This window comes from Halorubrum trueperi, from assembly GCF_042662525.1.
Lineage (GTDB): Archaea > Halobacteriota > Halobacteria > Halobacteriales > Haloferacaceae > Halorubrum > Halorubrum trueperi.
Window position 1 is genome coordinate 52770 of the sequence record NZ_JBHSXI010000002.1, and the last position, 115343, is coordinate 168112.

111 protein-coding genes and 4 pseudogenes (1 of these 115 only partly in view) are annotated in these 115343 nt (G+C 57.4%); 76 read left to right on the top strand and 39 right to left on the bottom strand.

Going from position 1 to position 115343, the window contains the following annotated elements:
- Positions 1-1554, top strand: a 1554-nt coding sequence (locus ACFQEY_RS04495; RefSeq protein WP_379765153.1) for a heavy metal translocating P-type ATPase, incomplete at its 5' end; no start/stop codon positions are given.
- Between the two features lie 16 nt (positions 1555-1570).
- Here the strand turns inward: ACFQEY_RS04495 and ACFQEY_RS04500 are convergent.
- Together ACFQEY_RS04500 and artA are read right to left on the bottom strand one after the other, a co-directional pair.
- Positions 1571-2044, bottom strand: a pseudogene (locus ACFQEY_RS04500) (S49 family peptidase).
- Positions 2045-2649: 605 nt separating this feature from the next.
- Positions 2650-2973: an archaeosortase A gene (gene artA / locus ACFQEY_RS04505; protein WP_241659218.1), complete on the bottom strand. Its 324-nt coding sequence runs from the start codon at positions 2971-2973 to the stop codon at positions 2650-2652.
- 495 nt (positions 2974-3468) lie between these two features.
- Between artA and ACFQEY_RS04510 the strand changes: the two genes are divergently transcribed.
- Genes ACFQEY_RS04510 through ACFQEY_RS04520 form a run of 3 tightly spaced genes read left to right on the top strand, consistent with a single transcriptional unit; the run spans position 3469 to position 7660 of the window.
- A complete protein-coding gene (locus ACFQEY_RS04510; RefSeq protein WP_058365394.1) occupies positions 3469-3798 on the top strand; it encodes a hypothetical protein in 330 nt (109 codons plus the stop codon).
- Positions 3795-5876 (top strand): cation:proton antiporter, encoded by a 2082-nt coding sequence (locus ACFQEY_RS04515; RefSeq protein WP_144800181.1) that lies wholly within the window; start codon positions 3795-3797, stop codon positions 5874-5876. Before ACFQEY_RS04510 ends, ACFQEY_RS04515 begins: the two co-directional genes overlap by 4 nt.
- Entirely contained in the window at positions 5873-7660 is a 1788-nt protein-coding gene (locus ACFQEY_RS04520) for a Na(+)/H(+) antiporter subunit D (RefSeq protein ID WP_058365967.1), read from the top strand. Before ACFQEY_RS04515 ends, ACFQEY_RS04520 begins: the two co-directional genes overlap by 4 nt.
- A 556-nt stretch (positions 7661-8216) precedes the next feature.
- Here ACFQEY_RS04520 and ACFQEY_RS04525 read toward each other — a convergent pair.
- The 6 genes and pseudogenes from ACFQEY_RS04525 to ACFQEY_RS04545 all read right to left on the bottom strand — a co-directional run.
- Positions 8217-8477, bottom strand: a pseudogene (locus ACFQEY_RS04525) (HVO_A0114 family putative DNA-binding protein); the annotation flags it as partial.
- A gap of 287 nt (positions 8478-8764) precedes the next feature.
- Positions 8765-8977 carry a DUF7333 family protein gene (locus ACFQEY_RS18755; protein ID WP_449271523.1) on the bottom strand — a complete coding sequence of 71 codons (213 nt, stop codon included), beginning with the start codon at positions 8975-8977 and terminating at the stop codon, positions 8765-8767.
- A 778-nt stretch (positions 8978-9755) separates the two neighbouring features.
- Positions 9756-10178: a cupredoxin domain-containing protein gene (locus ACFQEY_RS04530; RefSeq protein WP_058365969.1), complete on the bottom strand. Its 423-nt coding sequence runs from the start codon at positions 10176-10178 to the stop codon at positions 9756-9758.
- A gap of 24 nt (positions 10179-10202) precedes the next feature.
- Complete coding sequence (locus ACFQEY_RS04535; protein ID WP_058365970.1) at positions 10203-11459, bottom strand: ZIP family metal transporter; 1257 nt, start codon at positions 11457-11459, stop codon at positions 10203-10205.
- A 1-nt stretch (position 11460) separates the two neighbouring features.
- Positions 11461-12720: a multicopper oxidase domain-containing protein gene (locus ACFQEY_RS04540; protein WP_058365976.1), complete on the bottom strand. Its 1260-nt coding sequence runs from the start codon at positions 12718-12720 to the stop codon at positions 11461-11463.
- 128 nt (positions 12721-12848) lie between these two features.
- Positions 12849-13526: a metal-dependent transcriptional regulator gene (locus ACFQEY_RS04545; RefSeq protein ID WP_080508389.1), complete on the bottom strand. Its 678-nt coding sequence runs from the start codon at positions 13524-13526 to the stop codon at positions 12849-12851.
- A gap of 237 nt (positions 13527-13763) precedes the next feature.
- On the opposite strand from ACFQEY_RS04545, the gene ACFQEY_RS04550 reads away from it, so the two are divergent.
- The 20 genes from ACFQEY_RS04550 (at position 13764) to ACFQEY_RS04645 (ending at position 34841) form a co-directional block, all read left to right on the top strand.
- Entirely contained in the window at positions 13764-13931 is a 168-nt protein-coding gene (locus tag ACFQEY_RS04550) for a hypothetical protein (protein ID WP_058365971.1), read from the top strand.
- A 401-nt stretch (positions 13932-14332) separates the two neighbouring features.
- Complete coding sequence (locus ACFQEY_RS04555; RefSeq protein WP_058365972.1) at positions 14333-14581, top strand: hypothetical protein; 249 nt, start codon at positions 14333-14335, stop codon at positions 14579-14581.
- 6 nt (positions 14582-14587) lie between these two features.
- Complete coding sequence (locus ACFQEY_RS04560; protein ID WP_058365973.1) at positions 14588-15010, top strand: hypothetical protein; 423 nt, start codon at positions 14588-14590, stop codon at positions 15008-15010.
- 28 nt (positions 15011-15038) lie between these two features.
- Positions 15039-16775 (top strand): DUF8186 domain-containing protein, encoded by a 1737-nt coding sequence (locus tag ACFQEY_RS04565; RefSeq protein ID WP_058365974.1) that lies wholly within the window; start codon positions 15039-15041, stop codon positions 16773-16775.
- A gap of 3 nt (positions 16776-16778) precedes the next feature.
- The gene (locus ACFQEY_RS04570; RefSeq protein WP_144800180.1) at positions 16779-17618 is read left to right on the top strand and encodes a hypothetical protein; all 840 of its coding nucleotides are present in this window, start codon (positions 16779-16781) and stop codon (positions 17616-17618) included.
- A gap of 2 nt (positions 17619-17620) precedes the next feature.
- Positions 17621-18736: a TrbL/VirB6 family protein gene (locus ACFQEY_RS04575; RefSeq protein WP_058365372.1), complete on the top strand. Its 1116-nt coding sequence runs from the start codon at positions 17621-17623 to the stop codon at positions 18734-18736.
- Positions 18737-18738: 2 nt separating this feature from the next.
- Entirely contained in the window at positions 18739-19860 is a 1122-nt protein-coding gene (locus tag ACFQEY_RS04580) for a hypothetical protein (protein WP_144800179.1), read from the top strand.
- A complete protein-coding gene (locus ACFQEY_RS04585; RefSeq protein WP_379765166.1) occupies positions 19844-22060 on the top strand; it encodes a VirB4 family type IV secretion system protein in 2217 nt (738 codons plus the stop codon). The genes ACFQEY_RS04580 and ACFQEY_RS04585 overlap by 17 nt, the downstream gene beginning before the upstream one ends.
- Positions 22053-25868, top strand: a complete 3816-nt coding sequence (locus ACFQEY_RS04590) for an ATP-binding protein (RefSeq protein WP_379765169.1) — start codon at positions 22053-22055, stop codon at positions 25866-25868. The genes ACFQEY_RS04585 and ACFQEY_RS04590 overlap by 8 nt, the downstream gene beginning before the upstream one ends.
- On the top strand, positions 25865-26749 hold the full coding sequence (locus ACFQEY_RS04595; protein WP_379765172.1) for a bifunctional DNA primase/polymerase: 885 nt from the start codon (positions 25865-25867) through the stop codon (positions 26747-26749). Before ACFQEY_RS04590 ends, ACFQEY_RS04595 begins: the two co-directional genes overlap by 4 nt.
- Positions 26746-28257 carry a primase-associated protein gene (locus tag ACFQEY_RS04600; RefSeq protein WP_379765175.1) on the top strand — a complete coding sequence of 504 codons (1512 nt, stop codon included), beginning with the start codon at positions 26746-26748 and terminating at the stop codon, positions 28255-28257. Before ACFQEY_RS04595 ends, ACFQEY_RS04600 begins: the two co-directional genes overlap by 4 nt.
- A gap of 546 nt (positions 28258-28803) precedes the next feature.
- Positions 28804-29247, top strand: coding sequence for a hypothetical protein (locus ACFQEY_RS04605; RefSeq protein WP_379765178.1), 444 nt, complete (start codon positions 28804-28806; stop codon positions 29245-29247).
- Positions 29248-29383: 136 nt separating this feature from the next.
- Positions 29384-29917 (top strand): DUF7342 family protein, encoded by a 534-nt coding sequence (locus ACFQEY_RS04610; protein WP_379765181.1) that lies wholly within the window; start codon positions 29384-29386, stop codon positions 29915-29917.
- An 8-nt stretch (positions 29918-29925) separates the two neighbouring features.
- Positions 29926-30360 carry a toxin-antitoxin system TumE family protein gene (locus tag ACFQEY_RS04615; RefSeq protein ID WP_379765184.1) on the top strand — a complete coding sequence of 145 codons (435 nt, stop codon included), beginning with the start codon at positions 29926-29928 and terminating at the stop codon, positions 30358-30360.
- Positions 30361-30438: 78 nt separating this feature from the next.
- A complete protein-coding gene (locus ACFQEY_RS04620) occupies positions 30439-30729 on the top strand; it encodes a hypothetical protein (protein ID WP_379765187.1) in 291 nt (96 codons plus the stop codon).
- Positions 30729-31064, top strand: a complete 336-nt coding sequence (locus ACFQEY_RS04625) for a DUF7558 family protein (protein WP_379765190.1) — start codon at positions 30729-30731, stop codon at positions 31062-31064. The genes ACFQEY_RS04620 and ACFQEY_RS04625 overlap by 1 nt, the downstream gene beginning before the upstream one ends.
- A 48-nt stretch (positions 31065-31112) precedes the next feature.
- A complete protein-coding gene (locus ACFQEY_RS04630; protein WP_379765193.1) occupies positions 31113-31694 on the top strand; it encodes a DUF7437 domain-containing protein in 582 nt (193 codons plus the stop codon).
- 191 nt (positions 31695-31885) lie between these two features.
- A complete protein-coding gene (locus tag ACFQEY_RS04635) occupies positions 31886-33880 on the top strand; it encodes a hypothetical protein (RefSeq protein WP_379765195.1) in 1995 nt (664 codons plus the stop codon).
- Between the two features lie 68 nt (positions 33881-33948).
- Positions 33949-34323 (top strand): hypothetical protein, encoded by a 375-nt coding sequence (locus ACFQEY_RS04640; RefSeq protein WP_379765198.1) that lies wholly within the window; start codon positions 33949-33951, stop codon positions 34321-34323.
- A complete protein-coding gene (locus ACFQEY_RS04645; protein ID WP_379765201.1) occupies positions 34320-34841 on the top strand; it encodes a hypothetical protein in 522 nt (173 codons plus the stop codon). The genes ACFQEY_RS04640 and ACFQEY_RS04645 overlap by 4 nt, the downstream gene beginning before the upstream one ends.
- A 27-nt stretch (positions 34842-34868) precedes the next feature.
- Here the strand turns inward: ACFQEY_RS04645 and ACFQEY_RS04650 are convergent, their stop codons facing one another.
- Positions 34869-35789, bottom strand: a complete 921-nt coding sequence (locus ACFQEY_RS04650) for a hypothetical protein (protein ID WP_379765204.1) — start codon at positions 35787-35789, stop codon at positions 34869-34871.
- A gap of 783 nt (positions 35790-36572) precedes the next feature.
- On the opposite strand from ACFQEY_RS04650, the gene ACFQEY_RS04655 reads away from it, so the two are divergent.
- Positions 36573-37472 (top strand): DNA-binding protein, encoded by a 900-nt coding sequence (locus ACFQEY_RS04655; protein WP_379765207.1) that lies wholly within the window; start codon positions 36573-36575, stop codon positions 37470-37472.
- A 394-nt stretch (positions 37473-37866) separates the two neighbouring features.
- Here ACFQEY_RS04655 and ACFQEY_RS04660 read toward each other — a convergent pair whose 3' ends face one another.
- Positions 37867-38538, bottom strand: coding sequence for a hypothetical protein (locus ACFQEY_RS04660; RefSeq protein ID WP_224338430.1), 672 nt, complete (start codon positions 38536-38538; stop codon positions 37867-37869).
- Between the two features lie 127 nt (positions 38539-38665).
- Here ACFQEY_RS04660 and ACFQEY_RS04665 point away from each other — a divergent pair, with 127 nt between their 5' ends.
- Entirely contained in the window at positions 38666-39160 is a 495-nt protein-coding gene (locus ACFQEY_RS04665; RefSeq protein ID WP_379765211.1) for a hypothetical protein, read from the top strand.
- 260 nt (positions 39161-39420) lie between these two features.
- On the opposite strand, the gene ACFQEY_RS04670 is transcribed toward ACFQEY_RS04665, so the two are convergent.
- Complete coding sequence (locus ACFQEY_RS04670; RefSeq protein ID WP_379765214.1) at positions 39421-40332, bottom strand: HFX_2341 family transcriptional regulator domain-containing protein; 912 nt, start codon at positions 40330-40332, stop codon at positions 39421-39423.
- A gap of 258 nt (positions 40333-40590) precedes the next feature.
- Between ACFQEY_RS04670 and ACFQEY_RS04675 the strand changes: the two genes are divergently transcribed.
- The 7 genes from ACFQEY_RS04675 to ACFQEY_RS04705 all read left to right on the top strand — a co-directional run bounded on the left by ACFQEY_RS04675 (position 40591) and on the right by ACFQEY_RS04705 (position 47798).
- Positions 40591-41397 carry a hypothetical protein gene (locus tag ACFQEY_RS04675; RefSeq protein WP_224338435.1) on the top strand — a complete coding sequence of 269 codons (807 nt, stop codon included), beginning with the start codon at positions 40591-40593 and terminating at the stop codon, positions 41395-41397.
- The gene (locus ACFQEY_RS04680; protein WP_379765217.1) at positions 41390-42550 is read left to right on the top strand and encodes a DsbA family protein; all 1161 of its coding nucleotides are present in this window, start codon (positions 41390-41392) and stop codon (positions 42548-42550) included. The genes ACFQEY_RS04675 and ACFQEY_RS04680 overlap by 8 nt, the downstream gene beginning before the upstream one ends.
- Positions 42551-42628: 78 nt before the next feature.
- Positions 42629-43519, top strand: a complete 891-nt coding sequence (locus ACFQEY_RS04685; protein ID WP_379765220.1) for a hypothetical protein — start codon at positions 42629-42631, stop codon at positions 43517-43519.
- Between the two features lie 51 nt (positions 43520-43570).
- The gene (locus ACFQEY_RS04690) at positions 43571-44443 is read left to right on the top strand and encodes a hypothetical protein (RefSeq protein ID WP_379765223.1); all 873 of its coding nucleotides are present in this window, start codon (positions 43571-43573) and stop codon (positions 44441-44443) included.
- A 118-nt stretch (positions 44444-44561) separates the two neighbouring features.
- Positions 44562-45851, top strand: a complete 1290-nt coding sequence (locus tag ACFQEY_RS04695; protein WP_379765226.1) for a hypothetical protein — start codon at positions 44562-44564, stop codon at positions 45849-45851.
- Positions 45852-46045: 194 nt separating this feature from the next.
- Positions 46046-46972 carry a transcription initiation factor IIB gene (locus tag ACFQEY_RS04700; RefSeq protein WP_379765229.1) on the top strand — a complete coding sequence of 309 codons (927 nt, stop codon included), beginning with the start codon at positions 46046-46048 and terminating at the stop codon, positions 46970-46972.
- Between the two features lie 217 nt (positions 46973-47189).
- On the top strand, positions 47190-47798 hold the full coding sequence (locus ACFQEY_RS04705) for a trimeric intracellular cation channel family protein (RefSeq protein WP_379765397.1): 609 nt from the start codon (positions 47190-47192) through the stop codon (positions 47796-47798).
- A 107-nt stretch (positions 47799-47905) separates the two neighbouring features.
- On the opposite strand, the gene ACFQEY_RS04710 is transcribed toward ACFQEY_RS04705, so the two are convergent.
- Entirely contained in the window at positions 47906-48259 is a 354-nt protein-coding gene (locus tag ACFQEY_RS04710; protein WP_222609130.1) for a winged helix-turn-helix transcriptional regulator, read from the bottom strand.
- A gap of 62 nt (positions 48260-48321) precedes the next feature.
- Between ACFQEY_RS04710 and ACFQEY_RS04715 the strand changes: the two genes are divergently transcribed.
- The 7 genes from ACFQEY_RS04715 to ACFQEY_RS04745 all read left to right on the top strand — a co-directional run bounded on the left by ACFQEY_RS04715 (position 48322) and on the right by ACFQEY_RS04745 (position 52840).
- Positions 48322-49023, top strand: a complete 702-nt coding sequence (locus tag ACFQEY_RS04715; RefSeq protein WP_222609129.1) for an SDR family NAD(P)-dependent oxidoreductase — start codon at positions 48322-48324, stop codon at positions 49021-49023.
- On the top strand, positions 49023-49442 hold the full coding sequence (locus ACFQEY_RS04720; RefSeq protein WP_379765234.1) for a DoxX family protein: 420 nt from the start codon (positions 49023-49025) through the stop codon (positions 49440-49442). The genes ACFQEY_RS04715 and ACFQEY_RS04720 overlap by 1 nt, the downstream gene beginning before the upstream one ends.
- A 10-nt stretch (positions 49443-49452) precedes the next feature.
- The gene (locus ACFQEY_RS04725; RefSeq protein ID WP_225935448.1) at positions 49453-50313 is read left to right on the top strand and encodes a VOC family protein; all 861 of its coding nucleotides are present in this window, start codon (positions 49453-49455) and stop codon (positions 50311-50313) included.
- A 115-nt stretch (positions 50314-50428) separates the two neighbouring features.
- Positions 50429-51310, top strand: a complete 882-nt coding sequence (locus tag ACFQEY_RS04730) for a biosurfactant protein 1 (RefSeq protein WP_379765237.1) — start codon at positions 50429-50431, stop codon at positions 51308-51310.
- Positions 51311-51449: 139 nt separating this feature from the next.
- Positions 51450-51638 carry a hypothetical protein gene (locus tag ACFQEY_RS04735; protein ID WP_379765400.1) on the top strand — a complete coding sequence of 63 codons (189 nt, stop codon included), beginning with the start codon at positions 51450-51452 and terminating at the stop codon, positions 51636-51638.
- A 91-nt stretch (positions 51639-51729) separates the two neighbouring features.
- Positions 51730-52110, top strand: coding sequence for a hypothetical protein (locus ACFQEY_RS04740; protein WP_379765240.1), 381 nt, complete (start codon positions 51730-51732; stop codon positions 52108-52110).
- A 67-nt stretch (positions 52111-52177) separates the two neighbouring features.
- A complete protein-coding gene (locus tag ACFQEY_RS04745; protein ID WP_379765243.1) occupies positions 52178-52840 on the top strand; it encodes a DUF6735 family protein in 663 nt (220 codons plus the stop codon).
- A gap of 115 nt (positions 52841-52955) precedes the next feature.
- Here ACFQEY_RS04745 and ACFQEY_RS04750 read toward each other — a convergent pair whose 3' ends face one another.
- Positions 52956-53954: a hypothetical protein gene (locus ACFQEY_RS04750; RefSeq protein WP_379765246.1), complete on the bottom strand. Its 999-nt coding sequence runs from the start codon at positions 53952-53954 to the stop codon at positions 52956-52958.
- Positions 53955-54211: 257 nt separating this feature from the next.
- On the opposite strand from ACFQEY_RS04750, the gene ACFQEY_RS04755 reads away from it, so the two are divergent.
- From ACFQEY_RS04755 to ACFQEY_RS04780, 6 genes are all read left to right on the top strand, one after another.
- On the top strand, positions 54212-54628 hold the full coding sequence (locus ACFQEY_RS04755; protein WP_379765249.1) for a hypothetical protein: 417 nt from the start codon (positions 54212-54214) through the stop codon (positions 54626-54628).
- 104 nt (positions 54629-54732) lie between these two features.
- Positions 54733-55224 (top strand): hypothetical protein, encoded by a 492-nt coding sequence (locus ACFQEY_RS04760; RefSeq protein WP_379765252.1) that lies wholly within the window; start codon positions 54733-54735, stop codon positions 55222-55224.
- Positions 55225-55227: 3 nt separating this feature from the next.
- Positions 55228-55593, top strand: a complete 366-nt coding sequence (locus ACFQEY_RS04765) for a DUF7568 family protein (protein WP_379765255.1) — start codon at positions 55228-55230, stop codon at positions 55591-55593.
- Positions 55594-55669: 76 nt separating this feature from the next.
- Positions 55670-56065, top strand: a complete 396-nt coding sequence (locus ACFQEY_RS04770; RefSeq protein ID WP_379765257.1) for a DUF7567 family protein — start codon at positions 55670-55672, stop codon at positions 56063-56065.
- A 62-nt stretch (positions 56066-56127) separates the two neighbouring features.
- Complete coding sequence (locus ACFQEY_RS04775) at positions 56128-56763, top strand: hypothetical protein (protein ID WP_379765260.1); 636 nt, start codon at positions 56128-56130, stop codon at positions 56761-56763.
- 160 nt (positions 56764-56923) lie between these two features.
- On the top strand, positions 56924-57325 hold the full coding sequence (locus ACFQEY_RS04780) for a DUF6166 domain-containing protein (protein ID WP_379765262.1): 402 nt from the start codon (positions 56924-56926) through the stop codon (positions 57323-57325).
- A 34-nt stretch (positions 57326-57359) separates the two neighbouring features.
- Here ACFQEY_RS04780 and ACFQEY_RS04785 read toward each other — a convergent pair whose 3' ends face one another.
- The 4 genes from ACFQEY_RS04785 to ACFQEY_RS04800 all read right to left on the bottom strand — a co-directional run bounded on the left by ACFQEY_RS04785 (position 57360) and on the right by ACFQEY_RS04800 (position 63207).
- Positions 57360-60194: a DEAD/DEAH box helicase gene (locus ACFQEY_RS04785; RefSeq protein WP_379765265.1), complete on the bottom strand. Its 2835-nt coding sequence runs from the start codon at positions 60192-60194 to the stop codon at positions 57360-57362.
- Between the two features lie 92 nt (positions 60195-60286).
- On the bottom strand, positions 60287-61177 hold the full coding sequence (locus ACFQEY_RS04790) for a hypothetical protein (RefSeq protein WP_379765268.1): 891 nt from the start codon (positions 61175-61177) through the stop codon (positions 60287-60289).
- Positions 61177-62043, bottom strand: a complete 867-nt coding sequence (locus ACFQEY_RS04795) for a hypothetical protein (RefSeq protein ID WP_379765271.1) — start codon at positions 62041-62043, stop codon at positions 61177-61179. The genes ACFQEY_RS04790 and ACFQEY_RS04795 overlap by 1 nt, the downstream gene beginning before the upstream one ends.
- Before the next feature lie 33 nt (positions 62044-62076).
- Complete coding sequence (locus tag ACFQEY_RS04800; RefSeq protein WP_379765274.1) at positions 62077-63207, bottom strand: hypothetical protein; 1131 nt, start codon at positions 63205-63207, stop codon at positions 62077-62079.
- 169 nt (positions 63208-63376) lie between these two features.
- Between ACFQEY_RS04800 and ACFQEY_RS04805 the strand changes: the two genes are divergently transcribed.
- A complete protein-coding gene (locus tag ACFQEY_RS04805) occupies positions 63377-63598 on the top strand; it encodes a DUF8129 domain-containing protein (protein ID WP_379765277.1) in 222 nt (73 codons plus the stop codon).
- A gap of 54 nt (positions 63599-63652) precedes the next feature.
- Entirely contained in the window at positions 63653-64003 is a 351-nt protein-coding gene (locus ACFQEY_RS04810; RefSeq protein WP_379765280.1) for a hypothetical protein, read from the top strand.
- 51 nt (positions 64004-64054) lie between these two features.
- Here the strand turns inward: ACFQEY_RS04810 and ACFQEY_RS04815 are convergent, their stop codons facing one another.
- Complete coding sequence (locus ACFQEY_RS04815) at positions 64055-64273, bottom strand: DUF8156 family protein (RefSeq protein WP_379765283.1); 219 nt, start codon at positions 64271-64273, stop codon at positions 64055-64057.
- A gap of 2 nt (positions 64274-64275) precedes the next feature.
- Positions 64276-65244 carry a hypothetical protein gene (locus ACFQEY_RS04820; RefSeq protein WP_012289555.1) on the bottom strand — a complete coding sequence of 323 codons (969 nt, stop codon included), beginning with the start codon at positions 65242-65244 and terminating at the stop codon, positions 64276-64278.
- A gap of 211 nt (positions 65245-65455) precedes the next feature.
- Here ACFQEY_RS04820 and ACFQEY_RS04825 point away from each other — a divergent pair, with 211 nt between their 5' ends.
- A complete protein-coding gene (locus ACFQEY_RS04825) occupies positions 65456-67480 on the top strand; it encodes a GmrSD restriction endonuclease domain-containing protein (protein WP_379765286.1) in 2025 nt (674 codons plus the stop codon).
- 238 nt (positions 67481-67718) lie between these two features.
- Positions 67719-68408 (top strand): SOS response-associated peptidase, encoded by a 690-nt coding sequence (locus ACFQEY_RS04830; RefSeq protein ID WP_379765289.1) that lies wholly within the window; start codon positions 67719-67721, stop codon positions 68406-68408.
- A 107-nt stretch (positions 68409-68515) separates the two neighbouring features.
- Here ACFQEY_RS04830 and ACFQEY_RS04835 read toward each other — a convergent pair whose 3' ends face one another.
- Positions 68516-70018, bottom strand: a complete 1503-nt coding sequence (locus tag ACFQEY_RS04835; RefSeq protein ID WP_379765291.1) for a hypothetical protein — start codon at positions 70016-70018, stop codon at positions 68516-68518.
- A gap of 243 nt (positions 70019-70261) precedes the next feature.
- Positions 70262-71290, bottom strand: coding sequence for a Cdc6/Cdc18 family protein (locus ACFQEY_RS04840; protein ID WP_379765294.1), 1029 nt, complete (start codon positions 71288-71290; stop codon positions 70262-70264).
- A 233-nt stretch (positions 71291-71523) separates the two neighbouring features.
- On the opposite strand from ACFQEY_RS04840, the gene ACFQEY_RS04845 reads away from it, so the two are divergent.
- From ACFQEY_RS04845 to ACFQEY_RS04875, 7 genes and pseudogenes are all read left to right on the top strand, one after another.
- A complete protein-coding gene (locus ACFQEY_RS04845; RefSeq protein ID WP_210113746.1) occupies positions 71524-71961 on the top strand; it encodes a TRAM domain-containing protein in 438 nt (145 codons plus the stop codon).
- Positions 71962-72053: 92 nt separating this feature from the next.
- Positions 72054-72884, top strand: coding sequence for a type IV toxin-antitoxin system AbiEi family antitoxin domain-containing protein (locus tag ACFQEY_RS04850; RefSeq protein ID WP_210113745.1), 831 nt, complete (start codon positions 72054-72056; stop codon positions 72882-72884).
- 5 nt (positions 72885-72889) lie between these two features.
- Positions 72890-73693, top strand: coding sequence for a nucleotidyl transferase AbiEii/AbiGii toxin family protein (locus tag ACFQEY_RS04855; RefSeq protein ID WP_210113744.1), 804 nt, complete (start codon positions 72890-72892; stop codon positions 73691-73693).
- A gap of 261 nt (positions 73694-73954) precedes the next feature.
- On the top strand, positions 73955-74893 hold the full coding sequence (locus ACFQEY_RS04860) for a ParA family protein (RefSeq protein WP_115864494.1): 939 nt from the start codon (positions 73955-73957) through the stop codon (positions 74891-74893).
- Positions 74886-75305 (top strand): DUF7970 domain-containing protein, encoded by a 420-nt coding sequence (locus ACFQEY_RS04865; RefSeq protein WP_010890437.1) that lies wholly within the window; start codon positions 74886-74888, stop codon positions 75303-75305. Before ACFQEY_RS04860 ends, ACFQEY_RS04865 begins: the two co-directional genes overlap by 8 nt.
- Before the next feature lie 392 nt (positions 75306-75697).
- Positions 75698-76069, top strand: coding sequence for a MarR family transcriptional regulator (locus ACFQEY_RS04870; RefSeq protein ID WP_094530790.1), 372 nt, complete (start codon positions 75698-75700; stop codon positions 76067-76069).
- A pseudogene (locus ACFQEY_RS04875) lies at positions 76066-76410 on the top strand (type II toxin-antitoxin system PemK/MazF family toxin); the annotation flags it as partial. The gene ACFQEY_RS04870 and the pseudogene ACFQEY_RS04875, both read left to right, overlap by 4 nt.
- Positions 76411-76455: 45 nt before the next feature.
- Here the strand turns inward: ACFQEY_RS04875 and ACFQEY_RS04880 are convergent.
- Positions 76456-76887 carry an SRPBCC family protein gene (locus ACFQEY_RS04880; RefSeq protein WP_094530794.1) on the bottom strand — a complete coding sequence of 144 codons (432 nt, stop codon included), beginning with the start codon at positions 76885-76887 and terminating at the stop codon, positions 76456-76458.
- Between the two features lie 154 nt (positions 76888-77041).
- Here ACFQEY_RS04880 and ACFQEY_RS04885 point away from each other — a divergent pair, with 154 nt between their 5' ends.
- Entirely contained in the window at positions 77042-78124 is a 1083-nt protein-coding gene (locus ACFQEY_RS04885) for a DUF2249 domain-containing protein (protein WP_095638134.1), read from the top strand.
- Positions 78125-78217: 93 nt separating this feature from the next.
- Here the strand turns inward: ACFQEY_RS04885 and ACFQEY_RS04890 are convergent, their stop codons facing one another.
- From ACFQEY_RS04890 to ACFQEY_RS04905, 4 genes are all read right to left on the bottom strand, one after another.
- A complete protein-coding gene (locus ACFQEY_RS04890) occupies positions 78218-78841 on the bottom strand; it encodes a hypothetical protein (RefSeq protein ID WP_095638133.1) in 624 nt (207 codons plus the stop codon).
- 84 nt (positions 78842-78925) lie between these two features.
- A complete protein-coding gene (locus tag ACFQEY_RS04895; RefSeq protein WP_379765302.1) occupies positions 78926-80173 on the bottom strand; it encodes a hypothetical protein in 1248 nt (415 codons plus the stop codon).
- On the bottom strand, positions 80154-81512 hold the full coding sequence (locus ACFQEY_RS04900; RefSeq protein WP_144928141.1) for a heme-copper oxidase family protein: 1359 nt from the start codon (positions 81510-81512) through the stop codon (positions 80154-80156). The genes ACFQEY_RS04895 and ACFQEY_RS04900 overlap by 20 nt, the downstream gene beginning before the upstream one ends.
- Before the next feature lie 245 nt (positions 81513-81757).
- A complete protein-coding gene (locus tag ACFQEY_RS04905; protein WP_095638130.1) occupies positions 81758-83116 on the bottom strand; it encodes a heme o synthase in 1359 nt (452 codons plus the stop codon).
- Between the two features lie 88 nt (positions 83117-83204).
- Here ACFQEY_RS04905 and ACFQEY_RS04910 point away from each other — a divergent pair, with 88 nt between their 5' ends.
- From ACFQEY_RS04910 to ACFQEY_RS04940, 7 genes are all read left to right on the top strand, one after another.
- On the top strand, positions 83205-83687 hold the full coding sequence (locus tag ACFQEY_RS04910; protein ID WP_095638129.1) for a metal-dependent transcriptional regulator: 483 nt from the start codon (positions 83205-83207) through the stop codon (positions 83685-83687).
- Between the two features lie 71 nt (positions 83688-83758).
- Complete coding sequence (locus ACFQEY_RS04915; RefSeq protein ID WP_095638128.1) at positions 83759-83992, top strand: DUF2249 domain-containing protein; 234 nt, start codon at positions 83759-83761, stop codon at positions 83990-83992.
- A gap of 125 nt (positions 83993-84117) precedes the next feature.
- Positions 84118-84597: a redoxin domain-containing protein gene (locus ACFQEY_RS04920; protein WP_095638127.1), complete on the top strand. Its 480-nt coding sequence runs from the start codon at positions 84118-84120 to the stop codon at positions 84595-84597.
- 655 nt (positions 84598-85252) lie between these two features.
- Positions 85253-86323 carry a copper-containing nitrite reductase gene (gene nirK / locus ACFQEY_RS04925; RefSeq protein ID WP_186313446.1) on the top strand — a complete coding sequence of 357 codons (1071 nt, stop codon included), beginning with the start codon at positions 85253-85255 and terminating at the stop codon, positions 86321-86323.
- A 210-nt stretch (positions 86324-86533) separates the two neighbouring features.
- Positions 86534-88372 (top strand): multicopper oxidase family protein, encoded by a 1839-nt coding sequence (locus tag ACFQEY_RS04930; RefSeq protein WP_379765308.1) that lies wholly within the window; start codon positions 86534-86536, stop codon positions 88370-88372.
- Positions 88373-88557: 185 nt separating this feature from the next.
- The gene (locus ACFQEY_RS04935) at positions 88558-88938 is read left to right on the top strand and encodes a cupin domain-containing protein (RefSeq protein WP_095638125.1); all 381 of its coding nucleotides are present in this window, start codon (positions 88558-88560) and stop codon (positions 88936-88938) included.
- Positions 88935-89240 carry a cupin domain-containing protein gene (locus ACFQEY_RS04940; protein ID WP_095638124.1) on the top strand — a complete coding sequence of 102 codons (306 nt, stop codon included), beginning with the start codon at positions 88935-88937 and terminating at the stop codon, positions 89238-89240. Before ACFQEY_RS04935 ends, ACFQEY_RS04940 begins: the two co-directional genes overlap by 4 nt.
- 305 nt (positions 89241-89545) lie before the next feature.
- Here ACFQEY_RS04940 and ACFQEY_RS04945 read toward each other — a convergent pair whose 3' ends face one another.
- Positions 89546-89698, bottom strand: a complete 153-nt coding sequence (locus ACFQEY_RS04945; RefSeq protein ID WP_186313447.1) for a DUF7837 family putative zinc-binding protein — start codon at positions 89696-89698, stop codon at positions 89546-89548.
- A 604-nt stretch (positions 89699-90302) separates the two neighbouring features.
- Between ACFQEY_RS04945 and ACFQEY_RS04950 the strand changes: the two genes are divergently transcribed.
- Both ACFQEY_RS04950 and ACFQEY_RS04955 read left to right on the top strand, forming a co-directional pair.
- Entirely contained in the window at positions 90303-90443 is a 141-nt protein-coding gene (locus tag ACFQEY_RS04950) for a DUF2080 family transposase-associated protein (RefSeq protein ID WP_144049586.1), read from the top strand.
- A 9-nt stretch (positions 90444-90452) separates the two neighbouring features.
- Positions 90453-91682, top strand: coding sequence for an RNA-guided endonuclease InsQ/TnpB family protein (locus ACFQEY_RS04955; protein WP_095638123.1), 1230 nt, complete (start codon positions 90453-90455; stop codon positions 91680-91682).
- A gap of 70 nt (positions 91683-91752) precedes the next feature.
- On the opposite strand, the gene ACFQEY_RS04960 is transcribed toward ACFQEY_RS04955, so the two are convergent.
- Positions 91753-92970, bottom strand: a complete 1218-nt coding sequence (locus ACFQEY_RS04960) for a hypothetical protein (protein WP_144049585.1) — start codon at positions 92968-92970, stop codon at positions 91753-91755.
- 545 nt (positions 92971-93515) lie between these two features.
- On the opposite strand from ACFQEY_RS04960, the gene ACFQEY_RS04965 reads away from it, so the two are divergent.
- Together ACFQEY_RS04965 and ACFQEY_RS04970 are read left to right on the top strand one after the other, a co-directional pair.
- Positions 93516-94187, top strand: a complete 672-nt coding sequence (locus ACFQEY_RS04965) for a helix-turn-helix domain-containing protein (protein WP_095638120.1) — start codon at positions 93516-93518, stop codon at positions 94185-94187.
- Positions 94188-94327: 140 nt separating this feature from the next.
- On the top strand, positions 94328-94669 hold the full coding sequence (locus ACFQEY_RS04970) for a CGCGG family putative rSAM-modified RiPP protein (protein WP_095638119.1): 342 nt from the start codon (positions 94328-94330) through the stop codon (positions 94667-94669).
- A gap of 45 nt (positions 94670-94714) precedes the next feature.
- Here ACFQEY_RS04970 and ACFQEY_RS04975 read toward each other — a convergent pair whose 3' ends face one another.
- Positions 94715-95080 carry a group I truncated hemoglobin gene (locus ACFQEY_RS04975; RefSeq protein WP_186313448.1) on the bottom strand — a complete coding sequence of 122 codons (366 nt, stop codon included), beginning with the start codon at positions 95078-95080 and terminating at the stop codon, positions 94715-94717.
- A 165-nt stretch (positions 95081-95245) separates the two neighbouring features.
- Between ACFQEY_RS04975 and ACFQEY_RS04980 the strand changes: the two genes are divergently transcribed.
- The gene (locus tag ACFQEY_RS04980; protein ID WP_095638118.1) at positions 95246-96430 is read left to right on the top strand and encodes a tellurite resistance/C4-dicarboxylate transporter family protein; all 1185 of its coding nucleotides are present in this window, start codon (positions 95246-95248) and stop codon (positions 96428-96430) included.
- Here ACFQEY_RS04980 and ACFQEY_RS04985 read toward each other — a convergent pair.
- The 3 genes from ACFQEY_RS04985 to ACFQEY_RS04995 form a co-directional block, all read right to left on the bottom strand.
- Positions 96387-96731: a plastocyanin/azurin family copper-binding protein gene (locus tag ACFQEY_RS04985; RefSeq protein WP_233139251.1), complete on the bottom strand. Its 345-nt coding sequence runs from the start codon at positions 96729-96731 to the stop codon at positions 96387-96389. The two genes, ACFQEY_RS04980 and ACFQEY_RS04985, sit on opposite strands and share 44 nt — an antisense overlap.
- A 106-nt stretch (positions 96732-96837) precedes the next feature.
- Positions 96838-97119, bottom strand: a complete 282-nt coding sequence (locus ACFQEY_RS04990; RefSeq protein ID WP_095638116.1) for a helix-turn-helix transcriptional regulator — start codon at positions 97117-97119, stop codon at positions 96838-96840.
- 155 nt (positions 97120-97274) lie between these two features.
- Entirely contained in the window at positions 97275-97508 is a 234-nt protein-coding gene (locus ACFQEY_RS04995) for a hypothetical protein (RefSeq protein WP_095638115.1), read from the bottom strand.
- 209 nt (positions 97509-97717) lie between these two features.
- Between ACFQEY_RS04995 and ACFQEY_RS05000 the strand changes: the two genes are divergently transcribed.
- Positions 97718-98440 (top strand): glucose 1-dehydrogenase, encoded by a 723-nt coding sequence (locus ACFQEY_RS05000; protein WP_241686139.1) that lies wholly within the window; start codon positions 97718-97720, stop codon positions 98438-98440.
- A gap of 457 nt (positions 98441-98897) precedes the next feature.
- Positions 98898-100064 carry an MFS transporter gene (locus ACFQEY_RS05005; protein ID WP_095638114.1) on the top strand — a complete coding sequence of 389 codons (1167 nt, stop codon included), beginning with the start codon at positions 98898-98900 and terminating at the stop codon, positions 100062-100064.
- Between the two features lie 39 nt (positions 100065-100103).
- Here ACFQEY_RS05005 and ACFQEY_RS05010 read toward each other — a convergent pair.
- Positions 100104-100841 (bottom strand): annotated as a pseudogene (locus tag ACFQEY_RS05010) (uroporphyrinogen-III synthase).
- Positions 100842-100932: 91 nt separating this feature from the next.
- Between ACFQEY_RS05010 and ACFQEY_RS05015 the strand changes: the two are divergent.
- Positions 100933-101907, top strand: coding sequence for a deoxyhypusine synthase (locus ACFQEY_RS05015; RefSeq protein ID WP_095638113.1), 975 nt, complete (start codon positions 100933-100935; stop codon positions 101905-101907).
- 739 nt (positions 101908-102646) lie between these two features.
- Here ACFQEY_RS05015 and gdhB read toward each other — a convergent pair.
- The 3 genes from gdhB to ACFQEY_RS05030 all read right to left on the bottom strand — a co-directional run bounded on the left by gdhB (position 102647) and on the right by ACFQEY_RS05030 (position 107086).
- A complete protein-coding gene (gene gdhB, locus ACFQEY_RS05020) occupies positions 102647-103948 on the bottom strand; it encodes a glutamate dehydrogenase GdhB (protein ID WP_095638111.1) in 1302 nt (433 codons plus the stop codon).
- Between the two features lie 2 nt (positions 103949-103950).
- Positions 103951-104094, bottom strand: coding sequence for a rubrerythrin-like domain-containing protein (locus tag ACFQEY_RS05025; protein ID WP_137691468.1), 144 nt, complete (start codon positions 104092-104094; stop codon positions 103951-103953).
- Between the two features lie 109 nt (positions 104095-104203).
- On the bottom strand, positions 104204-107086 hold the full coding sequence (locus tag ACFQEY_RS05030; protein WP_144927961.1) for a bacterio-opsin activator domain-containing protein: 2883 nt from the start codon (positions 107084-107086) through the stop codon (positions 104204-104206).
- Between the two features lie 259 nt (positions 107087-107345).
- Here ACFQEY_RS05030 and ACFQEY_RS05035 point away from each other — a divergent pair, with 259 nt between their 5' ends.
- The gene (locus ACFQEY_RS05035) at positions 107346-108581 is read left to right on the top strand and encodes an MFS transporter (protein ID WP_095638109.1); all 1236 of its coding nucleotides are present in this window, start codon (positions 107346-107348) and stop codon (positions 108579-108581) included.
- 1029 nt (positions 108582-109610) lie between these two features.
- Complete coding sequence (locus ACFQEY_RS05040) at positions 109611-110618, top strand: IS110 family RNA-guided transposase (RefSeq protein ID WP_379765318.1); 1008 nt, start codon at positions 109611-109613, stop codon at positions 110616-110618.
- A 280-nt stretch (positions 110619-110898) separates the two neighbouring features.
- On the opposite strand, the gene ACFQEY_RS05045 is transcribed toward ACFQEY_RS05040, so the two are convergent.
- Both ACFQEY_RS05045 and ACFQEY_RS05050 read right to left on the bottom strand, forming a co-directional pair.
- The gene (locus tag ACFQEY_RS05045) at positions 110899-111216 is read right to left on the bottom strand and encodes a hypothetical protein (protein ID WP_144927964.1); all 318 of its coding nucleotides are present in this window, start codon (positions 111214-111216) and stop codon (positions 110899-110901) included.
- Positions 111217-111692: 476 nt separating this feature from the next.
- Entirely contained in the window at positions 111693-112685 is a 993-nt protein-coding gene (locus tag ACFQEY_RS05050) for a DUF8137 family protein (RefSeq protein ID WP_144927967.1), read from the bottom strand.
- A gap of 154 nt (positions 112686-112839) precedes the next feature.
- Here ACFQEY_RS05050 and ACFQEY_RS05055 point away from each other — a divergent pair, with 154 nt between their 5' ends.
- A complete protein-coding gene (locus ACFQEY_RS05055) occupies positions 112840-114516 on the top strand; it encodes a transposase (protein ID WP_095638106.1) in 1677 nt (558 codons plus the stop codon).
- 392 nt (positions 114517-114908) lie between these two features.
- On the opposite strand, the gene ACFQEY_RS05060 is transcribed toward ACFQEY_RS05055, so the two are convergent.
- Positions 114909-115343, bottom strand: part of the annotated coding region (locus ACFQEY_RS05060; protein ID WP_379765323.1) for a hypothetical protein (this coding region is incomplete at its 5' end). The annotated region continues 1077 nt past the right edge of the window; 435 of its 1512 annotated nt are in view.

A 115343-nucleotide genomic window follows, 5' to 3' on the forward strand; every position in this document is an offset into this window, starting at 1 on the left:
GATGTCGTCGTCGTGCGTCCGGGTGAAAAAATCCCGATGGACGGCGAGGTTCTTGACGGAGAGAGTGCTGTCAACCAGGCCCCCATCACAGGCGAGAGCGTGCCAGTGGACAAGACACCGGGTGACGAGGTGTACGCTGGCACAATCAACGAACAGGGCTATCTCGAAATCGAGGTCACCTCCGAAGCGGGCGATAACACACTCTCGCGCATCGTCCAGATGGTCGAAGACGCACAGTCCAACAAAACCGAACGCGAGCAGTTCGTCGAGCGGTTCTCATCATACTACACCCCCGTCGTCGTCGGCTTTGCGGTCCTGGTTGCAGTTGTCCCGCCGCTCCTATTCGGGGCATCGTGGCCGACGTTCATCGTCTACGGCCTCACGCTGCTTGTGCTTGCATGTCCCTGTGCGTTCGTTATTTCCACACCCGTCTCGGTGGTGTCGGGGATCACCAGCGCCGCGAAGAATGGTGTCCTCATCAAGGGCGGCAACCATCTCGAGGCGATGGGCGCGGTGGACGCCATTGCAATGGACAAGACCGGCACGATCACCAAAGGCGAACTCACCGTCACCGACGTCGTCCCGTTGAACGACAACAGTGAGGACGATGTTCTCCGCTGTGCCCGCGGGCTGGAATCACGGTCGGAACACCCCATCGGCGATGCAATCATCGAATTCGCCGAGGAGAGTGATATCGGAGCGCCGACAGTCGATGATTTCGATAGTATCACCGGGAAAGGCGTCGAAGCCTCTCTCGACGGCAAGAAACACTACGCAGGGAAACCGGGATTCTTCGAGGAACTCGGGTTCAATCTCGAACACGTCCACGCGACGACCGACGGCGGTGTCGTCACGACGAAGAGTCAGCAGATGTGTGAGCGCAACAACTGTCTCGACCTTCTTGAGGGGACGGTCCCCGAACTCCAATCACAAGGGAAGACTGTCGTCTTAGTCGGGACTGAGGACGAGATTGAGGGCGTGATCGCCGTGGCCGACGAGATTCGACCCGGAGCGAAGGCAGCGATCCAGCGGCTCCACGATCTCGGCGTTGAGCACATCGTTATGCTTACCGGTGACAACGAACGTACGGCCCGGGCGATTGCCGAGGAGGTCGGCGTCGACGAGTTCCGCGCAGAACTCCTGCCCGACGAGAAGGTCGAGGCGATCAAAGAGCTCGACGAACAGTACGACGGGGTCGCTATGATCGGCGACGGCGTTAACGACGCACCCGCGCTTGCGACGGCGACCGTGGGTATTGCGATGGGTGCCGCTGGAACGGATACTGCTCTCGAAACAGCAGACATCGCACTGATGAGCGACGACCTATCGAAGCTACCGTACCTCTACGAACTCTCGCACGACGCGAACAGCGTCATCCGGCAGAACATCTGGACGAGTCTGGGTGCGAAAGGACTCCTCGCACTCGGTGTGCCCTTCGGACTCGTCCCGATCTGGGCAGCTGTCCTTATCGGCGATGCTGGTATGACTCTTGGTGTCACCGGCAACGCGATGCGGCTCTCCAGAATCAAGCCAGATTCGTTACTGAACGAGTAATTAGCTTTATTGGTTATTAACATTCACCAGTTGGGGGGATGAAGCGCAGGTTTGGCGTCGTCGAGCGGTAAGCAACCGAATATTCGTCGAGCTCTGCCGCCTCTGCCGCGGCAGCTATAGCCGTCTCCCTATCTCCGATCCCGTCAGCCAAGCTGTTCTCGACGGCGGCAGCACCAGAGTAGACCTTCGCGTTGCTCAGATCAGTTCGAGACAGTGAGAGCCGAGAGCCACGCTCTGCGTACACGCTATCGATGAACGAGCGCTTGAGCGTCTCTACTTAGGCCCGGATGTCGTCACTAGTGAGGCCACCGACTTTATCAGGACCGATCGCCATAGGCAAGGGTACTCCGTCAGGTTGGGGGACTAGCGCGCGTACGCCGACGCTCCCGACGAGGCTTCCAGGTGTCACGTAGATCTCGTCGCTCGGCAGCACCGTGTAGTAACCTCCCGAGGCTGCGATGCTGCGGACGCTGGTAATGACTGGCTTCACGCGGGCAAGTCGCTTGACCGCCCGGTACTGTGATTCGCTTGCCGCGACGGCCCACCGCCGCTGTTGATGGGCAACACGACTGGATCAATCGAGCTGTTCTGCCGGACTGTACGTAGTTCGTGAGTCACATCGTCCGCGGAATTGCCGCTGATCGGCCCTTCAATCGTTACCACTGCGACGGTCCCACGATCGTCGTCCTCAAACAACGCCAATGAGGCTGTCGGACCGACCGCAGCACCGATCAGAAGAGCGGCAACAATAATAACTGTGTACGAGGTCAACAGCGTCTCGACTCGTTGATCAATCGGATTCGCCACGAGTTTAGATATCGAGTCACACAAGTAAAAAAACCGTGGCAACTCCAGAAATATGGGATTTGATAGATTCTATGTACGTTGCACTAGGAGACTGGCGCAGGGTTAAGGATCGATGGTGCCGATCACAGATCTCCGGCTAACGTCCAATATTAATCCCGTAGACGGTGGCAATACTGAAAATAGTCTTCACATCGTTGGCAAGCAGGAAACGATTACGGCTGTGGTCACCGATAAGGTCGTGGCAGCAATGCGATCATACATCCCGGATCGTGGGTGATTGGGAGGATCTCAGTCACTTTTCGTCGCCGCTTCTGGCTGTTCGACCGCGGGCTCACGCGGGAGATCGAGAGTGGCTTGGAGGTCATGATCCTCACCTGTGAGCAAGTAGAGTATATCCTCTAGGATGGTCAACGGTTCCGGGAGCTCGCGGACGACGAGGTAGGTGATCGCCATGAGCGCGACGACCGCCCCGAGTTGGCTGATGATGCGGTCGGAGATCAGAAACGACATCCGATGAGGGTCGGTTTCGCCGAACACAAACAGGATCGCCTCCGAGAACCAGTCCATCAACTGATTGCCGGTGACGATCGAAATGAAGGCGGTTCGAAACACGTTGATGCTTCTGATTACCGTGTTGGCCTTGGGGCTCGGTTCGGGCACGCGGGACATGCTCCGCGTGACCTTTGATATTTAAGCAGAAGATCGGTGTTCAGTCGTTCGATTGTAATGAATCACTCTTCAGTTACGGCCAATATGACGATTGGTGCGACTCGATTGGCGTCGTTTGTATGCCAACCAGTACGAGATCAGAAGCGTCACGACGAGGATCACGAGCTTCGCTTGCAGATGAGTGCATACTTCCGGAGGAGGCGGCCGGCTCGAAGGACTGCACCGCCGGGCAGATTGCCGACCGATTCGTGGTATCGTTCGAGCGAGTGGAGGAGGCGTAGGATCCTTGTCTCGGCTGCGACATCAGTGACGGCGCTTTCGTCGTTCTGTTCGTATCGACTGGGATACAAACCGTTTAGGGACGGTAGGAAAAGTATCCGAGTAGGGATACCCATGTACACAGAGACGGTGGATCCTAAACCCGTCGGAGGTGTGTGGGTGACTGACACCGACGACGCAGACGAGCCCGTCACGAACGCTACCGGTGACGCCGGCTCGGATCCGCGATTGACGATCGTCGTCCCCGTCGAGCCGTTGCCGACCCTCCGTGCGACAGTCGTGCACATCGTGGAGGCTGTCGTCGAAGGAAGTGAAGCCGACGGCGACGTCCCCCGTCGCGCCCGTGAGGGCACGCCGCGTCCCTCGCTGGTTCTCTATCGGGTGCCGCCCGCGTTACTGGCGATGTTCCTCGTCGCGGTCGCGCTCGGCTTCGGCGGCTACGCGCTGTTCAAGTGGTTCGACCCGGTCCTCATGGAGGTGTTCGCATGACTGACGTACCCATAACCGATCTACGCCCCCTACTGGCCGTCCTCGTCTCGTTCGTCGCGGCGTTCTTCATCGCCGCGTCGCACCGCTCCCCGAACGTCCGCGAGGGGTGGACGATCGCGGCGGCGGTCACGAAGTTCGCGATCGTCGCCTCGATGCTGCCGGCGGTCCTCGACGGCGCGGTGTTCGAGTGGTCGCTCGGCGCGTTCCTGCCCGGCGGCATCGAGTTCGTCCTGCGCGCCGACGCGCTCGGGATGCTATTCGCGTTCCTCGCGAGCGGGCTGTGGATCGTCACCTCCTTCTACAGCATCGGCTACATGCGCGGGAACGACGAGGTGAACCAGACCCGGTACTTCGCCGCGTTCGCGGTGTCGCTGTCGGCGACGATGGGGATCGCGTTCGCGGGCAACCTCGTGACGATCTTCGTCTTCTACGAGCTCCTCTCGATCGCGACGTACCCGCTCGTCGCCCACGACGAGACCGACGAGGCCCGCGCGGCCGGCCGGAAGTACCTCGCGTACACGATGTTCGGCGGCGGCGTGCTCGTCCTCGCCGGGACCGCCCTCGTCTACCTCATCGCCGGCAACGTCTCGTTCACGGCCGGCGGCATCGAGGAACTGGCGAACGCCGACCCCGGCCTCGCGATGCTCGCCTTCTTCCTGCTCGCGATCGGGTTCGGCGTGAAGGCCGGGATCATGCCGCTCCACCAGTGGCTCCCCGAGGCGATGGTCGCACCGACGCCCGTTTCCGGGCTGCTGCATGCGGTCGCGGTCGTCAAGTCCGGGGCGTTCGGCGTCTCGCGGGTCGTCCTCGACGTGTTCGGCCCAGAACTCGTCTTCGACCTCTCGCTCCCGTTCGGCTTCTCGGCCGGACTCGTCCTCTCGACCATCGGAGCGATCACGCTGACGGCGGCCTCGATCATCGCCCTGCGGAAGGACCACCTGAAACAGCGGCTCGCCTACTCGACGGTGAGCCAGCTGAGCTACATCATCCTCGGACTCGGCCTGTACGGCTGGTACGGGCTCGTCGGCGCGCTGCTGCACATCCCGGCGCACGCGTTCATGAAGCTCACCCTGTTCTTCTGTGCCGGGAACCTCCACGTCTCGACGCACACCGATTACATCTCCGAGATGGCGGGGATCGGCAAGCGGATGCCCCTGACGATGGGGGCCTTTACGGTCGCCTCGCTCGGGATGGCCGGAATCCCGCTGCTGGCCGGGTTCGTCAGCAAGTACTACATGCTGATCGGCGGGATTCGGATGGGCGCTCGGCTGACCCCGGTCGCCTACTACCTCGTCGGCGCGCTGCTGCTCTCCGGCGTGCTCAACATCGCGTACTTCTGGCCGGTGATCTACACGGCCTTCTTCGAGGCGGAGGACGCCCACGACGCGAAGCCGCTCGTCGACTTCCGGATGGGCGGCGAGACGCGGTCGACGCTGCCGGCGACCGATGGGGGCCGTCCGAAGGATGCCGACGACGACGTTGACGCTTGTAACGACGACGACCCCGACGTCGACGAGGTCGTCGAGAGTGCCGAGGGCGACTCGGCAATCGATGCCGAGGGAGCGGAGTCCACGGGCGACGACGCCGATGTCCCGGACGACTCGGACATCCCCGACGCGGAGATGGACGACCTCCCGACCGACGAAGACGGCGTGGTATGCCCGGACTTCGACACGAGCGACCGGGACTTCTCCGAGCCCGCAGAGCGCGTCGACACCGGCGATTACGCGGTCGACCAGCGCCCCTCCGACGCCGACGTTCCGTTTGGCGTGGGGCGCGGCGACGGCGATGACGGAGGCGATGAGACAGGGCATGATGCCCACGACACGAGCCATGACGATCACGCAGACCACGACAACCACGGCCACGCGGGCGGGCCGCCCGCGAGCGACTGGGAGCACATCGCGGGGCTCGACGCCCTCTGCGGGGGCGAGTCCACGTGGTTCACACTCGGGCCGATCCTCACCGCGATGAGCCTCGCGGTGCTGCTCGGCGTGATACCCTACGAGATGGGCTTCCTGGAGCTGATCGAGCTCATCGTCGACACGCGACTCCCCGAGGGGATGATGCGGCCGTGAACCCGATTCTCACCTCGGTGCCTCCGTACGTGCTGCTCGCCTTCGCCGCCCTCGCCGTGCTCGCGCTCCCGCGCCGGTCCGGTCACGCAGTGGCCGCGCTGGCGACGGCGTTCACCTTCGCGCAGGCCGTCCTGCTCGGCGACGGCGGCGCGGGGACGTACCTCGCGACACAGTTCCTCGGCTTCGACGTGGTCTTCTTCAACGTCGATCAGTTCTCGCTTTTGATGGGGGTCGTCGTCGGCTTCCTCGCGACCGCGGCGGTGCTGTACGCGTACGGCACCGAGGCGCCCACGTGGGTGACTGCGTTCGCGCTCATCTACGTCGCCTCGACGATCGGGACGATCTACGCCGGCGACTGGCTCACCCTGATCTTCTTCTGGGAGCTGATGGCCGTCACCTCGACGCTGCTGGTGTGGCAGTACGGCGGGGAAGCGGTGCGGGCCGGCTACCGCTACGCGCTGTTCCACGGCATCGGCGGGACATTCTTCCTCGGCGCGGTCGTCGTCCACGGCGCGGCGATGCTCGGGAGCGTGCCGGCCGGCGAGATATTCCTGTTCTCGTCGACGACCGGGATCCACGCCTCCGCGACGCTACTCGCCGCGATCGGGATCGGCGTCAACTGCGGGTTCATCTTCCTGCACACGTGGCTGCCGGACACCTACCCGCGCCCGCACGTCGCGGCGTCGGTGTTCCTCTCGGTGTTCACGACGAAGACCGCGGTGTACGTGATGTACCGTGCGTTCCCGGAGGGCGGGATGTGGCTCGCGTATCTCGGCGGGTTCATGGCCGTCTACGGCGCGTTCTTCGCGCTGCTGCAGTACGATCCGCGTCGCCTGCTGTCGTACCACATCCAGGCGCAGGTCGGCTACATGCTCGCCGGACTCGGGCTCGCGACTGCTGTCGGCGAGTTCGCCGTCACCGGCGGGTTCGCGCACCTGTTCAACAACGTCCTCTACAAGAGCCTCCTGTTCATGGCAGTCGGTGTCGTCGTCTACCGTACCGGCGTCGAGGACATCAGGGACATGGGCGGACTCTGGCGGGAGATGCCGATCACCTTTCTCGTCTACCTCGTGGGTGCGGCCTCGATTACCGCCGTTCCGGGGTTCAACGGGTTCATTTCGAAGGGGATGGTGATCTCCTCCGCCCACGAGGTCCACAACTTCGAGCTGCTGTTCGGCCAAGGGCTGCTGTGGTGGCTGCTGATCCTCGGCGGCGTGGGGACGTTCATGTCGTTCATCAAGCTCGGCTACTATATGTTCTTTCACGGGTCGGCGACGCTATCGCCGAAAGACGCGACGCCGTTCCAGACGGCGGGGATGCTCCTGGCGGGCGGCGCCTGTGTCTTCTTCGGCACGCCGCTCACCTACGGTTACCTCGTCGAACTGATGCCGTTCACTGCCGCGGTCGCGCCGGAACTGCACCCGTACAGCGCGAGCCACCTGACGGAGAGCGCGGCGCTACTCGTGACCGGCTTCGTCGGCTTCTTCGCGCTGAAGCGCCCGCTCGGCTGGCTCGCCCACCATATGCGCGACGTCGACGCGGTGACGTACCCGGCCGCATTCTACCTGAGCCGGGGAACAGTCTGGGGCGTCACGGAGCTGTGGGCTGCCGTCGACCGCGTCGTGATGCGGCTGGTCGCCGGCGTCAAGCGGACCGCGACGCACCCGCGAGCGGCCGTCTCGGCGCTCGGCGCCGACGTCGAGATCCGGGCGGGCATCGGTCGGAGCGTCCTCTTCTTGACGCTCGCGGCTGGTGTCGCGCTGCTCGTGTTCCTGCTCGGGTAGCGAGAGAGTTGAGCCGCCGGTTCGTGCATCTCACTCGTCCTCTTCGACAATTCGCCGATCCTGTTCGCTGAGCGAGAGGAAGACGATCACGCTGATGAACGGAACCACGAATCCGAACATTTCGCCGCTCTCTGCGCTGGTGTAGCGCATGAACAAAACCGAGGTCATACTCACGCAGAAAACGCCGACGTAGACCAGCGAATTGGCATCGGTGGCGTCGTTGTCAGAGCACATACGTCCCGGAAATTCTCGTAGCTCGTCTTGTTCCGTGATCGGTTGTCGTAGATCCGCGTCACTTGCTGTAGCATACGGTCTTCCATACCGTATGCCGCATATCTAGTCTGTTTGAATTCTGACTGCCTGCCATCATCTTCTGGTAGGTGACTTTCGCCGCCACTGATACATATACTCGTGTCCTCCCTTCGTATATAGAGCGTGACTGTAATGGCCGCGAGTGGGTCAACAGTATTACTCGCAGCATGTTTCAACGAAGCCGATATAAGGGTTATTCGAATTTCAAATTGCAACTTTCGATATGGTATAAACTCGCCGGGCCTTACGGTGCGACGGTTGCGGTGTCACCGGCTTCCGGATCAAACGGGAGGTTGATGACGAGTTCGTCAAACCAGACGACCGGACGTTTACTCTGGCCGTCTTCTTCAAAGAAGATGATGCCCAACTGGGCGAGCCGACTGAGTTCCTCGTGGACGTTCTTCACGTCCCGGTTGACAACCCGTGCGGTCTCGTTGATGCTGGATGGCTCTTCCCGACGGATGGCTTCGATGAGATCGAGGACGCGCGGGGTCAGCGTCCCCATGTTCGAGCGGTGGGAAACCGTTTTTGACGCCCCGTTCTGCGTGTTGAGCGTGCTCGGATCGGCATGGTCGTGGTCATGCCTGTGACTAGGCTCGTGAGACCCCTCTTCGTGTTCAGGGGTATGATCTATTGATTCACCACTTCCTGTCGTGGGAATCGTCGTCAGGTGAGATCATCACTAGCCGCTACAAGTTTATTAACTCGGCTGCTATAAATCGCTCATTCACTACCAATGTTTAATATACATACAAAGTTGAACTCTGTGTTTCCCCCATCTCAAACGCAGACCTAGGTACGGTTTGCTCGATACTCACCGTGTTTGGTCCCGAGAAGAGGTGTAAGGACTCCGAACACGATGAGGCCGACACTCGCCATCATGACTATACTGGTGGTCATCGGATACATAATCGTCTCATCAATAATGATGGCGAGCAGGGCCACGAACGTGATCACCGTTTTCGTTGTATTGAATTCCTTCTCCAGTTTGTTACTCAAACTCAATCACAGGTTGTTTCCGATGTCTCGGCTGTCGACATTTTAGGACGGGTATTCTTCCGAACGAAACCCTATCAGAGAAGCGCGCCAACAAGACACGGTAGTTTGGGATTCGTTGTACTTCTTGGTATTGTAATAGTTCTCTCGCGACTTGATCAAGCTGTCCAGATGTATTTTATACTATCACCAAATATATTTATATGATTGGACACCTTCTTTGTACTATGTGTATTTACTGTAACGCCTATGGAGAAGAACACTCCGATGAGGAAAGTGAGACGTCAGTGCCCAAAACCACCGATACACCCAATACTTCCTCAGACCAGCATACTGTTCAACAACAGTCTGAGGGAATTCTCTCCCGGATTCGCACCTCGTTAGTGAACCTATTTTGATTGACTACCTCTATGTATCAGGTACTTCATAGCACGATCGAACACGAAGATGATTCGAGAACTACACCAGCACCATCTCTGTTTTGAGCGCGTCACCACCTACTAACAGTTCTGATCGAATGGAATACGAAGGAGCAGCCGTGCCACGGAGTGGATCGCCAGAAGATACCTCAGACTAATTTGGGCATCCGTTTCTAACGACTGGCCGTCTCGATCTTCACCGGTGAGGATCAGTAGTGAGACAACACCGGGTAACGCCAGCGGTAGAGAGTGATTCTTTTCTATGGTTTCGGTTTCGCTTGGAATTTGAAAATCTAAACTCTAGTTGACATGAATAGGAATATTTCGTCATCGAAATACTAACATGGTTCTGAGCCCGCTATTGCCATTTATTCTACCCGAATTGTCCCAACCATTCCAGAACTTTCATGCGGAATACAACAGTACCCGTACGTTCCGGGTTGATCGAACGTGTGCTCGTAGTTCTCTCCCGGGGCGATGAGTCCCTCAGTAACCCGGTTCCTCGCAGCACGCTCTGACTCGAAGCCACCACTTGCGAAGTACACGGCCTCGGCCGGAATCCCGCCTTCGTACGCTGTGACCGTGTGCTGGATGTCGCTCTCGTTCGTCCACATCACTGTCCCACCGGTTTCGATCGTCGCAGTCTTCGGCTCAAACGTGTGATCGTCGGGCATCGTGACGGTCAGGGTCGACGGTGACTGTCCGTTCAAACATCCGGCGGTGCTGAGCGTCGCCAAGGCGGCAGTACTGAGTCGCAACACCGTCCGTCGATTGTGGAATTTGAGTGTCATTGGAACAGAGATGAGTGGTGCCTATCAGAGCGCCACGAAGAGGTCGGTCACGTACATCACGCCGAGGCCGAGCAGGAACGCGAGCAGGTTCGTGGCGCTGGCCACGCGACCGCCTGCATCCCGAACCATTCCCGCGATCTCCCAGTTGACCTGTAAGATTGCACCAACCCCGATCGCGAGGAAGAAGGCGCCGATCGTCGGTGAGTACGCGAGACTACCGATCCACCCGCCGAGGATGACGGGGGCACCGGCGATGACACCGAGCGCGGCGAAGTGCCTGAACGACGGGCGCTCTCCGCGGGCGACCGGTGCAACGACGGCCGGGCCTTCCGTCACGTTGTGGAGCATGAACCCGATCACGAGGAACGCGCCGAGCGACACACGCCCGAGTGCGAACGAACTCCCGATCGCCAGCCCTTCCGCGAGGTTGTGCAGGCCGATCCCGACCGCGACCAGATAGGCGATCCAGAGACCGCTACTCGCCCGACTGTCACCGGCGGCGACACGGCCCTTGCGCCACGCGCTGATTGCCTGAACGAGAGTGAGTGCGCCGAGGATCCCGAAGACGACCAAGAGGTTGCCCTCGTACGCGCCCGGAACCCGTTGAGCAAGTTCGAACGCCTCGAACCCGGCGTCGAACGCCAAGAAGCCGAGGACGCCAGCCGCGAACAAGAGCACGGCGTGCAGCCACCGATCGCTCATCGTCTTGATGTAGGGGAACCAGAGCATCCCTAATGCGACCGGGATCACGCCGACGAACAGCCCGATGACTGCAAGCGTCCAGAGCAGACTGAGGCTAAATCCGGGTGCCTGATTCGGAGCGACGATCGTATTCTCGAATGTCGCCCCGTCAGAGAGTACGAGGGCGACGTTGAGATCCCATCCCGGATTCCAGTGATACGGGATCACGATCTGTGCGCTTTCCATCGGGGCGAGCGTTTGGTCGCCACCGGCTCCTTCGACCTGAAAATTCCAGTAGGCCTCATCGACGAGGACCTGTGCTATCGTCACGGAATCGGGCCCGTTGTTCGTTACGTGTAACACGACCGTTCCGTCGCTCGGAAGCGTTGTGTGTGTGATCGTCACGTCGGGAAGCGGTTCACCGCTCTCGCTCTGAATACTGGCGAGTGGTGACGTAAACGCGAACACACCCAAGACGAGCACGAGCAATACGATCGGAAGTATCGCGCTGACCCATCGCGGTAGTCCGAGCGGCTGTGTGACCTCGTTTTCAGTAGATACACCACTGTCCGCCGTCGGTTTCTGTGTCTTATCCGGCATGTTAGACCACCTCGAAAAAGCTCATCCAGCCGAGTTCGGCGAACTCGGACTGGTGGGCGTGGAACATGTACAGCCCGGGTTCGTGGTCCGAGTAGTCGAGCTCGATGATACCGCGCTGCGCCTGCGTCTGCATGATCGTGTCCACGGTCTTGCGCGTCGGTGTCAGCGTCGTCCCGTGATCATAGTAATCGAAGAACTGCGAGTGCGTGTGGAACGAGTTGATGAGGTCGAACTCAGTCGCATTGGAGAGGTACACGCGTTGCCGTTCGTTCTTGTCGATCTGGATGGGACGCTTCGTCTCGCCGGCTGTCCAGTTGCCGGTGCCGTCGGTACTACCGACCCCGTATGCGAACGCCCGTGTGTTCGCCGCGTAGACCTCGTTCCCGCCGTCGAAGTTGGTGTCGAACGAGTTCATCACCATGACCATCTCGTTGACGGCGTCGTTTTCGGCGTACTCGTGGTTCCGGCTCTTCGCCTCTTCGACGAACCGCGTCCGCATGTCGTCGGTAATCGGGCCGGGATAATTGACGTAATCGCGTGGATTCTCCCTGACGCGTTCGGGGTCCGGATCGACGATGATCGTGCCGTAGAGTCCGCGGTGGATGTGTTCTTTCAGCGGGAGCGAGTGGCAGTGATAGAAGTGCGTACCGGCTGGTTGGGCAATCCACTCGTAGGTGAATGATTCTCCCGTATCGAGCACACCCGGCCCGTTCTGGGGGATCCCATCCATTCGCGGGTTAAGGTTCTTCAGATGCGGATGGATCGTGTGAGCGTGCCGTCCGAGGTTCGTGAATTTGACGCGAATTAGGTCGCCCTCAACAGCACGGATCGTGGGGCCCGGCACCTGACCGTTGAATGCCCACGCTTGGAACTCGACGCCCGGCGCGATGGTGATCGTTGTGTCGACCGCGGTGAATTCGAACTCCCGTACGGTTCGACCATCCTCCTCGTAGACCTGCTGCGGAACGTTATCCTGCCCGCTGTCTCCGGTATTGAACGCGGTGAGGAACTCGTGCGGATCGAAGTCCAAATCTCGGTATTCGCCCACCGCACCGAAGTTACCGTGTGTATCATCGCCCTCGTGGCCGGGTGACGCACTTGCACGTGAACTCCCGAGTCCAACGGCGGCACTTCCCGCGACACCAAGACTGCCGAGTACCGTGCGACGACTGACGCTCGTTTCACCGGTGAGTGATTCAACCAAACGCTGTTCGAGTCGTTTGGTGACATCTGCCGCACTCTCGTAATCTATCGAGGGCATGATCTCCTCGACGGGTTGACTATTCGGATACCCATATGTGATAGTGGATGATCCCAATATATAAATTAGACCCATCTAAACTTTGAGTAGATCTAAACTAAAAATGGACTAGCAGACTTCCGAGCTTCTCAGTGAGAACTCTGTGTGAGAGATTGGGTGGATATGGAACGTGCGACTTCTTCGGGTAGCGCAACCGGACCATCTCCGTTATCAGGGTCAAGTGTGACCATTCCGAATGGCGCAATCTCGACAACATCTACGACAGTTCCGGGATGAATCCCATGTTTGGACAGGTACCGGAGGAGATCTGGATCGGTGTCCGGAACCCGTACGATCTGAACGCTGTCACCCACTTGATGATCAGCAAGACGTTCACCATCCTTTGCTCCCGATACATCCAGATCCGCGGTGGGAATTGGGTCGCCATGCGGGTCAACCGCTGGTTGTCCTAGCTGCTCTGCAATCCGGTCGGCAAACTTACTGCTGATGTGGTGTTCGAGGCGATCTGCTTCGTCGTGTACCTCTGCCCAATCATACTCGAGGTGGTCCGTCAGATATCGTTCTAACAGTCGGTGATGGCGAATGATTTCGAGAGCAATAGGAACCCCAGTATCAGTGAGCTCAACTCCCTTGTAGGGCTCGTACTGCACGAAATCACGCTCTGATAATTTTTTCATCATACTGGTAACCGTCGATTGCTCTACGTCGATATACTCAGCGAGCACCGAAGTTCGTACCCGGCCGTCTGTTTCGTTCTGAAGAGAATAGATCGCTTTGAGATAGTCCTCCATGATCGCGCTCAACATTGGAAAAGAATTAGACATGGCTAAATTTATAATTTTCTTCATCTGTGTTACTTGGAGTGTCAATTATCAATGGTGTCTCGCTAGAATTCGGTTAGATCGTGTATCCGTTTGTTTCCTTGCTTGAGGGTTGAATACCATCTCTCTGATGTCTAAAGGCGTTCCGGCAGTACAAGGGCCGGAATCCTGCATGAAAAACTTCGAACCTATATATAGCGGACAAGCAAAGTTCACCATAAAATGTCAGACCTGATCGTCAAAGCAGCTGTGAAGGATGCACTGTCGGACCACAACGTCTCGGCCGATTTCTACAACTCCCTCAACGAGGAGGTCGCCGATCTCCTCGATGACGCCGCCGAGCGTGCCGAATCGAACGACAGGAAGACGGTCCATCTCCGCGACCTGTAGCTCCGGATTTCGCGAGGTCGACACAGAGATCGCGGACGACGTCGAGCGAATCAAGACGCTGATCGAGCAGCTGGAAACCGGTGAGATTTCGATCTCGGATGGAGAGGAGATTTTTCAAGTGGGACAAGACCGACTTGCGAAGCTCCGCGAACTCGTCGTCGATAGAGATGGTGAGATCAAAGAGTTAGAATGACAAGTTCGCTCACGAAGAATTAACCAACGAAACCCAATATCTCACCTGTGCTGTTGGTTAAGATGGTTCGATGTTATCTTCGGGCCAAATACCCCCGAGACATTCATAGATTAGCAACATTCTCCATATACAGAAAATATTTATTCCTCACCAAATTTTCCCATAATGTGTACCACGACTCCGTTGGTGCATACCCATACTCGCACGTATGATAACTCGGTCAGTTACCATCGAAGACATCGATGACCTGTACCTGATGTGGAACGACCACATCAACGCTTCCGCCCTCTATCGCCGCACCCTCCGCGAGGAAATGGAAGTCCGCGACGTCGACCCCGACGACCTCCGTGACCTCCTCGAACGGGCTCGCGAGCTGGGCCACACGAAAGAAGAAATCGTCGACGAGACCAATCGGTACGCCGATCTGAAGACACTCGTCGAAGACGCAGAGGAATAACCCGCAATGTCACAGGACAGTACACCCTCCGAGACGCCTGAGAATCGCACTGACAGTCAGTCCACGGCAGTGAGCAAAGTCTCCAGACAAGCCGTCCTTACAGTTGCGCTGTTGAGTCTGTTCGCTGTCCAGCCCGTCGCAGCACAGACCAGCGCTGTTTGCAGCGCGGACAACCTACCGAGTATGATTGAGGGCTTCTTCCAGCTGACCACTGGACTCGGCATCGTCGGCCTTGCCGTGGTCTGGCAGGCCGACTCCCTCATCGAGATGTTCACCCTGAACCCTGAGCAAAAGAAGGGCCTCAAGCGCCACAAGCGCTCGGCGATGAAGTCCGCCGTCGTCCTCGTTGTTCTCGGCCCGCTGTACACCGTTGCGGGGTCGATGATGGGGCTGCCGCTGGCACAGTGTGTTGACCTCGTCCCCTGGTAAGTCACTCTACCATCCCCGTCGCGAGCCCATGGAACAACGAGAGCTCTCCGTGCTCATGGCCGCCCTGTTCGTGACGAGCCTAGTCACGGGTGTCGTCGCAGCCGATCCACCACGCCCGGGTACTGAGGGGAACGGCCTTTCTGAGAACGAGTCAGCGACGCTCTGGTCTCGCGATGCGGATAACTATATCAGTCAAGAAGAGTACCGCCAGCGCTACGGAGAGGACCGCACGTCCGTCCATCAGCTCGCGAATGGGACAGACATCACGTTCAAGCGGCCGCCTTCAACCGCCGCAACGTGGACTCGAAACGATTTCGGCGACCTCGAAGCCGGTGGGTCAGATACGTCAGTTCATCCGCCTCACGCATCCCTCGAAGACGGTGTCTTCATCGAAGACGCCCATGCGACAGTGTTTGCGGTTCAGCCGTCGACTCGTGGTCACCTCGAGTCCGGTGATACCCCACTCTACATCGCACCGAATGGGACGATGCGTGGGTTCGTCGATTACCGGGTCCGTGTTCCAAATGGGAGTTCCTCCGGGAACAGGACCATCGAGTGGTCGCTTACGGAACACGAGATCGAGGAAGTTCGGCTGCAGAAAGACGGGGAGACCATCGCGAGGACTGATGGGTCGCACACGCCGGCCATCAACTACCAGATCACCGACGACTGGAGTGCAACCCTCACTCTCGAAGCAGAGATCCACGTTCGGCTGAAGAAGACGATACGGACCGACGTGGGCGGCGGAACCAACGTCGACGTCGTCTATCGTGAGGAGACGCGAAACGTTTCGGACTCGGTCGATGTCGAGATATACGACCTCTCTGCGTACCCCTACTACGCCGAGTACCCCAACGGCGATGCTGGCGTGGCTATCTTCCAGTCTCGTCCGTGGCAAGGGTACACACTCACCGACGAGGGGAACGCGAGCGTACGCGGTGTCTGGCGGTTTTACACGGCCCGCAACACCAACTGGGATACGCTCGTCAGGTCGAACCGAACCGACAGCGCCGAAGTCGAGTCCGATGCGATCCCCGTGTACGTCCACGCGTATCCGTCCCGAATCGGACCACGAGCTGAGCCCGTCCGGGACGGCCCCAAAATCATCGACACCTGGGGAACGGAACGCCCCTCCCCGCTGGAGACTATCGGCGAGAACGTCAACGTCGAGATCGTAAATCAGTCCTACGAGACGACGTACGGTGTCGCCGTCCGCGCCGAGAACGTCGACAGAGAAGCACTCCACGTCGCAGGCATCGTTCGCGGTGTGAACGCGTCTATCGTCGAGCCCGATGCCGGTTCTGAACGGCAACTTCGTCGTAGCAATCTCACCGTCGAGGTTCTCCAGCAAAACGAATCACAGGCGACGCTTCGGATTGAGCTACGTGACAACCAGACTGGCGCACCGATCGTCCTCAACGATAGCGCCCGCCGGTATCCTATCGGTGGCATCTCACGTGATGGCTACATCACCATCGCCAATCGGGAGGTCGAGACCAACGCCTCTGGCGTAGCCATCGTGACGATCACTGAACCCGGTATCTACACCGCTCGGTATCATCCAGGGTCGTGGCTCGGACACAATCCGGCCTACGTGAGTGATACGGCGACCGCCCGGTGGCATCCACTCGGAACCATCGACGGCTGGTTCGCGTTCATCTTCGAGGTCGGCTGGCAGTTCATTCCCTTCTTCGTAATGTTCTACGCGGGACGCCGTCTCCTCCGGATGCTCGGCCCAGAAGACATCTTCCAACAAGATCCATAGCCCATGACACAGAATTACCCACACATCAGTAGGCGAAACGCCCTCCGAACAGTCGCAGGCGCCGCGCTTGTGAGCGTGGCTGGCTGTCTGAACAACGGTGATAGCTCCGGAACTCCCGGTGACGGGACAACCGATTCAGAGAGCAAGGGGCCACTCAAGCGAGTCGCTGTCGACGGGACGACACTCGTCGTCGAGCTCTCGCCCGAAGCCGACGTCGACCAGGTCAACCTCATCCAACCTAATGGAGAGCTGTTCGGAAAGCGTGACGTGGCCGCAGGGGCCCAACAGGTATCGTACGAGATCGGAACCACGTACGAGCCCGGAGAGTACCGCGTGGTCGCTCTGAAAGGTGAGGAGACAGTCGTAGAAATTACGAGGAGTATCGAACCGGCAATCCAGATTCGAGACGTTGGACTCTACCGAAACAATCCTGACAAGCCATGGGATGAGGTCTACGGTGAAAGCAAAACTGACTCGAAGAAGAATGGAGAGGCATTTGTTACTATTCAGAACTCCGGGAACGGACCAGATGCGGTCGTTGAGCTCCGGTTTACTGGAGATGTCCCTAACCCTGTCGAAGATCCCCGCGGAAGTGGAATCTATGAAAAAGACAGCGTTGTGATTCCAGCAGGTGAGACAGTAGATCTCTTCAGTGATTCATTCCCATTCGGTTCGGAAATTGGTGACGAGGGTATGGGCTGTTCGACTGATGGAAACAGTGGGAAGTTCACGGTCGGGTTAGAAACTCGAGTCATTGGCCAAGAAGTCACAAAATCGTACAATGTAGAGTACACTGACTCTGACGAAATGCAAAACTGCGAAATCACAATCAGTGAGGCTTGATCATGGTTGATCTAATCGACGTTGTCTTAGAGGGGTTCAAAGACGTCGTTGACTGGATTATCGGCCTCTTCATGGATGGCCTGACGACGGGATACAACAAGCTCACCGAGGAGATGTTTGGGACCCCCACTCCTCAGACGGATGGAGCATTCGTCTTCGGGGAACCGACGAACGCACCCTGGTCAACGATTCAGGATGCACTCGTCGGTGGCGAAATAATGCTCATCGCGTTGCTGCTGCTCGTGATGAGCGTACAAGGGCGTCATACCATCCGAATATTCAATATCGGTAGTGCATACGAAGCGAGGAAAACAAAGAAAACTGCGTGGGTTGGTGCGTTTCTGATTATTGTCTGGTATTGGGTCGGTGTCCTCACGCTCTACATTGTTGATGGATTCTCGATTGCTCTGATGCCCGGTATGGCTTCGCTTCGTAACGCTATGTTGGGATTCCTCAGCGTGACGCTGACCAATCCTGGGTTATCGCTGTTGTTTGCGCTGATCGGAGGCATCTCAATGTGGGCACTAGAGGCCCTGTTTTACATCCGTGAGATTCTCCTCTATGTCTATCTCTACGGAATGCCGATTGCGATCGCCCTTGGGTATGGAAATATACCAATTGTCTCTGATATCGCCATGGGGTTCTGCAAGCGGTTTGTCCCCCTTGCCGTCCTACCACTACCAGCATCGATAGTATTCAAAGGCTATGACCTGATATACGGTGGCGGGACGCTCACTCCTGAGACTGCCTTTCTCAAGTTCCTAGTTGCTGCTTCTCTACCACTGGTTGCGCTCTACATAACCTGGAAGACGTTCAAGTACGCGACTCCGTTGACTGCCAAGGTCGTAGGTGGTGCGACGAAGGGAGCTGCCCTCGTCGGCGGTGTCGCAGCCGGTGCGTATGTCGGCGGTGCTGGCGTCGCGACGACGGCAGCACGATGGGGGCCAAAAGCGGCTGCTGGTCACGCTGTCGCACAGAAAGCAGCTGCTCGAGGAGGCCACAGCGGCGGGGACAGCGATCCTCCTTCATATCGCCGGACTGAGAACGATCCAAGCGGAGCAACGACAGAGGCATCGAGCACTGATCGTGGAATGGAGTTTGATCGAGGAATCCACTAACAATGTCGATGGATCAAGACGCAGCCGCACGGCGCATCATGGACCAGTTCGGCGAAGAGAGTCGCATCCCCTACCTCAACATCGAGGAGGGGGACGTCGGTGTGCTCATCGCCTTCCCGATCATGGGCCTGTTCATCGCTGGCCTCACTGGTATCGAGTCACTCGCCCTCCCGTTCGTAGCAGGAGGATTCGGGTTTGGCGTTGCCGTCATCTACGTCTCTCCTGACCACCTGAACGCGTGGACGTGGACGAAGGACGTCTATCGATACGCCAAGCGACCGCGAGTTACGTTCAGTGCCCCAGAGGAGCCCGACAGTACCACGAACGAGACAGAGCGGAATGAAGGCGGTCTCGCGAACTACACGCCGTTCAAACCGGACGAGCGAACGCAGGACCTCACGAACGTCAAACGAGCATGGCCTGGTGCTGGAGCGATTCAACGAGCGGACGGCACGATGGAAGCGTTCATCGAGATTGACCCGGGGAACATGGACTTCGCGATGTCCGACGACTGGGCTCAGCTCCAGGAGGCGGGCGAAGAGTTCGCCAACAAGGAACTTGATTCGAAGCTCAAACTCCACGCCACAACCCGATCATTTCCGGTAGAGCAAATCACCGAGACAATCGAGGAGCGGCTCAACGACGAGGACGTCAAACAGAACCCGATCTTCCGGGAACTCCTCGAGGAGTACCGCGAGACGCGTCCCAAAGAGATGCGTGACCGGGGCATCCAACAGGTGCGCTACTACATCGGCGTCGAGGTCACGCCGCTCGAAGTCTACGATAGATACCGAGACGAAGGGACACCCGCCGAGAAACTGACGCAGTTCCCCGTCATTGGGTTCCTGTTCAACCCATTCGTGACTCGTCGTGAGGACCTCACAGATGTCGAGCGCCGCGCCCAGATGTTCGAGAAGCTGGACAGCCGCGTCAACGACGTTCGCGCCGAGTTCATCCAGCAGGCGTCCGGGTGGTCTGCTCGCCGGCTCAGTACGGTCGAACTGTTCGTTCTGAATATGGACTTCTGGAACGGTCGCGAGCACGACTACGACGAGGCAGAGCGTGTTGTTCGCGAGCAACCGATCATCGGCCACTCGCGCCGGGAGGATGAGACCAATGCGTAACGTTGTCCTGCAGGCGGGTGGCGGGACCTTCACCCAACTCACAGAGTGGCTACGGAACCCAACGTCACCCGAGGGTGCGGCGATTTACCTTCTGTTGGTTGTAGTCCTCGGCGTCGTCGGGAAACTCCTCTGGGACTGGCACACCGCCGACGACGAACCCGAAGTCGATTTCTCGGACGTCCTCGACGAGGAGACGCTCGAAGAGGGTCACGCGGAAGGCCAGCTCCTCGACGACATCTCTGAGTCCCACAAAACGGTGACTGCGCCAGCAGCCATCGAGTGGGAGACACGATCCGCACGCGTCGGCGAGCAGTGGACGACGACGCTGTACATCGCGGACTACGCCGATTACCCGAACGACGGGTATCTGAGCGATCTCTTCGAGTTGACCGACGTCGAGTTCGACCTCACAGCGCACATCACCCCGAAGAACCAGCAGCGAGCGCGGAACGAACTACAGGACATCGCTGACGACCTCCAGGTCGACGCCGATCTTGAACAGAGTGTCCGCAGTGCGTACCTCCAAGAGCGAGCAAACGAGGCCGCTGCGACCTACAAGGCCGTCGAGAGCGGAGCGAACGTCTTCGACCAGGGGATGTTCGTCACGGTTCGCGCCGACGACAAGGAGGACCTCAGGGACTCAGTCCAGAAGGTCAAGAGCGCCCTCCGCGACGACCCAGCGAACCTCACGCCGAAGACCGCTATTTGTCGGCAAGACCTTGCCCTCCAGTCCGCCGCACCCATTGGCGACAACGAATTCGGTCGCGAGTCGATCGCCCTTGGGGGTGCCGTCGGCGCGTTGCTGTCCTCGCCGCACAACGCGACGATTCTCGAGGAGGGCGGCGTCGAGTTCGGGATTCACAAGGACAACCAGAGCCCGGTCGTCATCGACCCGTTCGCCCGTGACAACGGGTATGCGATGTTCACCGTCGGCGATACTGGGTCTGGGAAGTCGTTCAGTTCGAAGCAGAACTTCATCCGCTCTATCGAGCAGAGTAAGGACCGAATCGGCATCATCCTCGAACCGCTCAACAACTGGGCGGGGGTCGCCGAAGCGCTCGGTGCGAAACGCATCACCGTCGGTGGGACGCTCGGTCTGAATCCTTTGGAGATCCGTCAGACACCCGACCACGTCCAGCGGGCGATGGGTGAGGATGCGAGCCCGTTCAACGAGAAGCTCGACGACGCGATGAGCTTCCTGACGAACTTCTTCGCACTGCGGGGCATCTCGCTCGGGGATCGTCGGACGACGCTCGAACTCGGTCTCAAGCGTGCCTACAAGCGCAACGACATCACCGACGATATCTCGACGCACAGCAACCCCAGCCCGACTATCCGGGATATGATGGACGTCTTCGAAGACATGGTCGACGACCCCGAGGAGTTCGTCGTTCGTTCCGACGAGGAGGCCGGGAAGATTCGCGAGGACGCGACGTGGCTTCTGGACCAGCTTCGTCCCTTCGAGGAGGAGGGTCGCCACGCTAATCTCGGGAAGTCCTCAGAGTTCGACATTCGCGACGAGAAAGTCATCTACCTCGATCTCGCACAACAGGAGGGCAGCGTCGACAGCAGCACGGCACTGACGATGCAGTTGCTCATCTCGCTCGTCTACGAGCGGGCGAAAGAGACGGACAAGGAGGTCGTGTTCGTCATCGACGAGGCGCGGTACATCATGCAGGACGCTGCGAGTCTAGCGTTCCTCGAGACGGTATTCCGACATCACCGTCACCACGATCTCTCGATTCGTCTCGTTACCCAGACCGTCGACGAGTTCTTCGAGCACGCCGAGTCCGAAGCCATCCTTGATCAGTGTGCCGTCAAGCAGTTCCACCGCCTGGATGGAATGGATGACCAGTGGGCCGACGAATTCGGGTTGAACTACGCCCAGATGCGCTACGTGCAGGACGCGGTCCCCGGCAACGAGGACGCTGGGTTCTCTGAGGCGCTCGTCGGCGTCGACGGCGAGTGGCGCGGCATCAAGGTCGAGGCAATGCCCAAGGAGAAGCAAGTCATTGACTTCGACCCGACCGAGCAACGGCGGTCTTCACTCCCCGGCGCTGGCGAGGAGGCAGTCGATACAGACGTTCAGGAGTTCCGTGAGGAGCTGGAAGAGCAGGTGACGAACGGACAGTCGAAAGAGTCCGAAACCGTCTCTGCCAAACCTGACGGCGGATCGATGGAGGGGGAGGACGATGCGTGAGTATCTCCGAGTCACGCCCACATCCGAAGGCCTGGATCCTGAGGGGATTCCTCGAGTCCTCGAAAGCCTACATAAACTGACGACCACGGAGTCAACGGGACTCGCACAGAAGCTGAACCCACTCAACAGTGACACACCGCTCCGATTCGAGTTTCTCGCACTGAGTGAGGGAACAGACGACCCTGTCGAGTTCTTTTACGGCGCCGACGAGCATCTCGACACACTCGAAAAACGGCTCCGTTCGATCTATCCTGAGACATTCGATATCGAACGCGTCGACGTCGACGTCGCCTCTCGGCTCATCCAGCCAGTCGAATTCACACGAGCAGAGTTCCTCGAACACTACGAGGCGGGGCAACTACAGTACGAGTTTGGTCCTGACGAACAGCACGAGCTTGTCGATGAAGACCGTAGCCAAGACCAGACACTAGCGGCCGAAGCATCCCCCTTTGCAGATGGCGGCGCAGCAGTCGAGCCATCTGCTGGTCACTTCGTTGAGGTTGGTGATACCGCCCTTGAGCTGGCACCACCGAGCGAAATACCGGACGAGCAGCCACTGACGACGCTCGAAAAACCAACCGAGACAGACGAGGGAACGATACTCGCTCAGCCAACCATCGACGCAATCTCGCCAGTTGGTGTGCGCTGGTCCGGTTCGACCACCCGGAAGAACGACTGGATGACGTCATTGACGGCCTTCGCCTCTGGCGATGGCGACGACGCCTTAGTGGCTGTCGACCAGCCCGGCGCGACGCTCGCATCACTCGTCGACCACTTGATGGAGGCGGCTTCACCTGTGGCGTTTCAGGTTGTGTTCCAGCGACGGGCGAGCTGGCAGTCCGACGCTGAGGTCCGAAAAGAGGATCTCGTCGACGGGCGGGACACCTTCTTCCAAGAAGTCGTTGGATCCTTCCTCGAGGTCGAAGACCAGCGGAGCGACCACGACGAGAAGCAGCTCAGTGAGTCAGTCGAAAAACGCATTGAGTACATCGACGCGAAGAACCCCAAGCGGTCGTTCACTGCTAACATCCGAGCAGTCGGCGTTCCGACAGGGGATGAGGCTCGCGACGAACTCGCGGCCCAAATGGACTCACTTCGCCCTGTGTTCGACCCAGTGGACGGGCCCTATTACGAAGTCGAAGGAAAACGACTCCGGGCAGACGGTTTTCGTGAAAAGACGAAGGAGAAGAACACCCAGACAGCCCTCCGACAGTTGCTAGATCGAGAGATTACGACCGGCCGAGGGAAGACCCGACCGGATTTCGTCCTCAGTGGGACGGAACTCGCAAACTTCGTGCTCGTGCCATCCTCCGAGCAACTCACCGTTGAGGGGACGCGAGGAACTCGAGCTGAGCAGCAGAGCCGGAACCCGCTCCCGTGGCCCAATCCAGACTTGGTTCAGCAGTTCCAAGAGGGCATGGCTATCGGCTACGCGCTCGACGAGAACGGTGAGCCGCGACCGGACCCGATCCGGGTTCCGCCGGATTTGCTGACGACGCACTACGGCCGGTTCGCATCGACTGGCGGCGGAAAATCGAAAGCGATCATCAACGACGCGCTCTCGCTCCGCGAGACGACCGGCGGACCCGTCGTGATCGTCGATCCGAAAGGCGATGGGATGTGTGCGAACTACCTTCGCTGCCACTACGAACGTTTCAACGGATTGGACGACGTCTACCAGTTCCGCGTCCCAGAGACTGTCCCAGCGTTCTCCTTCTTCGATATCCGGCCTGCGCTCGAAGCCGGGCGGAACCGCGAAGACGCGATTCAGGACAAGGTCGACCACTTCCACGACATCCTGCGGATGATTATGGGCCGCGAGCAGTACGGCCAGGCGTTTGTCGCGAACGAGATCCTCAGCTACCTCATCAAGGCACTTTTCGACGAGGAGTACGGGAGCGACGTCTTCGGTCTGGACGACCTTTTCGCGGCAGCTCTCCGGATGCAACGAGAGCGAACTGTCCCACCGGTTTCGGCGGACAACAGGAACGTCGAGGAATCACTCACGCGGCACTTCGCGAAGGACGACCACCGGTTCCAGGTGTCTATGGACGCCGTCGGAAACCGTCTGGACAAACTCAGAGAAGACGCGCACCTGCGACGTATCTTCAGTCACGTTCCAGAACAAGACGAGAACGGCAAATACGTCGATAACCGATTCGACTTCCGCGAGTTCCTCGACGAAGATGCCACGATCCTGTTCGACTTGGGAGATCTCCGTCCGGAGGCACAACGGGCAATCACACTCCTCCTGTTGAGTAATCTCTGGGACGCCGTCCAGGTACGCCGACGTGATGGAAAGACAGACTACGAGAACCTCACCAATCTCATCATCGAGGAGGCCGCCCCCGTGGCCTCGACAAAACTCGTCTCCGAGCAACTGCTTCCACAGGGACGGTCATTCGGCCTGAGCATGGGACTGGTGATGCAGTTCCCCGGCCAAGTTCGAAATCGAAACGAGCGCGCCTACGACGAGCTCCTCAACAACATCAAGACGAAGCTCATTGGGAACATCTCTATCGAGCGCGACCTCGCCGAGTCGTTGGCCCACGAAGACCTGAGTCCGACTGACCTTCGAAATCGGGTCAATACGCTCCCCAGTGGAGAGTGGATTGCTCAACTCCCGAGCCCCTCGTTTGGGAAGACAGGGCCTGCTCCGTTCTCGGTGAAGCCGCTCCCGATAGCAGCGGGCCATCCAGAAAGCGACGAGGCGCTCTCTGTCGAGCAGGAGGACCACTTCGAGTCCGTAGCTCTTCCACGGCTGTCGGAGCGTACACAGACCCAGTACGGACTTGCTGGGGCCCTAAGCGAATCGGAGACAGCCGACGATGAGGGATGGGGGAGTAGACCGAACGCTGGACAGTCCGCATCTGCAGAATCGACTAGCTCTGGAGACTCGACGGAGTCGTCGTTCATCGGACAGGCAACCAGTGGTTCAGTAGCCGACGAAGAGAAGGAGAAAGACGCGGACACCATTGATTCCCTGTTTGGGAATATGGGATCCGTAGAGTCAGAAGAGTCGGCCACAGAAGAGGAGACGAACGCCGTCGACGAAAACGGACCTTCGCCAGTACAGGCAGGTGGCGTGACCGTCTCCGATGACGAACTCCGACGGCGCGGACTCACTCACGACGACATCCGGTTCTTGACTCGCGTCCTCGACGTGATGAACAGGGACGCACCGAATCATGGACTCATGGATTCAATGAGTGGGTTCAAGGACGACTTTGATGACCTGGACGTGCAGCGGCTCATCGACCAGGATCTGCTGGAAGAAGGACGAGCCTGCAGTCGGAAGTACTACACCGTCCTCCCGGCAGGGCGTGAACTGCTTGGCCAGAAGCTCAAGGTCGGCCCTGGTCAGGGAGATATCGGCGAGAAAACGCCGCACAAGGTCGGTGTGAAGCTGCTCGAACTATGGTTGGAAGCGCGCGACGATGTCGAGCAGGTTGAATCCTATTACGAGTACGATGAGGAGACCGTATTCGACGTCGCCGCCTTCGACGCTGACGGAGAACTCGTGTGGGTCGGTGAAGCGGAATTCCCGAGCAACAACAAACACGCACCTGTCGACGATTACGACAAACAGAGTGCGGTGGACGCAAACGCTGTCTGGGCGTTCAACAGACGTGAGACAGCCGTTGAGGTGTTGGATCGACTCGCAGAGGCCGACCGGATAGAAAATAGTGTGAGTGGGCGTGCAGCCCGTCGGTTCTCGGATATTCGAGAAGCCATCGAATCGTTTGACGCAGAAGGGATGACGACGATTCGGAGCTTCAACAAGCTCGATGAGGAGTTCAATCCATGAGTTGGCGCCAAGCTACGCGCGAGGAGATTTACAGGTACTACACGGAGGAGTTCCCCTCGTACATCGACGAATTCCCGTCGTTCATCACCGCGAAGGGACCAAAGCAGTACGCGCTCGCGTTTCGAGAACCCCACCCGGTACGGAAAGACGGAGTCCCAGACAAGGACTTCATCAGACGGGATACCTGGCAGACGAACGCCGCTGGTGATCGGAGCTCAGCAGCATTCCACGACTTCGACGACGTCCTCGAGTTCATCCGCCACCCAGCACGGAATGACCCGCTCGGACGGAGCGACTTCGCGCTCGCAGATCCCGATCTGCTCGAGAAACCAGATCCACGTCCCGATGCAGTGTATTACGCCCTCGATCACTGGGAACGGCCGTGGGTGCTTCTCGTTGATATCGACGCGAAAACGATAGCTCGGGAGCGAGCAGCGCAAGCAGTACCGGACGAGGATGTTTCGGGAGACAGCGAGCAACTACTCGATGCTGTGGGAGTTCTCGAAGCGGACCCGGCAGGCTACCCGTATTCCTTCGAGGATATCGAACAGGCCATCGAGTACGGCTTCGAGGTGCGAGAGATCTTCGAGGACGACTTCAGCGCCGAGGAGACGATGGTGGTGTACAGCGGCCAGGGCGTTCACGTTTATCTCCTCGATACCGACCCTGCCCATCGATATGACGCCAAGAGTCGAGAAGTGCTGAACGACCTTCTGCAAGACACCTACGAGATTCCCATCGATCCAGTGGTTACCGCCGACCGTCGTCGAGTTGCCCGACTCCCCTACTCGTTGCACGCTGACGTCTGCAGTATCGTCACGCCGATAGAGAGCCCGAACTTCGACGTTCGGTCTGCAACACCGGAGGTCATCCAGTCATGAGTCAGTCGACTCCAGTTGAGGACGAGCGTACCGCCTATCGCGTTGCGACGCTCCCGCTTGAATACGGCACGACACGCATTAACCAGCTGTTCACGCGGGGCTACAATCGCTACATCGTCGACGGTGAAGACCAACCAGAAGACCTGTTGAACGACCTCGAGCGGTTCGGGACGGCGGCGTTCAAAGAAGATGTCAGGGCCAATGCTGCAGAGGACCCCTTTGTCGACGAACCCGGAACACTCGCCGTCCTCGCGACGTTGAGCGCGATCTGCGTCAAGGCACACCCGAAGTTCGAGCACGCTCCGCCGCGGAAGGTACAGGTTCTCTACGATACTCGCGAGCTGTACGTCAACAATCTCGCTTCCCTACTTCAAGAATTCGGTGATGGGAGTCTTCAACAGGATATCGCAGAGGTACTGTACGCGAAAGGTCCCGGAGAGGACGGCCCGCACCCCGGCCGCGTTTGTACAGGGATCAAGGAGATGCCCGAGTTCGGTGAGGGATTGTATCTCGAAATCCCAATGGCTGCAGCATCGAGAGATTGCCTCGTCCACGCCGACACCGAGACAGGAGAGGCCGGAGAACTGCTCACTCACGTTAAGGACAACCGTCTCTACGTGCCGGTCGGTGATTTCGATACGAAATATCGCGAGTACGCCAGACGCGCGTTCAAGAAGCTCCTGCGAGTCCAGGAGGAGAACCTCTCCGAAGACCAGCTCACGTGGCTAACGACGAATGAGTCGGCCATCACAGACCGCATCGACCGATTCATCGAGACGGGACACCACGAACGGATCTGGCGAGACTGGAACCCTGGTGAACGGACTATCCGTGTGCTTCGGGACGCGATTCGAGACGCTCCAGACGAAGTCACCACGCTGGGGAATTTCTACTCAGCGAAGGAGCTGTTTGAAGCTGTGGAGGCGTACGATCCGGAAGCAACCTGGAAGCGAGACGTGTGTAATCGCATCTCCAGTCCACGGAGTCTCGGGAATCTTCTCGCCTCCCAGCGCGACCACCGGAGCCTCACTATCCGACAGCACGAAAATACGAACCGCTATCGGATTCAGGAATCTACGCGTGGCGTCCAGCCCCTCACCGTCGAATCAATCGAGGATCTGTTTGAACTCCCCTGCATGGCGAACATGGCCGAACGCCTCCACGAGAAGAAACCAGTCCGAAAGGACCTGTACAACTTCGCCCGGATGGTGATGTGGCTGCCACAGTATCAGGACAGCGACCTCGAGACCATTGTCACAGATCTCAAGGACGTCTTCTCGCGGTGGCCGTGGTACGATGAACAGGTCACCGACTACCAGATTCGCTACGAGTTCTCGAACACGATTGGAGGCGACACCCCGCTTCCGATGAACTGCGACAACGACGATATGCAGCGGTACTGCATCGGACAGGATGAGTGTCCATACTCGATCTGGGGGAGTCTCCCCTTCCCGGATGAGATGTACGATCGACTAAGTGAAACCGAGGGTAAGGGAAACGAGTTCTAACGCAGACAGTCAATTATCTGGAATCACACCATTATTCAGAAGACAGGAGTGTGACGGATATTAAAATCCCGTCATCCACTTTTCAGACCTTGTATCGACCAATTTGGACAAGAACGGGTGGGTCACTAGAAGCAACATCACGTAGCCCATCATTTGCCGTCAGTCAGTTATGCCAAGTCTCAATTACAATGTGAATCCGATTCTCTCGAATTCAAGGTCTTCACCACCCCGTCGAGCACAATTCCACCCAATCACCGCATCTTAGAACTCGTCGAGGACATCAATAACGGCTGAGAACTGCCCGACGGCCCTCTTGCTAAATCTAAACTCGTTTCATCCTATTCTGTACCTCCAGATTTGTCCAAAGGAAGGCTAGGGTACAACGGTGCAAACGCCGCTGGCTCTCTCGGGCCGAAGGGCCATCAAACGACGATCGTCTATAGCCGGTGTGTCATATTTCACTCAATAGATAGTGATGCGATTCGCGGTGGAGTTTGTCGCCCCCGAGAGGGGCGAGGGGCTGTCGTTAGCGCCCACTCAACAACCATGTCTTCAGAACACGAGCAACAGCGATCACGACTTCACGGCGAGCAAACTGAGCAACCGAGCGACGAACCGTGGACAGATCTCGAACTGACGATCCCCCACAACAGAAGTCCGACTGCCGTCGTCTCACTCGTCGAGTGCGCGCTCGTTGAACTCACCCACGAAGACGTCGGAGCCGAGGTCGTTTCGACGAGCGTTGCGGGAGTGAAGCGGACACAGTACATCGCCATAGATGACGTCGGCCAACGGTTCCAGAAGCGGTATTTCGACGAGCGGCTCGGCCGGCACGAAACGACTGTCAGTCGTGAAACGGTTCGTGACGAGCTGGTCAGCCGGCTCACACACCAGTCGTCACTGGGCGGTGAGGTAGGTCAGAATGACGTTGACGGTGGTCAAGACAGCTTCTGCGTGAAACCAGCTCGAGAGCTCCGATTTCAGGAGTGATGTTTTAACCAACACTTGGACAAGCTGATTACCCGATGTTGGTTAAGGCGTTGTCAACCTGTGGATCCCAGCCCACCCAGGTCAGGAAACTATTCCCTGAAGTAAGAACTATATCCTTCGCCCTGCAATTCCGAGTATGTCCGAAACAGACGCCACCGATGGGCCGCCCCCCTTCGAGGACGCGTTCAGCAGCGATGACGTCGAACAACGCATCTACGGCACCATCCTGCAAACCCGCGAGCCGACGACGGTGAGCGCGATCGCCGACAGCGCCGACTGTGACCCCAAGACCGCCCGGAAGTACCTTGGCTGGTTCGACGATTTGGGAATCGTCACTCGACACGATGGCCATCCGGCCACCTACGAACGGAATGACGCGTATTTTGAGTGGCGACGCATCAACCAGCTCGCGGCCGACCATTCCGTCGAGGACCTGCAGGATCGCGTTCGTGAGCTAACGACACGCATCACCGAGTACGAGGCGATGTACGACGTCGCGTCACCGGCCGCAGTCGACGCCATCGCCGTCGCGGAGAGCAGCGGCGAGCGGACCATCGACGACGTGTACAGCGACCTCGGCGACTGGGCGACCGCCCTCGAGGAGCGTGACCGCTACGAACGCGCGCGCCAGCAACGCACGGGTGGCGAGCGCGAACAGGCGTCCGGGTAGCCCGCTCAATGGTGCCACCGACAGGCGATGGCGGGAGCCCTGCCCCCATCGATCGTCCCATCCTCGAGTTTCTCCAGACGCGGCTCCAAGCGACGAGGCAGGTCTCCCGAGCGACCGTCATGGACGCCAGCGGCCATCTGGAACTCCACGTTGTCTTTGCCCCGTCGTACTACCCAGCAGCCGTCGACGAGGCACAGTTGACGGTCCGTTGGTACACGAACGACGACTTCAAACTCCACTATCGAGAGCAACACTCGGACCATACCTGGGAGTGCCGGTGGGACCGGCACCCGAATCCGCACAATACACGGGACCATTTCCACCCCCCGCCCACCGCCCCGACGCCCGGCGAGGACGCATCGTGGCCAGACGACCATCGTGACGTCGTTGCGCTCGTCCTCGATGAGATCGAAGACCGGATCGTGACTCTCTGGAGCGAGTAAGGGCTATGGTCTCGCGTGGAGTGTTTATCGGCGCCGAAAGGCGTGCAGCGCGCGACAGCGTGCGCGGCGTGACTCACTATGGTTGATCCCGATCCGAACGACGACACGAGTGCCGACTACGAACAGTTCGAGAAAGAGTTGCTCGCCCAGGACCGCGACGCCGCCAGGGTCGACACGGCGGACATCGACGACACGATGGCCCGTAGCCTGGTCGACGATCTCGTCGACGCGGACCTCGTCACTTCAGTTCCCGAGGACCGCGTTCTGGTTCACGAGCCGAGCGGCACCGCATTCGACTCACCAACGCAGCTAGCCGTCTACCATCGTGGCTGGACGGCCGCAAGCGACGCCGGCGAGGAGGACGAGTGATGCAGCAAATGCTCGTTGGCTGTGCCTTCTGCGACGCCCCGCCTGGCACCGAGACTGGCGAGGCGCACACCTGGGGCCAGGACGAGCGGGTCACCCACCCGATCTGTGTCGGCTGCGCTACCCAGACGCGGCCGGATCCCGATGAGCGCGATCACCACGCCTGCGACAGCTGTGGCCTCGTCGTCGACACGAACGCGGCGCTGACGCGGTTCCGAGTGGAACTCGGCCACCTAGAAGGCCCGCTCCAACTCTGCGCCCGGTGTAGTCCCGGTGGGCCAGCTACCTACTGGACGCGCGACCTCGAGGAGCACCTTGTCGCGGCGCCGGCGGAGTGACCCAAACACTCTCTACTGTTTCGCTGGAAACGGCAATTAGGAAGACCCGTGTCACGCACCTCGAATCGTACTGATGGCGACATCATCCGCGACTTCCTCTCGGTCGCGGACCTCCTCAAGGAGTCGCAGCTTGCCCAACTGTACGCGTACCTCGTTCACGAATACGAGGCGACCGTCCAGGACATGATAGACGACCTCGAGCTCGGGCAGGGGACGGCCTACAGCAACGTCAACCGGCTTGTCGACGCCGGCGTCGTCGAGGTCACCCACGACGAGCAGCCTCGGCGGTACGCCGCCCGCGAGATCGACCTGACCGTGACGACGGCCGCCGGTGACCGTGAGTACACGATCACGCCAGCGCTCATCGACGTGGTCGGTCGTGCCGAAACCAACGACGATATCGACACCTACGTCGACCGTCACGGCGTTGCCGGCCTCGCAACGGCACTGACCTACGCTGTCGCCCGCGAACGCGGCGATGTGACCCACCGGCTGATGGCTGAGGACCTCGATATCTCGCCGCTGGCTGCAGAGATGATCCTGCAGGCGCTCCGCCCCGTCGTCCACGAGTACTACGACATCGAGGAATTTGGAGCATCGTTCGATGTCGACAACTCCGACCGTAAGTGAGCTCTACATCGCCGATACCGGCTGTTCGTCGCAATGAGGAGTTTGTCAGTTCAACGGTGATAGACAATTCACATACTTCCTAGTTGAAACGACATTGGTGCCGTAACCACCAGACAGACTGGAACCCGACTGCCGCCCTAGTGCGCGTGGCTCGTCAAGAATTAACTGGCCTGACTGGAGAGCATTATTCAATGGCGTCTGAATCAAATTCGCTTCCTCCGGGCTTTCAGTTCTCGGAGAAGCTTGTCGCCGGTCGACTTGATTTCGATATCGTTCGCTTAGAGGATGACGAGCGCTTTCATAGAGGAGATCGAACTGACGGAATCTGGAAACTCACTGACGAAGCCAGAGAAGCAATCATTGCAGTCATTGACGAGTACTACGACCGGCGACCAGCCATTGAAGAAAGCGTCTCAGTTGGATCTGAAAGTTTCGCCTTTCGTATACTACCGGAAGATGTCGAGCATATTTCACACCATTTAGCAGCTGATCTTGAGATCAGGTTCGAAATCCCTGATTTTTCTCCATCGGGACTAGACGAAGATCCCGATCCGCTCCCATATTCAGACCTAATTAGTGACGTTGCAACTGTTCGAGAAGTATCTTGGAGTGAGATACCGGAGACTTCATTCGATGCCGAGGAGGACATAGAGGCGGCGATTCCCGAGGGACACACTGAGCCCGATTTTTTCCACGATGATTATCTCGACTATGTACTAGACTACCTCGTACCAGCAGTCGAAGATGCAGGTTGGCGAGGCGGTCACGCGTGGCTACTGAATCTCGGTATGCAAGAACTTCGGAACGGGCGATATGAGGAAGCAGCGTATGCGTTCGCAGGTGCCAAAGACGGCCTGACAAAACACAGCCTCTTCGACGAGTCACGGATACAGCCGCTTGTTAGGCGTTCGCTCAACACACTGCGCGATCTCTGTCTGCTCAAAGCCCCAGATGAGTACGATTTCAGTGAGTTTGATCTCTACTGTGAAGCTGGTGTACGCGATCTTCTTTATGTGCCCAAATTTGTTTCGCAGCCAACAATTGACGATCTAAATTTCCGGATGAACAATCCAGTTTGGATTGCCAATGCGCTCGTCCTCGTTCAGGGAGTTGCCCACGCAATAGGAAGGCCAACAATCTCGAGAACGGAAGTTGACCCGTTCGGGTCAGGTATGACCCTCCGAAATGCATCGTTTGTACTGAAGCTCGCTAACTCGTTAGTATCGACTGCTCCGGACGAAGCTGAGTCAGAGCCGATTCAGTATCTCGAAGGAATTGACCTCGGAAAATTCACACCCGATATCACGATCACGCGGACACTTCGAAGTGCAGGTTACACCATTCAGATGTATCGCAATACGACCGAGGGGGTGCGGGACGAGCTCAACGTTGATTTCGACTTAATTGTGGCTCACGGAGACGACAAATACCTTGTCCGCGCAATGCGCCCCGAAGACCGGGATCGGGGAACTCTCGAGGAATTAATTGAGCAGACTGGCGATCTTGATCACTCGCTCCTGTTGTTATATGATCGTGAGCTTGAGAGCACCAGCGTTAGCGAGCTTGATGAACAGGATGGTGTTGAAATGATGTACATTGACCTCCAAGCAGAGCGGCTCTCACCAATTTCGGCCGGCTATCCACGTTCGTTCGCTGACTTCGCGACGGATGAAGAGATTCGCGATGAGATCGAACGCCGGTTCGTAGCGGCACGAGAGGCTGAAACCACCGAATCCAAGGGAGATCGGTTGGAGGAGCTGATGGCATTCATCTTTGAGAAGGCTGTACCGGATACGCACGTGATGACGCCAAATAACCGAACTAGTACGGAAGAAATCGATCTCCAACTACAAAATAAGGAAGAGCATCATCCCTGGACTCAGTTGGGGGCGCCAATTAATGTCGAGTGTAAGAACTGGAACGAGTCCGTTGGAGTTGATGAGATCTATTCCGTCTACGGGAAGGCTAAGATGACCTCTCCGAATAGTAAAGGGGCAATTCTGGTCTCTTGGGAGGGTGTGTCAGATTCTCAGAGTGGCCGGAACGCTGATGGATTGCTTAGAGACATGCGCATCCAAGACCTCGACATCCTCGTGCTCGATCAAGACGATCTTTCAGAGATCGTTGAAACTGGCGATGCACAGGCGGTGTTCGAACGAGCATACACCAACCTGTATCAACGCTAAATTGCACTTCTGCGCTCATTGAGCTTCCAAAAACTATTCACAAACCGATAGAATCGGTTAGAACAGACATGGACCCAAGCGAACTCGAGAGGAGACCGACATCACTTGGCGGGTATGGAAGCATTGTTCCCTATCACGCACCGGCCACGTACGACCCAATCTATGGAGATGAAGGAGTTCGTGTCGATCTCCCCACTGAGGGGTACGAATCGGCGGATCAAATCCTCAACCGACTGACTCGCGCCGCGGACAAGCTTGATCTCAATACGGATCCCGGCCGTCTCTACTATTCCGCGCAATGTCAGGACTTCTCATGGTATGGGAGCGGAATCGAAGATCTTCGAGAAGACCTCCTCTCTTCGTGGGAACTCTCTCAGACGCTTCAGAAGACGCTTGAGGAGCGTCATGGAACAGAACTAGGTATCCATCGACGTGCTTCGTGATACTCGCACCAATACGATACGGCATCTTCTGGACGGTATTACGGGGATTCAAAAATAGTGACGAGGATGGAGAGGGCTACGAAACCGTCTATGACACACAAGCCGGCGTGTTGATGGAAAATCCGATTCTGTCCTGGCCCGCGTTAGAAGAATTAGTAGAATCAGATGGCCCGATTCCACTTGTGACAACCGAAGTGGAGGCTGTAAGCCTGCGCGGTGAAGACCGTCCGTTAGAGGAGGTGATACCAGTCAATCATGACCGAACTGGTGATGCAGATATCTTAGCTGCGAAGAACGTGTATGAGAGTGAAAAAACAGAGGCCAGCGAACAGATGCACGAAGCAGTTGAGCGTACTGCCCGACTATCCTACCGTATCAAGGGTGGGACAATCGGATTCGAGAAAGAACGAGAGTTCCGAGCAGAGGGGATGTCGTTGTTACGCCCTGAGGGGATTACCCTCGGTGGATGGCCGGTTGTAATGGGATCACCGTTCTGTAGAGCGATATCTGACGAATAAGAACCACTGCTCGGTCGACGAATAGATTCAGGGCTGATTCCCGAGTTTGAGCGCTCGATTTCTATCTGTGCTCCCAGATTGGGCGATGAGTTCTTGAGCTCGCCCGATTCCGTGAACATCGGGTCGTCGGACAGTTTGATAGCCTTCGAGGGTCTCTCGTAGATGACGTTCATGCCGTTCGATATCGGGTACCGCTACGTCAGATTCTTCGAATAGCCGACGATGTTGTGAGCGCGCAAACGAGACGAGTCCCTCAATTCGCTGGTGGTCGTTCTCATTCGGCTCGCCACCGTCAGTTCGTGCCTGGTCACGAGAATCATCATGGAGCGCCCAGAGGTCCTGTAACCGGTCCACGAAATCGTCGTAGGAGTCCGTTGTCGATCCGCTCTCGCGGATGACCATACCAATGTTCCGTGACTCGATGCCAGTTCTTAGGTCGTCCCACATTTTGACAGCTGAATGGGGGATTTCGTAGTAGTTCACTGGATCACCAATCCACCCGGACTGGTCGGAGGGGTCCTTGAATTTTGCCTGGACAGGCGAATTGGGGTAATCGGTTGGAATATAGAGTTGAGATGAGCCAGCCTCGATCGCCTGCACATCGATAAAATAGCACTCCGTCAGCGCATCGGATAATTGGTTGTCAGAGTCAACGACGGGACATGCGTAGTAAGCGACTTCACATGGCTCTCGGGTTGCAAGTGTCGTGATCTGCTGAGTATCGAGTTTGAACCGAACGCCCCTGTTTGGCTCTGCCTTGGGTGCTTTGTACTGGAAAAGAAGTCGCATCGCTAACGGGAGCTCGACGTCGTATCCTCCACCAGCCTGGTGTTCCTGATACCGTGTTGGTGCGATGGCGGTTGTCTGATTGTACGGCCCACGAATACGAGTCAGTATTTGGTGTGTCGCATTCACGACAAGCGAATTCTCGGATGGATACGACGCCATGTCTACGCAGAAACTGTGAAGACGAAGAATATGATATTTGTGTCAGAGTGGGCTGGAACCGAATGTTCTCAACCGAATCTAAGCTACACTGGGTTCTGCCTACCAACGACAGTCATCGTTTCCTAAAAGCCCTCGACCGCTCGGCATCCCGCGACCGCCGCTGCGCTCCTCGTGCCTGCGGTGCTTACGGGGTCGGGGGACGGCCGAAGCGGCCTCGCCCTTTCTGAGTCCACCAGGACGATAGATGGTTCGCCGAGCGACGCGGCCGGTTGGCCAGATGGTACGTAACGGCCCGCCCCGCTCGCCGCTGCCGCCCTCCGCGTCGCTCGCGACCGACCATTCCGGGCGTGCGGGCGCTCTCCGCACCGCCCGCGCCCGTTCCGGGCTAAAATGGATGTGCCCTCGACGCCAGCGGGTATCCCCGTCGGTTGCGCCCCTTGCGGGCTTTCGCGTTCCAGCGCTTGGTGCCGCCTGCGCTGTCGCGCGCCACACCACGGCGCGCGTTCTCGGCGACAGTCGCCCTGGACACGGACCCGCATATCGGGCCGGACACGAACGGGCATATCCCGCTGGCCGCTCGCTCCAGGCGGGTCGGCGCGCGGTGCTGGTTGGGTGGCCTCCTCGGGCGCGCTCTCGCTCGCGCCCCAGGGGGCGCTCGCGAAGGCGCGAGCGAGAGCGCGCAGATGGTTCTGTCGGTCGTTGTCGTCGGAAAACCGCGATGTAGCAGCATCGCGGTGTCGGGCGCTGAGCGCCTTCGTCGGAAATCACCTGTGAGTGATTCCAATGTCAAGTAACAACGCTACCAGTAATGTAGTTTCGGTCGATGAACAGGCATTCGAAAAAGCGGACGAAGCGGCGGTCGATGAAGACGGCTTCGAGGTCGTCGATGAGACGCCGGAGTTCCAGGCGACGGTGCAGATGGAGGTGCAGGCAAAGGTCGATGCGAACCACCCGGATGGGATGGTCGATACGAGTGAAGAGCGGATCTACGGTGCGACCCTCGAACAGGAAGAGCGCATTCGGGCCAGGGAGGCTGAGCTGGAGCGCATCAGTGCCCAGGCGGAGCTGGGGACGCAAGAAGGTCGGGAGAAGCGGACGCGAGATATCGCGGCGAAGCGGAGCGCTGAGCGGCGTGCTGAGTTCCAGAAGCGGGCGGCGAGCGTGGACCCGTGGGCGGACCCAGAGCGAGACGATCCTCGTGCAGAACTCACGCAGGAGCAGTTGGCGGCGGTGAACAAGCAGTCGATGCGGCTGGCCGAAAAGCTGGATAGCTGGTCGCGAGCAGCGATTGGTCGGCGGCTGGGTGAAGCCGTAGTCGGTGGGAAAGACCTGACGAGTGCAGTCGTTGGGGTGTTCGAGGAGTTGCAGACGGCGCCGGGACAGGTGGTTCCCATCGGGATGCTCGAGGACGTCAATCGCAAAGAGGTAAGCATCGAAGGTCGCGTGACGCAGCTTTGGGAGCCGTCGAGTTCAGCCATTTCCCAAGTCGGCCTCATCGAAGACGAAAGCGGACGAACGAAGTTCACCAGCTGGGTTGCAAGCGACCAACCCTGGATTGAGGAGGGCGAACACGTTCGTATTCACGGAGCGGCGAAGAACTGGTACAACGGGCGCGTCTCGGTGGCTCTGACCGGTTGGACCACGGTTCACTTCCCCGAGCGCGGTCGGTGGTGGGAAGCGTAGCCAGCGTACGCGGCCTTCTTTTTATTGTGTGCCGGACCGACCCAGACCCCACCTCCCCACCCTCCGCTCCGTGCTCGCTCCGCTGCGCGCGCAGCCACGACCTATGCTACGCAGAAATTCTCAACAACGTCGTTAGGCACTCTCATCGTATGTACCTATTATCAAGAGAAAGTGGCTCTATTGAAATCCTCAGCCGGTGATCGTTCTGAGCGTCCGTGCTGGATATAGAGCGCGTGTCTCCCAGCGGGTCGCCAGTGCACGAAAGACTACTCGTCTTCCATGGAATCTATGACACTCGACTTATGAATTGGAGCACTCGTTCCCCCCTTCGCCCACTATTCGGCCCCGTCGAATCGGTTGTTTCTATGCTGGAAGATTGGTGAAGTCGTCGTACTCACCGCTCCTCTTGACCTATCGAGTCACCAACCCATTCAACGACGCGTAGGAGTTCCACCATCGGCGATGGATCGGACACTTGTTCGATCGTGTGACGGGCGGTCCCGAACCCTGGTGGAAGGAGATCTGCTGAGACAGTGAGCGGACGCTCGCCATCTGAGGCCCACTGAACTTTCCGGTACATGATGTGATTTGGTGCAAGGTCACTGTACTCTGTGGACCGGTCATATACAGTCGGACCCTCAACCACGCACGGAGCGATTCCACTAGGCAGATTCACTAAGAGAACATCACCGGGGTCAACTCCTTCAACGAACGTTCGGATACTCCCAATAGCTTTCCCAGCCTTAATTTTTGTATCTTCATCGGGATATATCTCCTCATGCATAATGTCTCGAATTACATCCCACTGGATTTGACCCTTGAGCGTGTTTCCGTAGGGCTCGTGCACGGTTTCAGGGCTCAGGACACTACCGTCTGTAGCGAGCTCAACACCACCGGTCGTGGCAAGCGCCCAATCCGAGATCGTGACAACACCGTCTTCGAACAGTCGGTCAGCGTAGGCTTCTCGGTCGACGTCATGGTATGCGATATTAAATTTGAATAGTCGGTTGGATGAGACGACATCCCTAATTCGCCGCCATAGGGGCGTCTCCTCGGAAGTGCTCATACAGATACCAAGCGCCCGTTAGTCAAATATCCAGCGGACATTAGCCAAGGGCCGAATATAATATAGACATAGGCCAAACGCTATTTTACCCTTGGGTTTTTTCTACTTGGCCCCACACATAGCAGATATGGGACCTACTCCCCACTCCGAGGCGGTTGCAATTGCCTGCGAGAACAAGGCGGTACCCAGTGAATCCCAGGGGCGGTACAACGCAACTGGGCTTTTGGTCGTCGACTACAGCACAGGCCACTCCTTCAACAAAGACGACCACGACGGTAGCGCCTCAACCACAGCGTTCAACGCCGTAAGAGATGCCTCCCGCTACGGTGGAATCGGAACGATTCGAAGCCCTGATTCGAAACTGATCACCGTAGGTCGGTACGGAACTGACGGCATCCGGCTGCTGGACTCTGTTGGAACCAAGGACTACGACCTGAAGGGGCTGCAGTTCGAGGAGTACGCAGTACTTGGACCGGGCGACGGCCGGTACGGACGTGCGAAGGATATCTCAGGGACGCTAGGATCAACCGTTCGTCATCTTCCCGATGACAAAGCGGCTGACCTGCGGGAACTGCTCGCTGAACTCGAAGCTGAAGGGAGAATGCGGCGGCCTGTTCGATAAGCAAGCTACCCCATTACCAACGTATCACCCGGGTCGAACTCGAAGTCCATCTTGGGACCGAACAACAATTATCTGAACTCCCCACTCCGAGAACTTGTACTCATCTTAGCTGCAACCGCTTCAGTCGTGTACCTGTTCACCGACTACGTAGGCAATGTCCAGTGACCCGCTGAAAAACCCCTTTGCTGACCCCATTCTCTATATCCAGCACGCGGTTTCTGTCCACTAGTGAGGATTTCAGCAGAGCCGGGAAAGTAAGATTAGTGCGTTTCTACCCACATACGCCCCATTGTCGATAGTTCCGTCTCGTGTCTATTTCCGCTATCCCTTCGGGTGACGTACCCCTTTGTATCTAGGTTAGACACATTGTACTGAACTCGACTTCTGAATGATTCGCCATATTCTTCACCATTCTCCTCGGCCAACGCCTCCGCAAGTTCTGAGGTCGATTCGAACGTACCCTTCCCCTTGAGAAATCGAAGAACATGCTCCTCGAACTCTTTCACGTTGCTACCAGGAGATGACGGAAACTCAACGAACATATGCCCGTCACCATCTAAATCTTCCCGCGTACCCTCTGTCACGCCACTTTCATCGACCCGATCTAGTATGTCGGTGATCGCCTCATAGTGCTGATGTACCCGAAGGTCTTCGTACTCCTTCAGTTCATCAAAGGCCTCGGCCGCATCTTCCAACACATCAAGCATTTCCAAGACCAGATACTCCTTGGGGGCCACGTAGTACGTGTGTACGCGATCACGAATGTCCTCGAACTCCTCTTGTTTCTCAGCTATCAATGAGTCAGCAGCTGTCGCAAACGCGAACGACACCGTCCGCGGCATGGAGGAGATATTGACGTAGACTTCGTTCCCCTTCTTGATTTCCTCCAGAATGTAGTCATGCGCTTTGGGATAGAGCGTCTCGTACTCGTACATCTCCTCAAGATTGACTGCCTCAATTTCGACCTCTATGTCGATCAGCTCGAATGTACGCTCCAGTTTCCCGGTCATATTCTTTGCAAGCTGCGCTGCCCGGTCTGTCGGGTCATCGTCGGGCTCGCCTTCATGCGTGAGTAGCACGATCCGGTCAGCCTCCATCTCACCCTTTGATATTGGACGAATAAGGCGGTCAAAATCAAACCCGACTGGAATGAAATGAACCCTATCACTCATAGTTCATAGTCAGCCACCCCCGTGTTAAATCTCTCCGATATCGACCGCCTATCGCTACCATATAGTTTCGGCCCGCCTAGAACATAGACGATCTGTGTCCTATCTAGCCCACCTGTTTGAAAATTCTCCAACAGAGTTTTATATACCGAATTCGTAGAATGGCGGTAGGTGCCAAGTGAACGACCCGCACCATCGCCAATGAATTCGCACTCCATACAGAGAGATTCGCATAGAGGTCAGCAAACCCTGTTAGCCTCCTTGATTGCGCAGTACTCCCAACTTCAGGCGATTCTTCGCCTCGAGCCCAGCGGGAAGTTTCTCGATCTACTGGAGGCGGATCCAACGATTGAACACGTGATGGTGACACTCAGCGAAGCCGAAAGCGTTCTGAGAAATCATGGAGGATTCGATAACATCCTCCAGCCCCACCACAAACTCACAATCGTGGGCACGGAACCCGACCCAACAGTCACGGACAGAGGGCGATGGGCGGAAATAGACCTCTATGCCGAAATCACGCGTGAGGCGCGAATCATCCCGGACTGGTTATGGGTCTACCATCAGATGGAGCCAGAACATCAGTTAGAGAACGTGAGAAAGTACCTTGATCGATTCGAATGGCTCTACCAGACGGCCGAGGAGATGGGACTATCCCACGAACTCATACCTTTGGCTAAAGGGCTTTCTCAACCCCATTTCAAGGAGGCTCGTGAGACCTTTGCCCGACTGGGTATCGATCGGTTCGCCATGTACGGCGTCCAGACACCCAGCAACTACGAATTCCGAGATCGGATACATCAGGCGGCAACCGCCCTGAACCCTGAGGGAGTTTTGGTCATCGGTCGAGGGTCACCGAGACAGGTCGAAGTGCTACCGGAGGTTGTTGATGAGGCTGCTGGGTGGTACTGGAAGCAGGATTGCGGTCTGACGACGGACGGGTATTCACAACAGAGGTTAGCCATGTGGATTTACGAAATCAAACGAGCGCTAGAGACGGAGCGCACCGACGAGCAGTCGCGAATTGGAGACTACCTTCCGGACTCTGAGGTGGTTATCAATGGGTGACGGGACGACAGACGACCTGTACATTGACCCCGAGGACGATGACAGTGGTAGTGCCTCCGGTGACGAAGCGCCAGACGTCGATCCCGACCAGACAGGAGTTGACGAGTACACCGATGAATCGCCGTCAGAGGAAGCACCCTCCGAAGATTCTAGCCCCCAGCCAACGGAGACCACACCGTCCGGAACAGACGGTAATGGAAGCAGTGGAGGTGGAGGCGGAGGCGGCGGCATCATCGGAATCCCCGAGGGTGTGGAGGTAGGTGACGACTCCCCCGATGAGGCAGGAGAAGACCCCGATTCTTCAGAGCCCGAGAAGTCACAGGATCCCGAGACTCCGGACGAAGAACCGGAACAAGAGGAGTCGGAAGACGAGGATGATGACGACGATGAAGAAGAACAAGAACCGAAGGTTGTGCAATACTCAGACCCGTGGGATAACGTGGGGTGGGGGCTGTATCCCATAATACTCAAAATCAAAGAGCGATACGGACACGAAGTCGATACCGACTATCACCTTGTCCCCGTCCGCGAATTCGTTGACCCCGAAAAGATGGCATCGAAGTGGGAAAGAGACCGTCTTCGCCACAAAATGCCTATAGATACCTCCGTGTGGGAGGAGAATCCGCCGGAATCAACCGAACTCGCAAACCGCGCTTACCTGGCAGCGATGCACCAAGGGCCAAACGCCGCCCAACGATACCTTCGACGGCTTCGGACGGCCACCATGGTCGAAGGGACAAACATCGAGGATAAGGAGATCCTTTTCGAATTAGCGGAGAACGCGGGGCTCGATACCAACCGATTGGAGGAAGCTTGGGACAAAGTAGAGCCTCGTCAGACTAAACGTGATCTCAATCCGCCCTTCACCAAATTCCACGTCGACGGAGAGGAAGTCACTCAATCGGGCTATCTGCACTACGACGACATCGTCGATATTTTCGACCAATCAGGAATCGATAGTGAGGAGCCGCAACCCCTCTCCGGATTCGTTACCGAGCACGGTCCTGTTACGACTCAAGAAGTCATGACGGTCTACGAGTGGCCGCAGGACCGAGCAGAGGAAGAACTCCAACAGCGGGACGATATTGTGCCTGTTGAGATCGGAGTTGGAGCATTTTGGACGCGACACAAACAGGCAAGTGAGGGGATCTGAGCCGACTATGCTCGGTGATTTTTCGAGTCCTAAAAACAACGTCGTCGGCTCCTGCCGAGAAAATGACTTAGTGAGTGAATGAAACGAAGGACATTCCTTAAAGCGACGGCAGCTACTCCGATTGCGGCTTCAGGGGAGGTAACCGCCCTGAAAGAGAGGAGTACAGTAAACGATGTCGCCGACAGCTATTTCGACGCACTCCCGGAGACGAAAACCGAACGGAACGATACCGTAATTCAATGTGCTAACGAACTGTGCTCCGCACGCAAGGCAATTTCTGGAGAGACCCTCAATGCAGTGGTCGATAGTGGCGAGTCTGTGTCTGACGTCGTCCGTCGTCTCCAGTTTGGAGTTCGCCTCCTCAACGAGTACAACATCACCGACAAAATAGACGAGTCTATGATTGAATCGAGACGACGGGATCTTAGCAAATATACCCGTTATCTCCCTCTCATTGGGAGTTTCAACAACCTCTGCAACGCTGCGTGTGTCGTCGAAACTCCTGATCCAAACCCAGAAGCTATCAAGGGGTTCCTCTTCGCGTCAGCGGCGTTCGGTCTGGAGGTTGTCCTATGGACCATCGGTACCCCGTACAAGATGGCATGGAGAGGAACACGTTTCATCGCCAATCGCACATTCCTCCGGTTCGCCCGACACGGATGCCGAGGGTGTATCGCTCTACTGATGAGCGAACTCCACTGGGCGATTCGAGGCTCAGTCTACGGCGAGGCTGTCACGGACAGCAACGTCGAGTTCGTATGGGATCAAATTCAGAACCTCAAGACCGACGCGGAGGAGTGGAACTACGACGTCAACCTGGATTTCACCTACGATGAGATACAGAACTTGATCGTCCCTGAAGGCGGCTCGGCTGTTGGGATGTTCCCGCAGGAAAAGGAGGGGCTAATCGAACGATACATCCCTGATTTCGATTTGGAGCTTCCAAACCTTCCCGAACTACTCCCCTAGACGCACTAAAGTAATCGAGGACTCAAAACCAAATACAGCAAAGAGATCACTATGGGTGAGGATAGCGAAGATTCAGACACAGAGTCCGGGAAAGGTCCAAATCCCTCTATCTCTACAGGTTTTACTGTCGATATAGACGTTAGCAGCATTCTCGCGGCTCAGAAAGTGGCAGAGGTAGCGATCCAACCGGCAGCAGTCCAGTCGATGATTGAGACGCAGAAGACGGTAGAGCGGGCTGTCAAGCCGGCACTGGTTCGGGACGCAATTCAGATGCAGAAGACGATGGAGAATGCCATCCAGCCTGCACTGATCCGGGATATCGTCCAAATGCAGAAGATCGCAGAAAGTGTGGTTAATCCGGCGTTGGTTCAGTCAATCACCCAGACTCAGAAAATTGCTGAATCGGCTATTCAACCGGCGATGGTTCAGTCGATTGTCGAGATGCAGCAGGCACTCGACTCTGTGTTGGTGCAACTCAACGCACCAAGCATCGCAGCCGATATATCGACGATTGCCGCGACAGTACACCAGAAGAGGTCTACACCGGGTGTAGGCCAATACAAGTACCCAGCTTCGGACATCGATGAGATACGTCCGCCCGAATCGCACATTCACGACAAGCTGATTTGGGATGATGGGGACTGGTACCGACGTCGGACTCGAGAAATTTCGTACGATCTCGTCGACTACATCTTCTGGAAAGCGAAACAGACCGGAGAGCTGACCGACGCCTCTGATGAAGAGATAAGTTTCGGAGCCACAGTAGCAACGTTCTTCATCACACTCGCACTGACTGGAGGAAATGTCATTGCCTCTGCAACGGTTGCAGGATTCACTGGTGGAGCAACATTTCAAGGGGGCAAGGCGGCTAAGAAGCGCAGTGAGCGCAAGAACCTCGAGGAGAAGTTCACCCATGACAAGTAGAGCGTTCGCAGCATTTTGAATTCTGACAGAAGCAAGAGCCTCGAATCACAAAGTTGGAAGATCACCTATGTACGACTGAGCGGAAGGAATATACTTCGAGTGGGAAAAGGACAGTTGTGTGAGACCAAAGTGGGATAATCTCTTCTGGTACCAGCGTGCCAGCGATGAGGGTAAAGAGCAGCTGGAGAACAACACCACGAAGGGCTTCCTGAAAGTCCTGCAAGAATCTGATAATAGACTCACGGACAGTTTTCTAAAGCAGTTCCTTGGTCTCGCTTTCGAGGACGCCAAATTCGAGTACGACACTCAGGTCGGTTTGAACGAGATTCCAACATCTGAACATTCCGTCCACCTTGCTGGACTCTCATTTGCCGGAGAGAACGTCGCTAGAGAATCAGATCCACGTTCTGGAGACGGAACAGTAGATGGCGTAGTCACAGTTCATTCAGAGAACGTCCCAACGTCAATCGTTATTGAGGTCAAGACAGAACGGGACAGGCTGAGTCTCACTCAGATGGGGAAATATCGAGGTGAGCTTGGCCTCACCGATGACGAACTGTGTCATGGGGTCAGTTGGTTGGACATCTATGAACTGCTAGAAAATTACCGAGAGAGAACGAAGAATGACATCGACCGATTCCTACTCGAAGAATTCACCGACTACTTAGAACTGATGAGAATGGTACCATTCAGAGGATTCGACCGCGATAAACTGAGCGGTTCTGGTGTGGGAGAATATCGGAAGACAATGCTTCGAGGAGTCGACCAGGCTAACCCTGGAATCTTCTCTCAGGCGTTGTACGAGAGTAGGGGGAACTACGATCTCGGGAACTTCACCGCGACCTCAAATCAACGAAGCAGAGAGGTACACCTTGTTGATTCAGAGGAATTGGAGAACGGGATATTCCAGCGACTTAGACATTTCTCGGCAGGGTTCTGGCACCCAGCAAAGTTCTCTGTCCAACTCTACATCCCGAACCGGATTGTCAGCAATATCGTGAGACGGGGATCCTCTGAACTTAAACCGGAATTCAAGCGTGTGATGTTGGACGCCCTGTCCGAACTGGACGGCATCGAATTCACACGTGAAGACAATCCGTTCTATTATCTCCGGTACCAGCGGAACATCCAGCAGGCCAACGACAGAGAACGGCAGACCACAACCTTCCACGCAGATTCGGTCATCTACATGCCAGGGGTCGACAAAGCGAGTATCACGGATAGGTTGGGAGTCATCGGTCGGGCTGTGAGGGAGACGACCGACGCCAACATAGGACACGAGAAGTCGTTCGTGATCGAGAAGCAGATTCCATATGGCTCAGACCTCATCGAGAAGAAAGAGTTGGTAGACTGGACGCTCGAGTACTTCCAAACTCTCCTGCCTGTGTACGAGTACTTCGCTGAGTGATGCAAGCGGTCACCGATGGCGGCGTCGTAATCGACGACGAATAACCGGCCACGGCATACCCCGCTGAGAGTATGTACAGACGCTGCAAAGGCTCCCTGAGTAGTCAATAAATATCTTCCATAATCACATCCGCAGTTGTCTATCTCCCCCTGAGAGGGGCGCGGGGTGCAGACGAGACGCCTCGCGAACTACCAATGGCCACGAGAGAGATCTACGAAACCAGCTTCGACGAAGACGTATCGAACGACAACACGGCGTGTCCCGAATGTGACGGCCAAGTGAGAACAAATACCGTCGAGACGGTCTGTGAGGACTGTGGGCTCGTCATCGATGAACAGAAAATCGACCACGGTCCGGAGTGGCGGTCGTTCGCGACCGATGAAGAGACTCTAAATCGAACAGGTGCACCACTCACCGTCGCACGTCATGACCGAGGGCTTTCGACCGAGATCGGTCGCTGGAAAGATGCAAACGGGAACGAACTCTCCGGGCGAAAGCGGCAGCAGCTATCTCGACTGCGTCGTGAACAGACTCGTGGTCGGTTTCAGTCGAAAGCTGAGCGAAACCTCGCACACGGCCTGGGTGAAGTTCGAAGAATCGCGAGCGTCCTCGAACTTTCAGGTCCGGTCCGTGATCAGGCGTGCCAATTGTTTCGGAGCGCTCAAACCGAAGACCTGCTTCGAGGCCGATCAATCGAGGCGATAGCGGCAGCAAGCGTCTACGGAGTCTGTCGCTGTAACGGTCACTCGCGGTTACTCGACGACGTCGTCGACGCAGCACGCGTTGAACAATCGAGAGTCACGAATGCGTACAAGACGCTGAATATAGAGCTCAGACTGCCGACCCAACCTGTTGGCCCCAGCGAATTCATCCCCCAGCTTGCGTCAGAACTCGATGTTCCAGCGAACATCCGACAGCGGGCTCGGCGGTTGGCTGAACGGTCGGAATCGAGAGGGGCAGTGTCAGGCGTCAAGCCATCAGGATTCGCAGCCGCCTGTCTGTACAACGCAGGCCGTGAAGAAGGACGATGGCTAACGCAGTCGGAAGTCGCGGAAGCAGCGAGTGTCACCGCACCAACCATCCGGTCGCATCAAGACGTATTGCGCGAGTTGGTCACCTGAATCATCGTATTCAAAGGATCTCGTCAGTTCTGAGGTGTACCTGTCGTGAGCAGGAGATGATCGAATACTCCCGTCGTCGCATGACCATCGTGTGACCTGTAACGCCGTGGCGAGGCGGGAAAGATCGGAGGCGAAGCGCTCATCAGACTCGTTATCCTGTCTGGAACCAGTGACGCAGGAGATCGTCGAGGCCCTGTTCGTAGATCCCTTCGCCGTGATGAACACGGTTGGGCTCGTCGCGTTCGCCCTTGTCGGGGCGACCAAGGCAATCCGCGAGGAGTTCGATCTATTCGGTGTCACGGTGGTCGGCCTCGCAACGGCATTTGCAGGCGGGATGACCCGTGACCTACTCGTCAATCGGATTCCGCTCGCGCTCAGTACACCCACCGAGATCGCCCTCGGATTGCTCGGTGTCGGACTAGCGGTTGGAGTGAGTGCCGTCCTCGAGTCAGCCGACACGCATCCGGTGACACAGTTCTCGGATGCGATCGGGCTCGCCGCGTTCACAACGACAGGTGCTATCGTCGCAACGCAGGCCGGCATCCCCGCCTTCGGCGTCGTCGCGATTGCGACGATCAACGCGGTCGGGGGTGGTGCTGTGGCCGATATCCTGCTGGATCGCTCGCCATTTATCCTGCTCGACGATTTCTACGCCAGCTGTGCGGTACTGGGTGGGAGTGCATACTGGATGATCGTCGCTGTCGGAGGGGCGAACGGAACCGCTGCAGCGGTGTGTGCAGTGATTGTTGTAGGCACACGAATTGCGGCACTTATCTACGGCTGGTCACTTCCGACTGCACAGGTACTGGGACTAACACGAGAGTAGCGCCTCAGGGGCCACGGAGATGAAGACAGAGAGAGCGGAGGTTATCGGCGTTCCTTATCCCAGAGCGGCCGATCATCACCGACGGACTACCGTCGGTCTGACAGCATTCAGAGCCAGTCCTCACCCCACGCGTCGAGCGACTCGAACACGGGACAGAGGGCATCTCCCTTCTCTGTCAGCGTGTAGTAACTCGCCACCGGCGACTCGAACTCCTTCCGGTTCTCGATGAACCCTTCCTCCGCTAAGTCGTCGAGCACCCGCGAGAGCGTGTAGGAGCTGGCACCCGTCGAGCGTTTGAGTTCGTTGAATCGCTTTTCACCGTCGCGCAGGTCGTTCAGGACGATGAGCTTCCACTTCGCTCCCATCTCCTCGACCGCTCCGACGACGTTGCAGACGTCCGCATTCCGCCGTTCGACCTCGGTGTCTTCGTCCGTGTCAGCCTCGGGTGGTTGGGTCGCCATTACTTGGTTACACTATTGTTGCCTGAGCTATATATAGGTTTGGGAACAAACTAGGTAATGTAATGGAACTACAACACTCGACGGTGCTCGTGACCGGCGCAACCGGTAACATGGGTCCGTACGTGACGGATTCGCTGATCGAGAGCGGCGCCGACGTCGTCGGTACCTACGTCACCGAAACGGCGAGAGATGAAGTAGCGACCCGCGCTGAACACGCCGATGCAGTATCGTACTACCAGGTCGATCTAACCGATCAGGCGGCGGTCGACGCCTTCGCCGAGACGGTTGTCGATGACCACGGATCGGTCGATCACATCGTTGGCCTCGCTGGTGGGTTCTCGATGGGCGGCGTCAGCGATACCGACGCCGATGCGTTCCAGGCCGCGTTGAATCGCCACGCGACGACGGCGTTCCTGACCGTTAAGGCCTTCGCGGAGCACCTCGACGAGCACAGCGGAGTCGTTCTGTTCAGCTCTGACCGCGCCATAACCCCCGTCGGCGGGACGCTCGCGTACGACGTCGGCAAGGGCGCGGTTCGAACGCTGACTGAGTCGCTCGATGTCGAACTCGAGGCCCGCGTCAACGCCGTGGCTCCGTTCCTCATCGATGTCCCGGGGAACCGCGAAGCGATGCCCGACGCCGATTTCTCGGAGTGGACGGCACCGGAGGCCGTCGTCGACGAAGTTGTTCACCTGCTTTCGAACGCGGGTGTTACGGGGCAGATCGTCCAGCTGACCGGTGGGCAGCCGGGGGTCGAGGACTGATGGCGCTGGAGACTGCAGCTGGTGGGCTCGCGTTTCTGGTGGGCCGCGTCGTCTTCGGCGTCCTGCTCGGGTTCATGGGGCTCGGTCACTTCACGGGGCTCGACGGAATGAGTGGCTACGCCGAAGCAAAGGGCGTTCCCGCCCCGCGGCTCGCCGTCACCCTGTCTGGCCTCATGCTCATCGCTGGCGGACTTGCCATCGCGCTCGGAGTCTACCCACTCGTTGGTGCGGCAGCGATCGCGCTATTCTTCCTGGGCGTGACGCCAGTCATGCACGACTTCTGGACGGTCGATGACCCCGAACAGCGGCAGTCTGAGATGACGAACTTCCTCAAGAACGGCACGCTCTTCGGCGCAGCGCTCGTTCTCGCAGCATTCAGTAGCACCGCCTGGCCGTACGCGCTCAACATCGGTCTCTAAGATGTCTCCCATGACCACGCAAACAAATCCAGACGTACTCCCCCAGGAGGCACACATCGGGCGGACCGCGCTTCGCGTCAACGACCTCGAAGAGCTAACCGGGTTCTACCAGGATGTCGTCGGCCTCAGCGTGCTTCGCCGAACCGACACCGAGTCAGTACTGGGTATCGATGACACGCCGCTCCTCGTCTTAGAGGGTGATGCAGACGCACTCGGACGACACCAATCGGCAGCGGGTCTCTTTCACAACGCATTCAGAGTCCCCTCGCGTGCGGCATTAGGCGACGCGTTAGCCCGCATTCAGGAACACTGGCAGCTCGGCGGCGCGTCCGACCACGGCGTCAGTGAGGCGCTGTACCTGACCGACCCAGAAGGCAACGGCATCGAGATCTACCGCGATTACCCCCGTGAGGACTGGCCCCGCGCTGACAACGGGCGCATCCGTATGGGTACGTATCCTCTCGATCTCGGCCCGTTGGAAACCGCAGCCGCAGAAGCGTCAGGATTTCCTGCCGGAACGGACGTGGGGCACGTTCACCTCGAAGTGTCCTCGCTGGAGGCGTTCCGCGATTTCTACGTGGACACACTCGGGTTCGAGATCCAAACAGAAGTGCCAGCCGCCCTCTTCGTCGGGGCTGGCGGCTACCACCACCATCTCGGGGCGAACACGTGGCACCACAGAACGGGACCGGTCAGCGGACGTGGACTATCATGGTTCGAAGTGCTCGTGCCAGACGACGACTCACTCGAAGCAGTTCGGGAGCGGCTCGTAACCGGTGATATTCCATCCACCGAAACGGATGAGGGGGTCGTTGTTCACGATCCTGATGAGATCGAGATCCGCATTCGAGCGAACTCATCGAACCAGTAGCGTAGACGCAGGCAGTATTCGACGATCGAGAACCACTCTGTAGCACGAACAGGCCGCTTGGAGCGGTGCTATAATTTAAACCGGAAGACGAGCCAAATTCTCGGCAGATCGAACTATGGAAGGTCACTACTCTGATTTCAAGGAACTCCGACCGACCGGCGAAGCCACCCACATCCCAGACGATACACTTGACGACTGCGGAGGGGAAGAAGCCCAGCAACAGCGAGTAGCATCGAGCAGTAGAGGATATCCCAACCAGGCAACTACGGAGATCGAATGCCGGTCCTGTGGGGTATCCATTCCGGCGACGCAGACGAAGTGCCGATTTTGCCTCACCAACCACGTTGACGGCACTTCCTCAGTCAACGCGAACGACGCTCCAGAACAGACCCTCGTCGGCATCGTCCACCTGGTCGTCGAGTCGACCACGTTCTACGGCGCCGTGGCGAAGGGCGGCGCCGCAGCGAACCTCCTGTCCGCCAACGAGGCGGAGCCGGCCGTCGACGACTACACCCTCATCTACGATCTCGACGAAGCACCGGCGCGCCAGCTGGTCGAACAATGGCCCTCACTCCCCGACGCGGTACAGGTGTCGTCAGCGGGGGGAGAGCGGCTTCTCAGTGCCGCCCGTGACCGCGCTGGATGCCTCGGGCAGGGATCGTCGGAACGTCAGGAGCAGGCCCCGACGCGGCTCTACGACCAGCGTGGGGACGGCATCCGCAACGCGTCGCGTCTCGACGCTGTCCTCAACGACGCCGACGACGCGGTATGGCTGGTTCCAGCGATCGCGCTGACCGAATCTCCTGGCGAGGGTGCGGCTGATCGCCAGGTGTCGTCGGTGCCGACGACGCAGAAACTCGACTGTCAAACCTGTGGACGGACGACCGACCATCGGTTCAAGACCCACGAATCGGTCCCGGATGAGGCGTGGACGGGACAACCGATCTGGGAGTGCCAGGTGTGTGGCGCAGCTCGCTACGGCCCCAGTCTCGAGTAGGGCCAGTGCTGAGCGCCGATTAACCAACATTCCTGCAGTTAGCTCCGAATTTCGTTGGTTAATGCCGTGATCTCCTGCAAGCCCGACGCCAGTCTCGATGGGGAGTCTTTCCGCGCCGGCGAGCGGTGAGGCGCTTCCGATGGAGCAAGAGTTCAAACAAGGGTACCGGATGCATCGTATACTCAGCAATCTCAACCGGCTCGACGTCGACCGGTTGGACGACGCGGATCGAGAGCGAGTCGAGACCGCGAGAGCCCTCCTGGAAGAGGTGAGCCTTCTCACGCGGCCGGGCGACGGAGCCGGGGCGGACGCCCACGCAGACTCCTAGCTGGCGTCGCCGGCCACGACCAGGGAGGCAACTCTCGCGTCGGTTTATCGCCCCCGACAGGGGTGCGGGGGCGACCCCGTGAAGTCCAGACATGGCGACACTGCAAGCTGCGACGACGTCGACTGGTGCGATCGTATCGGATCCGCAGGCAGTCCGCGAGCTCTGTGAGAGCTACTGCTTCTGGACGCTCGATTGGGAGGTGACCGAAGACGGAGAGCTCACCATCTGGGGGTACGATGACTTCGAGGTGTACGAGGCGCGGGAGAACGGCCTCCCGGACTACGAGGGCGGTATCGTGACCCACGAGTTCTTGCGAGAACTCGCCGACCACCTCGAAGCCGACGAAGAGTTCGATATCCAGACGGCGGGGTTCACCAAGTGCCGCTTCCCAGTCCTGGCCAAGCGGTACGTCGTTCGCGATGGCGAAGTCCTCCACGCGGACCTCAGTTCCCCCGACCCGATCGACGAGTAGAGTTGTTCGTCCCCCGGGAGGGGTGCGGGGCGATCCAGTCGCGGTCGCCCCGTGAGGTGATTGCTCGATGGGACACCGCGCACTCGTTGCGTACGAACGTACAGACGGACAGTACACGCTCCACTACAGCCATTGGGGCGCAGCGAACCTGAAGCTCAAGCACCGAATCTCGGCTGAGTCGCCGTTCGGTGGCGACGACACCGACTCCAAGTGGGCGAAACAGTTGCTGGCGGAACTGGCCGATGGCCTCGAGGCAGATGCGGTCGACGGCTACCTCGCCGACGAGGATCGACCGTCGACGGTCGTCGAGCCGAAGCCCCGCGCCACCGGGCTCACCCTCGACGAGATCGTCGCTGACCATCTCGACTACCTCCACCACGAGGCGTTCTTCGTGGTGTCGACGACGTTCGAGGTGACCGCCTATCGGACGCTGTGGTTCGGACTCCAGTACGACTCGGAGACGGTCGAACAGGGAGAGACAGTCGGGAACGGCGCGCTCGCGACGGTGCGCTGGTACGACGGCGAGCCGGTCGGCGACGGCCACCTGCAGGGCCAGTTCGCGGCCCTCAAAGACGTCGTCGGCGATATGCTCGACAAGGGCGTCTTCACGCCGTCGACGGCGAGACAATACCTGAAACGGAAACTCGCCGAGCGAGTTCGAGACCAACAGGAGCTGCTCATTCCGACCGGAGAATCACCCTTCGAAAAGGCGAGCCTGAACCACTCCTAGTTGACTCTGTGATACCCTCAGCTGTGGATAGTTTTCTGAGGGTGTGCTGAATACAGTCGTGAAAACTCGTTTTCTACCGTTTTGATCTATCATCGGCAACATTCTACCAGCTGAGTTAGATTGGAAGGAGATCTCTGCCTACCTTGTCAGATTTGAAGGTGATATATCGCCATTCTACGAGAGACTGCATCGCCCCAGAGAGAAAGACGAAGTTGGAGATATTCCGATGAACGATATCTTCTATCTCTTCAAAGCTGAATTCTGTGTTTGCTGATGTTATTTGAACAACACTATTCTGACTGTCAACCAGATAATCCCCGTGTGCGAGGGCGTTTCGGAGGTCGGAATTATACTTCTCAACGATCAAATCGAAATAGACGGCGTTCGTATCCTCATCGGTGAGTTCCCGGCGAACCGATGAGGCATTCTTAGACTGTAGTACAGCTGGATCTACTTCCTCCTCACCGTCGAGAATTCGTTTCAACATCAACAACTGCGGGAATGCTAACTCAGAGAACTCAGCAATTTCCCGATATAGTTCCAAGTAATGGCTGGCAACCTCCGCAATGACATAATCTTCTCCTGGAACTTCGTCGGGGATATCCTTCCCCTCGGTCACTATTTCGTCGAACACCCGCTTCTGTTGCTCCCGACGGATCGAAGAAATGTCAGATATCGCATCGTGTATTGAATTCATATACTGTTGTTGTGCGATATCATAGTCGCTATCATGGAACTTCTCAAAGTATTCCATAGCAACTTCCAACTCATCGTGATCCATCTCAAAGATACACTCAATAGTCGGTTCAAACCGCCAGTAGTCCTCGTTCTCTTTGATATACTGAACTCCAGATCTGATGACTCCCTCAGCACTGCTTAGGGCTACCGGAACGGAAAGATCACCTTCAGAAATATATTCAGAGAACTTTGCCAGATAGGCAGTCCTCTCTTCAGGAGATAGGTCATTATATGACTCCATTTGTAGCGGGTCTTCCGATTCGAGAATGCGCTCCACTTCGTCAATATTTACGGCGTCACGATGTCCTCGGGCAATCTTCTCAACCGAGATAGCGCCGTCTTTCAGTAATCTATCCTCATCGTCGTTAGAAGTCATCAATTAGCGGGGGGATCGTTTCCCAGTCTAATCAAGGAAGGGGTCTGGCCAATACGCAAACCTACAGAACGGCTGTTTCGGCGCTGACCGTCACCGAGAGCGATGCCTCGCCTGCGACATCCACCCTCAACATTCAGCACGCGACATCTGTCAGGTCCGGAGGGATTCAACAAGGTCTCCTAATTAAATCTGCTTCGTGGCAGCTGCTGTTTTTGGGGGGCGGGAATGGGTGAGCCCCGGCATAGGCTCGTAATTCGATGACCTCAGACGACGATCCGTTTCACGACTGCGAGTTGGATCCCGAGGCGATCCTCGGGACACACACCTTCGAAGACGTCCTGTTCACCGACGACACGGAAACCCCGGTGAACGTGCTGACCGGCGAGACACCGGCACATTCGCAAGCAACCGTCGAGGAAGCGACGGAGTTCGCTGCAAGTATCGACACAGAGACACCCCAGATCGCCCTTCCGGCTTCTGTCGAGTCGCAGGTCGAAACACAGAGCAAGCCCTACACGGCGGCCGCATTCTTCCACTTCAAGGCGACTGGCTCGCTCGAACGGCACCGCGCCTACCACGCCGCCTACGAGGCGGACGCGTTCGCGGTCGACTTCGAGGCTAACTACGCGTCGGGCGACCTGGTCATCACTGTCGAACGAGCGGACGAAGCCTGAGAATCCGCCGTCACGAGGAGCGTTTTTCGAGCGCCGGCGATGGGTGCCGGCGCAGCTGGAGCGAGCAACGACACCCGGTGCGTCGGCGTTTCGAGGTGTTCAAGATGCACATGGTGATTTACACCCTGGTAGAGGCATCGACGCACGACGACGCGCTGGCCACCGGAAAGTCGGTGTTCGCCCGCCTGGTCGGCGCGGACCCAGACGCCGGCGCAGTCTTCGACTACTACGTCACGTTCGACGAAGAGGACACATCCGTTGCGGGGAAGGCGCGATGGGGAGAGTTGCCGACCGCGGCTCCTGTCGACTCCGACGACGGCCGGGATCTCCTCGATCGTGGGTGGGAGGCGACAAAGGAGGAGTTCGAGCGCAACCTCGAACGGGTGAAAGAGGCCATCGACGAACTCTCCGACGAGGAGATCATGCGCGACGAAGACCTCGCGCGGCACGCCTTCCACCAGGTCGGTGCGTACGACGGCCCAACGATCTTCCTGTACACTGAACACGGAACCGGCATTCGTCACCGTGGGCAGCTAGATCGACTCCTCGAGGAGAGTGAAGAGCTCTGGATCGTACCCGCTGACGTCCACTTCTGAACAATGCCTCGCATCACCAACTGGCGACGCGAGAGCAGCTCGCCGACGCTTGCGTATCGGAACACCGAGACCGGTGCGCGAGCCGTCCTGCATCGAGCGCCGGACTCGTACCGGTACAAATGGCGCGGGGTGATTCTCGTCGACGGCTACCCGGTGTGGTCGCGGGGGTACAAGACGAAGGACGCGAAGTCGTTCCGTGACGAGCTCCGGGAGCGGCCAATCCCGGCACTCAGCTGTCCGGAGTGCCCGAACGACGATATTGTCCTCGGCAAGAAGTCAGCTGATGGCGCGAAGGTACAGCGATGGTTGGACTGTCCCGACTGTGGCTACGAGGGACGTTCGAAAATCGTCTACGGCGCCGAGCGCTGACGACAAGAGCAAACCTGGGAGAGGTCTATTTTCGGGCCGAGAAGGGTGGCCCGTCCGGGTCGGGCCAGGTTCACAGATGAGTCTAGAAGTCATCGACCGCCACAGTGAGGCACTGTTCGAGTACCTCTGGTGTCCCGTATGTGGGCACGAGGTGTTCAACCACATCCCGTTCGAGGGGGTGTTCTGCAAGCACTGTAACACGCAGGTGGAACTCCAGGAATCCCGAGAGACACGTGGTTACGAGGAGGCCGTGCTCGCCTGCTTCGACACGGACTCGACCTGGAATCTCCACGTCGACGAGAAACTGCGCCGCGACCTGCCCGATGGGTCGGCGCGCGTGAAGGTCTTCGGCGCCCCGGGCGCCTACGACGTCGACTGGTGGAGTCCCGAGCCGGGTGAGGACTGGGAGCCGGTTGAGCAGGGCGAGTTCGACGATGCCGAGGAACCTGCAGACGTCTCCCACCTCGCGTAGGACAAAATGTCGACCCTCCGTTGGAGGCGGTTTTATTGTCTCTGTGGGAGGAAGTCCACGCTATGTACCCGACGCCCTATCGCTGGACGACTGACGATGGGCTCACTCACGTCTTATTCAACAATCATTTGCCCCCGAGTACCGGATTCGGATGGTCGAGTCTCTGTGATGACGTGCGCGTACCAATCGAGGGAGAGCACTTCGAACTCGATGAAGACGTGGCAGCGGCGGATATTACGTGTCAACACTGCCGGGATCGACTCGATCGGCCATACGTGGATCTCAACGACGAGTCTATGGCCGGCGTGAACGGCTGTCTGGTCCGTGTTGAGTGGGATGAAGAAGGAGAAATCACGTGGGCCGAGCGCGTCTGCCGCGAGGCACTCCATCTGTCCTTATCGTTCGAACCGGACTCGTTCAGCGGGAATCTAGCAGACCAGGTCGAAGCAGTGTGTAACGAGTGTTGGGAGGCATACGTTGAGCGGCAGTGGAGCAGTGACGTTGAGGGTGCGGAGTTACGGGTCGAAGTCTGGGCTGACGATGGTCGCGCGGAGTACTTCGCGGCGGGTGCCGAAGCGATTCGCGGTGGTCCTGAAGGAGTATTACGGTTAGTGAGTGAGAACGGGCTTGAAAAGGACGTTCGCCGTGAAGCAATCGGGTCTATTTCGCTTACGCCAGCTCAAAGGGTCGATTACTAGGGCCTGCTGCCCCCTTGCTGTAGATAATGAATCGAGTTTCGACGAGAATCCAGCCCGGGGACAGTTCGACGACATCCTCGTAATGAGTGAGTCCTGATTGCTGTTTGTCGTCCCCTGAGGGGTGCGGGGGTGGTCGAACGAGCCTCCCGCGAACCGACCTATGAGTGGAATCATCGACTCACAGTCGCTCGCACAGACACGCCCTGAGAGTGAACGCAACATCGTCTACGTTGGCTACCGCCAGCGAGGACGCGCTATCGTGGAGAAACTGCCAGAGCAGGAGCGGCTCACCCCGGAGCGGAGTCTTGAGCTGGCGAACCACAGTCCCTCGGGCTTCGAATGGGGATACGGTGGAAGTGGTCCAGCGCAGCTCGCACTCGCGCTCCTACTGGACTACACGGATGATGAAGAGGTCGCGCTGGCGCATTACACCGAGTTCAAAAACGAGGTCGTGAGTCAGCTGGACTGTGATAGTGCCGACGAGTGCTGGCGACTCACCGGAAGCGACATCGAAGCGGCTCTCCTCGCCAGTAACGATGAGGAAGTTGTGGCTATTGCCTAAAGTCGATCCTTTGTCTCAATCAATGGATTGATCCTCAACTCACGAAATCCTCGAAGCTCTCTGGAACTCCATCGTCCTCCTGTTCCTCATATTCGAATGAATTCGATTCCAGAACTCCGAGGAAGACAGGCCCCTCCTCGGTGACCGTAATCATATGATCGGCATCGTTGATGACGATGCGACCTCCGCCTCGAAGTCGGTACACATAGTCGGCCACCGATTCAATTTCTGGAGTTGTGATGAATTTGCGTCCATCTTCCGTATCTCGGAATGGCCGTCCCTCGGCGTTGACACTAATAGTTTGGCCACGTCGGGGGCCCTCATATGGATCGCCTCGCTCAAGGTCAGAGACATCGGGGATTTCAGGGGGCTGATATGGCGAGACGTCAGGTTCGAATTCAGGGCTTGGCCCAACGAGTTCACCCTTAATCACTTCCTCGCCGGTTTCCCATTTGTAGTACTCGTGAGTGCCGCCGATTTCAGCTTCCCAGTCAACTTCTTCAAAGATTCGTTCATCCACCGTATCCCGAGCATAGAGAACATGGAGCGTCGAGGGCATATCGGGATCATTACCCGTCCGAAGAATACGCCCGAGTGTCTGGATTCGCTCCCGAACGTTGCCTGACGAGACGCGGATGATTCCAACATCTGCTGAGGGGACGTCAACCCCCTCTTTCAGTGCTTGCACGCTCAACATGACGTTCGCGAATCCGTCGTCTCGGAACCACTCAATGGCCCAGTCGTTCCATTCGTCATTCTGATGCCCGGAATGGTACATCACAGGCGCGTAACTTCCCTTGAAGAAGAGATCCTCAAGGTCTCGGTTTACCTCATCAAGTTCGTTTTCGTACTGTCGGTAGAGGTCTGCGCGTCCACTCTCCTTAGAACCGTACTTCCCAGTTTGAGTTTCTTCATCCCGGTGATCGTACGGAGCGACCATCTGTTCAAGCTGCTTGATTCGCTCCTGGAAGACAATCGACTTCTTGTCCTGCTCAATGGCGGATTCGAGGAGGCGATGCGTGATCGCCTGCCGAGAGACGGCCTCGGCGATCAACTCACGGCGGCGCTGCGTGTACTCGAAGAAGTCCGAGATTGCAGGCGTAGGCGTGTCAGAGGTCTGCAGGATCGTCTGGAGTTTTTGTGGATAACTTCCTTTTAGTTCCCCTAAACGGTGGCTATACCGGGCTTCGATGTCCTGAACGGCTGAGGAAACCTTCTTCGAGAACTGTTCGTAGGTGTGGCGTTCGGCTGGAGTCAGTTCGAACCCGACGTAATTAATGGTGAACTCGGAGACAAGCCCTCGTTCGACACCCTCCTCGTAGTTCAGGTGATAGAACAGCGCTCCCAGATGGTCAAGTAGTAGTTCGTCGTCTTCTGTGAGCTCGTCCTCTTCAGGGTTAATTGTCGAGAGAGGGGTTGCAGACAGTCCCATCGTCGCCGAGTTCGGATACTTGAGCACCTGAGAATGTACGTCGCCGGTGTAGCGATGGCACTCGTCGGCGACAAGGAGGTGTTCGTCGGTATTAGCTTCCCTGAGTGAGGTCCTGAGGTAGTCGTCTTTGACGGCGGAGTTGACGATGCTGACGATGATTCGATATTCGCCATGAGAGTCCTTGTGACCATCACCTGCCCACCCGATATCTGAGGGCGGGATGTTCAGCTTCTCAATAAACTCTCGAAGCCACTGATGCATCAGTACCTTCGTCGGAACAACGACGGTAACTGCCCCATCAGGATGCTTCTTGAGCCATTCATTGATGGCACCGAGTGCCATAACAGTCTTCCCTGCTCCGGTAACTACCTGGGCGATTCCACTCTCAGCCGTGGAATCGCCATCATTGAACCATTGGTCGATAGCCTCTTGCTGCCAGTCAAACAGTGAAAAATCAGCTGGCGGCGTATAGGGATCGCGAGTTTCATCTACAAGGCTTTGGAGGTCGCGTCTAGATATACCCGGACTCGCTGTTGCACGAATTTCGCGTGCTTCTTGCTCAGTATCAGCTGCCAGAATGTCTTCGAGTGTGTCCGGATACAGACCCCCAAGTTCTTGCCCATCAATTCCAGGGAATTTCTCCTTAATATCGTCTCTCAAGTCTTCACGGGGGTCCTCGTCCTTCTGATATTTCTCCGAGAGATGTATCTGGGGGTTAGCAACATCGCTCTTCCGAGAGGTCTCCCGGATGTAATCCTCGAGGAATCGGTTATAGAGCCGCCGATGACGTCCCCACCCACCGGACTCTCGATACATGTAGTACTTCATCAAGGCTTTCTTGATCGTATCTCGGGGAACGTCAACAGTCGGTCCACGATGGTGGAGCCACCGTTCAAGCTTGAAGAAAACATTGGCACGCCCTCGCCATCGACCCTCGAACGTACTCGAACGAGGACCGGGAACGTATCCATCCTCAGTTTGTCGGAGTGCTTCGAGTTGAGTGAGCAGCTCTGGGTAGCCCCGAATACCGGCGTCGTTGTATTCGTAATCGAACTGTTCGGTCAATTGCTCGCGGATCTCTGTACTCGAAAGCGGAGCCTCAGCGTGAGTCACGACATAGTGTGTTTGTCGCAGCCCCTCGATTCCCTCCGGGAAGTTCCCTGCAAGAACCCAACTCTGTTTGATCCCACGCCAGAGAAATTCTGAATATCCGATTTCGTCGTCGTCAAATTCCTTGGCAAACTCCCACACAGTAATCGCTCCCCCCTTCTCGCGCACGACGCCAAGCTGGATGAAGGTCGAGAGAGCCCGTTCGATGTAACTTGAAGAGTAACGACTTCCATCGGGTTTCCGACACTCCTCGCGGCAGAGATCCTCAAACTGGTCGCGTGTGAGCTCTCCGTCGTGTCGTCTGGCTATCTTTACGAGTGTTGGCACCCATTCGGGGCCTCGTTCAATGCCGAATATCGGGGTGGTAAAGCGTCGTCCCATTAGCGAATTTGGTAATGACTGATCATTTCGAAGTGGTGTTAATCCAGCTCCATCGCAGTGTCAGTAAAGTACGTCTTGTCTTTGACGACAGCCTTCGGCACGAGACCGCTATCATACTGGCTGAGATGGCCGAAGTACACGGGGAGCAGACCGTCGGGCGCAGACTCGCTTTCCATCCGTTTCAGACGCCGAGTGACGAGTCGTTGCTCTGCATTTGAGGCAGTCTGTTGCCACTCTCCGTAGGCGTTTCCAATCCGATCCCGTTCGCTTGCCGGGACGTCTTCACGGTTGATGTTCCCCCACACGTGACCATGCTCGTTGAGATAGATCAGCCCGCCCGCTGGTCGGAATCGCTTGTAGGTCTCAGCTAATTCCGGATGGTCAAACGCTGACTCGAAGTAGTAGTCCTGCCAGCTCCATCGGAGGACGTCGTCGGAGCACACTGCCCACGTCTCGCCGTGTTTAAACGGCAAACCCGTCCAGACGCTTATCTCACCGATACCGCTAGGAGGCGTTGGATCATTCGAGAAGGCCTGGAAGTCGAACGTCCCGTCGAGCTTTCCGACGTAGACCGGGATGTGGCCACGGCTGACAGGTGCTTCACTGACCTTCCGATACTTGTCGGCGGGGACTTTTGTGAGAACCTCGCCCGAGGCCGTCAACCGGAAGCTCCCCCGACCATCGGCTTTCCCGAGGTTCTGCAGAGCGTCTTTGAGTCCGCGTGGCACTCCCGTCATCGCCTGGATATCGCCCATGTGGCTCCACTGCGCGACATCGCCGTGCTTTCGCGAGGAGACGATACTGTATTCCGAGCCGCGATACGCTGATGGCCACGGGTTTCCAGGCGTGACTGTTACCTGTCGGCCACCATCCATGGGGACCTCAGTTGATTCACGTTTGAGAGCCGTTTGTGTACCTCGTGGGCTCATTAGCGTCCCTCCCCAGTATCATCGAGTTGGTGGTCCTCTTCCGAGAGGTCGCTCTCCTCGTATGACCCCATGTGAGCGGCCCAAGCCTCGAGGGACGCCTCTTCCTGCTCACTAAGCGGGTCCGTAAGTCGGGTCGGCTCTTCGACCTCTATCGGGCGGTCGTTTTGCTCGAGGTGGCCCACGTAGACCGGTAGCATATCGACGTTCCCCCGGTCACGTCGAAGCTTGAGTATCCGCTTCACCTCACTAGGGAGGTCTCGGAACTGCTCTCGGACGTCCGGCGGTGACTTTGCTGTCGGAAGTTGCGTGAGGACATCCCCGGCTGGCGTAATCTGGAAGGAACCGCCATCTGGACGGAGTCGTTTTAGTTCATTGACGATCCTGCTAGGGAGGGTTTCAGCGAACGAGTGGTGAAGCTTGGTTTCACCATTTTTCCACCAAAACCGCCCGCCATTAAAGGAGTATTTGGCACCATCGTAGATGCTCGTCCACAGATCGCCGGGGTCCAGGCCATTCGGACTAACCGGCACGGAGCGCTCCGGGTTCTCTGGAGGAACGAGTTCTCCGTCGAGATCCAGCTCTCCGATGTAGACGGTTTCGTAGTCGCTCGAACGACTCTCCGTATCGGTCTCTAGTTGAGCAATGACGGTGCCAGCTTCCGTGACTCTCACAGCACCCCCATTGCGCTTGACGCCGAGAAGATCCTCGACGAAGTCGGTCGGAGTGGGATCGAGTTTCAGCCGATCAGTACCGTTATAGACCTGCCACCACACCTCTCCGTCTTGATTTGCACTCAGTCCATACCCTCGGTAGTGGAAGGGCCACTCGTCTCCGGGAGTAAAACTACTCGTCATTGTCGTATCCATGGACTCTCGTTTCCTGTCATTCGTGTTTAATTGCTAGTTGTTGGCCGCAAACACGGTCCCCTCATTGAGGAACGCGTCACCTTCGGCTGTTAGTTCGTAGGCGGTACCTCGTTGACCAACACGACGCCGATCGACTAGCCCGAGTTCGTACATCCGGCTGGTAAGCCCAGATCGAATGGTCTTGGCCTGGGAATTCGACCAGTTCGGGTTCAGATACGCCACTCGTTCCGTCAACGAAGTAGGACGATCATCGCCCTCTTCGATGGCTTGAGCAACCTTCTCCATCGCTTCGTGCTCCTCAGGCCGAACGTCCCGGACGTGCGAGACGTAGAAACGCCGTTCCGCACGCGAGAGTGAATTACTTGCATCGAACCCTCCGTCGAGCAGTGGATTCTCCAATGAGGCGAATTCACGGCCGGCTTCAGTAAGCCCGATCGTTCCACCATCCTCTTGCTGCATATTGACGAGCAGCAGATGAGGAGGTGCCCCCGTCAGGTTTCCCCCGTGTTCTACCCGTCCAACGAAATGCGTCTGGAACCGGTCCATCGATTTCTCGGCATCTTCTCCGGTAGGGAGCCCCGCCGCGAGTTTCTCTCCCCGTTTACGGCCTTGTCGCTCATCGTGAGATGCGACCTTCTTGCCGACAGTCCGAGCGATTTCCGCAACGTGATTCTCGAACTGGGGTAGATTGATCCACTGGGACGATTCCGCACGCTCATCTTCAACACGCTCGAGTTCGTTGGCCAGGCAACGCACGACTAGTTTCACCGGGAATAGACGGTTGTACTGTCCCCAAAGCGGCCCCTCGTCGAGTTGAGCCGTATCGGGTCGAGGAACAGTCTCAACCTCGTCGTACTGACGTCGCCCAATCGAGGTACCCGTTGGGTTGGATTCTCGTTCGGCCTTCTGGACGTCTACCTGTGGCTTTTGGTCAGAGCCGTTCTCGCTTTCGTTCTCGGCGGTTATCTCATGGCTCTGCTCCGCTCCTACTGTAGCGATGGCTTCCTCGAGTGTTTGGGCATTCTGTTGATTAGTCTCGCCTGACTCAAGCTGGTTCTCGACAGCTGTTGTTACGAACTCGCGAGCGTCGTCGTACTCGCCGCTCTCTATAGCGACACGAATCTGCTCCACGAGCGAATCGGGCACCTCGATTACGACCTTCACCTTGGATTCCCTCGTACCCATCACGTTATCATACGACTACTAATAATTATGGGTGAGTTCGTGGGGTTTGTATGAGTATGTGAATTTTGCTTGCTTTCCCAGCCCTAAACGACGAGTAGCGGGCCGGTGCTGTTTCTCGTCGCCTCAGGAGGCGTGGAGGCGACCAGCAGTGAGCGATACAGGAGAGCACGACTCAGATTCGAGCGAGCTATCCCCGGAACAGCGCGTCGACCCGCCGAATACGCGACTCATCAACGCTGGTATCGTGACGATCAACGACATGGAGACGCTGCGAGCGTGCGTCGCCTACGAGAACACCCACCAGCAACGCGTCCAGATCCTTCGCCGGCTCAAAGACCGGGCCAGCGAGCTTCGGGCAGACGATGCCTGACGGGACTCTCCCGGGCTGTTTGTCGGCGCCGTCACGGGTGGAGGCTCGAAATAGATGAGCGACCGACCCAAGATCCAGATTCAACGACAGACCGCGTTCGGAGAGGATGGCCAGCTCGAAGTCACGGAGACGAGCGTCGAGACGTCCCTTGATGACTTTGGTGCAAACGTCGGTCATCGCGACCGGGATTCACGGCTCGATCGACCCGAAGCCAGTGAGTTCGGTGTCGACGATCGACCCGAGGTAGCTGAGTCTGTAGCGGGTGATCAGTCTACGCTCTTCGCAGATACGGACGCGGATCAGCAGACGCTCTCAGGTGACGAGGCAGCGATGCAGTGCCTCTTCGATGATCGCTCTTATGTAGAAACGCGGAAAGCCCGTATAATTACACTCAGACAGTTCTAATCTGGCGATATGTCTTCCACTGAGTCAGCGTTCGGCGGGATGTTTCGGCAGCTAATCGAGCTCGGAGTTATCGAGATCAACACCGAGAAGCGACGGAAGCATGGGGTTCTGGTGGTTCAACAATCCGCTCGCGTCGGCGTGCTCGCGGGCGTACGTGAACAGCTGGTCGAACCGAGGTTGGTCGCGGCGCCGGAGCGCACGGCGATACTCTCCCCACCGCTCTTCGATAGCGCGAAGCGCATCCCGGAACGTCGGATTCGTCCGCCCCACCGTCACCGACCTCCTGTGTTGGCCCACGCGTCAAGTAGTGGGTTCGTGGTGAGTGTCGTACTCGTGCCGTCGGCCATGACGCCGGTCCCGATATCGGTAGTTCCGCCGGAATCTCCTGGGGTAGGGGGTGACGCCGGCTGGAGGCCCACCTGGTCGGCACGGGCAGTGAGCATCTTTCGCCAGTACGCGAATGTGGTCTGGTAGTACGCGCCGCCGTCGACGGGATAGACGAGCGTCTCGAACTCGTCGCCAACGAAACGTGGCCCCATCCGCGTCTGTTCACACTCCAGATGATGATCGGCGGTCGTTTCGATCGGCGCCGTGAACTCGTTGGCAGTCGTGCGCGTGACGAGGACGGGGACATCGTAGCCCCGTGCATAGGTACTGAGACGAGCGAGAGCTCGCGCCTGGAGCGTCTGCGCGTGTTCTTCCCCCAGGGTATCGTCGTCCCAGTACTGGGCATCGAGCGCCGGGACAACGATGAGCGACGGCGTGTGTGGCGAGGTCTCCTGCTCGTGGCTCTGCCGTTCTCGGTGCGTTGCTACAGCGTCCGCGGCCGTGGCTTGCTGGACGTGCTGGTTGACGGCGTCGGGCAGGTCACAGAGCGCGCCGTAGTGCTGGTAGGCGGTGAAGCCGCGGGCGACGTGAATCCGGTCGAGTAAGCGCTGGCTGGGCGTGAGGCGGGCGAGTGAGGTGGTTGTCGCGTGGCCGTGGGCGTCGATCCAGAAGGCCGGTCCGTCGCTCAGCAGGAGGTGGTCGAGCACAAGCGACTGGAGAATGGGGACGCCACGCCCTCCCTCGATATCGAGGAGCGTGATGCCGTTATCGAGTGAGGGAAACAAGAACTCGTCAGGCGGCTGGTCGGCCGTCCCGGTGAGTGACTGCTGATTGCGGTCTGCGCCACGCGTCGGCTGGTTCACCGCCAGCTCGCTCTTCGTTGATCGCGACCTCGATGGAGATCCCTCGGACATACCTCACTAGACGGAGAAGTGTCCGATAAGGCGTGGCGTGTCGTTTCCACGTTTCATAGAACGATAGAGCTGGTAGTCTAAACGGCGTGCAGTATTCGGGTTATAGTTCTCTGAACCCACGTTTCCGGGTTGTTTCAAGAATACGCTGGCTGACGAGGCGGAAAAGGGTCAACCACACAGATTTATAACTCGACTGCGAATGTGATTCTCTATGCGGAATGTGAGCTTGGACGTCGATGACCGACGTCTTGACGACGTAATTACTCAGGTCGGGAAAGGAAAATACCGCATTCCAGAGTTCCAGCGAGAATTCGTCTGGGACCGAACCGACGTCGTCGATCTCTTCGACAGTATCTACAAGAGTTACCCCATTGGGAGTTTCTTCTTCTGGCGAGTCCCGCACGATATGTGGGACTTCTTCCGAGATGTCGACGAACTCCAGCAGCCCTCACTTGAAGAAATCCAGCGGTCCGAATTCCCCGAAATCAGTTTCGTGCTTGACGGCCAACAACGGCTAACCTCGCTCTACGTTACGCTCAACGGAATGAAATATGCGGACACGGACTACAGCCGCATCGTCTTTGACCTTGACGAAGAGACGTTCAAAGTTGCAGAAGGCAAAGCCGACCACCTTGTACGAGTCTGTGACATCTGGGACGACAAACGGGAGGTTCGCGACGAGTTAGAGGGCGATCGATATGAGGCGTTCACTGATTGCAACGATGCGCTGACGAAATACGAACTCCCGCTTATCATCGTCAAGACGAACGAAGTTGAGAGCGTCATAAACATCTTCGAGCGGATCAATCAGAAAGGGACGCGACTCAGCCGCTTCGATATAGTTAACGCCAACATCTGGTCAAGGGATTTCAATCTTCGTAGCCGCATCGACGAGGATATTTTCGAGCACTTAGACCAGATCGGGTTCGGGGAGATTGACAGAGGTACCGTGACCCAGACCCTGGCTCTCAACATTGATGGAACGTGCAGCACGGACGCTCAGAAGAATCTCGATCCCGATGATGTCAGAGAGAACTGGGAGGATACCAAGGAGGCTATGATCTCCGCGATTGGCTATCTCAGAAAACAACACGGAGTGAAACGGTCCGAGTTCATTCCGTACGAAGGAATGATTCCTGTGCTCGCATATTATATGTATGAGACAGATCGCAGGAATGTCGACCCAGACCACCAGGAACAGATAGACCGCTGGTTCTGGCGGGTCGCTCTCTCGGGTCGGTACAGCAGTTCTGCACAGACCAGAATGACTGAAGATAGCAAACTGATCGACAGGATCATCGCAGGAGAAGATGTTGAAATCAACTTCACGCCGCAGATTAGCACAGAACGCCTCAAAACGACCAATATCAAGCGGTCCACTTCAGGCCTCAGGAATGCATTCCTCTGTCTCCTTGCACGGAACCGACCTCTTCACTTCGAGGACGGCTCAGAAATCGACCTAACGGAAAACGAGTACGCTGACTTCCGTCTCAACAAGCATCACATCTTTCCGAACGCCTATCTTCGGGGGTTAGACTACTCGAAAAAGCAGCGGAAGAGCATTATGGACATTACCTTCATTCCTGCCGAGCTTAACCGCCGTCTCTCGGACACCTCCGCAAAAGAGTACTTTGGAAGACTCGCAAATGATGTAAATGAGTTTGAGCGAATCATGGATTCGCACCTTATCCCCCATGACGAGGACTCGGGTATCTGGGACAACGATTATGATACGTTCCAGGAACAGCGGGCGGAACTCGTATACTCCGAATTCATGGAACTAATCGGGGAGTATTCTGCTCTCGAGTCTGATCTCCGAAATGACCCTCAGAGCGCCGTCAAAGAGACGGAGGTTTTGGTTCGGGACTTCATTGATACAGAACTCACTCTAGCAAGCGATGGAGGCACGTTCTGGGGTGAAGTCCCGAACGATGTGAACTCGAACGTTCAGCGGCGTATTAGCGAGGAGCAAGACAGTAATCCCGAGTTCACTGTCGACTCTGATCGAGACAAACTTGACTTCTGTAACGTGATGGACTACGCAAAGATTATCAACGCTCGCTGGGACGTTTTCGGGGATTATCTACCATCGAAATCAGCGGTTCAAACCCGGTTTGAGGACTTCGCAGAATTCCGCAACGCCATCGCTCATCATCGAGAAATCGATCGATTCACCGAAATGGATGGCCAGGTCGCTATCGAATGGATAAACAGCTGCATTAGCGAAGAGTACTAAACCACCTTCGGTTAGGGGCCGAAGAAACGCTCTCCAATATTCAGATTCTGACTCTCGGAACGTACCGTCTAGAAGCGGTTCAGGAACTGAATTTAGGTACACGGCAGCCACCTGTATTAACCAACACTCCGTAGGGTAACTCCTAACTGTTGGTTAACACTGTTGACGGCTTTCCTGCTCTCATTCTACGCCGCACAGCTACCATACTTTGATGCTCACTCTCCTCGAGAAGGGAGATATGTGTGGGCGAAACGCGCTGTTCGCCACCCAGGAGGACCTCGAGAAGCACCTTGAAGCGGAGGTCGTCACGGATGGCGGATACGTCCCGAGATACAATATCGCCCCTGGAGAGCAGCTGGACGTCATCACCAACCGGGCCGCCGACGAGATCGACCAGTATCATTGGGGCCTCCTCCCGTCGTGGGCGGACGACCCCGGCGAGGGAATTATCAACGCTCGCTCTGAAACGGCAGCCGAGAAACGAGCCTTCCGCGATGCCTGGGATTCGCGCCCCTGTCTCGTTCTCTCGTCGGGGTTCTACGAGTGGCAGACGCGGGACAGCGGGCCCAAACAACCGTATCGAATCTACCGCGAGGACGCCCCGGCGTTCGCGATGGCCGGCCTCTGGGAGGTCTGGGAAGGAGAGGAATCAGCCATCCCGTGCGTGACTATCCTGACGACCGAACCGAACGATCTGATGCAACCAATTCACGACCGGATGCCGGTTGTCCTCCCCGACGGCGACGAGGAGACATGGCTCACTGCTAGCCCGGACGAACGCGAGGAATTGTGCCAGCCCTATCCGGAGGAGGACTTGACTGCGTACGAAGTTTCGACGCGGGTCAACAGTTCAGGGAATGACGACGCCACAGTAATCGAACCCCTAGATCACGAACAATCGGGACTCGACGAATTTAGCTCGAGATGACCGATACTGATTTTCGGATAGAATGTCTACTTAGCAGGTTCATTTCGAAGGAAAACTGTACCAGCTTCGTCAACCAATGCTGGCTATAGTCTCGTCATTACCTCTAATCAGAGCTGGCTGATTCCACTTCTAGATTTATTGCAATTCTGCCTCTCGTCTTTCTGCTCAACTGGTTCTGTCCACCAACGGTTGAACTGTCTATCTAAAGTCTGAGTAACACGCATAGGGAGCTCGGAGATGATCGAGACGTTCGTATCTAACGAGTTGAAAGACGTCCCCAGTATCCAACTCCGGCTTTTTTCGGTGATAATGAACCGGTCGTGAAGCGGAGTTAGCTTCGGACCGCCATTCTGGTCCATGATCCTTAGAATCTCCACGGTTTGTCCCTGATTCTTGTACCTGGTCAATTCGCTTTCCAGCTGCGATGCATTTCGTAATACCGAAGTTATGAACCAGACATCGATATCAGAATCTAGACTGTCTACGAAGTCCGTCAGACCGTCGACATCCAGATACGGGTCAACCACCTTTACGGTTGAAGAAACATCTCTTTGAATACTGTCAAGTGCCCTATCCGCAACGGCACTCTCTGCCTCAGTTATCCACCCCCTTGACGTAGTCCCGCCTCCGAAATCAATTTTCCTTTTATCCCAAATCTGCTCCCCAGCTACTATAGTGGGATGCCCACTGAGGTCTGATTCTGGATACAGTTCGGGCGGATCTTCATCGGAGCTAGAATCACTTTGGCCAGTGCCACCGATGGTGATATCGGTGACTACTCTACGAGCCACGGGGAAATCCTGCTGATTTACAGTTTCTCCATTGATTAGGACTTTGATGAGTTCTTCACTTGATCCATTTGCCTGCTCAACCTCGCAAAAACCAGTGCTTTCGTCGCCACCATACGAAATCACGACTTTTCGCGCTCCTTCACCGCCACCAGAATCCTCCTCAAATTCAATAGAGTCCTGCCATAGAAGCTCTCCGTACTCCCTTCGTTCCAATACCACAGCAACGTCTTCCCGACTTACGAGGTCGGCGTTCAGGTCTACTCTCCACTGATTGTCGAACTCAGCGTCGACTCGGAAGTCCTCAAACTGGATAACCAAGCTTCCCCAGTAGTCGTGATACCGAGTCAAATCAACGCCAATCTCCTCTTCAACTATCTCATGGGCCTTCGCCTGCTGGTCGTCTGAGAGTTCTGGAATCTCATCTTCCCTCACCCAGTGCTCAAACTGTAAAGCCGGTCGCGTCGAACCCCATTGTAGATCATCATTCGGGTATACACGCTCCATCCTCACATCGCCCTGAAGCTGATCAATAACCTGCTCGTCATCGGGTGTACTTCGCTCCAGCGTCGACTCAAACCGATCGACTCTATCAGTTGGATCTACCGGAATCAGTGTTAATAGATCGCTTAGGGGGACAGGATCGACCGCCACGAAACAATCTTGACGCACTTCATGGACCGTTTCATCCAAAGATTGTGTCGTCCCAAGAGCAAAATATACTCTCCAGCCACCATCAACCTCTGCCCACACTTGGAGCATAGACCCCTCAGCGCTATCCTCCACACATTCATCGATCCAACTTTCAGCAATTCCGCGCATAGAGGATAGATTAAAACAAACACCACTTATCCGTTCCCACTAGAAAACAGAATTAGCATTCCTAACCATTCTATCTAAAGGGTTCTTATACTACTGATCTCTCTAGGCATCACATTTTCAAACCTATCGTATTTCAGTCGAACCGCTGATGGACATTTCATAATATCACTTGGTTCGAGCGTTTGCCGGCTGGGTGTAACGAAGATATGAGAACGTGTCTATGATATCTTGGATTTTCGCAGCTTATTGGGTTACTGATGGTGCCGTCGAATCGACGAGCGAGTACTCGCGGTCACGACTCGTACCCTCTGCCTCGAGGACGTTGTACTGCGTCATCTTCGACAGATACGTGCGGATGGTGCGTTTTGTCCGTGGATCGTCGACTTTCCGCTTGTAGTGGTCGTAAATCTCACTTGGCCCGAGGGGCCCGTGTTCCCGGACGACGTCGTAGACGACCCGCTGGTGCGGGATAAGCGAGTCGAGATTCTTCTGCTTGATCTGAGCGCGAGCGTCTTCCGCAGCGTTGAGGAGGATATCATCGGTGATTCGCTCTCTACTCTCGCGGTCGGCTTTGCTCGCGGCGGTCCGAAGGATGCCAATCGCGAGACGAGCATCACCAGCAGCGGCGTCGGCAATACGGTCGAGTTGGTTAGTCGTAATGACGTCCTGGTCGAGCCCTCCTTTCACACGAGCAGCGAGGATGTCGTGGAGTTGCTCGTCGTGATACTTGTCCATCCGGACGTGTTCGCTGGATCGAAGTCGACTCACGAGGCGGTCGTCGACGCGGCTGAAGAGGTCTTCTTCCTTATTAGCGATACAGATCACCGCGAACTGCGGCAGGCTATGCAGGTCGTAGATAACGCCCGGATCTTCGAGCTGGTCGACCTCGTCGAGGATGATGACTGTCCGTGGCCCGTCGTACTGTTGGAGCCGATCGATGAGTTCGTCATGGGGCGTCGACTGTCGGTGGATATCGATGGTTTCGCCGAAATCATCGAGAATCTGGTAGAGTGTCCGATAGCGCGTATAGTTGCGCCAGCAGTTGACGTAGGTCGCTTCGACGTCCAGGACCTCCTCGCGAAGGCGCTCGGTGACGAACTGTGAGATACAGGTTTTCCCAGTGCCGCTCGGTCCAGTGACGATGGCGGTATCGGCGGGTTCACCATTCGTGATGGGTTCGAGAACGCTGGAGAGGTGGTTGACTTCGGCGTCACGATGCTCGACTTCTCGAGGGACGAACCCGGCGCGGAGGACGCGAGCATCGCGTATCATGAATTCGGTATAAAAGTGATTCTGCGGCAGGTCATATAAGAGTGACCGGGTCGCTTCCGGAAAGGAAGCACTTGTAATTGGGTTCTACCCGGATACTGTATCGCTGGCAGGCGATTCTGCTGGAATTGCACCTCATAGTTTTCCGGAAATTCCAGGAAACACGAGCCTTCCTGAATAGATACCTATCTTCGCGGAAGATAACCGATTAACTACCAGGGGCTGTAGGTCAGCGTATGGTTGAGGTTCCAGAGTCGCTCCAGAGTCTGTTTAGCGCAACTGTAGAAAAACGAGGAGAGACATATACACTCGAAGTTCCGCAAACTGAGATTGATCACGGCGCTATCTCTCCTGGTGAAACATACCGGATCGGCGTACTCACGCAACGACAATCCTCGACGAAGACAGCTGACGAACGCACAGCACAGGAGCAGCCCGCTCCGTCCGAACGAAATTCTGGACCACCTACCCCACCGGTCACTGAAGGGGAAGTCCGTGACGTGACGATCGAGACAGTCGGCGATCAAGGCGATGGAATCGCGAAGGTCGAACGCGGCTATGTCGTTATCATTCCAGGTGCGCAGCCCGGTGACGAGCCGACCATCGAAATCGACCAGGTCCAAGAGAACGTCGCATTTGCCAGCGTTGTCGATACCGGCCCTCAATCACTCTAACTAGGCTCATAATCCGGTGTCTGCCCGGCAGGGTGGAGGAGGCGCAACGTTGAAGCCTGCCGGGCTTCATATTCTATGTACGAAATGCAGGTATGAGTTCCACACAAGAGACCCAAACTATACGGCAGGGACTTTCGACCCGTGAGAGCCGACTCCTCTCGCATCTCGCCGCGGAGGGCCACCAAATCATCTCGATCGACGATATCGAGGCGACACTCGAGGTCGCGCCGAACACCGCCCGCGAGATCGCCTCCCGACTCACCGAGAAAGGGTGGCTGGATCGGCTGCTCCCCGGCCGATATCTCATCATCCCACTCGCTGCCGGTGAAGAGGCCGTATATACGACCCACGAGTATCTCATCGCCTCGCACGTCGCTGAGCCGATGTACATCGGCTACTACAGCGCCCTCAGCCATCACGGGCTGACCGAGCAGGTTCCTCGAACCGTCTACGTCGTCACCCCAACGCGAGCCCAGAGTCGCGAGATTCACGGCGTCCCCTATCGCGTTGCGACGGTCACCGAGCGGAAGTTCTTCGGCTACGAGCCGACGTCCATTGAGGGGACCGCCGTGAACATCGCCGACTTGGAGAAGACGCTCGTCGACTGTGCCGACCATCCCGAGTACTGCGGTGGTATCCGAGAACTCGCGAAAGCAATGGTCGCCGCGGACGACCAGGACTGTTCGTGGGCGACCGTCGGTGAGTACCTCCAGCGACTCGACAACGGTGCGGCGACCAAGCGAATCGTCTACCTTGCCGACCAACTGGATATCGACCTCCCAACGCGTGAGACGCTCGTCGCGTCGTTCACGAGCGGGTATTCGCTGCTCGACCCGACGCAGAGCGAGCAGGGATTATACGACAGTGAGTATCGCCTCCGAATTAACGTTGACCCGGGCACGCTCGGTCCGACGGAGTCCTGATTCTAATGATCAGTCAAAACCGACTCCGTGTCCTTGCCCGTGAGCTAGGTGTCCGCCAGGGCTATGCTGAGAAGAACTACGTCAACTCCTGGATTCTCTGGGGTATCTTCACGAGTGACTTTGGCGAGAACCTCATGTTCAAAGGTGGAACGGCGCTGAGCAAACTGTACTTCCCCCAGTCGTGGCGATTCTCAGAGGATCTCGATTTCGGCGTCGAAGGTCAGTACAACGAATCAGAAGACGACCTCCGTGATGTCCTTGACACAGTTACCGAGCGCTCCGGGATTGAGTTCACCATCAGCGAGCACCACGAGTCCCGCCAGCAACACTATCCGACACACTACGTCGACATGAGCATCCAGTATCGGGCGGTGCTTGACCATCCGAATACGACCAGTCTCGACGTGATGGTCGACGAGTACGTCGCATTCGACTCGGTTCACCATACGCACTCCTACGAGGATATCCCGGAGTTCGAACTGCAGGCGTATAGTGTCGAAGAGATCTTCGCGGAGAAACTTCGGGCGATCTTCCAACGGGGTGCTGCCAGAGACTACTACGATCTTTATCAGCTCTTAGAGACCGAATCTGTTGAGATTGAGTTCGACGTTGTCCTGCCTGCCTTCGAAGCAAAGTGCGACCACGACGACCTTGACGTCGATCTCACCACAGGTCTGCCGGGTGACCAGCGCGAGGACATTCAGCGCCAGTGGGAAACCTCACTTCCAGACCTGACCGGTGATCCACCGCTGTTCGATACTGTTTGGAAGAGACTGGACGAGGCCGTCATTGACAAAGGGACGGAGTAGGTACGAATCCTCTCGCCTGCGGCACGTACTAGCCCTGCACTATTAGGGGTATTCTGAAATCGGATACTATTCTAAGATAGCATCCTATTCATAGAGATTTTCTATCGATACTACTTATGCTATTTTAACAATTCAGGCTACCTTTGCTACTCATACTATTCATGCTATTCTTACTATTCAAACTATTCGGTCTATCTTGGCGATTCGGGCTATTCACTGCCCTTAGTTATAAGAGGGGATAGGGCACTATTCCAGAATAGCATGGCGGGAACGAATAGCGGGAATAGCATAGATAGCACGAATAGCCCAAATAGCCCGTACGAATCCGTGGATACAGCGGGGAATTCTCGGGCTGTCTCAGTCTGCATGCTGAAGGGTGGCGTTGGCAAGTCAACCATCGCAGTGAATCTCGCGCGTCAACTCGCCACCCACGACCATGATGTCCTCCTCATTGACCTCGATCCGAATGGACACGCTTCAGTCGGTCTCGGGTTCGATGACCACTATCACAATACAGACGAGGGCATCGGTGAGGTATTCTTCGATGAGGCAGATCCAACCTCAGTCGTCTACGATACCGAATATGAATTCGATATCCTTCCCTCGAGCGAGGATCTCGAGCAAGTCGAGCGAGAAATCGTCGTCGGTGACGTCTTCCAGCCGTCTGCTCTGTTGAAGCGCGAAGTCGTTGAGCCGCTGCTGGGCGACGAATACGACTTCATCGTCACGGACTCGCCCGCATATCGCTCGCGACTGACCGACAACGCTCTCGTCGCGACGTCTAATCTTGTTCTTCCACTAGCGCCCGGCAACGAGGCGATGTCCGGACTGGAACGCACTATCGAGCGCCAGATTGCTCCGCTGCGAAAGCACATGGACGTCGACGTCCTCGCACTCGTCCCGAATATGCTGGATGGGCGTATCGACCAGCAAACGCAAGATCGCCAGCTCCTCGAACGGCTGAACTCCCACAACAGCTTGCAGGACCGTATTCCGAACTTCGCTCGAATCACGGATTGGGAGGCTGTGGGCAGCGGCGACATTAGTCCGACACCAGGTATCCGAGACCGAACGAGTATCACGAAAGCGTACGGTGAACGCAAACCGCTATTGGACTACGACGCCAACTGTGATCAACTGAAGAATTTCGACGAACTCGCGCACATCGTCGAGGCCGGTGAGGTGGTCCGGCATGGCTGACGACGGTGACCCGTTCGCAGATCTTAGTCAGACGCTGGATGACGATGCTGACGATCAGGACGAGACGAAGAGTGAACAGGAACCGCGCGAGCCACCCGCCTCAGACACGACAACCGAACACGTCGACGAACCGGATGAGGGGGACGTCGAGGAACTGGACCCGATGACAGATACTGCCTTTTCATACGAGGCAGCCAATCAACGGCCGTTTTACGCTCGCGAAGAGACTATCGAGAACTTCGATTCCTGGCTGAACTACGAATTAGAGCGCGAGCTAAGTACTCGCGGCTATCAGAATATCGTTGTCCGTGAGATGACTGATGCGTTGCTGCGCACGGTTGTAGAGGAAGACTTGGTTGACGAGGTGGCTGAACGGTTCGAGCAAGAACGAAAGAATGCGATTTCAAAATAGTCTGAATAGCATTCTATTTCTTTTCAAGGAGAACGACGGGGGGATGTCCATCTCTTCAGGAAGGAGGTTTACTGGAATAGGTCAAATAGCATGAAAAGTATTCTATTCATATATGCACCTCCACAAGGGCACGGGACGCATGAATTCTGGATGCGTCCATCGCTGCCCGACGAACTATATTCGCGTATCTGACCAGAGAGAACGGGTTTCTACGTTATAGATCGGTAAAACAACTCGAAAATGGACGCCCACTGGTAGTTGAGACTGGCCGTCTCAATGTATACGATTCTCGAACTGCTTCGACGAGGCTACGGGCGGAGTATCCCCTTCAGCCATTTCGTCGCTTTCACACCTAACACTCATTACGATTGACACCGTATTTCTGCTCAACGATGTCCATCGACCGAGATACCTTCGAGAAGACGAGCGAGGACGAACTCGAGGAACTTTCCGTCCCGGATCAGGTGCTGGGATTTCTCGCCGCCAACGATGATCGCGCGTTCAAGGCCCGCGAAATCGCCTCTCAGATCGGTCTCGATGAGGGCGCGGTCAGCACCGCGCTCTCGAGACTGAAGGACCGCGATCTCGTCGAACACAAAGCGACGTACTGGGCGATAACCGACGACACAGAGCGACTCGACGGATACAGCGGGTACGAACGAGCGACCGCCCTGTTCAACCAGCGACTCGGTACAGAGGACAAGGAGTCCTGGCGCGAACACGCACCCGAGGAACCACATCCGAGCGTCGAGGACGAACAGTGACCGACGAAGAGACACCGATTTTCGAGCGTGACGACGTCGTCTACGGGGATGATCCGTTCAAAGGTGAGAGAGATGCTCGGCCATGGATCATTCTCTCGAATCACGAAGGCCGTCCGTTCTACGGCGATCAGTATATCGCGCTCACGTTGACGTCGAAATCTTGGATGGACGGCCTAATCGACATCCCCGGTGAGAGTTGGCTTCGTGGTGGGATCCCGGATGAGAGTCGGATTGTTCTGTGGGGAGTCCAATCGATCGTCCGCGAGGATATCGATTTCTGGCAGGGCCGCCTTGACAGCGATCTATGGGAATCGCTGATAGTAGCGATTATCGTTGATCTCCTTGATCGTGATCTTCGACGGGACATCATCTGGGAAGTCGTCTAGTCACTCCTCACCTTCGTTTAAGCTTGTCCCCTCTTCAAGCCAATCGACCTGAGCCGTGAGTTCCTTTCGCCGTTGGCGTTTGATGATCGTTGAGTCAAGTACATCTCCGATGATCGCAACGTCAAGCGCGAACTCCGTCGTTGCGACCACTTCGCTCCCGTTAGGATCTGATGTGACGGTGTACGCTGTCCGCATCTCCTCGAAGATGCCCTTGCGCTGTTCGTAGGCGAGGTCGGCGTCAGGACGGTCAACGAGTTCAAGCGTGAGTTCGATAGTCGCGATCCCCATTTCGTTCGCGACGCGAACCGTTTCGCCGTCTACGTGAACCTCATCGAACCCCGACGCTCGCATGAACTGATCGAGTTCGTTCATCGATTCGCGGACAACAGTCGGAGGCGCGTCGATCGTTCGCGAAAGCGTTACCGAATTCATGGGTCGGACTTGTCTTTCGAAAGCGGCCGAAACTCTTGTACTGGATTGGTGAGCATCCGATAATTCAGATCTCAATTCCGTCTCGTTTCACGGATGTCCCGAACAAGTTCGGCTGAGGGACCATCTTCCTTCGCGACCGTACTCGATCCGAGAGATGGTTACCGAAATCGACCTGCGGGATTCCTCGCCTCGCGAGTTCCAAGACCGGATCGACGACGCGTTCGACGAGATTGAGACGGGTACCGAAGTCCTCGTTATCTCTGATCGAGACATCGACGCTCATCTGCTTCGGTACCAGATCGAACGGAACCGTGCCCTCGACTGGGCCCACGAGGATCCTGACGCCGAACCGCGCGAGGTCGGGGTGTCCAAACAGGAACCACTCGGTGACGGGGAGTTAGGGACGTTCGACGTGCGTGATCTGATACCGCAGCGGCGACACGAGGTGTTACTCGATACGTTCAATCGCCTCGGATCTGGTGAGGGGTTCGTGCTGGTCAATGACCACGACCCGAAGCCGCTCTACTACGAACTTCGATCGATGCACGGCGATGTCATCGACTGGGAGTATACAAGTCGTGAGTCGGGTGAGTGGCGCGTCAAAATCGTGAAGACCGACGCTTCGATAGCCGACAACGAGGGCGTAATCACGCGATACGATGTCCGGGAGATCCCGAAGCCGGATCGCCACGAGACGATCCACCACCGGTACGGCATGATACCCGATGGCGAGACGATGGAACTCATCGCTCCGCACGAGCCGCGACCGCTCCGTCGCGAGTTTCGGGAGCAATATGATGACACGTTCGACTGGGAGGTAGTCGAAAAAGAGCCCGGTCGCTGTCGGGTACGGATCACAAAGTCTGAACGAAGTGAATCCACAGCTGACGGTGAGGATCCCACATCCGCGATGTCTGACAATGACGAGGTGTCCACGGAAGCGTCCGTCGAGATCCCAGAGAGTACGGCTGAGCTCGACGTCCGCGACCTTCCACCCGCGCAACGACACGAGAAGATCTTTGAGACGTACGCAGATCTCGACGACGGAGAAGGATTTACCCTCGTGAACGACCACGACCCGAAGCCGCTGTACCACCAGTTCGACGCCGAGGCTGGCCCGGAGTTCTACTGGGAGTATCGCAAGCGTGACCCCGGCGAGTTTAGAGTATTGATTGGGAAGGCCGAAACGCATGACGACGACCCGACTGCCGCGGAGGATCCAAACGCACCGTTCTGACGAGGCTGTTTCGAAAACGGACTGATCCGGAGCGAGACCCGAATCGCGGTACCGATCACGCAGTGGCCGTTGCCCTGGGGGGACCAGATCCTTTCAGAACGGAGCGTCCGGCGATCCGCGGCTCGGTCCCTCGTTTTTCATCGAACGTTCCATCGGGTTCGACCCGATTTCGGTGTCGCCCTCCGGATCGGCGGTCACGTCTCCCGTCTCGAGATACGTCTGCTCGAGGTCGGCGAGCTGCTCGTTGATCGCCTCGCTCTGGTGGTGCATGGGTGCCGCGCGGACGCGGATGAGGTCGTACTCATGTCGTTCAGAGAGCCCATTCCACGCGCGGAACGACCCGATCGTCAGCGTGTGGGTCTGTGGACAGAATGGAGTCGTCGGCGTGAACTCGGCACGGAGTACGCGGTCGATGTCGTCCGCCTCGACGGCGTCATCAGCGTCGTCGCGTTCGACGGCGTAGCGGTAGCCGGCGCTCGTGTGCCGCGTGTCGAGATTCAGCCGGGCGAGATTGTAGTTGAACGTCATATCGTACACCTTTCGGTCCTCGAAGCAGTCGCGCGTGAGACGGTGAAACGCGACGTGGTCCGCCCCGGTGAGCAGATCATGAGGTTCGAGGAACTCGCCCGGCCTCGGGACGTGATCCGAAACGAACTCGTCGTACCCGTCGAACAGGTCGCTGTCGTCGGACCCGAACAGCGACGGAAAGCTGGGCATACCCAGTTGTTCGAGATCGTGAGGGGTACTCCTACTCCCGTACATGTTCGGATGGCGGTCTCCTCGTCCGAAAACGGTCGGGTATCAACCGTTCACAAACCGGCATCCGAGGAGGTAGCCACATCCGATCGCACCGATTACCGACCCGAGAATTCCGATCACGCGTACCGGTTCGTACTGAAGGGCAACTCCCACCGATTGTACGGCGACACCGGCTCCAAGCAATGCGATCGTCACACGTGCCGCGCGTGGGTTCGCCCCCGTGAACTGACCGCCGGTAATTGGGAAGAATAGGTACGCGTATCCGACGATTGTGAGCGGAAAGAATCCGGCGAGGATGAGCGTTCGATGGACGGCGAGCGATATCGGATCCCCGAACCCGAACGCCACCGGAACGACCGACACGACGGCGGTCCCTCCTGCGATCGCACCGAGTGCGATCCCGGATACACCGACCCGTCTGCGATTCGTTTTCAGAATAACGAATAGCACGAGGGCTGCATACCCGAGCATCGCGAGTGTCGCGAAAACGCCGCCGACCCGGAACCACGGATCGATCCAGAGGAACGTCCCCAGAAAGGCCGGCGCCAGGGCTCCGGCCACGAGCACGATCCAGACGACGGGGCGAGGTAACGAGACGTGGAAAAACGCCGTCAGCAACCGCATGCCGAGCGCGTAGATTAGCAGCGTTGCGAACCCGGTGAGGTAGTAGTGGGTGACCTGTGCTACTGTGACCGTCCCGATTCCCAAAGGGGCGACGGTCATGAGGAGAGCAACCGTTCCGACGAGGAGATAGCAGACAGCAACCGGAATCATCGCTGTGGCCAGTCGAGTCGAGCGTTGGGATCGTCCACTTCCTCCAAGTGTTCCAGCTACTGTGCCGACCGCAGCTGGACCGACAGTCGCCAGCAACGACCCGACGAAAATGAGGACACCGGTCGTCCAGAGCGTCACACCAAGGGGTCTCAGGAGAATCCCCGCCGTAACGAACTGATCCGCCACGAGAAGGCTGACACCGACATAGGCGAGCCCGAAGTGAATCCCCGCGAGTCGCTGATCGACGAGGGTCTTGCCGACGTACGAGGGAAGCAGAAGGTACGCCATTCCGAACACCATCGGACAGACGAAGCCGAACACGCCGATCAGGACGGCAACCTTGTTTGCCCCACCGAGCAATGCGAGAAGCGAGCCCACGAACGACCCGACGCTCGCCACCGTGAAGCGTTGTGTCCACGTCCACAGTCCAGTTGGTCCCGTGTTCATGAGTGTTGACCTACGCTCAGGACGATCCCCGGGCGTTCTGCTGGCAAATCTAGTCGTCGGCCGCCTCATCGAGATCGTGCGCTCTGCGCGGCGAGAATGACCCCAACACGATCCGATCAATCGAATGCGGGCTGTGACGGACCAACATGAGGACCAAGTTGGACACGAACGCCACGACGCCGACGCCCACTAGCAGTCCGCCGAGGTGCCCCGGCGTTCCGGCGACTTCCAGTAGGTTCGCGCCCACGATCAGTGCGCTTCCGCCCCCGAGGAGTACCCCGTCGATCGCGGCGATCCGATCGTCGTAGAGGTCGTCGATCATCGGGACGTCCTCTAACCCTAACAGATCGCTGTACCGGTTGACCCAGATGACAAAGGGAATGATGTGATACAGCGTCCCCACGACGACGAACCCGATTGCACCCAACAACAGCAGATGACCAGCGTTCGCCGCGCCGAGCAGGTGATCGCGCGTCAACGGGTCAGATATCCACGCGGGTTCTGTGACGGCGATCCACAGCGCGAGCGCTCCCACTGCCACCATGTACCGCGTGTGCATCGGGGTCCGTTCGACCTGCATCTCGTACAGTTTGCGTGCCAAGATGAGAGAGAACGCCGACGCGGCGAACAGGATCAGCAGACCGCCGACCCGCGCGGCGGGGGCGTGACCCACGAGTCGACCGACCGCGAGCACGACCACGCCGATGGGATGCGCGATCTCTTCGATGGACCGGAGACGGTGGTCGATTCCGTGGAGTTCCGTCTGCGTGAACATCGTTCCGAGCTGGTACAGCGCGCCGTACACCGTCGTGAGAACGGCACCGAAGACCGCGAGGGTCGCGTGGGCGCCCACCACCCTGGACCGGCTGACGCCGATTCGCGAGAACGTCGGAACCGTGAAATCGATCGCGAGGAGGACGCCCAGAACGGTCAACAGGAGGAAGAAGCCGAGCGCGCCGAGGAAGTGCCGTTCGGTGACATCGTACTCCTCGACCGTGGCGAGCGTTCGGATGATGTTGTACGCGAACGCCCAGAAGCCGACGAGCATGAGCGTGGCGAACGGGATCAGCCACGCTGTCTCGACCAGGAGGAATGCGACGACGAACCCAGAGAGACCGGCGACGACCAGCCCCAACTGTACGTTTGCGAGTCGCTGCGAGTGGAGGGTCGCGCCCGACCAGACGGGCACGAACTGCGTCATCGCCCCCATGATCGTGATACAGATCCAGCCGGCTAACAGGAGATGGACGTGAGCGAGCCGGCCCAGTCCTGGGACAGCGTTCAGATGTAAGCCAATCCCCAATCCAATTCCCGCGACGAGAAATACGAGACCGACAACAAAATGCCGTAATGGGACCGTCATTGGGGGCTGTTGGTCCGCTTCGATATTCCCCGGGATGGCACCCATAAATCAGGGTACGTTCTCCATATACCTGACAGGACCACCGAACATGTTCTCCTGTCGCCGACCGTGGAACACGTTTTAATGGTGGAGAGCACCTCTGGATCTGGCTACGCGCTCCGGTTTCGAGCCGGAACGACAGGCGACGGTTTAGCCGTTGGTGATAACAAAAATGAATATCAACACGCACCTGTTCGTTCCAATTTCACGATAGTGCCGGCCCAGCGGTAGCTGAAGCCGCAGTACTCGAGTTATACTGCGAGTGTTTCGACGAGAATTGCCACGAGGACGGCCCCAAGAAATGCATTCGAGGCGTGGAAACTTCTGTAGGCGGCCGCCTGTTCGTCTTCGGAATTTCGCTCATTGACATCATACTGCTTGACCACGCTTCGAACAAACACTGCTCCGAGCACCGTGGTGGTGAGGGCATAGAGTACACCAAAACCTGTGATGACCCCCAATAACACCGCGACGATCAGAGTGAGTCCGAGCCAGGCGAAGATCCGCTGACGTGCGGTCCGCACACCGGCGACGACCGGTAACATGGGATACTCGGCCCGTGCGTAGTCCTCACGGTGGGCGATGGCAAGATTGTAGAAATGTGCCGGGGTCCAACAGCAGACCACGAGCGCGAGGAGAACCGCCGAGAGACCGACGGTCCCGGTCACGGCACCGTACCCGATCAGCGCGGGCAGCGCTCCGGAACCGCCCCCGATCACGGTGTTCCATCGGGTCGTCGGCTTCAACACGACTGTGTAGACGTACGCGTAATAGATGATTGCCGCCACCGTGAGCACGGCCGCGAGCGCGTTGACGAACGTCACCATCACCGCCATCGAGGCGACAACAAGCGCGACGGCGAAGCCGGTGGCGCGTCGAACTCCGACCCGATCGGTCGCGATCGGTCGATCAGCGGTCCGTCGCATCTTGCGGTCGCGGTCGCGCTCGTACACGTGGTTGAACGTCCCCGCCGCACCGATCCCGAGGACACCGCCGCCGAGGGTCGCCACGACCGTCACGCCGTCCAGTTCAGCGCCGGTCGCGACGGCCAGTCCCATTCCCGCCAGCGCGAGCAGGCACAACAACCACATCAATCGGGGCTTCGTCAACTCGAGATACGTCCGCATCCGATCGCGGACCCGAGTTGACCCAGGTTCGGACACCGGGGACGGAACGTCACCGTCAGACGCGATCGGCGTTACGCCGTGATTCGGCCCGTTCAGTGTTCCGCTATCAACCGGTCCCCCCGCGGTCGTCTCTACTCTGATTACGAGCGTCGCGAGGAGGAAGGAGAACACCGCGATCCCGCCCAACAGGTGGACGCCGTCGAACGGCACGACGTTGGTTCGGCCCGCCAGCCCAACACCGGCCTGTGCCACGTACGTGATCACCGCCACGATCGTTCCGACGCGAACACCACGCGAGGCCGCCGAGTACTGGGCGAGAAGCGCCGTGGTGGCGAGCAGGCCCCCGACGGCCACCGCGGAGGCCTGGTGGACCGCGGCGACCAGCGAGCCGCCGTCCGCGGCGGCGGTCGCTCCGAGCGCGACGAGCAGGTACGTCCCCACGACTGACCAGGTCAGCAGCGTCGTGAGGCGTGGTCGATCCATACCTCCGGTCCAGCTTCGGACCCTGCGTCGTTTCCGCCGAACATATTCGGAGGTACCCTCATGTCCGGTGCACGTCGGACGTACGATAATGGCTATCGACCACGCACAGGCGGACGTCTGCGGCTGCGTGCGGCCCACCGCCTGCGTCGATCGCAACGGCGGGCTGTACCTCGTCGCGATCAGGCGGATCGGAACAGGTCGCGACGCTCGAGTTCGGACCGGTGAGGTGAGCGATCGCCTCGACGTCTCGCCGTCGAGCGTGACGGAGATGTTCGATCGATTTGCCGCTTCCGGACTCCTCCGATACGAGAAGCAAGCCGGGGTCGAACTCACCGATCGGGGGAGGGAGGTCACGCTGGAACTCGAAGCGTGCCAGTGTGCCGTCCGGACGTTCTTCCGCCGTCGAACGGGGTTCGATATGTCCCTCGAAGCGGGCTACCGTATCGGATACGTCCTTCTGGACGAGGCGATCGAACGCCTGCGAGCGCTCGTCGATGGTACGGCAAACGCGTGTTCCGCGACCCCGCCGAACGGAGCCGACCGATGCCCGTTCGCGGGAACCGAGCATTAACCGCCGCGGACGGTCGCGTCCCCGAATACGTTCGGGGGAACACGCACCTCCCCGTCGATACTTGAACGGATATGGCCACTGAGCGAAACGAGATCGATCGTCGCCTGGATGTCCGAGAGATCGACGGCGAACCGTTCGGCGACATCATGGCCGAGCTCGAAGCGCTCTCCGACGACGAGACGCTACTGTTGATCAACAGCTTCGAGCCGGAGCCGTTGTATCAGGTCCTCGAAGAACGCGGGTTCCAGTATGAAACGATGTCTGACGGGTCCGACGTGTGGTATATCGAGATTCGACACGAGTGACCTGATTCCGAGGGATCTGTCGATTCCCAGTATGACCGCTTCAGGACCGGTACCCACGTGAATTCGATTCCCCTCGAACATGTTCGTGTAAAGCTTATCCTTTGGACAACAAGAAATATATCCTGATGGTTGAGCATTCAGATACTGCACCGCTGTTCACCGCGACGCACGGAACGAGCGATCACGAGACGTTCGAATTGGAAGACCACCTGGGTGACGGACCGATCGTGCTCGCGTTTTTCCCAGGCGCGTTCACGCCACCGTGTACGAACGAGATGGTCGCGCTTCAAGACAATCTCGAGTCATTCCAAGAGGTCGGAGCGACGGTCTTCGGCGTGAGCGCCGATTCACCGTTCTCTCAGGGTGCTTTCCGTGATGAACACGGAATCGAGTTCGATCTCGTTAGCGACATGAGCGGTGATGTGATCCAGCAGTACGGCCTTGAGATCGATATCGAAGAGCTCGGACTGTACGGAATCGCGAACCGAGCGGTGTTCGTAGTTGATGAGACGGGAACGGTGACGTATCGCTGGGTCGCAGACGATCCAACAAATGAGCCGGATTACGAGGAGCTGCTCGAGGCCGTGAAGACGGCAACCGAGTAGAGCGATTCCACTACGACAGACAGATCCTTGCTCATGATCGCGTAATTCTCCTTCCAAGGCTACTCTACATTCGACTATGACCTCTGAACGGCATAACACGGAACGACGGCGAAATCGTCGCGACAACGTATCTGATACTGGGATCGACGTCCGCTGCGTCCGGAGACGGTTACAACATCATACGGCACGGATCGAACGCCGTCAGGTCGGAGAGGCGCTCTCCAAACTCGAGACGCAGGGTGGCCTCACCGACGAACAACGGCAAACCGTCCGGCTGCTCGGGGGTACTCTCGCTTGGCGGCTAATTTCGAACTTCGAGTCACCACTGAACGGACGTACTCAAAACAAGCAAGCAACCGCCCGCGCTGTCGCACGATTGTTTAATCTCGTTCCAGAGAGTCATTTTGATGATAAGTGCGAGCAGCCGTGATACACTCATCTTCGTGTGGCCCGGGTGTGTTCATGGACCGCGGCTCGAAATTCACTTCCGTCCGATTCCGTACTCGACATACTTATTAAGTATTTAAAACCCCGTATATGGTGGTAGATGGCCGTTTCAACCCCGATATTGGGGAACAGTATATATTATATATGTCACTACGATGCCTCTGTTGAGATGGGAAGCATCATGTCACAAGACCTCAGCAGGCGGAAGATGGTTGCAGCGCTCGGGATCGGAGCGGTCGGCGCGGTGGCCGGCTGTATCGGCGCGCCGGTGAACGCGGAAACGCCCCCACCGGAGGACCCGAACGAAGAAGTCGTCCCCGAACTGGACCCTGTACGTGACGTCCACGTCGACCGGATCGCGGCCGATCCGACCGACGTCCCGGCGCCTGTGAACTGGGACGAGCCGCGCGAACACGACGTCACTCTTCGAACAAAGGAGCTTGTCGCGGAGGTTGAGCCCGGAGTCACGTTCAAGTACATGACCTTCGAGGGACAGGTTCCCGGGCCGATGATCCGCGTCCGGCGGGGCGACACCGTCAACCTCCGGTTCGAGGTCCCGGCCGACGACAACAGCGACATCCACAACGTCGACTTCCACGCCGTGTACGGCCCTGGTGGCGGGGCCGTCGACACGACGCTGGTGCCCGGTGACGACGCGGCGGAACTGAGCTTCCGCGCCGAGTTCCCCGGCCTGTTCACCTACCACTGCGCGGTGCCGGCGATGGACCACCACGTCAGCTCCGGGATGTTCGGCGCGATCCTCGTCGAGCCAGAGGCGGGACTGCCCGCGGTGGACCGCGAGCTCTACCTCGGTCAGCACGAGCTGTACACCAAAGGCGACCTCGGCGAGAAGGGCCACCACGCCTTCGATCACGGTGCGATGCTCGCCGAAGATCCGACGTACGTCGTGTTCAACGGCGAACACCACGGCTTCACCGAGGATCGGCTCGGACCGATCGGCGCCGAGGTGGGCGAGACCGTTCGCGTGTTCTTTGTGAACGGCGGCCCGAACCAGTCCAGCTCGTGGCACCCGATCGGCAACGTCTGGTCGCGGCTGTACCGCGACGGCGACCTCGTCTCCCCGCCAGCGCGATACGTCGAGACCACGCCGGTCGCGCCCGGCACGGCGACCGTCGGCGAGATGGAACTCGCGGTCCCGGGCCCGATCAAGATCGTCGACCACGCGCTCTCACGGGCCGGACGCCGCGGCGCACTCGCGGTCGTCGACGTCGAGGGGGAGCCGAATCCGGACGTGTACGATCCCGGATCCGACGAGTAGGTTCGGATAATTCGTTGGGTTTTGTTTCCAAGAAGCTTGTCCGATGTCTTGATTCAGGACGGTCGAATGAAGAGGATATTCGTGGGCTCAGTTGTCAACAGAGGAGTTTCGGCTCTGACATCCCGTCTTTGTCGGCGAACATGTTCGGACTAATTCCCATTAAACAGGGTTTGTCCGGTCCCCTATTTACATGAACTGGCTAGCGCGTACATGGTTGGTGACGAGACTGGACGATCCCAGAGTGATGTTGCACGGCGGCGATTTCTCGCGGCCGTGGGTATCACCGGTACCGCGGCGTTCGCGGGCTGTTCCGCGAAAAGTATCGGCGCTCCGGTAGCTGCGGGCGACTCAGAAGACGCCGAAGGAGTGTCCGACGGGACCCATTCCTCACCGGATCTCGAACGGTGGGTCGACGAAATACCTCGTCCGGGTGTTATCGAACCGAGCGGAACGAAAGATGGCCAGCCTCATTACGAGGTGGAGATGGCCGAGATCGAACAGAAGCTCCACCGCGACCTTCCGCCGACGACCCTGTGGGGCTACGGCGGGCAGTTTCCCGGCCCGACGATCGAAGCCGAACAGGGCGAACCGATTTACGTTCGGTGGCAGAATCACCTCCCGGACGAACACCTGCTCCCGGAGGATCCGACGATCCACGGCGATATCATCCCGTACGACGAGCCGGGTGCCCGCGTCGTCCCGCACCTCCACGGTGGCAATGTCGAACACGAGAGCGACGGGAAACCGCAGGCGTGGTTCACCCGCAACTTCGAGCGGACGGGCCCCGACTTCGAGAAGAAGGACTACTACTACGCGAACGACCAGCCGCCCGCAACACTGTGGTACCACGATCATTCGCTCGGCATCACGCGACTGAATGTCTACGCCGGCCTCGCGGGGTTCTATCTGATCCGGAACGACCACGAACGAGAGCTCGATCTTCCGACGGGCGACAACGAAATCCCACTCGTGTTGCAGGACCGGAGTTTCAACGAGGACGGCTCGTTATACTACCCGACGGACGTCCCAGCGACAGAAGAGGATGAAAACGATTCACATCTCGACCCAAGCATCGTTCCGCAGTTCTACGGTGACACGTCGACGGTCAACGGGAAGGCGTGGCCCCGACTGTCCGTCGATCCCGAACAGTATCGGTTCCGCCTGCTCAACGGGGCCAACAGCCGATACTACAACCTCAAGCTGCTCGAATACGACGATGAATCGGGCGACACGGGTGAGGCGGGGCCGCCGTTCGTCCAGATCGGGAACGACGGCGGGCTCCTCTCGAAACCGGTCGAGACCGCTGACCGTCTCGAACTCGGATCGAGTCAGCGCGCGGATGTCGTCGTCGACTTCAGCGAGTACGCGGGCGAGACCCTGCTCCTGCATAATAACGCCCCGGCGAAGTATCGCGGGACGAGCGGAATCGGGCCGGAGGACTCCGAACCCCTCCCGGAGGTCATGCTTATCGACGTGGCAGCCGCGGAGAGCGAGCAGGAGCCAACGCAACTCCCAGACGAACTGACGCAGGTCCCCGAGATTCCGATCGAATCCGTCGACACCGAACGCTTCCTCACGCTCGCCCGACAAACGGACGAGTACGATCGGCCCCTCTACGCACTCGGGACTCGCAACGAAAAGATCGGGTACGAACTCACGGACCCGGTCACCGAGACCCCGACGCTTGGGGACACCGAGATCTGGAGTCTCGCCAACTTCACGGGGATGTCCCACCCGATACACCTCCACCTCGTTCACTTCCAGGTGTTGGGACGGCAGTCGGCTGCTGATTACGATCCCGCCGAAGACGACATCGATCTGGACGCGCTCGATGCCCCCGAGTCGTACGAACTCGGGTGGAACGACGTGGTCACCGTCGACCCAGGTAATGTGGTACACGTGATCGCACACTTCGGGGAGTTCAAGGGGCTGTTCTCCGATCAGACAGGTGATTATATGTGGCATTGTCATATGATCGAACACGAGGACCACGACATGATGCGACCGTTCAAGGTCCGATCGCCCGATGACGAGGGTGGAAGCGAGTAGTCGTCGACGGGGCCGATCTGACGGGAACATGTTCGTCCCAACCCTGTTGTCGATCCGTGCCACACGTTGAGACGCATGAATTTAGGCAAACCTAAAAACTATCGAGCGGACAAGTCATCCATAGCCAGCGCCCAAGCGGCGGTCCAGACAAACGACCGCGGCGCCTGCCGAACGGGTGATTCGGTATGACGGCCGTTGACTTCGACGCGGAACGGACGTACGACGACGAGAAGTTCTCGACAGTCGAAGTATTTCGGAGCGAACAGATGAAAGTCGTCTGCGGCTATTTCGAACCGGGACAGTTTATCCCGGTTCACGCTCCATCAAGTGACGTGGTGATCGATGTCCGTTCCGGCACCGGGCTCATCCGCGACGGGGATGCGGAACACCGCGTCGAACCAGGAGATGTCGTGACCGTCGGAGCGGACACCGACCGCGGTGTCAAGGCCGACGACGACTCGCGGCTCGAAGCGCTGCTCGTCACCGCTCCACCGCCGACCGACGCCGAACACGAACCGGTCCGCCGAGGACTCCGAACCGACGAATTCGATCCGACCGATACATGACGACGATACACACCCTCAACGAACTGGACGGACAGCCCCACGCCAACGTCTTCCCCGACGCTGAACCGAAGACGATCAGACTCACTCTCGACGCGGGCGGCGAAGTCGCTCCTCACTCGCATCCCGACCGCAAAATCGTGTTCCATCTCATCGAGGGGGCGATCGAGTTGGAACTCGACGGCGAGACACATGAGCTGTCGGCAGGCGACGTGGCTTGCTTCGACGGGGACCAAGAGATCGCTCCCCATGCCGTCGAGGATAGCACTGCACTAATCGTCTTGGCGTCTCGGTCAGACGAGTAGCCAGAGGAGAGTGGTACTGCCTCTGTACACGGAAGACTACCTCTGGTGAAACCTCGGTCTTCAGACGCACTATGGTAAGGAACTACCGGTCGCTGAAGACTGCAACCTTGGTCTCAGAGGGAAAATGCGTCGCGTCTGCCTCTAGATCGCCAAGGCAGAACGCTTGCTCCAGTATCTCAACTACATCTGATCCGTGATGCTATGGAACTTTGCCCGAGCAGAGACACCTAACTTCCGCTGAAATCTCCACTTTTCGAACTTATACTAGAGGCGCGACGAAGAACACTTTATTCCGCTGTCTGCGACTACTCCGGTGCTACAACATCTTCACACACTGGACACTCGGCCCACACGCCCTTGGTGCCGTCGTCCTTCTCATATTCAACAAGAATCCACGCCTCCGAGATGTCCTCACCACATTCCGGGCAATGACCGAGAGATGATTCGTCAGCGGTCATGGAAAGGGATGGAAGAGGCGTGTGACAGTGTTCCTTCCAAACAATTGTCAATCGGCCTTGAACGTAAGCCTTTGGCGGCTACTCGGGTCGAACGCACCGAATTTCTAGGGAATACAGATCACCAGTAGGATTAACTCACAACCACCAGAACTCTGGATCCCATGAGTGTCCGCACAGTACTTACACGGCTACTACTCGGTGACAAGACTGAGGTAGTCGTGGAGAGCCGCCAGTGCGGTGAGAATCTTTCATCGGGGGCAGATGAGTGTCCCACATGTGGGTCGGATGAAATAGAGCGCCTCCAGATTTGAGTAGACTACCGCGGTTGGGATACATCGGTTAATGTCGTCAATCAGGAGAATTTGCGTGGCTGCGAGACTCTTCTCGAAACCGTTTCCACCAGTGACGTGAATGGACAAACGTGACGTACCTCCGTTTGATCCTAGTTTACCTGAATTGAGCCGCTAAGGCCCCTTCCTCAACGAGCGACCGGAGGGAGCGAGTAGGGAGGGGATACAGCGCCGCACGATTCTCAGACACGTTCGACGCTCGGACCACAGGGCCACCGCCACATTTATGTTGAAATTAAGTGTAAACACAGGCGATGGATAAACACGAAATCGAAGGCCACGAAGTCATCGACGGGACGGCCAAAGCCACCGGCAACGGCGCTCACGTCCTTGTCCCGAAACGATGGCGTGGCGCGGACGTGAAAGTCGTCAGAACTACCGACCCCGACGAGTAGCACCACCCGATGAACTACAACTACAGGTATCGACTTCGACCGTCCGACGCCCTCGAAGAACAGTTAGCGTGGACTGTCGATACCTGTAGACAGGTCTACAACCACTTCCTCCACCGCCTGAATCGGAACGACGACACCTCGTCGTACTCTGAACAGAAACTCCTGCCGAGTCTCAAGAAGTGGTGGAGCGACCTAAAAACCGTTCACTCGAAGGTGCTACAGAAGGTCGTTCAGCGGTTGTACGACAACCTCTCGACACTCCAGGGCCGGAAAGAGAACGGCTACCGCGTTGGGACGCTCAAGTGGAAAGCACCGGGTGAGTACCGCAGTTTCACCTACAGTCAATCCGGCTTCAAGCTCAAGAACACGAGCGGTCGGACCCGACTGTGGCTCTCGAAGCTCGGAGAAATCCCCATCACCTTCCACCGCGACCTCCCCGACGACGCCGAAATCAAGACCGTCACCGTCAAACGCGAACCGACCGGTAAGTGGTACGCCATCCTCGGTGTCGAAACCCCAAACAACCCACCGGAGAAGCCGGAGAATCCCGAGAAGTGCGTTGGCATCGACGTGGGGATTCTCAAGTACGCCCACGACACGGACGGAACCGCCGTCGAATCTCTCGACCTGTCCGCCGAGCGGGAGCGGTTGGAACGCGCCCAACGCAACCTCTCGCGGAAACAGCACCGGTCTGCGAATTGGGAGAAACAGCGCCGAGTTGTGGCCGAACGCTACGCCGAGTTGAAGAACAAGCGCCGCGACTTTCTTCACAAACTCTCGAACTACTATGCCCGCGAATACGACCTCGTGGCCGTAGAGGATTTGGACGCAAAGGGGTTGGTCGAGCTACCGGGCAACTCTCGGAACCGCGCAGGTGCAGCGTGGGGGACGTTCCTGCGGATGCTGGAGTACAAGTGTAAACGCGAAGGGACACACTTCGTCGCTGTGAACCCGAGAGGGACGACGAAAGAGTGCGCGTCCTGCGGCGTTTCAACCGAGAAGCCGTTGTGGATCCGGGAACACTCGTGCCCGGCGTGTGGGTTTGAAGCGGATAGGGACGCGAACGCGGCGTGGAACATTCTTTCTCGCGGTATCAGGAAGCGGTTAGGAGCGGGACGCTCCGAATCAACGCCTGTGGAGACTGCGCTCCCTGTGGATACCTCGGTATCTGCAAAGTGCGTCGTTGAAACAGGAAGCCCCACCCTCAAGGAGCGAACGGCGTCAGCCGTGAGCGAGTAGGGTGGGGTAGTTCACTAGAAGTACCCCGTTTAGATAAGACGATTTGATACGGCCGAGTTGACCGAGAAGATCATGTCGATCGTGCCCTGAACACACTCGCGATGAGGTACGCGTACCCGAACGCACCAAAGAGCGTGAGCCAACGGCCGAGAGTGATCGCTTGTGTCGAAAGAGACGCCGTCGAGGAATTGAAGACGGCGATCACAGCGGCACCGAGGATCTCAATCCCGAGTCCGCAAGCGAGCGCAGCGATCGCTACGCTCGCGGAACGGTTCGACGACCCGGGAAACGCGCCCAGCCGCGGCGGATAGAACTGAAACGATGTTCCGACGATCATCAGGCCGAGAAAGCCGAGCAGGTTGACTCGGAGGTGGGTCTCGATCAACGCCGGAGACGTTCCGCCGACTGCGAAGAGACCGCCGAAAAGGACGCCGATGACGCCGAACGTCGCGCTTGGGAGAAGGGCGTACAATCCGATTCGGCGTTTGTCGGACTGGAACCACATTCCGAAGACGACGAGCGCGAAGCCGACCATCGCGATCACCATCAGAGCGGCACCGAGTGGGAGCAATCGTTCGTCGACGAACCCGCCGGCGATGATCCCGGGGGCAGTCGCGGCAACGGGTAGGACAAGGGCGGCCGACGATCGGGTCGGATGTGCGCCGAGGAACCGCGGAAGCAGTCGAAAGCCGAGCGTGACCACGAGCAACGTCGCAGCCCCGGCGGCCAAGAGATGCGTTGCGGCAGCCTGGACGCCGATCAGCGGCGGGAGTTCGCTGGCCTGTCCGGCGACGTTCTCGTAGCTACCGGCGAGGAGATACAGGAGAACGATCGGGACGAAGCGATTCGCGAATCGGTCGAGCGGCCGTCGGTCGGCGTTGTGATCCCCGGTTCCAGTCGTCCCGCGTCGGAGTGGTCCGGCGATCGTCAGTACGATTGATCCGACGAACACGGCGACGCCGACCGCCCAGAGCACACCGCCGAGAACGCCGAGGTCGACACGGAAGCGACGAACGAGAAGCGGGTCGAGCGCGAAACACGCAGTCCCCATAACGATGAAGGGAAACTGGACCATCGGGGCGTGTTCGAAGACGAGATCAGCGTCGAAGTACGCCGGCACGAGGGCGTAGGATTTGCCGAAGATGACGTGGAACACGAACCCGAACACGCCCAACGCCACCGTCGTGCGTCGCGGGAGGCCAGCAACAGTGGCAACCTGCCAACAACAGAGTGCGATCACCCCGATGAGAACGTATCGACGCGACCAGCGTGAGATTTCAGCGGCCATGGTTCACTTCTGCTATTCTCGAGGTACTTGATCTGTTCTGTCAATTGCCCGTTACTCGTCGGCAACCGATTTTGTCCGAACGTAGTATGGCCCATCCCAATTTCGGACCCACTCCGGAGCAGCAGGGTGCGATTGTAACTGATTCGCCTCGTACGATTCGTCCGGGAACACAGTTCCCTCCTCGTCAGTTCCGTCCTCCCAGGGTATTTCGAACGTTACTGGTTCCCGATTTTCGGCGGGAGTCAGTTGTTTGTCTGCCCCATCGTCTAGGTGGTACGGTCCGTCGACCCATTCTTGTGGATTGAATGTGACTGCTATATCTGATTTTGTATTTGTCATGGTAATCGATATTCCGGTGTGTTCTCATATTCTCGCAGAAAGACCGAAAAGGGATAGGATGACTCTCACTCCGTGAGATATGAAGCGGTACTCGTCTCCAAATCCACATGAGAGTCTCCGATCCCTTCCTATTTGACGAATCCGTATTGACAGAGATTGGGGCACGAAGACGAATCCATTTTGCCCCGTGACAGCGAACAGACGATATGGCACAGGCTCGACTCAATGTTGACTTCCCAGACGGACCGTGGGTCGGTGAGGTCTCTCGGGACTTCCCGGAAGCACGGATTCAGGTACTCAGTGCGACCCCCGGAGACGGTGCGGGGTTCGCGCTCGTGAAGATCACCGCTGACGATATTGATGAAATTCTGGACGCGATAACGGTCCACGACACGATCGAGGAAGTCTCGGTAATGGCGTTGAGTGACGGGGTTGCCACCGTCCAAGTCGAGGCACATGCACCGCTGTTGATGGCGGCTGCACGGCAGGCCGGCATCCCGATCGAGATGCCCGTTGAGATCGAGAACGGAGTGGCCCGAATCGACGTCACCGGCGCCCACGAGCGCATCGCCGACTTCGGGAAGATGCTTCGAGGCGTCGGTGCGGAGTTCGATGTCGAGTACGTTCAACAGCGGCTGAACCCGGCTGAATCGCTCACCGAGCGGCAGCGAGAGCTGTTGTTCGAGGCGGTCGAACGCGGTTACTACGACGTGCCACGCACCTGTACGTTGACAGAGGTCGCCGAACACGTCGGGATCGCGAAATCCACGTGCAGCGAGACACTCCAACGCGTGGAACGAACGATCGTCCGGGAGTTCGTCGACGATCTCCCTCGAAATCCGCTCGAATTCGATCCCGGCACAGACACCGATACGTAGAGCGTCGGTCTCAACGATTCGTGACGAATGGGAGGTCGTCGGGATTGCACCCGTGACCCCCGACCTGGCTCTCCGCAAAGCGGAACGTAGCGAACATGTTCGCACAGACATGGAGGCGTGTCCGTCTCATACATATTCTCATGTCCACACGGAACCAGCAATCAGACCGCGAACGTACCACGGCTGCCTCCGAAACCAACGAGTTGGCACCCTCATTTCTCGATGAGGAGCATGATGCGTCGTGGTCCGCAAACCTCGAACAGGAACGGTACGCTGACGATCGAGAGACGCTAATCGAGCACGCCCTTGCGGCGATCAATCAGACGGAACCTGACTACCACGTCAACCTCGTCACGCATCCGAACCACGGCACTCCCGAGGAGTACCTTGAGGCGCCGATCCACGACCACTACCCGGACGCAGAGACCAGCGTCGTCGATCAGTGCGGTTGTGGCGGCTACGTGTATCGCGTCCAGCAGTGAGTTGTGAAAAAAGCTCCTCAGAAAGACCTCTCGACTTACATGCGTTTACTGGGCCACGACATCCGGCTTGAGCGCACCGACTTCATCGAGGATCGCGTCGACGTCGTCCTCGGTGACACCGTTCTCTCTGAGCGCTTCGGCGAGGTATGTCGCAACGCGACCGAAGGCTTCCCCGGTGATTCCCATTCCCTCGTGAGCAGCCTGCATATCGGCGCCGTCGTATGATACCGGGCCGCCTGCTACGGCACTTATGAATTGTACTTGGTGAGCGTACAGCGCATCACGGTCGATATCTTCGAAATACGGCTGAAGAAGTGAATCTGAGAAGACACGATCATAAAAATCGGCCACGACAGATTCGACAGCTTCATTTCCGCCGATCCTTGCGTAGATTGTTTGCGTTTTCGCCACTACTGTCACTTAATATCTCAAGAATAAGACTGCTCCGAAAGAACATGTTCGGTGAATGTCTTCCGGGATGTGGTTAGGTGTGATCTCGTAACGGTACCCATTTACCATCCGCCCGGCCAAAATCCGACAATACGGTGGGATCGACCCCCACTTTGAGCGACTGAAATGACCAATTCATCCGGAATCGACGACCGGTCTACCTCTGTTAACAGGGAGACACTCGCTGCCTCTCTCGGTAGCGCTCTCAAGATACTCGACCCGGCATACTTCGGATTCGTCATGTCGACTGGGATCGTCTCAATTTCCTTCTTCGAGCTGGGTATCACAATTATCGCGCGGCCGCTAGCGGTGTTCAACGTCGCCTGTTACGCGTTGTTGCTTGCGCTGTTCGCAGTTCGAGCTGCGGCCTTTCCCAAACGCACGCTCGCCGATCTACGGAACCGAGACCGACACTGGGGCACGCTGACCTTCATTGTTGCCACGAATACCATCGGGGTTCAGTTTCTGCTGTTCTTCGATATTGTCGCGGTGGCGGCCGCGATGTGGGGCGTGACCGTCGTCGCCACGCCACTGCTGCTGTACTACCTGTTTGTAACCGAGATCATCGGCACGGGAAAGGCGGGTGTGAGCGAGCGGATCGACGGCGCCTTCTTGCTCGTGATCGTCTGCATGCAGTCGCTCGCAGTCCTCGGCGGGTTGCTTGCTGAACCGCTGGCAGGGTACGGAAACGTAGTCGTCCTGTTGAGCATGAGCTACTTCGGCTCTGGGTATGTCCTCTACTTCGTCGTCGTTACTGTCGTCAGCTATCGACTCCTCGATGGCCCCATCCGCCCGGACGATTGGACCGGCCCGTATTGGATCACGATGGGCGCGGCGGCGATCACGACGCTCGCGGGGACGACGCTCGGCCCGGGGCTGGTGGCGTTTCAAGGCTGGGAACCGTATGCACCAGTGATAGTCGGCGTAACGTTCCTCGCGTGGGCGATCGCCTCTTGGTGGATCCCCCTGCTGCTCGCGATTGACGTCTGGAAGTTCCTCACCGATGGGGTCGACGGCCGACCGCCAATTTGGGTGATTGTGGCCCCGTGGTTGCGGCTCGGATTCGGTAGGGGGGTTCACACGTACTCGCCGACTGCGTGGGGGCGGGTGTTCCCGATGGGGATGTACACGGCGTGTACGCTGAATCTCGCCGGGATTGGAACCTTCGGACTGCTTTCCGTCGTGCCTGTGTACTGGAGTTGGTTTGCGCTGGTGGTGTGGGCGCTGACGCTTGTCGGAATGGCACGGGCACTCGGACGGGTGTTTTTCAGCATCGATCCGACGGAGGAACCGGCTCGGGAGTCCGTGTGACGGACGCTATCTCGGGTAGAAGAGAGCGGTCACCCGATGGTCTCGTAGCGTTTTCGCCGGCTGGAAATAGTAAGGCTAAGACCTCGTCATCAGGGCGGAGAGAAGATAACTCTACGTGAATGGCACCCTTCATGCCGACCACCTCATGCGGTGTACAGACGTACGTATAGGTGCCAGACCATTCGTCTTTAGTTAAGCTTGAGAGTGATACAATTCTCAAAAGTATGCTTGTCAGTATTAGAGGCGGGAGAAGATACAGATGAGACACCAGTACTGGCGAGATCGAGCGATAAGTAACCATCACAAACGCCCTTCTATTGCCGTAGCTGGTGTGGCTAGGCCGTATTTGGGCGAAAACCACGGCTACCGAGTATTACTGATAGTATTAACTAAAGACGGATGGGGTGTCAGTTTGCGTGATCGATGTACTGGTTTTCCCACTCTACTCGGGCCTCGATCTCTCGAGTTCCTCGACGAGTGGTGGTATACTCGTTAGTTCGTCGATCACGCTGACTTTTTTCGACCAGCCCCTTCTCGACAAGTGTGTCGAGATTTGGATACAGCCGCCCGTGATGGATCTCTTTTTCGTAGTAGTCTTCGAGTTCGTCTTTGATTGCGAGCCCGTGTGGGTCCTCAAGCCCGGCAATAACATACAGGAGATCGCGCTGAAAGCCAGTGAGATCGTACATCGTTCGCGTCTCGAGTTATATTCATGAAATACTATCGATTTCTGGTATATCGGAAGTAACGAACCATCTGGGGAAGATCTGTTGTGTTTGGTACAGGCGTGAACTAGCGATAAGAGAGAGAGAAGAGTCTGATAGACAACAGACGTACCAACTCGTCACGAGCGTGGTGGAATCCGAATTTCGTCACCAACCTCATACAGATACCCCTTCAGGAGTAGCTGTTTGATTATATCGCGTCCGTCGGCAGGCTTGATTCCGTGATCTTCGAGGTATGTGATAGCTATCTCACGCGTAAGCGGGTTGGTATCGCCCAGTTCTTCGAGATATGCCTCAAGATGATTGAGGACATTTTCTTCAGCTGGTGCGATGGGCCGCCGCGAATTCGCCATTGCCAGTACCTATGAAACGCAGATAGTAGGACATTGGGATCATCGCCAGACCCCCACCTCCACACCGGTTTTCCAGTGTTCTCACTAGATTTCACGACTCTGTAATTTCGGTACACGGTGGCGGATTTCACGGGTATCGGACGCTCCGGCGAAGGTTATAAACGGTGTCTTTCAGCAGCATTTCGCGGAACTTTAGTGACGGTGTCGCGTTGGTAGCGGGTGCGGGGTCGGGGATCGGCAGAGCGACTGCGGAGCGATTCGCCGACGAGGGAGCCGATGTCGTTGTCGTGGATATCGACGACGAGGCTGGCGGAGAGACAGTCAGCCGCATCGAAAACGACGGCGGGAACGCAACGTTCGTCCGCACTGATGTCAGCGACTCCACTGAGGTCAAGGCGATGATTGAGCGTGCGCTTGAAGAGTATGGCCGCCTCGATTTCGCAGTGAACAACGTCGCCACCGGAGCCGATCCCGCGCCAGTAACCGACATCTCCGAGCAGGATTGGGACCGCGTCACCAGCATCTCCCAGAAAGGCGTGTGGCTCGGGCTGAAACATGAGATACCGGCTCTTCTGGACTCCGGTGGCGGGGCTATCGTCAACACTGCCTCACACGCCGGGATACGGGGCAGTCCCGGTCGGACGCCCTACAGCGCGAGCAAACACGGCGTTGTCGGGCTCACGCGGTCGGTCACGCTCGAATTCGCCGCAGACGGTATCAGAGTTAATGCAGTCTGTCCGACAATCGTTAACACACGTGCCCTCCAGTCGATGTCTCCCGAGGAGCAGGATGAAGTCACCGCCGGCGTGCCGATGGGTCGACCGGCCGATCCCGCCGAAGTGGCGAGCGTGATCGTGTGGCTCTGCTCGGACGACGCTTCGTTCGTCACTGGGCACGCGCTTCCCGTCGATGGTGGCCAGACGCAGCGGTGAGTGACGGATCCAGCCGGTCACGAGAGTCGGTACTGTCCGTCGTGCAACTGTTTGAACTCGTCGAGGAGATCCGGCGGAGGGCTAACTGAGGGGTAGTTTTCGTCGGTTGTTGTTCTAAACCAGCAGGGTGGTCGTCGAACCACACCTACGAGCATGCCTCCGGGGAAACATCTACGAAATCACGCTGCAGCGCCGCAACGTACGTCTCCTCAAGGAGCTCAGTCATGGTGATAATTTCTTCCCGGACGTCCGATGCCCAGTGTAGTCACACTCCGTGGTGAATTGCTTGGATGTCAAACCACGTGGCTTTCACCTACACCGTTTGTAATAATCTGCGTCTTTGGGCTTGTGAACATAATTGGCTCACCGTGAACGTCCTCCGGTTCTGATTCAGGGCGACCACTCCCCCATAGCGGATGACTTACGGGGAGCGCTCACCGAAAGAGTAATAGAGCGAATGGAATGGATACGGAAACTCCGGAACTCGCCAGCAACAGCCGTGATTTTCGCGAGTACGCTCGTCGCTGTCATGGGTGTCTCACTCATCAGCCCTGTACTCCCAGCGGTCCAGGAGGCATGGAACATTTCGGAGGCACAGGCCAGCCTCTTGCTGTCGGCGTTCACGCTCCCCGGGATCTTTCTCACTCTCCCGATTGGACTGCTAACTGACCGCATCGGTCGAAAACCGATTCTAATCCCGGCGCTTGTTGTCTTCGGACTCAGTGGGGGCGGTATCATCTTCATTTCCGACTTCACCCTGATCTTGGTCCTGCGAGCCATCCAAGGGGCGGCGAGTAGTGCGATTGCGATGCTCACGGTCACGCTCCTCGGCGACCTCTATTCCGGTGAACAACGACGAGTGCTAATTGGGACCAACGCGGCGATTCTCGCGGTGGGTGCTGCTGGCTATCCGTTACTCGGCGGTGCGCTGGCGACAGTCGCTTGGTCGGCTCCCTTCGCGTGTTTTCTCCTCGCGCTGCTCGTCGCTGTACCCGGCATAACCTTGCTCGAGGAGCCACAGCGCGACGAGAACAATACGAATTCGAGTATCCGTGCATTCCTCACCGGACCCACATCGATGACCCCCTTCGTCGTGCTCTATCTCGCTATCTTCGGTATTTTCGTCATCCTCTACGGCGCGCAACTCACCGCCGTTCCATTCCTGCTCGCCAACGAATATCACCTCTCATCAGCGAGTATCGGCCTTCTCGTGGGATTACCCGCGGTTACGATGGGAGCGACAGCAATGCAAGGTGATCGCGTGCTTCGGTCGCTCACGAGCTTCCAATCGATCGCGCTCGGATTCGTGAGTTACGGGATCGGACTCGTCGGCGTCGCCGTCGCAGACTCTATATACGTAGTTGCTGGTGCACTCCTTCTATTCGGACTTGGTCAAGGACTTGCAGAGCCGATTACGGATACGGCACTCAACGAACGAGCACCGGACGAATTCCGCGGGAGCATTATGAGTATTCGGACAAGTGTTCTCAGACTCGGCACGACGGTCGGTCCGCCGCTTAGTGTCGGGGCTGCAGCACTGTTCGGCTATCGTCAAACCCTGTTAGTGTCTGGTGCCGCTGCCTTCTTGATCGGAGTAACGTGGTTTACGGTGAGACGTCAGTGAACACTCAAAGTCAGCTAACAGATTGGAGACGGAATGTGTTCATTGGTGGGTATCCAGAATTCGACGTACGGTGACCTCGGCAAGCTGTGTGAACCCCACTGTATCCGGCATAACATCAACAGCGATCCCATGCTTGTCGACAGCACGTTTTGTTGTGCTCCTATCGCTCCAACAATCGTCTCCTCTAGCTCGCGTTGGAGTGCAGCGACAGCGTCACGTTCAGTCGCAATTTGAACGAAGTGCTCTATCGTCTTTGGCGAGGTGAACAGTATACCGTCCAGCTTACCGTCTACCGCAAGTGAAACCGACTGTCCCGCAGTCTCCGGTCGTTTCAGGCGATATAAGGCTGTTTCGCTGACAATTCCACCAGCTGCTTCCAGTCCTTCAACAAGTACTTCGCTGCCGTGTGCACTCCGAGCAAGTTCAACGGTTTGGCCCTCGACTTCAGTAGATAACTCGTCGACGAGTCCTGTGGATGTGAACGTCGATGGAACGATATCGACTGAATAGCCCCGATTGCATAATGCGGTTGCAGTCTGATCTCCGACAGCACAAACAGTGGTGCCTCGTTGTTTCCATCCCGCTGTCGCAGCTAGATCGACACCGGTCTCGCTTGTGAAGATACAGTAGTCCGCATGTTGGGGGAACCTGACCGGTCGGTGTGATTGCCAGCATTGGGTCTGGAATCGGGGATACATCGAGTGACTGGAGATACTCGACCGCCTCAACGATACGGCTGTCGTCGGGTCGGAGAACAGCCACCGTCGGCTGGGACATATTGAACAGTTAGCTGATGCTGGACTTGTGTGTATCGAGAATCGGCGACCCGTCTCGAACGATTCAAACCGGCATCCTGCTAATTGCCGGTATGGACGAGGAGTCTCACGACCACGTTGTTCCGGGAAGTGCTGAAGAGTTGACCACGCCAGACGTGCAGGGCTACGACTTCCGTGGCGAATTCGATTTTCAGGAGATGCTGGAAGCGTATGCAACGACGGGCTTTCAGGCGACGCAACTCGCAGAGGCCATCGACATCGCCGAGCAAATGCAAGACGCCGATGCCACGATCTATCTCACATGCACGTCGAATATCATTTCGTCGGGATTGCGTGAAGTCGTCGCCTACCTCGTTCGTGAAGGGTACGTCGACGTGCTTATCACGACCGCGGGATCGCTGGCGGAGGATGTTATCAAAACGGCGAAGCCGTTCAAAATGGGAGAGTGGGATGCGGATGAAGCAGTTCTCCGGGAACAGGGAATCAACCGTCTTGGGAATCTGTTCGTCCCTTCCAACCGTTACGTTTGGTTGGAGGAGTACCTATACGACTTCTTCGAGGAGTTCTTCGCTGAGGAAAAGGTTCGGACGCCGACATCGTTTGCCCGAGAGTTAGGGGAGACACTCGACGATCAGGATTCGGTTCTGAAACAAGCAGCGGACAATGATGTTCCCGTCTACTGTCCGGCACTGACGGATTCCGAGGTTGGGAATTTTCTCTACTATTACCGACAGGGGTACGATTCGGAGGTCGGAATCGAGATTCTCGACGATTACGACTCGCTCATTGAGGACGGAATGCTCGCCGATACGACGGGTCTGATCGCAGTTGGAGGTGGCGTGCCGAAACACCACGCGATTATGACGAACTTGTTCCGCGGTGGGGCCGATTACGTCGTCTATATCTCGACCGGTATGGAAGGGGATGGGTCACTCTCTGGCGCACCCCCGAACGAGGCAGTATCGTGGGGGAAGATCAAAGATGATGACCGGACAAATTATACGCAGGTCGAAGCAGAGGCGACGCTCGTCTTCCCACTGCTCGTGGCGGGTGCTTTCAGCGAGTAGAGATGATACACCCGAACATGAACCACGCAGCCGGCTTGTTGCGTGATCAGTCACGAGACGGATGGGACTTACCAGTATCCTGTACAGTGAACCGACCGGCCATCGGTAGCAAGCCCCTGTGTCTGGATCCACTTGAGCAGTTCTTGAGAACAATATAATAAGGTGGTGGTGCGCCTGTAGGCCGAGCGTCTAACGTGTTTGATACTTGTGCGGCGCTGAATCCTTCCCTACTCGCTCGCTCCACTTGCTCGTTGAGGAAGGGGCCTTAGCGCCTCAATTCAAGTAACCAATTTCTTCCGTATTTCAAACTATTTATTGTTTTTATAGAAGATTACTTACTATCTCAGTGAAATATGCTTGGACGGCTCCGAATGTGACTCGCATGGTAGCGGCCCCAAATCCAAGAGCGATGAAACTCACCACGACAACGAGATCAGCCTTCGAATCGTTGGGACTAAGCAAGAGCGTGAGCGCCACAAGCGTCCCCGACATCGTACTGATGAAGAGCCCTGTTAGAAATGACAAACTCGTGAAAAATGGATCAGTGAAACCCATAACGGAGTACGTTGGTTCATAGATTCCGACGTAAGATAAACTGAAGCCGATGACGACGTATCCGATAAAGCAGATAGTGATGAGGATAGTCCCGGGGCTAACGAGTTGATACAGTCCAAACAGTCCCCGTTCAAACGGGGTAGTTGGCTGTCGGATCCGTCTGAGTGGGCGATAGTCCATCTCCCTACGGCCAGAGCCCCCGTACCTCGTGGGATTCAGCGATCCGTGAGAGCGCAACAATATAGGCTGCATCACGCCACGTGACATCGCGGTGCTCGTATTCGTCTGTGACTGCCTGCCAAGCGGCTTGCATCTCCGTTTCGAGTTCGTCGTTCACCCGTTCGAGCGACCACGATCGGCGATTGATATCCTGGAGCCACTCGAAGTAGCTCACCGTGACTCCGCCAGCATTAGCGAGAATATCGGGGATAACTGCAATGTCTCGCTCTGCGAGAATCGCACTCGCCGTCGAAGTGGTGGGACCGTTTGCGCCTTCAACGACGAGGTCAGCGGCGATCGCACTCGCATTTGCTTCGGTGATCACGTTTCCGAGAGCGGCAGGGATGAGTACGTCAACATCGAGTGTGAGCAACTCATCGTTTGAGATCACGTCGTCTGCGTATTTCGTGACGGCTTCAGGCTCCTCGTCGTGTGACGGGACGGTCGCCGTCTCGATCCCGTCTGGGTCGTACATTGCGCCGTTCACGTCACTGATTGCGACGACCATTGCTCCCCACTCATCAAGCAGCCGGGCGGCGTTCGCACCGACACTCCCGTAGCCCTGGATTGCGACCGTTGTTCCCTCGAGATCGCTCCCATAATATTCGCAGGCCTGCTTGGTGATGATCGCGACACTCCGTCCAGGCGCTTCCTCACGACCTTCACTCCCCCCGATGACTGGTGGCTTCCCGGTGACGACTCCCGGTATCGTTTCACCTTCCTGCATCGAGTACGCGTCCATCAGCCACGCCATCGTCTGTGGATCAGTACCCATATCCGGCGCGGGAATATCGCGATTCGGTCCGATAACATCGCGAATTTCCTGGGCAAACCGACGAGTGAGTCGCTCTTTTTCTCCCGAACTCAACTCTTTCGGGTTGACTGCGACGCCACCCTTGGCACCCCCGAACGGGAGATCCATAACAGCGCACTTCCAGGTCATCCACATGCCGAGTCCGACACACTCGTCTCTACTCACCTCGGGGTGATACCGGAGCCCTCCTTTAAACGGGCCTCTGACACTGTCGTGTTGAGCTCGGTAGCCGGTGAACACATCGACCGTACCGTCATCGCGTTCGACTGGGACTGTTACTTCGTGGACTTTCTTCGGATATCTGAGCCGTTCGACGATACTGGGGTCGATATCCAAGTGACTGGCAGCATGATCCAACTGACGGCGGGCGGTCTCGAGTGCCGACTCAGGCTCGATTGGTTCTGCCGCCTCGTCGTCCGATCCGTTGTGGGTGCTCTCAGATTTTGATGCCATAATTATTCAAGTGACATTCGCCGGTTTCGCATCGGGCCGCCACAGTCGGGACATTGGCCTGGGCTGTCTTCTGCGATGATGATGCTGCCACACTCGAAGCACTCGTACGGGGTTTTTTCGTCTGATTCAGGGTCGACATCTATCATAGTGGGTTCACGAGTGCCAGCCGGTAATATAGGGCACTCTATGTACGTGTAATAAGTGTATAAGGGAATATTCAGCTGTTAACCACCAAACACCCTCTGAAATTTGGAGTTAGTTATTGAACTCTTCGATTCCCGAAATTGAGATATTGTGCTCCTCGAAGAGCGTTTCGAACAGTTTGCGCTGGACAGTCCGAGAGTGTTTATAAAATGCTGGAGGGGAGATTCCGAGTGTCTCCGCAACATCTTCGCCTGTGTTCTCGCGTGGTGACTCGAAGAACCCGCTGTAGTATGCCGTCTGGATCACCTCGAGTTGCCGTGAGGTCAGTTTCTCGAGGAACTTCGAGTACAAGTCGCGTTCCATGGACTGATCCAGCGTCTGCTTCGAACGGAGTTCGACGGTGGAGAACGTCTCTCGGACGAGTTGGGTGATGGTCCGGACATCGATACTGTCCGGAATATCGATGACGAGGCTTGTGGATGTCGGGTCGGCGGTTGCCTCGTGGAAGACAGCACCATGATCGGCCAGCTCGAGAGCGAGAAACGGTTGGGTAAGCCGCAACCGGAGCACACTCCCCTCACCATCCGTACTAATCTGTTGTACGTCGTCAATCCCGACCAACTGCGAGGCGGCGTCTACAACGTCAGTTACTGCTCCGTCGTCGACAGTCACAAACACGTAACTTCCCTCTGTGGATTGTTGGACTCCACCTCGATACGAGAGTGTACACGCTGCGTCTCGAGCGAGCCGTGAAAGGATAAACGCAGGATCATCGATGCCGAATTCGACCCGCGTCACCGATGTCGTGAGCAGTGCATTCTTTCGTTCAATAGCACTGAGCGCAGACGCGATAGTTTCGCCGAGTTCAGCGAGGACAGCCTTCGTCGTGTCGTCGAACGCGTCCTGGGTCGGTGCGTAGACAGTCAACACGCCGTGCGTAAGGTCGTTGTACACGAGAGGGATGCTCAATACAGAGAGGTAGTCACGAGCCAGTGCGGCCTTCCGCCACGGCTCGTCGCGGAGACCAGCGGCGACGTTCGTCACTATCGTCACGTCGCCAGTGGCCGCGGTTTGCCCGGCTGGCTCCCCAGCTGATGCGTCGATAGCGAATGCTTGGCTATCCAGATATCCCTGTTCGCTGCCTGCCCAAGCCCGTGGTTCGACGGAGTCAGTTATCCGGTCAATCGTCCCGATCCAGGCGAATTGGAATCGGTTCTCGCCGGTCAACAGCTCACAGACAGTATGGTCGATTTCCTCCCGTGTTTCCGCTTGCACGAGAGCTTGATCGATCTCCCGGATTGTCTCGTTGATCCGATTCAGCTCGGTCAGCTGTTCGTTTTGTTCCTGTAGTGTGCGATCTTGCTTTCGAAGTCGGGACTCGCGTGTGACGCGGTCAAGGGCTGCCTCGGCGGTTGCAGCGAGAAGATCAGCCAGTTCCCGGGTTACGTCGTCGAAGACGCCGACTCGGTCCGAGCCAGCGACGAACACGCCGTGGTTACCGAGTGGAATGTAGGCTGTACTGCGGAGGTCAGTCACCCGGTTTTCGAGCCGGTCTGCCTCATGAACATCGTCAAAAAACAGCGCTTCGTCCTCGACGAAACTGTAACCCGGAAGTGTTTCGCCGTCGGCGTGTACGGTGGGGAGCGGACCGTTGAGTTCTTTCATCGTCGCCGAGTGCGCTGTGGGTCGAAGCTCGTTGGCATCAGCATCAAAGAGATAGAACGCACTTGCATCCAGATCGAGGACGACAGGTGTGTCGTCGACGACATGCTGGGCGATTTCCTGATGCGTTTCGGCGTACAGAAAATCACGGGCGGTCTCTTGGAGGGTCGCAAGCGCCTCCTCGCGTTGCTTACGTTTCGTGATATCCCGACAGCTGAAGAGAAGCGTCCCGTCTTGAATCGAGACCTCGCGAACGTTGATCAGAAGCGTGTGCTCACGACCCGCTTTGTCCGTCGCGGTCGTCTCGATGTTCTTAAGCACGCCGTCTTCTGTGAGCTCCTCACAGTCGAAGAGGTCCGTACCGAGGAGGTTGTCGATCGTCCCTTGCTCGTGAATCTCGTCGGCCGTGTAGCCGAAGATGAAGTGGACGTTGGGACAAACATAGGTGTACTCGCCGGCCTCGTTCGTGATGAGGACGGTATCGGTCATGTTGTTGAGCGTGACGCGGTGGAGCTCCTCTGATTGTCGGAGGTCGCGTTCGAGATCGACGCGCTCGGTGATGTCTACGCCCTCAACGACGATTGAAACGAGATCTCCACGCTCGTTCTCGACTGGACGCACGGAGAGATCGATGACGCGTGGATCCTCGACGTGTGGCGGCTGTGTGACGACCGCGTTGCCGAATCTCCCATCGAACGCGTTCTCCACGATTTGTTGTACGTCCGTGCTCTTCGTACCGGTCTTTGCCCACCACGGAAGCGTCCAGAACGGTTCACCGACGATCGTTTCAACATCCACATCGCTCATTTCCCGTGCTGTCTTGTTCACACGCGCAAGTGAGCCAGCAGGATCGAGCACCCACGTCGCGGTCCGCGAATCGTTGAATATGGCGTCGAACTGTCTGGCCCGGTCCCATCGCGTGGCTGTCCGCCGTGCGGATCGGACGGCACGCTCGGTTCGTTCGATGAGTTCGTCGGTCATCTCTTCTACCGGCTCCGTGAGCACGATGTAATCCGTGACACCAGCCTTGATAGCGTCGCTGGCAATAGCTTCGCTCCCAGCGGCGGTACAAAGTACGACCGGGAGCGTCGTGGTTTCGGTGCGGATCTCCTTGAGGAGTTCCAGCCCTGTTGCCCCTTCGAGCGTGTCTCCGGTGATGAGACAGTCAATGGTCCGATTTCGGACTATATCACTCGCTTCCGCCTTGGTTCCAACTGTATGTACAGTCGCGTCAGTCCGTGTCTCAAGCGTAACAGCGAATTGCGTGAGCCAGTTATTTGTTCCGACGAGTAGTACCGTCGACGAATTGAGGACTAATTGAGAAGCGACCATTATTCGATCAGTTGAATACAGGGAACGCTTCCCTCGAGCCCGGTTCGAATTCGTCCCCAATTCTGCTGCTGGCCTAGGCCAGAATGAATGTACATTGGTGGTTAACCATCTAACAGTAAGAGAATAAAAGGATTTACCATCTAACCCTTAAAGGTATGCGGAGAGATACATAACATGGATACACTATCGTCAGAATTCGTTACAGGCACCTGTCGATACCCGATTTCCGTGGTTCACCGTCCGTCCACATTCTCGAGTAATGACTACCCAACCGACCCCCCAGCATCAAGAACCCACTAATAGCGATCCACACCAGAAACATCAGTCAACGTGGGGTATCGTCGCCGGCGCGAGCCTCATCTCGACAGGGTTGGCAGCCTACGAGATTGTGCCCGCGAGCGTCTCCCCGCTTATTCGTGACTCGCTGGGTATCGGGCCAACAATCGCAGGCTTCCTCGTTGGAGTCATGTTCGGTACTGCAGTGATTGCAAGCCTTCCAGTTGGTGCGGTGCTTGACCGGACAGACTCTAGAAACGTGATGGCACTCGCCGTTCTCACACTACTTGTCGCCGGAACGTGGGGATGGATCGCTGGACGGCAAGGGAACTACCGATCAGTGATTGCGTCGCGAGCGCTTGGGGGGGTCGCCTACGTCGTCGTGTGGAACGCTGGCATCGATATCGTGAGTCGAGCAGCGACTAGCGGGAATCGAGCAACCGCTGTCGGCATTTTCACCGCAAGTGGCCCGATCGGATTCGCGCTCGGTCAAGGAACCGGGCCACTCATTGCGCATCGATTCGGGTGGCCTACAATCTTTATTGCGTTCACGGGGCTCACAGTCATGGGTCTCATCGTATTCTGGCCAGCAAGTCGAGGGATCGGGACGAGTCAGGGAGATGCCCCCTCGGTTCAGGAGTTTGGTGCAGTTCTTCGGAACCGGGAGGTCTGGTCTGTCGGATTGCTCGGGTTTCTCGGCTATTCGCTGTACTTGTTCGTGAATAGCTGGGGCGCGTCGTATCTCACGACCGAGCTTGGCCTGTCACTCGCTGTGAGTGGACTCCTGGTGGCAGTGTTCCCCGCAATCGGGGTCGTCTCTAGAATCAGTAGTGGCCTCCTGTCTGACCGCGTCTTCGGTGGTCGCCGCCAACCCATCGTTTTCGGGTCCTTCGCAGCTGCTGCTCCGCTCGTATTGGTGTTCACTCAGTTTCGGTCACTTCCATTACTCGTTGCGCTCCTGCTGCTCACCGGGTTCGCGGTTCAGCTTACGCTGGGGCTGTCTTTCACGTATGTCCGGGAAGTCGTCGATTCAAGAGTCGCTGCGACAGCCGTCGCGTTCCAGACGAGTGTCGGGTTAGCGGGGGCGTTCCTTGCCCCGATTGTAGGCGGCGTTGTTGTCGACCGAGCGGGGTTCGATACGGCATTTCTACTCGCTGGAGTCGTCGCTATCTGTGGAATCGTGGTTGCATGGCGAGCTCCAGAGCCAGGTTACTCGTAGAAAGGGTTCAGCAACTGTCTTTCACGCTGTCAAGTCGTGGTACTCGGCGCTGAACAGCTGTTGGTGCTCTTCAACTGGAAAGGATTCTGCGACAGTTCGGCTCTCGGTGATGAACGTCGGTACGTCGGTGGCGCCGTTTTGACGTGTAGGTTGAAACCCTCTGAAGTTGATAGTTTTTCATCCTCAATCGCTCAGTACAGGGGACTCATGAATCGCTCAGTACAGACGTAGCGACGAGCGATTGCGGAAGTGAGTATCGCAGATCGGTAGTAGCGATTCGGTATTTAAATAGTCGCTAGCGGCGCCGACGGTCGATTATAAATGGCAGGCGGTGCGGTGGCGCGCCTCCGAGCGGCCGGAGGGAAGCGGCGGCCGCGAGCCAGCCCTCGAGGGACGCCGCGAGCGCCCATAAAGGCGCGAGCGGCGAGGCTGGGGAGGCGTGAGGTGCTGTGCGGTGCTGTGCGGTGCTGTGCGGTGCTGTGCGGGGCGGGACTCAAAGGGGCAGTCGCGAGGCGGGCGCAGGCGACGTAAGCACCGCAACGAGGGAGCGGTAGCGACCGAGTGAGGAGCGCAGCGAGCGTGCGCCCGCCTCGCGACTGGGGATTTGAAGGCCCTCACCGCAGCAGCGTCGACCGCTTATAAACAGCCGACAGCAACACGGTGATCTGACTTATAAATCCCCACGCCATCACACTGAGCGACGTACTACACCTACTCCCGCACAAGATCAAGAAACACTATTCAGTAACCGGCTATCTCAGACGAGAACATATCTGAAGAAAAGGATTTCAACAGAGCCACATATCCGGCTCTGATGGGATGAAAGCCTGCTAAGTCCCCAGCGTGCGTGAAGAGGTACTGGGGTGGTCAAAGGCCGATGATTCAACAGCGTCATAGAACGCGTGGCTCTGATTGGCCTACCTGCCAAGGACGCACTATCATGGGAGGCCGCCCGGATGCCGTCAGCATCCGGGCGGCGAGCCCGAATAGGTGTGGCTCCCTTCACGCACTTCCCACTCCAGAGGAACCATGTACTACCTCGGAATCGACCTTCATAAAGATGAGTCGCACGTCGCTGTTTTGGACGACGATGCCGAGGTCGTCGAAGAGATTCGCGTCACAAACGCGAATCTCGACGACGTTGCCGAAGAATACGCTGGAGCCAAAGCGGCGCTCGAAGCAACCAGCAACTACTACACAGTCTACGACACCCTCGACGAACACCTCGACGTGGTTGTCGCAGATCCTACACAAACCAAGGCGATCGGCTATGCTGAGGTGAAAAACGACCGGCTCGACGCGAAGTTGCTCGCGCAACTTCGCCGAGCCGGCATGATCGCTGAGAGTTACGTCCCGTCCGAAGAGCTCCGAGAGCGCCGCGCACTTGTGCGCGGCCGGAAGAGACTTGTCGAAAAGCGTACGGACTTCAAAAACGAAGTCCACGCCCTACTCGACAAACACGGGATCACCTACGACTGGGATCCGTTCAGCGTGAACGGGCGAGAAATCCTCGCCGGCGAGGATTTCTCGCTCGGTGTGGTCGGTGATCAGTTGATGGAGTCGTTCCTCTCGATCATCGACGAGCTAACTGCTCAGATAGAAGAACTCGAAACGTTGATCGAGGAAACCGCTGCGTCTCTCGAGGAGACGCAGCTGTTGATGACGATTCCGGGCGTGAGTTTCTACTCGTCGTTGCTGATCACCTCGGAGATCGGTGAGATCGACCGATTTGACGAAGCAAAGCAAGTAGTGAGTTACGCAGGATTGGATCCGGTCGTCCGCGAGTCAGGGGACTCGCGGACGGAAGGATCGATCTCGAAGCGGGGAAGTGGAGACTTACGCTGGATCCTCGTTCAGTGTGTTCAAACGGCGGTTCACCGGTGTAACGATCCGTATCTTGGACGGTTCTACGCACGACTGAAACAGCGGAAGAACCATCAGATAGCGATTGTCGCAACAGCGCGAAAACTGCTCGTGTCGATCTTTCATATGCTTGATCGCACGGAGGTGTACGATCCACCAGAGGTGAGTGCCTGAGGGCCGCCGGCTCGGCGGCCCTCATCGGCCGATCGCAGCGGGTGTGAGCTACAGCTAACGCGTTCACGTTCTGACCGCCTGCCGGCTGGTTCCTGAGCCATCTCCGTGCCTGCGTGTGGTTTCTCTCTCGTGACTAAGCTCGGATCGATCTCGGCGAAAAATATAGTATCGCAGACGTGGTTTGTTGCGCTAGCAGGCTTTCATAGGTGTTGAACCCACATTCTTCAGAGATACGATAGGCTGAAACAGCCGGTTGGTGAGAGCTGCGTGTGTTTCGTCGCTATCCGATGACGAAGAACCCGCTCCACACGAGGATAGAGGCGAGGATCGCGGCGATGAACACTACCGCCGTAATCACCTGCGAACCCCGACGGTTGTTTTGACGAGCGGCCACGATTGCCGGAATAGCAGTCACCACTACAGCAGGCACCACCGTATAAATCACTGTACTGGGAATGAATTGGTCGAGTCCGATGGTATCGAAGACGATCAGTGAGACGAATTGTACGGGCAGTATCGCGGCGACCGACACGATACACAGGAGGGAGAAACCGACATCACGCAATCCCACATTGAGGGTCTTGGAGGACATCGCCATATGAATAATCCATAGTGCTCCGACAAATACTTACACCCGAGAAAATCGGTCGGCTTTAGGTAGGTTAACTCCCTGTGTTGACCGCAACCGGGCCAGAATATATCATTTGTTGAGGATTTCAACAGAGCCACTTCTTGTGGATCAAATTCCTCCATGCGGTCAAGCACCTAGCAGATCGGTACGAGCTGCTGCTGCGCTGATGGGTGGTGTGTGCGTAAATGGAGCAACACCTATTCGACCTCCCATGATGGTGCTTCCTTGGCACGTAGGCCAATCAGAGCCACGCGTTCTGAAACGCTGTTGAATCATCGGCCTTTGACCACCCCAGTACCTATTTACGCACTCTGAGGACTTAGCAGGCTTTCATCCTATCAGAGCCAGGAGTTCTTATTGCTTGAAGAACACGTGCTACGTGACGCTGAACGGCATTACCAGCCAGTATGTCGGGCGGCGGGGAAAGCGTACTGTTAATTCCCTCAAATACCGAGATCGCGGAACGTCCAGTCATTCGAGAGATCGGCATCGAAGCCCATCTCTTCGACGAGGTCTCGGATACGCTGTTCGACTGTCTCGTCGAGTTCGAAGGCGTAATCCAACTCATCGTACCAGTCGTAGTACCGTGGCATCCCCGGCCAGTGGCTGTCTGTTTTCAGTCCGTAGACGCAGTCGAGCAGGTAGCGACGATATGGCATATCGTCACGGGTGACGCGAGGGAGCGTCCCATTGATCGATTCGTCTCGTACCAGCTGTTCGAGCAGGTCGACGGCAGCGTACTGGTCAGCGTAGAAGGCGTGTTCGACTGTTGGGCTGACGGAGAAGATGTCCTCCGTCGTACGGGCGTGGAGCTGGTCGACGACTGAGTGGTTTGGATGTCCGATTCCCCACCCATAAGCATGGACTTCCTCGCGTGCGACATCGTCGCTTTCGGGAGCGTTGACCGCGACAGTGTTCAGATATTCGAGTGCCTTGACCGGAATCGCCTCGACACCATCGGTTATCCGCGTTCGAATAAGATATCGCCCGACAGCGTTTGCTATTGTGGGCGTGACGAGCGGAAATTCGGCCTTCTCAGTGGGCTCATGCGCATCGATTACATCCGCAAGGAATGGCCAACCGTGTACTCTCGTTGCATCGTCGAGTTCGTTGCTGACGCGCTCGTAGTATGGCCAGAAGACGTCCCGAAACGTATCTCCACTGCTGTCTTCCTCGACTGCAGTCGAGAGTGCTGCTTCGAATTCGACGACTGCGTAGTGTAGGGCATCCACGTCACCGTCGGAGAAACGATCAAGCAGGTTATCGAGTTCGGCAACCTCTTTGTTCCGTTTTTGGCTTGGAGATGAGTCAGATTTAGACCTCCCCGAATCGGTCGAGGCCGAGAACGTGTCCGATTGGACATCGCCACAGTCGTGAAGTCGGAGATGAGTGAGTGTCTCGAACGACTCCCCGCAATCGTCGCACTCGTGAGCCATAGTCCGACTAGAGGCATGTGGAGGAAATGTGTTCCCCCTGGAACCGGATTGCGGAACTAATCTCTCTCCCCTAGCGAGTACCGACCTTCCCCAATCTCGATGTCTCTTATCGAGATGGACGAGGACTTCTGCGTGTCCGAGTCAGTATCTCGTAGTGGCTTCGACTCCCGAGTCTCGTCGAACGATCTTTCGACGTATCGCTCAGCGATCGTACGTTGAGTGGCCGGCGTATGATTCGACACCACTGTATGACCGAACGTCGCTCGCGGGACTGGAATCAGATGTTCGGACGATTTCGGAGACGTGGTTCTGCCACGAGTGCCACAACTCGGTCGAAAAGTTCGTCTGTTCGCTGCCGCTCGCTTACTTCAAATTCGAGACCCATGACCGCTATGCGGGATCGACGAGCTACGAGATGGACACCCTCTTTCGAGTGTTCATGTTGAAAGAACTCCACGGATGGGACCACGAGACAGCACTCGTCGAATTCCTCGAGTGCCACCCTGAATTGCGTGAGCAACTCGGACTCGAGAGCGTTCCGAATCAGTCGACGCTCTGGCGTAGCTGGCACGAGCGCTTCACGGGTGAGTTACGCGAGACGGTTGAGACGGCTGCCCGGACGGCCCTGATCAATGCCCAAAACGCGGGTGTGAGCGTTCCGCGTGACCCGGACAGGACGCTCCCTCAGCGAGGAGACAGTACCGGAGACTCCGATCCGGACGAGCAGACCGTGCTGGAACAGGCGGGAACGATCACGGATCACGTCAGTCGCGTTGTCTTCCCGGCGTTCTCGATGGATCGCGGAGAGGGCTGTGAGATCCACGAGAATGCCTACTGGGACTTACAGACCTATCTCGGCCTCCGCGAGAACTTAGCTGCCAATGAGGGGGCTCGGAGCTTCATCTACGAGTCGACGCGTAGTCGGACACCTCTGGGGCACGCCCATCGTGATCAGATTCGTGACCTCTCGATAGCGGAGATTCGTGAGATGTACCGTCAGGCCGTGAAACGGCTATTGGATGAAGTCGCGGAGACAGAGCAGTTCTTCCGAGCCGGAATCGTGGCCATCGACATCACTGAAGCTGAGCCCTTCACCGGTGATAGAACAGGTCACGAGGATGAGATCATCGGGACAAAAGAGAAGACCGACGAATACGCCTATCAGTGGGCGACCGTCCAGCTCGTCGGTAATGCGGTCCCGATTGTCTTAGACGCAAGGCCGGTGCGGCGTGGCGAGAGTCGGCTGGAAATTGTCGAGGATCTACTTGACTCGGCTGAGGACCTCGTCCACGTCGACAGCGTGCTGATGGACAGAGAATTCGACAGCCAACACGTCTTGGAGATGATTAGCCAACGCGGGCTCACGTACGTCGTCCCAAAGCGGATGCACACGAGCGAGAGAGCCCAGGCGAAACGACTCTTGAAGAGTGAGACAGATCGATACGTGAACGACCGTAAGCTCCACTTGGGCAAGAATGAGTGGCACCAGACGACGCTCGTGTACCGTCGAAACGAGAATTCTGAACACACTGACCACCGGCAGTATTCGGTGTTCATGTGCAACGGTAATGTGGGACTGCTGAGTGAGTACGGCTATCGCTGGGAGATCGAGAGCGGCTACCGGAGCATTAAGCGGTTCATGGCCGCGACAACCTCGAAGAACTTCGTACTGCGATTCTTCTACTTCGCGTTCGCCTGTCTGCTGTACTCAATCTGGCGGGCCGTCGACCTCCTCGTGCAAGTCGAGTTGACGGGTGAGTACGAGCATTCCCCGATTGTGACTGCGGACAATACGCTCACACTGTTGAAGAAGGAAACTGGAGTCGGGTAATCGCCGATATTGAGCCAGTGAGAACAGGAGTAACGAGCGGCAGCGCTGTTCTGATCTCTTCAAATACGCAGTTCTAGTTGGGATACTAACTGGAAGTGGTGTCCCGGCCCGAGTGTGAACCGTGTCAAGTTCGGTGGTTCGGCTGATATCGTGCATACCAGCGGTGCTATAGCCGCCGTAGTCTCAACTTCACAAGTTCGGAGGGTAGAACTCGTACAAACACATAGCGGTATAATTTGCTGGTTCGAACCGATATCAGCTCTCAGCAGAGATCTGCACTGCCCGTTCACGAAAATATGATTTAAAACTGGTAGGTAATGGCGGAATTACCGGCGAAAAACAAATACGCGTCGCTAGCCGCACTCAATCAACGGTGAACAAATCAGTGCTCGTCAGTCAGGTGGATCAATCTCACCATCGCGGAACATCAACACCAACGCTGATGCCAAGAAATCAGGCATCGGCAACAGCGGGTCTAATCGCTCATCGAACTTCGATCTCCCATACTCATCGAACACCTCTGACGCGAGTCGCTTCAACGAGTGATTCGTCAGCCGCCACAGATTATACAACAGACAGCTGAACACGAACGAGAAATATCGCATTCGGTAGTCTTTCGACGCGATTGATGGGATAAGCGGCTGAATCATCTTATACTCGATTTCAATGTCCCACCGTTTCGAATATCGGTCGGTAAATCCTAACGCGTCCATCGGAGACACGTCATCTCGGTTTGTCACGAATACCGTGTATTCCACGTCTTCCGTCTCAGTGATAACCCAGTCGTCGCTGTCTGCTGGAACGTACATGAAGTTCACATCATGACT

Excerpts from the sequence above, each read along its gene's own strand:
- ACFQEY_RS04670 (WP_379765214.1), bottom strand. The coding sequence starts at position 40,332 with ATGAGTGATAGGGTTCATTTCATTCCAGTCGGGTTTGATTTTGACCGC.
- ACFQEY_RS04985 (WP_233139251.1), bottom strand. The coding sequence starts at position 96,731 with ATGGTTACTTATCGCTCGATCTCGCCAGTACTGGTGTCTCATCTGTAT.
- ACFQEY_RS04755 (WP_379765249.1), top strand. The coding sequence starts at position 54,212 with ATGACCTCAGACGACGATCCGTTTCACGACTGCGAGTTGGATCCCGAG.
- gdhB (WP_095638111.1), bottom strand. The coding sequence starts at position 103,948 with ATGGCATCAAAATCTGAGAGCACCCACAACGGATCGGACGACGAGGCG.
- ACFQEY_RS04845 (WP_210113746.1), top strand. The coding sequence starts at position 71,524 with ATGGTTGAGGTTCCAGAGTCGCTCCAGAGTCTGTTTAGCGCAACTGTA.
- ACFQEY_RS04780 (WP_379765262.1), top strand. The coding sequence starts at position 56,924 with ATGAGTGGAATCATCGACTCACAGTCGCTCGCACAGACACGCCCTGAG.
- ACFQEY_RS04810 (WP_379765280.1), top strand. The coding sequence starts at position 63,653 with ATGAGCGACCGACCCAAGATCCAGATTCAACGACAGACCGCGTTCGGA.
- ACFQEY_RS04735 (WP_379765400.1), top strand. The coding sequence starts at position 51,450 with ATGGAGCAAGAGTTCAAACAAGGGTACCGGATGCATCGTATACTCAGC.
- ACFQEY_RS04700 (WP_379765229.1), top strand. The coding sequence starts at position 46,046 with ATGGCCACGAGAGAGATCTACGAAACCAGCTTCGACGAAGACGTATCG.
- ACFQEY_RS04840 (WP_379765294.1), bottom strand. The coding sequence starts at position 71,290 with ATGATACGCGATGCTCGCGTCCTCCGCGCCGGGTTCGTCCCTCGAGAA.
- ACFQEY_RS04930 (WP_379765308.1), top strand. The coding sequence starts at position 86,534 with ATGGTTGGTGACGAGACTGGACGATCCCAGAGTGATGTTGCACGGCGG.
- ACFQEY_RS04855 (WP_210113744.1), top strand. The coding sequence starts at position 72,890 with ATGATCAGTCAAAACCGACTCCGTGTCCTTGCCCGTGAGCTAGGTGTC.
- ACFQEY_RS05050 (WP_144927967.1), bottom strand. The coding sequence starts at position 112,685 with ATGGCTCACGAGTGCGACGATTGCGGGGAGTCGTTCGAGACACTCACT.
- ACFQEY_RS04850 (WP_210113745.1), top strand. The coding sequence starts at position 72,054 with ATGAGTTCCACACAAGAGACCCAAACTATACGGCAGGGACTTTCGACC.
- ACFQEY_RS04715 (WP_222609129.1), top strand. The coding sequence starts at position 48,322 with ATGGAACTACAACACTCGACGGTGCTCGTGACCGGCGCAACCGGTAAC.
- ACFQEY_RS04655 (WP_379765207.1), top strand. The coding sequence starts at position 36,573 with ATGTCAAGTAACAACGCTACCAGTAATGTAGTTTCGGTCGATGAACAG.
- ACFQEY_RS04865 (WP_010890437.1), top strand. The coding sequence starts at position 74,886 with ATGGCTGACGACGGTGACCCGTTCGCAGATCTTAGTCAGACGCTGGAT.
- ACFQEY_RS04615 (WP_379765184.1), top strand. The coding sequence starts at position 29,926 with ATGGTGCCACCGACAGGCGATGGCGGGAGCCCTGCCCCCATCGATCGT.
- ACFQEY_RS04720 (WP_379765234.1), top strand. The coding sequence starts at position 49,023 with ATGGCGCTGGAGACTGCAGCTGGTGGGCTCGCGTTTCTGGTGGGCCGC.
- ACFQEY_RS04980 (WP_095638118.1), top strand. The coding sequence starts at position 95,246 with ATGACCAATTCATCCGGAATCGACGACCGGTCTACCTCTGTTAACAGG.
- ACFQEY_RS04555 (WP_058365972.1), top strand. The coding sequence starts at position 14,333 with ATGATAACTCGGTCAGTTACCATCGAAGACATCGATGACCTGTACCTG.
- nirK (WP_186313446.1), top strand. The coding sequence starts at position 85,253 with ATGGTTGCAGCGCTCGGGATCGGAGCGGTCGGCGCGGTGGCCGGCTGT.
- ACFQEY_RS04540 (WP_058365976.1), bottom strand. The coding sequence starts at position 12,720 with ATGCCCTCGATAGATTACGAGAGTGCGGCAGATGTCACCAAACGACTC.
- ACFQEY_RS04885 (WP_095638134.1), top strand. The coding sequence starts at position 77,042 with ATGGTTACCGAAATCGACCTGCGGGATTCCTCGCCTCGCGAGTTCCAA.
- ACFQEY_RS04680 (WP_379765217.1), top strand. The coding sequence starts at position 41,390 with ATGGGTGACGGGACGACAGACGACCTGTACATTGACCCCGAGGACGAT.
- ACFQEY_RS05030 (WP_144927961.1), bottom strand. The coding sequence starts at position 107,086 with ATGGTCGCTTCTCAATTAGTCCTCAATTCGTCGACGGTACTACTCGTC.
- ACFQEY_RS04685 (WP_379765220.1), top strand. The coding sequence starts at position 42,629 with ATGAAACGAAGGACATTCCTTAAAGCGACGGCAGCTACTCCGATTGCG.
- ACFQEY_RS04900 (WP_144928141.1), bottom strand. The coding sequence starts at position 81,512 with ATGGGTGCCATCCCGGGGAATATCGAAGCGGACCAACAGCCCCCAATG.
- ACFQEY_RS05005 (WP_095638114.1), top strand. The coding sequence starts at position 98,898 with ATGGAATGGATACGGAAACTCCGGAACTCGCCAGCAACAGCCGTGATT.
- ACFQEY_RS04515 (WP_144800181.1), top strand. The coding sequence starts at position 3,795 with ATGACTGACGTACCCATAACCGATCTACGCCCCCTACTGGCCGTCCTC.
- ACFQEY_RS04625 (WP_379765190.1), top strand. The coding sequence starts at position 30,729 with ATGCAGCAAATGCTCGTTGGCTGTGCCTTCTGCGACGCCCCGCCTGGC.
- ACFQEY_RS04565 (WP_058365974.1), top strand. The coding sequence starts at position 15,039 with ATGGAACAACGAGAGCTCTCCGTGCTCATGGCCGCCCTGTTCGTGACG.
- ACFQEY_RS04970 (WP_095638119.1), top strand. The coding sequence starts at position 94,328 with ATGTCCACACGGAACCAGCAATCAGACCGCGAACGTACCACGGCTGCC.
- ACFQEY_RS04660 (WP_224338430.1), bottom strand. The coding sequence starts at position 38,538 with ATGAGCACTTCCGAGGAGACGCCCCTATGGCGGCGAATTAGGGATGTC.
- ACFQEY_RS04950 (WP_144049586.1), top strand. The coding sequence starts at position 90,303 with ATGGATAAACACGAAATCGAAGGCCACGAAGTCATCGACGGGACGGCC.
- ACFQEY_RS04635 (WP_379765195.1), top strand. The coding sequence starts at position 31,886 with ATGGCGTCTGAATCAAATTCGCTTCCTCCGGGCTTTCAGTTCTCGGAG.
- ACFQEY_RS04705 (WP_379765397.1), top strand. The coding sequence starts at position 47,190 with ATGAACACGGTTGGGCTCGTCGCGTTCGCCCTTGTCGGGGCGACCAAG.
- ACFQEY_RS04745 (WP_379765243.1), top strand. The coding sequence starts at position 52,178 with ATGGGACACCGCGCACTCGTTGCGTACGAACGTACAGACGGACAGTAC.
- ACFQEY_RS05040 (WP_379765318.1), top strand. The coding sequence starts at position 109,611 with ATGTACTACCTCGGAATCGACCTTCATAAAGATGAGTCGCACGTCGCT.
- ACFQEY_RS04905 (WP_095638130.1), bottom strand. The coding sequence starts at position 83,116 with ATGGATCGACCACGCCTCACGACGCTGCTGACCTGGTCAGTCGTGGGG.
- ACFQEY_RS04665 (WP_379765211.1), top strand. The coding sequence starts at position 38,666 with ATGGGACCTACTCCCCACTCCGAGGCGGTTGCAATTGCCTGCGAGAAC.
- ACFQEY_RS04835 (WP_379765291.1), bottom strand. The coding sequence starts at position 70,018 with ATGCGCGGAATTGCTGAAAGTTGGATCGATGAATGTGTGGAGGATAGC.
- ACFQEY_RS04570 (WP_144800180.1), top strand. The coding sequence starts at position 16,779 with ATGACACAGAATTACCCACACATCAGTAGGCGAAACGCCCTCCGAACA.
- ACFQEY_RS04620 (WP_379765187.1), top strand. The coding sequence starts at position 30,439 with ATGGTTGATCCCGATCCGAACGACGACACGAGTGCCGACTACGAACAG.
- ACFQEY_RS04650 (WP_379765204.1), bottom strand. The coding sequence starts at position 35,789 with ATGGCGTCGTATCCATCCGAGAATTCGCTTGTCGTGAATGCGACACAC.
- ACFQEY_RS04915 (WP_095638128.1), top strand. The coding sequence starts at position 83,759 with ATGGCCACTGAGCGAAACGAGATCGATCGTCGCCTGGATGTCCGAGAG.
- ACFQEY_RS04545 (WP_080508389.1), bottom strand. The coding sequence starts at position 13,526 with ATGTTGAGCGCGATCATGGAGGACTATCTCAAAGCGATCTATTCTCTT.
- ACFQEY_RS04610 (WP_379765181.1), top strand. The coding sequence starts at position 29,384 with ATGTCCGAAACAGACGCCACCGATGGGCCGCCCCCCTTCGAGGACGCG.
- ACFQEY_RS04775 (WP_379765260.1), top strand. The coding sequence starts at position 56,128 with ATGTACCCGACGCCCTATCGCTGGACGACTGACGATGGGCTCACTCAC.
- ACFQEY_RS04860 (WP_115864494.1), top strand. The coding sequence starts at position 73,955 with ATGGCGGGAACGAATAGCGGGAATAGCATAGATAGCACGAATAGCCCA.
- ACFQEY_RS04595 (WP_379765172.1), top strand. The coding sequence starts at position 25,865 with ATGAGTTGGCGCCAAGCTACGCGCGAGGAGATTTACAGGTACTACACG.
- ACFQEY_RS05035 (WP_095638109.1), top strand. The coding sequence starts at position 107,346 with ATGACTACCCAACCGACCCCCCAGCATCAAGAACCCACTAATAGCGAT.
- ACFQEY_RS04585 (WP_379765166.1), top strand. The coding sequence starts at position 19,844 with ATGAGACCAATGCGTAACGTTGTCCTGCAGGCGGGTGGCGGGACCTTC.
- ACFQEY_RS04945 (WP_186313447.1), bottom strand. The coding sequence starts at position 89,698 with ATGACCGCTGACGAATCATCTCTCGGTCATTGCCCGGAATGTGGTGAG.
- ACFQEY_RS05015 (WP_095638113.1), top strand. The coding sequence starts at position 100,933 with ATGGACGAGGAGTCTCACGACCACGTTGTTCCGGGAAGTGCTGAAGAG.
- ACFQEY_RS04820 (WP_012289555.1), bottom strand. The coding sequence starts at position 65,244 with ATGTCCGAGGGATCTCCATCGAGGTCGCGATCAACGAAGAGCGAGCTG.
- ACFQEY_RS04880 (WP_094530794.1), bottom strand. The coding sequence starts at position 76,887 with ATGAATTCGGTAACGCTTTCGCGAACGATCGACGCGCCTCCGACTGTT.
- ACFQEY_RS04605 (WP_379765178.1), top strand. The coding sequence starts at position 28,804 with ATGTCTTCAGAACACGAGCAACAGCGATCACGACTTCACGGCGAGCAA.
- ACFQEY_RS04960 (WP_144049585.1), bottom strand. The coding sequence starts at position 92,970 with ATGGCCGCTGAAATCTCACGCTGGTCGCGTCGATACGTTCTCATCGGG.
- ACFQEY_RS04935 (WP_095638125.1), top strand. The coding sequence starts at position 88,558 with ATGACGGCCGTTGACTTCGACGCGGAACGGACGTACGACGACGAGAAG.
- ACFQEY_RS04895 (WP_379765302.1), bottom strand. The coding sequence starts at position 80,173 with ATGAGGCGGCCGACGACTAGATTTGCCAGCAGAACGCCCGGGGATCGT.
- ACFQEY_RS04530 (WP_058365969.1), bottom strand. The coding sequence starts at position 10,178 with ATGACACTCAAATTCCACAATCGACGGACGGTGTTGCGACTCAGTACT.
- ACFQEY_RS04725 (WP_225935448.1), top strand. The coding sequence starts at position 49,453 with ATGACCACGCAAACAAATCCAGACGTACTCCCCCAGGAGGCACACATC.
- ACFQEY_RS04940 (WP_095638124.1), top strand. The coding sequence starts at position 88,935 with ATGACGACGATACACACCCTCAACGAACTGGACGGACAGCCCCACGCC.
- ACFQEY_RS04890 (WP_095638133.1), bottom strand. The coding sequence starts at position 78,841 with ATGCCCAGCTTTCCGTCGCTGTTCGGGTCCGACGACAGCGACCTGTTC.
- ACFQEY_RS04750 (WP_379765246.1), bottom strand. The coding sequence starts at position 53,954 with ATGACTTCTAACGACGATGAGGATAGATTACTGAAAGACGGCGCTATC.
- ACFQEY_RS04995 (WP_095638115.1), bottom strand. The coding sequence starts at position 97,508 with ATGGCGAATTCGCGGCGGCCCATCGCACCAGCTGAAGAAAATGTCCTC.
- ACFQEY_RS04870 (WP_094530790.1), top strand. The coding sequence starts at position 75,698 with ATGTCCATCGACCGAGATACCTTCGAGAAGACGAGCGAGGACGAACTC.
- ACFQEY_RS04795 (WP_379765271.1), bottom strand. The coding sequence starts at position 62,043 with ATGGATACGACAATGACGAGTAGTTTTACTCCCGGAGACGAGTGGCCC.
- ACFQEY_RS04580 (WP_144800179.1), top strand. The coding sequence starts at position 18,739 with ATGTCGATGGATCAAGACGCAGCCGCACGGCGCATCATGGACCAGTTC.
- ACFQEY_RS04690 (WP_379765223.1), top strand. The coding sequence starts at position 43,571 with ATGGGTGAGGATAGCGAAGATTCAGACACAGAGTCCGGGAAAGGTCCA.
- ACFQEY_RS04910 (WP_095638129.1), top strand. The coding sequence starts at position 83,205 with ATGGCTATCGACCACGCACAGGCGGACGTCTGCGGCTGCGTGCGGCCC.
- ACFQEY_RS04740 (WP_379765240.1), top strand. The coding sequence starts at position 51,730 with ATGGCGACACTGCAAGCTGCGACGACGTCGACTGGTGCGATCGTATCG.
- ACFQEY_RS04920 (WP_095638127.1), top strand. The coding sequence starts at position 84,118 with ATGGTTGAGCATTCAGATACTGCACCGCTGTTCACCGCGACGCACGGA.
- ACFQEY_RS04575 (WP_058365372.1), top strand. The coding sequence starts at position 17,621 with ATGGTTGATCTAATCGACGTTGTCTTAGAGGGGTTCAAAGACGTCGTT.
- ACFQEY_RS04765 (WP_379765255.1), top strand. The coding sequence starts at position 55,228 with ATGCCTCGCATCACCAACTGGCGACGCGAGAGCAGCTCGCCGACGCTT.
- ACFQEY_RS05045 (WP_144927964.1), bottom strand. The coding sequence starts at position 111,216 with ATGGCGATGTCCTCCAAGACCCTCAATGTGGGATTGCGTGATGTCGGT.
- ACFQEY_RS04825 (WP_379765286.1), top strand. The coding sequence starts at position 65,456 with ATGCGGAATGTGAGCTTGGACGTCGATGACCGACGTCTTGACGACGTA.
- ACFQEY_RS04760 (WP_379765252.1), top strand. The coding sequence starts at position 54,733 with ATGCACATGGTGATTTACACCCTGGTAGAGGCATCGACGCACGACGAC.
- ACFQEY_RS04730 (WP_379765237.1), top strand. The coding sequence starts at position 50,429 with ATGGAAGGTCACTACTCTGATTTCAAGGAACTCCGACCGACCGGCGAA.
- ACFQEY_RS04965 (WP_095638120.1), top strand. The coding sequence starts at position 93,516 with ATGGCACAGGCTCGACTCAATGTTGACTTCCCAGACGGACCGTGGGTC.
- ACFQEY_RS04560 (WP_058365973.1), top strand. The coding sequence starts at position 14,588 with ATGTCACAGGACAGTACACCCTCCGAGACGCCTGAGAATCGCACTGAC.
- ACFQEY_RS04710 (WP_222609130.1), bottom strand. The coding sequence starts at position 48,259 with ATGGCGACCCAACCACCCGAGGCTGACACGGACGAAGACACCGAGGTC.
- ACFQEY_RS04600 (WP_379765175.1), top strand. The coding sequence starts at position 26,746 with ATGAGTCAGTCGACTCCAGTTGAGGACGAGCGTACCGCCTATCGCGTT.
- ACFQEY_RS05025 (WP_137691468.1), bottom strand. The coding sequence starts at position 104,094 with ATGATAGATGTCGACCCTGAATCAGACGAAAAAACCCCGTACGAGTGC.
- ACFQEY_RS04830 (WP_379765289.1), top strand. The coding sequence starts at position 67,719 with ATGTGTGGGCGAAACGCGCTGTTCGCCACCCAGGAGGACCTCGAGAAG.
- ACFQEY_RS04955 (WP_095638123.1), top strand. The coding sequence starts at position 90,453 with ATGAACTACAACTACAGGTATCGACTTCGACCGTCCGACGCCCTCGAA.
- ACFQEY_RS04990 (WP_095638116.1), bottom strand. The coding sequence starts at position 97,119 with ATGTACGATCTCACTGGCTTTCAGCGCGATCTCCTGTATGTTATTGCC.
- ACFQEY_RS04790 (WP_379765268.1), bottom strand. The coding sequence starts at position 61,177 with ATGAGCCCACGAGGTACACAAACGGCTCTCAAACGTGAATCAACTGAG.
- ACFQEY_RS04550 (WP_058365971.1), top strand. The coding sequence starts at position 13,764 with ATGTCAGACCTGATCGTCAAAGCAGCTGTGAAGGATGCACTGTCGGAC.
- ACFQEY_RS04770 (WP_379765257.1), top strand. The coding sequence starts at position 55,670 with ATGAGTCTAGAAGTCATCGACCGCCACAGTGAGGCACTGTTCGAGTAC.
- ACFQEY_RS04535 (WP_058365970.1), bottom strand. The coding sequence starts at position 11,459 with ATGCCGGATAAGACACAGAAACCGACGGCGGACAGTGGTGTATCTACT.
- ACFQEY_RS04590 (WP_379765169.1), top strand. The coding sequence starts at position 22,053 with ATGCGTGAGTATCTCCGAGTCACGCCCACATCCGAAGGCCTGGATCCT.
- ACFQEY_RS04640 (WP_379765198.1), top strand. The coding sequence starts at position 33,949 with ATGGACCCAAGCGAACTCGAGAGGAGACCGACATCACTTGGCGGGTAT.